The 99,015-nt window shown below is 69.1% G+C and carries 97 protein-coding genes, 4 tRNA genes and 1 other RNA gene (1 of these 102 running past the window's edge); 60 read left to right on the plus strand and 42 right to left on the minus strand.

Annotated elements, in window-relative coordinates:
- The 21 genes from ACX938_RS01045 to ACX938_RS01145 all read left to right on the plus strand — a co-directional run.
- On the plus strand, window positions 1-268 hold the 3' portion of the coding sequence (locus tag ACX938_RS01045; RefSeq protein ID WP_232752406.1) for a hypothetical protein. It extends 59 nt beyond the left edge of the window; only the last 268 of its 327 coding nucleotides appear in the window; the start codon falls outside the window, past its left edge; it ends in the stop codon at window positions 266-268.
- 61 nt (window positions 269-329) lie between these two features.
- Window positions 330-1,448 carry an NADH-quinone oxidoreductase subunit E gene (locus ACX938_RS01050; protein WP_459429628.1) on the plus strand — a complete coding sequence of 373 codons (1,119 nt, stop codon included), beginning with the start codon at window positions 330-332 and terminating at the stop codon, window positions 1,446-1,448.
- A 71-nt stretch (window positions 1,449-1,519) separates the two neighbouring features.
- A complete protein-coding gene (locus ACX938_RS01055) occupies window positions 1,520-2,383 on the plus strand; it encodes an endonuclease (protein ID WP_459429629.1) in 864 nt (287 codons plus the stop codon).
- 18 nt (window positions 2,384-2,401) lie between these two features.
- Window positions 2,402-2,617, plus strand: a complete 216-nt coding sequence (locus tag ACX938_RS01060; RefSeq protein WP_232752403.1) for a DUF5337 family protein — start codon at window positions 2,402-2,404, stop codon at window positions 2,615-2,617.
- 3 nt (window positions 2,618-2,620) lie between these two features.
- Window positions 2,621-3,919 carry an NADH-quinone oxidoreductase subunit NuoF gene (nuoF, locus tag ACX938_RS01065; protein ID WP_232752402.1) on the plus strand — a complete coding sequence of 433 codons (1,299 nt, stop codon included), beginning with the start codon at window positions 2,621-2,623 and terminating at the stop codon, window positions 3,917-3,919.
- A gap of 79 nt (window positions 3,920-3,998) precedes the next feature.
- Window positions 3,999-4,421 carry an MAPEG family protein gene (locus ACX938_RS01070; protein WP_459429630.1) on the plus strand — a complete coding sequence of 141 codons (423 nt, stop codon included), beginning with the start codon at window positions 3,999-4,001 and terminating at the stop codon, window positions 4,419-4,421.
- 99 nt (window positions 4,422-4,520) lie between these two features.
- Window positions 4,521-4,835: a hypothetical protein gene (locus tag ACX938_RS01075; protein WP_459429631.1), complete on the plus strand. Its 315-nt coding sequence runs from the start codon at window positions 4,521-4,523 to the stop codon at window positions 4,833-4,835.
- A 142-nt stretch (window positions 4,836-4,977) separates the two neighbouring features.
- Complete coding sequence (locus ACX938_RS01080; RefSeq protein ID WP_459429632.1) at window positions 4,978-5,388, plus strand: DUF5333 domain-containing protein; 411 nt, start codon at window positions 4,978-4,980, stop codon at window positions 5,386-5,388.
- Between the two features lie 9 nt (window positions 5,389-5,397).
- Entirely contained in the window at window positions 5,398-7,419 is a 2,022-nt protein-coding gene (gene nuoG / locus ACX938_RS01085; protein WP_459429633.1) for an NADH-quinone oxidoreductase subunit NuoG, read from the plus strand.
- A 5-nt stretch (window positions 7,420-7,424) separates the two neighbouring features.
- Window positions 7,425-7,826: a hypothetical protein gene (locus tag ACX938_RS01090; RefSeq protein WP_459429634.1), complete on the plus strand. Its 402-nt coding sequence runs from the start codon at window positions 7,425-7,427 to the stop codon at window positions 7,824-7,826.
- Between the two features lie 7 nt (window positions 7,827-7,833).
- Window positions 7,834-8,871, plus strand: coding sequence for an NADH-quinone oxidoreductase subunit NuoH (gene nuoH / locus ACX938_RS01095; RefSeq protein ID WP_459429635.1), 1,038 nt, complete (start codon window positions 7,834-7,836; stop codon window positions 8,869-8,871).
- Between the two features lie 152 nt (window positions 8,872-9,023).
- Window positions 9,024-9,518, plus strand: coding sequence for an NADH-quinone oxidoreductase subunit NuoI (nuoI, locus tag ACX938_RS01100; protein WP_232752396.1), 495 nt, complete (start codon window positions 9,024-9,026; stop codon window positions 9,516-9,518).
- Entirely contained in the window at window positions 9,515-9,925 is a 411-nt protein-coding gene (locus tag ACX938_RS01105; protein ID WP_232752395.1) for a carboxymuconolactone decarboxylase family protein, read from the plus strand. The genes nuoI and ACX938_RS01105 overlap by 4 nt, the downstream gene beginning before the upstream one ends.
- Window positions 9,922-10,524: an NADH-quinone oxidoreductase subunit J gene (locus ACX938_RS01110; protein ID WP_232752394.1), complete on the plus strand. Its 603-nt coding sequence runs from the start codon at window positions 9,922-9,924 to the stop codon at window positions 10,522-10,524. The genes ACX938_RS01105 and ACX938_RS01110 overlap by 4 nt, the downstream gene beginning before the upstream one ends.
- 144 nt (window positions 10,525-10,668) lie before the next feature.
- Entirely contained in the window at window positions 10,669-10,974 is a 306-nt protein-coding gene (nuoK, locus tag ACX938_RS01115; protein ID WP_048532290.1) for an NADH-quinone oxidoreductase subunit NuoK, read from the plus strand.
- Between the two features lie 5 nt (window positions 10,975-10,979).
- Window positions 10,980-13,052 carry an NADH-quinone oxidoreductase subunit L gene (gene nuoL, locus ACX938_RS01120; protein ID WP_459429636.1) on the plus strand — a complete coding sequence of 691 codons (2,073 nt, stop codon included), beginning with the start codon at window positions 10,980-10,982 and terminating at the stop codon, window positions 13,050-13,052.
- Window positions 13,052-14,599 carry an NADH-quinone oxidoreductase subunit M gene (locus tag ACX938_RS01125; RefSeq protein WP_232752392.1) on the plus strand — a complete coding sequence of 516 codons (1,548 nt, stop codon included), beginning with the start codon at window positions 13,052-13,054 and terminating at the stop codon, window positions 14,597-14,599. Before nuoL ends, ACX938_RS01125 begins: the two co-directional genes overlap by 1 nt.
- 10 nt (window positions 14,600-14,609) lie before the next feature.
- A complete protein-coding gene (gene nuoN / locus ACX938_RS01130) occupies window positions 14,610-16,052 on the plus strand; it encodes an NADH-quinone oxidoreductase subunit NuoN (protein WP_232752391.1) in 1,443 nt (480 codons plus the stop codon).
- A 103-nt stretch (window positions 16,053-16,155) separates the two neighbouring features.
- Window positions 16,156-16,902: a biotin--[acetyl-CoA-carboxylase] ligase gene (locus ACX938_RS01135; protein ID WP_459429637.1), complete on the plus strand. Its 747-nt coding sequence runs from the start codon at window positions 16,156-16,158 to the stop codon at window positions 16,900-16,902.
- Between the two features lie 18 nt (window positions 16,903-16,920).
- Complete coding sequence (locus ACX938_RS01140) at window positions 16,921-17,703, plus strand: type III pantothenate kinase (RefSeq protein WP_459429638.1); 783 nt, start codon at window positions 16,921-16,923, stop codon at window positions 17,701-17,703.
- Entirely contained in the window at window positions 17,700-19,361 is a 1,662-nt protein-coding gene (locus ACX938_RS01145; protein ID WP_459429639.1) for a ribonuclease J, read from the plus strand. The genes ACX938_RS01140 and ACX938_RS01145 overlap by 4 nt, the downstream gene beginning before the upstream one ends.
- Here the strand turns inward: ACX938_RS01145 and ACX938_RS01150 are convergent, their stop codons facing one another.
- The 5 genes from ACX938_RS01150 to ACX938_RS01170 form a co-directional block, all read right to left on the minus strand.
- A complete protein-coding gene (locus tag ACX938_RS01150; RefSeq protein WP_459429640.1) occupies window positions 19,362-20,084 on the minus strand; it encodes a hypothetical protein in 723 nt (240 codons plus the stop codon).
- A gap of 296 nt (window positions 20,085-20,380) precedes the next feature.
- Window positions 20,381-21,964 carry a DEAD/DEAH box helicase gene (locus tag ACX938_RS01155; protein ID WP_459429641.1) on the minus strand — a complete coding sequence of 528 codons (1,584 nt, stop codon included), beginning with the start codon at window positions 21,962-21,964 and terminating at the stop codon, window positions 20,381-20,383.
- Window positions 21,965-22,084: 120 nt separating this feature from the next.
- Entirely contained in the window at window positions 22,085-23,068 is a 984-nt protein-coding gene (locus tag ACX938_RS01160; protein WP_459429642.1) for a glycosyltransferase family 2 protein, read from the minus strand.
- A complete protein-coding gene (locus ACX938_RS01165; RefSeq protein ID WP_459429643.1) occupies window positions 23,065-24,837 on the minus strand; it encodes a glycosyltransferase family 2 protein in 1,773 nt (590 codons plus the stop codon). Before ACX938_RS01165 ends, ACX938_RS01160 begins: the two co-directional genes overlap by 4 nt.
- A gap of 73 nt (window positions 24,838-24,910) precedes the next feature.
- Entirely contained in the window at window positions 24,911-26,518 is a 1,608-nt protein-coding gene (locus ACX938_RS01170; RefSeq protein ID WP_232752383.1) for a peptide chain release factor 3, read from the minus strand.
- A 103-nt stretch (window positions 26,519-26,621) separates the two neighbouring features.
- Here ACX938_RS01170 and ACX938_RS01175 point away from each other — a divergent pair, with 103 nt between their 5' ends.
- Both ACX938_RS01175 and ACX938_RS01180 read left to right on the plus strand, forming a co-directional pair.
- Complete coding sequence (locus ACX938_RS01175) at window positions 26,622-26,879, plus strand: DUF7218 family protein (RefSeq protein WP_459429644.1); 258 nt, start codon at window positions 26,622-26,624, stop codon at window positions 26,877-26,879.
- A gap of 88 nt (window positions 26,880-26,967) precedes the next feature.
- Complete coding sequence (locus ACX938_RS01180) at window positions 26,968-27,342, plus strand: SnoaL-like domain-containing protein (protein WP_459429645.1); 375 nt, start codon at window positions 26,968-26,970, stop codon at window positions 27,340-27,342.
- Between the two features lie 113 nt (window positions 27,343-27,455).
- On the opposite strand, the gene ACX938_RS01185 is transcribed toward ACX938_RS01180, so the two are convergent.
- The gene (locus tag ACX938_RS01185) at window positions 27,456-28,472 is read right to left on the minus strand and encodes a Hint domain-containing protein (RefSeq protein ID WP_232752380.1); all 1,017 of its coding nucleotides are present in this window, start codon (window positions 28,470-28,472) and stop codon (window positions 27,456-27,458) included.
- 133 nt (window positions 28,473-28,605) lie between these two features.
- On the opposite strand from ACX938_RS01185, the gene ACX938_RS01190 reads away from it, so the two are divergent.
- Window positions 28,606-29,385 carry an SDR family oxidoreductase gene (locus ACX938_RS01190; protein ID WP_459429706.1) on the plus strand — a complete coding sequence of 260 codons (780 nt, stop codon included), beginning with the start codon at window positions 28,606-28,608 and terminating at the stop codon, window positions 29,383-29,385.
- Window positions 29,385-30,530 carry a hypothetical protein gene (locus ACX938_RS01195; RefSeq protein WP_459429646.1) on the plus strand — a complete coding sequence of 382 codons (1,146 nt, stop codon included), beginning with the start codon at window positions 29,385-29,387 and terminating at the stop codon, window positions 30,528-30,530. Before ACX938_RS01190 ends, ACX938_RS01195 begins: the two co-directional genes overlap by 1 nt.
- A gap of 347 nt (window positions 30,531-30,877) precedes the next feature.
- On the opposite strand, the gene ACX938_RS01200 is transcribed toward ACX938_RS01195, so the two are convergent.
- The 7 genes from ACX938_RS01200 to ACX938_RS01230 all read right to left on the minus strand — a co-directional run bounded on the left by ACX938_RS01200 (window position 30,878) and on the right by ACX938_RS01230 (window position 36,614).
- Window positions 30,878-31,570, minus strand: a complete 693-nt coding sequence (locus tag ACX938_RS01200; RefSeq protein ID WP_459429647.1) for a M48 family metallopeptidase — start codon at window positions 31,568-31,570, stop codon at window positions 30,878-30,880.
- Between the two features lie 97 nt (window positions 31,571-31,667).
- Window positions 31,668-32,105 (minus strand): OsmC family protein, encoded by a 438-nt coding sequence (locus tag ACX938_RS01205; protein ID WP_459429648.1) that lies wholly within the window; start codon window positions 32,103-32,105, stop codon window positions 31,668-31,670.
- A gap of 345 nt (window positions 32,106-32,450) precedes the next feature.
- The gene (locus ACX938_RS01210) at window positions 32,451-33,635 is read right to left on the minus strand and encodes a vWA domain-containing protein (protein ID WP_459429649.1); all 1,185 of its coding nucleotides are present in this window, start codon (window positions 33,633-33,635) and stop codon (window positions 32,451-32,453) included.
- 10 nt (window positions 33,636-33,645) lie between these two features.
- Complete coding sequence (locus ACX938_RS01215; protein WP_232752374.1) at window positions 33,646-33,813, minus strand: apolipoprotein acyltransferase; 168 nt, start codon at window positions 33,811-33,813, stop codon at window positions 33,646-33,648.
- Entirely contained in the window at window positions 33,810-35,183 is a 1,374-nt protein-coding gene (locus tag ACX938_RS01220) for a DUF2927 domain-containing protein (RefSeq protein WP_459429650.1), read from the minus strand. Before ACX938_RS01220 ends, ACX938_RS01215 begins: the two co-directional genes overlap by 4 nt.
- Window positions 35,183-35,638, minus strand: coding sequence for a GNAT family N-acetyltransferase (locus tag ACX938_RS01225; RefSeq protein WP_459429651.1), 456 nt, complete (start codon window positions 35,636-35,638; stop codon window positions 35,183-35,185). Before ACX938_RS01225 ends, ACX938_RS01220 begins: the two co-directional genes overlap by 1 nt.
- Before the next feature lie 133 nt (window positions 35,639-35,771).
- A complete protein-coding gene (locus ACX938_RS01230) occupies window positions 35,772-36,614 on the minus strand; it encodes an AAA family ATPase (protein WP_232752371.1) in 843 nt (280 codons plus the stop codon).
- Between the two features lie 173 nt (window positions 36,615-36,787).
- On the opposite strand from ACX938_RS01230, the gene dksA reads away from it, so the two are divergent.
- The 6 genes from dksA to ACX938_RS01260 all read left to right on the plus strand — a co-directional run bounded on the left by dksA (window position 36,788) and on the right by ACX938_RS01260 (window position 41,697).
- Window positions 36,788-37,210 (plus strand): RNA polymerase-binding protein DksA, encoded by a 423-nt coding sequence (gene dksA, locus ACX938_RS01235; protein WP_232752370.1) that lies wholly within the window; start codon window positions 36,788-36,790, stop codon window positions 37,208-37,210.
- A gap of 70 nt (window positions 37,211-37,280) precedes the next feature.
- The gene (locus ACX938_RS01240) at window positions 37,281-38,453 is read left to right on the plus strand and encodes an FAD-dependent monooxygenase (RefSeq protein ID WP_459429652.1); all 1,173 of its coding nucleotides are present in this window, start codon (window positions 37,281-37,283) and stop codon (window positions 38,451-38,453) included.
- Window positions 38,454-38,807: 354 nt separating this feature from the next.
- The gene (locus ACX938_RS01245; RefSeq protein WP_459429653.1) at window positions 38,808-39,776 is read left to right on the plus strand and encodes an XdhC family protein; all 969 of its coding nucleotides are present in this window, start codon (window positions 38,808-38,810) and stop codon (window positions 39,774-39,776) included.
- Window positions 39,773-40,759, plus strand: a complete 987-nt coding sequence (locus ACX938_RS01250; RefSeq protein ID WP_459429654.1) for a molybdopterin-binding protein — start codon at window positions 39,773-39,775, stop codon at window positions 40,757-40,759. The genes ACX938_RS01245 and ACX938_RS01250 overlap by 4 nt, the downstream gene beginning before the upstream one ends.
- Window positions 40,760-40,942: 183 nt before the next feature.
- Entirely contained in the window at window positions 40,943-41,263 is a 321-nt protein-coding gene (locus ACX938_RS01255) for a type II toxin-antitoxin system MqsR family toxin (RefSeq protein WP_459429655.1), read from the plus strand.
- Window positions 41,260-41,697: a type II TA system antitoxin MqsA family protein gene (locus tag ACX938_RS01260; RefSeq protein WP_459429656.1), complete on the plus strand. Its 438-nt coding sequence runs from the start codon at window positions 41,260-41,262 to the stop codon at window positions 41,695-41,697. The genes ACX938_RS01255 and ACX938_RS01260 overlap by 4 nt, the downstream gene beginning before the upstream one ends.
- A 124-nt stretch (window positions 41,698-41,821) precedes the next feature.
- Here ACX938_RS01260 and infC read toward each other — a convergent pair whose 3' ends face one another.
- The 7 genes from infC to cysG all read right to left on the minus strand — a co-directional run bounded on the left by infC (window position 41,822) and on the right by cysG (window position 48,051).
- Entirely contained in the window at window positions 41,822-42,295 is a 474-nt protein-coding gene (gene infC / locus ACX938_RS01265) for a translation initiation factor IF-3 (RefSeq protein ID WP_232752366.1), read from the minus strand.
- 190 nt (window positions 42,296-42,485) lie between these two features.
- Complete coding sequence (locus tag ACX938_RS01270; RefSeq protein ID WP_459429657.1) at window positions 42,486-43,340, minus strand: ferredoxin--NADP reductase; 855 nt, start codon at window positions 43,338-43,340, stop codon at window positions 42,486-42,488.
- A 99-nt stretch (window positions 43,341-43,439) separates the two neighbouring features.
- A complete protein-coding gene (locus ACX938_RS01275; RefSeq protein WP_459429658.1) occupies window positions 43,440-43,811 on the minus strand; it encodes a DUF934 domain-containing protein in 372 nt (123 codons plus the stop codon).
- Window positions 43,808-44,605, minus strand: coding sequence for a phosphoadenylyl-sulfate reductase (locus tag ACX938_RS01280; RefSeq protein WP_459429659.1), 798 nt, complete (start codon window positions 44,603-44,605; stop codon window positions 43,808-43,810). Before ACX938_RS01280 ends, ACX938_RS01275 begins: the two co-directional genes overlap by 4 nt.
- Window positions 44,595-46,277 (minus strand): nitrite/sulfite reductase, encoded by a 1,683-nt coding sequence (locus tag ACX938_RS01285; RefSeq protein WP_459429660.1) that lies wholly within the window; start codon window positions 46,275-46,277, stop codon window positions 44,595-44,597. The genes ACX938_RS01280 and ACX938_RS01285 overlap by 11 nt, the downstream gene beginning before the upstream one ends.
- Window positions 46,278-46,339: 62 nt before the next feature.
- On the minus strand, window positions 46,340-46,657 hold the full coding sequence (locus ACX938_RS01290) for a DUF2849 domain-containing protein (RefSeq protein WP_459429661.1): 318 nt from the start codon (window positions 46,655-46,657) through the stop codon (window positions 46,340-46,342).
- Window positions 46,657-48,051 (minus strand): siroheme synthase CysG, encoded by a 1,395-nt coding sequence (gene cysG, locus ACX938_RS01295; protein WP_459429662.1) that lies wholly within the window; start codon window positions 48,049-48,051, stop codon window positions 46,657-46,659. The genes ACX938_RS01290 and cysG overlap by 1 nt, the downstream gene beginning before the upstream one ends.
- Before the next feature lie 128 nt (window positions 48,052-48,179).
- On the opposite strand from cysG, the gene ACX938_RS01300 reads away from it, so the two are divergent.
- Window positions 48,180-48,659: an Lrp/AsnC family transcriptional regulator gene (locus tag ACX938_RS01300; RefSeq protein ID WP_232752360.1), complete on the plus strand. Its 480-nt coding sequence runs from the start codon at window positions 48,180-48,182 to the stop codon at window positions 48,657-48,659.
- A 7-nt stretch (window positions 48,660-48,666) separates the two neighbouring features.
- Here ACX938_RS01300 and ACX938_RS01305 read toward each other — a convergent pair whose 3' ends face one another.
- The 9 genes from ACX938_RS01305 to ACX938_RS01345 form a co-directional block, all read right to left on the minus strand.
- Entirely contained in the window at window positions 48,667-49,839 is a 1,173-nt protein-coding gene (locus tag ACX938_RS01305) for a cytochrome P450 (RefSeq protein ID WP_459429663.1), read from the minus strand.
- Between the two features lie 90 nt (window positions 49,840-49,929).
- Entirely contained in the window at window positions 49,930-50,664 is a 735-nt protein-coding gene (gene tpiA, locus ACX938_RS01310) for a triose-phosphate isomerase (RefSeq protein ID WP_459429664.1), read from the minus strand.
- A 67-nt stretch (window positions 50,665-50,731) separates the two neighbouring features.
- Window positions 50,732-51,115, minus strand: coding sequence for a HesB/IscA family protein (locus tag ACX938_RS01315; RefSeq protein ID WP_232752357.1), 384 nt, complete (start codon window positions 51,113-51,115; stop codon window positions 50,732-50,734).
- A 40-nt stretch (window positions 51,116-51,155) separates the two neighbouring features.
- Window positions 51,156-51,860 (minus strand): DUF3307 domain-containing protein, encoded by a 705-nt coding sequence (locus tag ACX938_RS01320; RefSeq protein WP_459429665.1) that lies wholly within the window; start codon window positions 51,858-51,860, stop codon window positions 51,156-51,158.
- Window positions 51,857-52,495, minus strand: a complete 639-nt coding sequence (locus ACX938_RS01325) for a hypothetical protein (protein ID WP_459429666.1) — start codon at window positions 52,493-52,495, stop codon at window positions 51,857-51,859. Before ACX938_RS01325 ends, ACX938_RS01320 begins: the two co-directional genes overlap by 4 nt.
- A 108-nt stretch (window positions 52,496-52,603) precedes the next feature.
- A complete protein-coding gene (locus ACX938_RS01330) occupies window positions 52,604-53,152 on the minus strand; it encodes a sugar O-acetyltransferase (protein ID WP_232752354.1) in 549 nt (182 codons plus the stop codon).
- A gap of 50 nt (window positions 53,153-53,202) precedes the next feature.
- Window positions 53,203-54,441: a glycerophosphodiester phosphodiesterase family protein gene (locus ACX938_RS01335; protein WP_459429667.1), complete on the minus strand. Its 1,239-nt coding sequence runs from the start codon at window positions 54,439-54,441 to the stop codon at window positions 53,203-53,205.
- Between the two features lie 302 nt (window positions 54,442-54,743).
- Window positions 54,744-56,423, minus strand: a complete 1,680-nt coding sequence (locus tag ACX938_RS01340; RefSeq protein ID WP_232752352.1) for a mechanosensitive ion channel family protein — start codon at window positions 56,421-56,423, stop codon at window positions 54,744-54,746.
- Window positions 56,424-56,602: 179 nt separating this feature from the next.
- Window positions 56,603-56,965 (minus strand): SUF system Fe-S cluster assembly protein, encoded by a 363-nt coding sequence (locus ACX938_RS01345; protein WP_232752351.1) that lies wholly within the window; start codon window positions 56,963-56,965, stop codon window positions 56,603-56,605.
- Between the two features lie 158 nt (window positions 56,966-57,123).
- On the opposite strand from ACX938_RS01345, the gene ACX938_RS01350 reads away from it, so the two are divergent.
- Together ACX938_RS01350 and ubiG are read left to right on the plus strand one after the other, a co-directional pair.
- On the plus strand, window positions 57,124-57,960 hold the full coding sequence (locus tag ACX938_RS01350) for a methyltransferase family protein (protein WP_459429668.1): 837 nt from the start codon (window positions 57,124-57,126) through the stop codon (window positions 57,958-57,960).
- Window positions 57,953-58,663: a bifunctional 2-polyprenyl-6-hydroxyphenol methylase/3-demethylubiquinol 3-O-methyltransferase UbiG gene (gene ubiG / locus ACX938_RS01355; RefSeq protein ID WP_459429669.1), complete on the plus strand. Its 711-nt coding sequence runs from the start codon at window positions 57,953-57,955 to the stop codon at window positions 58,661-58,663. Before ACX938_RS01350 ends, ubiG begins: the two co-directional genes overlap by 8 nt.
- Window positions 58,664-58,983: 320 nt before the next feature.
- On the opposite strand, the gene rimK is transcribed toward ubiG, so the two are convergent.
- Complete coding sequence (gene rimK, locus ACX938_RS01360) at window positions 58,984-60,393, minus strand: 30S ribosomal protein S6--L-glutamate ligase (protein ID WP_232752348.1); 1,410 nt, start codon at window positions 60,391-60,393, stop codon at window positions 58,984-58,986.
- 155 nt (window positions 60,394-60,548) lie between these two features.
- On the opposite strand from rimK, the gene tgt reads away from it, so the two are divergent.
- Together tgt and ACX938_RS01370 are read left to right on the plus strand one after the other, a co-directional pair.
- Window positions 60,549-61,676 carry a tRNA guanosine(34) transglycosylase Tgt gene (gene tgt / locus ACX938_RS01365; protein WP_459429670.1) on the plus strand — a complete coding sequence of 376 codons (1,128 nt, stop codon included), beginning with the start codon at window positions 60,549-60,551 and terminating at the stop codon, window positions 61,674-61,676.
- Between the two features lie 157 nt (window positions 61,677-61,833).
- Window positions 61,834-62,127 carry a glucose-6-phosphate isomerase gene (locus tag ACX938_RS01370; protein ID WP_232752346.1) on the plus strand — a complete coding sequence of 98 codons (294 nt, stop codon included), beginning with the start codon at window positions 61,834-61,836 and terminating at the stop codon, window positions 62,125-62,127.
- Between the two features lie 246 nt (window positions 62,128-62,373).
- Here ACX938_RS01370 and ACX938_RS01375 read toward each other — a convergent pair whose 3' ends face one another.
- The 5 genes from ACX938_RS01375 to ACX938_RS01395 all read right to left on the minus strand — a co-directional run bounded on the left by ACX938_RS01375 (window position 62,374) and on the right by ACX938_RS01395 (window position 67,442).
- Window positions 62,374-63,195 carry an NAD-dependent epimerase/dehydratase family protein gene (locus tag ACX938_RS01375; RefSeq protein WP_459429671.1) on the minus strand — a complete coding sequence of 274 codons (822 nt, stop codon included), beginning with the start codon at window positions 63,193-63,195 and terminating at the stop codon, window positions 62,374-62,376.
- Window positions 63,192-63,992 (minus strand): glycosyltransferase, encoded by an 801-nt coding sequence (locus ACX938_RS01380; protein ID WP_459429672.1) that lies wholly within the window; start codon window positions 63,990-63,992, stop codon window positions 63,192-63,194. Before ACX938_RS01380 ends, ACX938_RS01375 begins: the two co-directional genes overlap by 4 nt.
- A complete protein-coding gene (locus ACX938_RS01385) occupies window positions 63,976-64,356 on the minus strand; it encodes a VOC family protein (RefSeq protein WP_459429673.1) in 381 nt (126 codons plus the stop codon). Before ACX938_RS01385 ends, ACX938_RS01380 begins: the two co-directional genes overlap by 17 nt.
- Window positions 64,357-64,363: 7 nt before the next feature.
- Window positions 64,364-65,581, minus strand: a complete 1,218-nt coding sequence (locus ACX938_RS01390) for an NAD-dependent epimerase/dehydratase family protein (protein ID WP_459429674.1) — start codon at window positions 65,579-65,581, stop codon at window positions 64,364-64,366.
- Between the two features lie 955 nt (window positions 65,582-66,536).
- Window positions 66,537-67,442, minus strand: coding sequence for a LysR family transcriptional regulator (locus ACX938_RS01395; protein WP_459429675.1), 906 nt, complete (start codon window positions 67,440-67,442; stop codon window positions 66,537-66,539).
- A 117-nt stretch (window positions 67,443-67,559) separates the two neighbouring features.
- On the opposite strand from ACX938_RS01395, the gene ACX938_RS01400 reads away from it, so the two are divergent.
- From ACX938_RS01400 to ACX938_RS01450, 11 genes are all read left to right on the plus strand, one after another.
- Window positions 67,560-68,066, plus strand: a complete 507-nt coding sequence (locus tag ACX938_RS01400) for a lactoylglutathione lyase family protein (RefSeq protein ID WP_459429676.1) — start codon at window positions 67,560-67,562, stop codon at window positions 68,064-68,066.
- Window positions 68,067-68,194: 128 nt separating this feature from the next.
- Window positions 68,195-69,316, plus strand: coding sequence for an alkene reductase (locus ACX938_RS01405; RefSeq protein ID WP_459429677.1), 1,122 nt, complete (start codon window positions 68,195-68,197; stop codon window positions 69,314-69,316).
- A gap of 599 nt (window positions 69,317-69,915) precedes the next feature.
- Window positions 69,916-72,324, plus strand: a complete 2,409-nt coding sequence (gene lon / locus ACX938_RS01410; protein ID WP_459429678.1) for an endopeptidase La — start codon at window positions 69,916-69,918, stop codon at window positions 72,322-72,324.
- A gap of 152 nt (window positions 72,325-72,476) precedes the next feature.
- Window positions 72,477-73,100 carry an HU family DNA-binding protein gene (locus tag ACX938_RS01415; RefSeq protein ID WP_459429679.1) on the plus strand — a complete coding sequence of 208 codons (624 nt, stop codon included), beginning with the start codon at window positions 72,477-72,479 and terminating at the stop codon, window positions 73,098-73,100.
- A gap of 19 nt (window positions 73,101-73,119) precedes the next feature.
- Window positions 73,120-73,194: transfer RNA gene (locus tag ACX938_RS01420), tRNA-Val, on the plus strand.
- A gap of 420 nt (window positions 73,195-73,614) precedes the next feature.
- Window positions 73,615-73,690, plus strand: a tRNA-Val gene (locus tag ACX938_RS01425).
- 871 nt (window positions 73,691-74,561) lie between these two features.
- Entirely contained in the window at window positions 74,562-75,341 is a 780-nt protein-coding gene (locus tag ACX938_RS01430) for a hypothetical protein (RefSeq protein ID WP_459429680.1), read from the plus strand.
- Between the two features lie 177 nt (window positions 75,342-75,518).
- Entirely contained in the window at window positions 75,519-76,562 is a 1,044-nt protein-coding gene (locus ACX938_RS01435; RefSeq protein ID WP_459429681.1) for a TRAP transporter substrate-binding protein, read from the plus strand.
- A 55-nt stretch (window positions 76,563-76,617) separates the two neighbouring features.
- On the plus strand, window positions 76,618-77,190 hold the full coding sequence (locus ACX938_RS01440; RefSeq protein ID WP_232752334.1) for a TRAP transporter small permease: 573 nt from the start codon (window positions 76,618-76,620) through the stop codon (window positions 77,188-77,190).
- 4 nt (window positions 77,191-77,194) lie between these two features.
- Complete coding sequence (locus tag ACX938_RS01445; protein ID WP_459429682.1) at window positions 77,195-78,511, plus strand: TRAP transporter large permease; 1,317 nt, start codon at window positions 77,195-77,197, stop codon at window positions 78,509-78,511.
- Window positions 78,512-78,533: 22 nt separating this feature from the next.
- Window positions 78,534-79,292: an SDR family NAD(P)-dependent oxidoreductase gene (locus tag ACX938_RS01450; RefSeq protein ID WP_459429683.1), complete on the plus strand. Its 759-nt coding sequence runs from the start codon at window positions 78,534-78,536 to the stop codon at window positions 79,290-79,292.
- Window positions 79,293-79,376: 84 nt separating this feature from the next.
- Here ACX938_RS01450 and ACX938_RS01455 read toward each other — a convergent pair whose 3' ends face one another.
- The 4 genes from ACX938_RS01455 to ACX938_RS01470 all read right to left on the minus strand — a co-directional run bounded on the left by ACX938_RS01455 (window position 79,377) and on the right by ACX938_RS01470 (window position 84,472).
- A complete protein-coding gene (locus ACX938_RS01455) occupies window positions 79,377-80,438 on the minus strand; it encodes a lipocalin-like domain-containing protein (protein ID WP_459429684.1) in 1,062 nt (353 codons plus the stop codon).
- On the minus strand, window positions 80,428-82,830 hold the full coding sequence (locus ACX938_RS01460; RefSeq protein ID WP_459429685.1) for an FtsX-like permease family protein: 2,403 nt from the start codon (window positions 82,828-82,830) through the stop codon (window positions 80,428-80,430). Before ACX938_RS01460 ends, ACX938_RS01455 begins: the two co-directional genes overlap by 11 nt.
- Complete coding sequence (locus tag ACX938_RS01465; RefSeq protein ID WP_459429686.1) at window positions 82,827-83,480, minus strand: ABC transporter ATP-binding protein; 654 nt, start codon at window positions 83,478-83,480, stop codon at window positions 82,827-82,829. Before ACX938_RS01465 ends, ACX938_RS01460 begins: the two co-directional genes overlap by 4 nt.
- 62 nt (window positions 83,481-83,542) lie before the next feature.
- Window positions 83,543-84,472: a LytTR family DNA-binding domain-containing protein gene (locus ACX938_RS01470; RefSeq protein WP_459429687.1), complete on the minus strand. Its 930-nt coding sequence runs from the start codon at window positions 84,470-84,472 to the stop codon at window positions 83,543-83,545.
- A 217-nt stretch (window positions 84,473-84,689) separates the two neighbouring features.
- Between ACX938_RS01470 and ACX938_RS01475 the strand changes: the two genes are divergently transcribed.
- The 3 genes from ACX938_RS01475 to ACX938_RS01485 all read left to right on the plus strand — a co-directional run bounded on the left by ACX938_RS01475 (window position 84,690) and on the right by ACX938_RS01485 (window position 85,933).
- Window positions 84,690-85,628 carry a pirin family protein gene (locus tag ACX938_RS01475; RefSeq protein WP_459429688.1) on the plus strand — a complete coding sequence of 313 codons (939 nt, stop codon included), beginning with the start codon at window positions 84,690-84,692 and terminating at the stop codon, window positions 85,626-85,628.
- A gap of 116 nt (window positions 85,629-85,744) precedes the next feature.
- Window positions 85,745-85,821 (plus strand) — tRNA-Asp (locus ACX938_RS01480).
- A 35-nt stretch (window positions 85,822-85,856) separates the two neighbouring features.
- Window positions 85,857-85,933 (plus strand) — tRNA-Asp (locus ACX938_RS01485).
- A 398-nt stretch (window positions 85,934-86,331) separates the two neighbouring features.
- On the opposite strand, the gene ACX938_RS01490 is transcribed toward ACX938_RS01485, so the two are convergent.
- Complete coding sequence (locus ACX938_RS01490; RefSeq protein WP_232752326.1) at window positions 86,332-86,901, minus strand: YcbK family protein; 570 nt, start codon at window positions 86,899-86,901, stop codon at window positions 86,332-86,334.
- Between the two features lie 334 nt (window positions 86,902-87,235).
- On the opposite strand from ACX938_RS01490, the gene ACX938_RS01495 reads away from it, so the two are divergent.
- The 6 genes from ACX938_RS01495 (at window position 87,236) to murD (ending at window position 94,408) form a co-directional block, all read left to right on the plus strand.
- Window positions 87,236-88,849 (plus strand): L,D-transpeptidase family protein, encoded by a 1,614-nt coding sequence (locus tag ACX938_RS01495; protein WP_232752325.1) that lies wholly within the window; start codon window positions 87,236-87,238, stop codon window positions 88,847-88,849.
- Window positions 88,850-88,879: 30 nt separating this feature from the next.
- Window positions 88,880-89,974: a UDP-3-O-(3-hydroxymyristoyl)glucosamine N-acyltransferase gene (locus ACX938_RS01500; protein WP_459429689.1), complete on the plus strand. Its 1,095-nt coding sequence runs from the start codon at window positions 88,880-88,882 to the stop codon at window positions 89,972-89,974.
- A gap of 36 nt (window positions 89,975-90,010) precedes the next feature.
- Complete coding sequence (locus tag ACX938_RS01505; protein WP_459429690.1) at window positions 90,011-90,271, plus strand: acyl carrier protein; 261 nt, start codon at window positions 90,011-90,013, stop codon at window positions 90,269-90,271.
- Entirely contained in the window at window positions 90,268-91,476 is a 1,209-nt protein-coding gene (locus ACX938_RS01510; protein ID WP_459429691.1) for a beta-ketoacyl-[acyl-carrier-protein] synthase family protein, read from the plus strand. The genes ACX938_RS01505 and ACX938_RS01510 overlap by 4 nt, the downstream gene beginning before the upstream one ends.
- Before the next feature lie 234 nt (window positions 91,477-91,710).
- Complete coding sequence (locus ACX938_RS01515; RefSeq protein WP_459429692.1) at window positions 91,711-92,931, plus strand: Coenzyme F420 hydrogenase/dehydrogenase, beta subunit C-terminal domain; 1,221 nt, start codon at window positions 91,711-91,713, stop codon at window positions 92,929-92,931.
- A gap of 73 nt (window positions 92,932-93,004) precedes the next feature.
- Window positions 93,005-94,408, plus strand: a complete 1,404-nt coding sequence (murD, locus tag ACX938_RS01520) for a UDP-N-acetylmuramoyl-L-alanine--D-glutamate ligase (protein WP_459429693.1) — start codon at window positions 93,005-93,007, stop codon at window positions 94,406-94,408.
- A gap of 16 nt (window positions 94,409-94,424) precedes the next feature.
- On the opposite strand, the gene ACX938_RS01525 is transcribed toward murD, so the two are convergent.
- Together ACX938_RS01525 and ACX938_RS01530 are read right to left on the minus strand one after the other, a co-directional pair.
- Window positions 94,425-95,111 carry a hypothetical protein gene (locus ACX938_RS01525; RefSeq protein WP_459429694.1) on the minus strand — a complete coding sequence of 229 codons (687 nt, stop codon included), beginning with the start codon at window positions 95,109-95,111 and terminating at the stop codon, window positions 94,425-94,427.
- A 69-nt stretch (window positions 95,112-95,180) separates the two neighbouring features.
- Complete coding sequence (locus ACX938_RS01530; protein ID WP_459429695.1) at window positions 95,181-96,365, minus strand: BaiN/RdsA family NAD(P)/FAD-dependent oxidoreductase; 1,185 nt, start codon at window positions 96,363-96,365, stop codon at window positions 95,181-95,183.
- 164 nt (window positions 96,366-96,529) lie between these two features.
- On the opposite strand from ACX938_RS01530, the gene ACX938_RS01535 reads away from it, so the two are divergent.
- The 4 genes from ACX938_RS01535 (at window position 96,530) to ACX938_RS01550 (ending at window position 98,586) form a co-directional block, all read left to right on the plus strand.
- On the plus strand, window positions 96,530-97,243 hold the full coding sequence (locus ACX938_RS01535) for an alpha/beta fold hydrolase (RefSeq protein ID WP_459429696.1): 714 nt from the start codon (window positions 96,530-96,532) through the stop codon (window positions 97,241-97,243).
- 34 nt (window positions 97,244-97,277) lie between these two features.
- An RNA gene (gene rnpB / locus ACX938_RS01540) (RNase P RNA component class A) lies at window positions 97,278-97,685 on the plus strand.
- Between the two features lie 111 nt (window positions 97,686-97,796).
- On the plus strand, window positions 97,797-97,964 hold the full coding sequence (gene rpmG / locus ACX938_RS01545) for a 50S ribosomal protein L33 (protein WP_218448217.1): 168 nt from the start codon (window positions 97,797-97,799) through the stop codon (window positions 97,962-97,964).
- 112 nt (window positions 97,965-98,076) lie between these two features.
- On the plus strand, window positions 98,077-98,586 hold the full coding sequence (locus tag ACX938_RS01550; protein WP_459429697.1) for a GNAT family N-acetyltransferase: 510 nt from the start codon (window positions 98,077-98,079) through the stop codon (window positions 98,584-98,586).
- Window positions 98,587-99,015 lie beyond the last annotated feature (429 nt).

The following is a 99,015-nucleotide window of genomic DNA, read 5'->3' on the forward strand; positions in this document are numbered from 1 at the left end:
CGAGGGCACCGACGAGACCGACGTGGCGAATTTCGACAGCGCCATGGCGACCATCGGCTGCGATCTCGTGGACGAGGGCGATTACCAGGCGGTCGAGATCCAGACCGGGCTGAGCCGGGCGCAGGCGCAGGAAATGGCGGCCTTCCGGGTCGACACCGGCGCCGCGGCGCGGCTCTCGAACGGGGGCATCCGGCTCAAGACCGGCCCCTGCACGCCCGCCGAGCCCGCCGCCCCCGAGGCGGACGCGGACGCGGCGGCCGAGGCCTGATCCCGGGACACCAGCCGGCCCAAGCGCGCCACCGCGCCGCCGGAGAGACGGAAAGATAGCCATGCTGAGACGACTGCACCACGAGCAACCGGAAAGCTTCGCCTTCACGCCCGAGAACCAGGCCTGGGCGGAGACGCAGATCACCAAGTTCCCGAAGGACCGCCAGGCCTCCGCGATCATCCCGCTGCTGTGGCGGGCCCAGGAGCAGGAAGGCTGGCTGAGCCGGGCGGCGATCGAACATGTCGCGCAGATGCTCGACATGGCCTACATGCGCGCGCTCGAGGTGGCGACCTTCTACTTCATGTTCCAGCTCGCCCCGGTGGGCTCGGTCGCGCATATCCAGGTCTGCGGGACGACCTCCTGCATGATCTGCGGCGCCGAGGACCTGATCGCGGTCTGCAAGGACAAGATCGCCAAGAAGCCCTTCGAGACCTCCGAGGACGGCAAGCTGAGCTGGGAAGAGGTGGAATGCCTCGGTGCCTGCGCCAATGCGCCCATGGCCCAGATCGGCAAGGACTACTACGAGGACCTCACCGCCGAGCGCTTCGGCGAGATCCTCGACGCCATCACCAAGGGCGAGGTGCCGACGCCGGGGCCGCAGACCGGCCGCTATGCCTCCGAGCCCGCGATGGGGCTGACCTCGCTGAAGGACCACGAGGCCGACCGGCACCCGCAGAATGCCTCGGTCGAACTGGCGGTGAGCATCGGCGACACGGTCAAGCGGATCGACGGCACCGAGGTCAAGCTCGAGGCGCCCTGGCACGACTTCAGCAAGAAGGACGGCACCGCCCAGGTCGACAGCCGCGGCATCGAGAAGGCCGGCGGCCGCCCGGTGGACGACACCGGCATCGACCGCCGCGAGGCGCCCGCCGAGGGCACCGCGCACCCGAAGGCCGCCGCCCCCGCCAAGGCCGCCGAGGCCGAGCAGGGCGTCAAGCCCGAGCAGCTCGAGAAGCCCCGCGGCGGCGAGGCCGACGATCTCACCCGCATCCGCGGCGTCGGGCCGAAGCTCGCCGGGCTCCTGCACGAGATGGGCTTCTATCACTTCGACCAGATCGCCGGCTGGTCGCCGGAAGAGGTCGCCTGGGTCGACGACCACCTCGAGGGCTTCAAGGGCCGGGTCAGCCGTGACGACTGGGTCGCGCAGGCTAAATCCTTGGCTTCCGGGGACAAGACGTAGTCTTCTGGGCGTGTTAAAGAGGGCGACGAAAGGGTCGTGTCGCCCGAATAACACGGACAGGGAGTGAGAAAATGAGTGCAGAACGGAACACGGTGAGCTGCCAGACGGGATGCTGGGCTCTTGCGGCGGGGGTCGGCTTCGTGACCTTCGTGATGTTGCTCGTCGTGGGCAGCACCGGGTGGATCGGGTCGATCTTCCTGGGCGGGCTGGCCTTCGTGTTCCTGGGCTTTCTGTTCAGCTGGATGTTCTGCGCGCCGCTGACCCACCCGGGCGAGGTGACGCCGGGCTCCGAGCGCGGGCCGAAGACGCCGGGCACCGCGGGCGTGACGCCGGGTAGCGCGGGCGTGACGCCGGGCAGCACCGAGGCGCCCTCTGCCCCCGCGGCCCAGCCTGCCGCCGCCGCTGCGGCCCCGGCCGCCGCGGGCGCCGCCCAGGCCGGCACCAAGACCGGCAGCGAGGCCGGCGGGGTCAAGCCCTCGAAGGAGCTGCCGGGACAAAAGGACCTCTCGGAGCGCAAGGGCAACTGGAGCTACAAGAGCGAGGGCGGCGAGACGGGCAAAGCGCAGGGCCAGCCCATCGCCCATGGCGCCGAGGCCGGCGCCGACAAGGAAGCCCGCACCACCCAGAGCCTCGATCCCGAGGCCCCGCAAACCAAACCCGAGACGCTGTCGGGCGCGCGTGACGGCAAGCCCGACAACCTCAAGGAGATCAAGGGCGTCGGGCCGAAGCTGGAGAAGACCCTGAACGAGTTCGGCTTCTACCACTTCGACCAGATCGCCGGCTGGTCCGAGGAAGAGGTCAACTGGGTCAACCAGAACCTCACCGGCTTCAAGGGCCGGGTCACCCGCGACGACTGGGTGGCGCAGGCCAAGGTCCTGGCCTCGGGCGGCGACACCGAATTCTCCAAGCGCGTCGACAAGGGCGACGTGTACTAACCCGGGCCGGAGGCTGCGATGCAGAGCGAAAACCAGGCACGGCGCGGGCGGGCGATCGCCCTGCTCATTGCCGGAACCGGGCTGTTCTGGATCGCGGCCACCGCCCTCGGGGTGCAGATGGGCTGGAGCCTGCGCACCCGCGCGTTCTTCGATCTCGCCGCCTTGGCGGCCTTCGGATACGCGATATTTTTGATCTATGGCCTCTGGCGGGACCGCCAGAAGAACAAGGACTGAGAGATGCTGCAGGATCAGGACCGGATCTTCACCAACCTCTACGGGATGCACGACCGTTCCCTGAAGGGCGCGCAGGCGCGCGGCCATTGGGACGGCACCGCCGACATCATCAAGAAGGGGCGCGACTGGATCGTCGAGGAGATGAAGGCCTCGGGTCTGCGCGGCCGCGGCGGCGCAGGCTTCCCGACCGGGCTGAAGTGGTCCTTCATGCCCAAGGAAAGCGACGGGCGCCCGGCCTATCTGGTCGTCAACGCCGACGAATCGGAGCCCGGCACCTGCAAGGACCGCGAGATCATGCGCCATGATCCGCACACGCTGATCGAGGGCTGCCTGATCGCCTCCTTCGCGATGCAGGCGCACGCCTGTTACATCTACATCCGCGGCGAATACATCCGCGAGAAGGAAGCCCTGCAGCGCGCCATCAACGAGGCTTATGACGCGGGCCTCGTCGGCAAGAACGCCGCCGGCTCGGGCTGGGACTTCGACATCTACCTGACCCACGGGGCAGGGGCCTATATCTGCGGCGAGGAAACCGCCCTGATCGAGAGCCTCGAGGGCAAGAAGGGCATGCCGCGCATGAAGCCGCCCTTCCCGGCGGGCGCGGGCCTCTACGGCTGCCCGACCACGGTGAACAACGTCGAGTCGATCGCGGTGGTGCCGACCATCCTGCGCCGCGGCTCGGACTGGTTCTCTTCCTTCGGGCGTCCGAACAACGCCGGCACCAAGGTCTTCGCGATCTCGGGCCATGTGAACAACCCCTGCGTCGTCGAAGAGGCCATGTCGATCTCCTTCGAGGAGCTGATCGAGACCCATTGCGGCGGCATCCGCGGCGGCTGGGACAACCTCAAGGCGGTGATCCCCGGCGGCTCCTCGGTGCCCTGCATCCGCGGCGAAGAGATGAAGGACGCGATCATGGACTTCGACTACCTGCGCGAGCAGCGGTCGGGTCTCGGCACCGCGGCGGTGATCGTGATGGATCAGTCCACCGACGTCATCAAGGCGATCTGGCGGCTGGCGAAGTTCTACAAGCACGAGAGCTGCGGCCAGTGCACGCCCTGCCGCGAGGGCACCGGCTGGATGATGCGGGTGATGGAGCGTCTGGTCCACGGCGAGGCCGAGGTCGAGGAGATCGACATGCTGCTCGACGTGACCAAGCAGGTCGAGGGCCACACGATCTGCGCGCTCGGCGATGCGGCGGCCTGGCCGATCCAGGGCCTGATCCGCAACTTCCGCGACGAGATCGAGGACCGCATCAAGCACAAGCGCTCGGGCCGCACCGCCACGGTGATGGCCGCCGAGTGATCCCCCGCCGGGCCCCTCAGGGGGTCCGCTTTCCGGCGCCGGGCGCGACCCGGAGGCCGCCACAGAAGGACGACGCGCGATGACCGAGACGCTGGCCGCCTATTCCCACGCGCTCATGTCGGTGGCGCTTTTCGCGGTGCTCTGCCAGGTGCTGAGCGCGCTGCTTGCGCCGCGGCTCTCCAAGGCGGGCCATGCGCCGGGCACCGTGCCGCCGGTCAACTACGACGACCCGGTCTTCCGGCTTTTCCGCAGCTATCACAACTCGGTCGACAGCATGGGCCCCTTCGCCGCGGCGGTGGTGGCGGCGGTGCTGGCGGGGGCTTCGCCCTTCTGGGTGAACCTGCTTGCCTCGCTGGGGCTTCTGGCGCGGCTCGGCGTGGTGGTCTGCTACGTGCCCGGCATCGGCAAGAACGAGTTCGGACCGCGCACCTTCGCCTATATCTTCCAGTCGGCCATGACGATCCTCCTGGGGCTTCTGGCGGCCGGCGCGCTCCTCTTCTGAGCGATGGGCGGCCGAGGCCCGGAAGGCTTGAGATTCTCCGCCCGAGCGGCGACAACAGCCCGCGACAGCGGCGATTGGAGTGACGTGATGCGAGCCTGTGTGTTGATCCCCCTGGCGGCGATGCTGCTGGCCTCCTGCGGCTCCGACCGGGTGGCCTTCAACGGCGAGTTCTACCGGGCGAATGTCTCGGCCCCGGCCAAGGACCGGGCGAATTTCATCGCGACCTCCGGGCCGGTCTCCAAGGGCGTGTCGGGGGCGGCCGCCGCGGCGCGCCACGAGGCGATGCAGCACTGCATCCATTTCCTCGGCACCTCGGTGATCGACTACACCATCCCCGAGGGCACCCCGCCCGAGGCGCTGCCGCGCGACGGCGACCGCCTGGTCCTGCGCGGCACCTGCATCGAGGAGGGCTGAGGCCCGGCCAAGCACCTGTCGAAAGGGTGATCGGCAAGGCCCGGCCGAGGCGCCCTCGGCTATTGGATAACGGGACGGAAACGCCCCATCTCTTTGCCCAGACGGCCGCCGCAGGCGGCCGGCGGACACAAGGAGAAAGACAATGCGACGCATGATCCTGACGGTGGCCACGCTGGCCGCCTTCGGCGCGGGCGCCGCCGGGGCCCAGGGCAAACCGCCGCTCAGCCAGGTCAGCGAGATCGACGATCCGCTCCTGATGATCGCCATCGCCGACCAGGTGCGCAAACGCTGCGAGAGCATCGACGCGCGGATGTTCAAGGCCTGGACGACGATCAACGCGCTGGAAAGCAAGGCCAAGGGCCTGGGTTACAGCGACGAGGAAATCGAGGACTACGTGACCTCGGACGAGGAGAAGGCGCGGATGCGCAGGCGCGGCGAGGCCTTGATGCGGCAGCGCGGACTGGACCCGGAACGGGACAGCGCCTATTGCACCTTGGGCCGCGAGGAAATAGCGAGGGGCAGCCAGATCGGCGTCCTTCTCAGGGAAAGGTGAGACGAGACGATGTCAGACCTCCGCAAGATCAGCATCGACGGTCAGGAAATCGAGGTGGACGGGGCGATGACGCTCCTGCAGGCCTGCGAGGAAGCCGGACGCGAGATCCCGCGTTTCTGCTACCACGAGCGCCTGTCGATCGCCGGGAACTGCCGAATGTGCCTTGTCGAGGTCGTGGGCGGCCCGCCGAAGCCGGCCGCCTCCTGCGCGATGCAGGTCCGTGACCTGCGTCCCGGCCCCGAAGGCCAGCCGCCGCAGGTCCGCACCAATTCGCCCATGGTGAAGAAGGCGCGGGAAGGGGTGATGGAGTTCCTGCTCATCAACCACCCGCTCGACTGCCCGATCTGCGACCAGGGCGGCGAATGCGACCTGCAGGACCAGGCCATGGCTTATGGCGTCGACTTCTCGCGTTACCGCGAGCCCAAGCGCGCCGTCGAGGACCTGGACCTCGGCCCGCTGGTCGAGACGCACATGACCCGCTGCATCTCCTGCACCCGCTGCGTGCGCTTCACCACCGAGGTGGCGGGCATCACCCAGATGGGCCAGACCGGCCGCGGCGAGGATGCGGAGATCACCTCCTACCTGGGCGAGACGCTGAACTCGAACCTGCAGGGCAACATCATCGACCTCTGCCCGGTCGGCGCGCTGGTCTCGCGCCCCTATGCCTTCACCGCGCGCCCCTGGGAGCTGACCAAGACCGAGTCGATCGACGTCATGGACGCGCTCGGCTCCTCGATCCGGGTCGACACCAAGGGCCGCGAGGTCATGCGCTTCCTGCCGCGCAACCACGACGGCACCAACGAGGAATGGATCTCGGACAAGACCCGCTTCGTCTGGGACGGGCTGAAGCGCCAGCGTCTCGACAAGCCCTTCGTCCGCGAGAACGGCAAGCTGCGCGCGGCCACCTGGCCCGAGGCGCTGGAGAAGGCCGCCGAGGCGCTGAAGGGCGCCAAGAAGGTCGCGGGCCTGGTGGGCGATCTCGCCCCGACCGAGGCCGCCTATGCGCTGAAGTCCCTGGTCGAGAGCTTCGGCGGCACCACCGAATGCCGCACCGACGGCGCCAAGCTGCCCGCGGGCAACCGCTCGGGCTATGTCGGCACCGCCGCCATCGAGGACATCGACGAGGCCCGCGCGGTGACCATCATCGGCGCCGACCCCTCGGTCGAGGCCCCGGTGCTGAACGCCCGCATCCGCAAGGCCTGGTCGCTGGGCGCCGACGTGCGCCTGATCGGCGAGGCCGTGGACCTGACCTTCGACTACACCCACGCCGGCACCGACCGCGCGGCGCTGCAGGAGGCCGTGAAGGCCGCCAAGCCCGCCGAGGACGGCGAGGCGCTGGTCATCCTGGGCCAGGCGGCGCTGACCGGTGACGACGGCGCGGCGGTCCTGGCCGAGGCCATGGCGCTTTGCGAGGCGCAGAACGCCAAGCTCCTGGTGCTGCACACCGCCGCCGGCCGGGTCGGCGCGCTCGACGTGGGCGCTGTGACCGAGGGCGGCGTGACCGCGGCGCTCGACGGGGCGGATGTGGTCTACAACCTCGGCGCCGACGAGATCGAGATCGCCGAGGGGCCCTTCGTGATCTACCAGGGCAGCCACGGCGACCGCGGCGCGCATCGCGCCGACGTGATCCTGCCGGGCGCGGCCTACACCGAAGAGCAGGGCCTCTTCGTCAACACCGAGGGCCGCCCGCAGCTCGCGCTGCGCGCCGGCTTCGCGCCGGGCCAGGCCAAGGAGAACTGGGCCATCCTGCGCGCGCTTTCGGCCGAGGCGGGCCAGCAGCTGCCCTTCGACAGCCTGGCCGAGCTGCGCTCGGACCTGGTCAAGGCGGTGCCGCATCTGGCCGAGATCGACCGGGTGCCCTCTAACGACTGGCAGAAGGTCGAGGCGGGCGGATCGCTCGGCTCCGGGGCCTTCGGCCGCGCGATCCGGGATTTCTACCTGACCAACCCGATCGCCCGCGCCAGCCAGCTCATGGCCGAACTCAGCGCCAACGCGAAGGCGCGCAAAGAGACGCAAATCGCGGCGGAGTGACGCGCTTGGCCGCCGTCCTCCGCGCCGCCGCCCTCTTGCAGGCCGCCGCCCTGGCGGCCTGTGCGCCAACCGGCGAGCGCGGTGACGGCGCGCCCTTCGCGCCCGAGCACGAGGGAATCGAAACGCGGCTCCTCGACGGGGACCTGGTGCAGTTCCTGGTGGAGATGCGCGGCGCGCGGGGCTCCGCGGACGTCGAGGCCTACGCCGAATGTGCCGCATCGCAATACGCGCTGATCCGGGGCTACGGTTTTGCGCGGCATTTGCGAACAAATGTCGAGGAAGAGGGTGGTCTCTGGCGCGCAGATGCGGTTTACACCATCTCGCCAGCGCTGCCCCGCGGGCGGTTCACGATCGACGCCGAAGTGACAGCCGCCGCCTGCGCGGAAAACGGAATACCGATGGTGTGAGGACCCGATGTCTGACTTCATGATGTCCACCGGAGGCACAGCCCTGATCATTGTCGCCCAGTGCCTCGCAGTGGTGACCTTCGTGATGGTCTCGCTGCTTTTCCTGGTCTACGGCGACCGGAAGATCTGGGCGGCGGTGCAGATGCGCCGCGGCCCCAACGTTGTGGGCGTCTTCGGCCTGCTGCAGACCATCGCCGACGCGCTGAAATACGTGGTCAAGGAGGTGGTGATCCCCGCCGGCTCGGACCGCACGGTCTTCATGCTGGCGCCGCTGACCTCCTTCGTGCTGGCGATGATCGCCTGGGCGGTGATCCCCTTCAACGACACCTGGGTGCTCTCGGACATCAATGTTGCCATCCTCTATGTCTTCGCGGTCTCCTCGCTCGAGGTCTACGGCGTGATCATGGGCGGCTGGGCCTCGAACTCGAAGTATCCCTTCCTGGGCTCGCTGCGCTCGGCGGCGCAGATGATCTCCTACGAGGTGTCGATCGGCCTGATCATCATCGGGGTGATCCTCTCAACCGGGTCGATGAACTTCGGCGACATCGTGCGCGCCCAGGACGGATCCTACGGGTTCTTCAACTGGTACTGGCTGCCGCATTTCCCGATGGTCTTCCTGTTCTTCATCTCCTGCCTGGCCGAGACCAACCGCCCGCCCTTCGACCTGCCCGAGGCGGAATCCGAACTGGTGGCGGGCTACCAGGTGGAATATTCCTCGACGCCCTTCCTGCTGTTCATGGCCGGCGAATACATCGCGATCTTCCTGATGTGCGCGCTGACCTCGCTGCTGTTCTTCGGCGGCTGGCTCTCGCCGATCCCGGGCCTGCCCGACGGGGCGCTCTGGATGGTCGCGAAGATGGCCTTCTTCTTCTTCCTCTTCGCGATGGTGAAGGCGATCACGCCGCGCTACCGCTACGACCAGCTGATGCGCCTTGGCTGGAAGGTCTTCCTGCCCTTCAGCCTGGTCTGGGTCGTCTTCGTGGCCTTCGCCGCCAAGTTCGGCTGGTTCTGGGGCCTCTTCGCCCGCTGGACCACCGGGGCCTGAGCCGCATGGCCGCCGCCCCCGCATATGCCCGGCCCCGCGCCCGCGCCGAAAGGCGGGCCGGCGGGGCGGGGCGCCTTCCATTCCACCGGGGCACCGCCCCGGTCCCGCCCGCTGAGACAAGCGTCACACGCGGATCGATCTAAGGAGTCGTCATGGCGAAGATGGATTACAGCCGCGCCGCGAGTTACTTCCTGCTCTCCGATGTCTGGCAGGGCCTGAAGCTCGGCCTGAAGTATTTCTTCGGGCCCAAGGCCACGGTGAATTACCCGCACGAAAAGGGCCCGCTGAGCCCGCGCTTCCGGGGCGAGCACGCGCTGCGCCGCTACCCCAACGGCGAGGAACGCTGCATCGCCTGCAAGCTCTGCGAGGCGGTCTGCCCGGCCCAGGCGATCACCATCGACGCGGAACCGCGCGAGGACGGCTCGCGCCGGACCACCCGCTACGACATCGACATGACCAAGTGCATCTACTGCGGCTTCTGCCAGGAAGCCTGCCCGGTGGATGCCATCGTCGAGGGGCCGAACTTCGAGTTCACCACCGAGACCCGCGAAGAGCTTTATTACGACAAGGAGAAGCTCCTCGAGAACGGCGAACGCTGGGAAGCCGAGATCGCCCGCAACCTCGAACTGGACGCGCCCTACAGATGAGCGACAGCCAGAACCCCTTCGAACTGTTCATGCGCCAGGCGCAGGAGATGGCCAAAAGCTGGAATCCCGCGCTTGAGACCTTCAACGTGCGCGAGTTCGAGAAATTCTGGCCGACGATGCCCAAGGACTTCATGGAGATGTCCTTCGGCAAGGGCATGTCGCAGGATGGCCTGGACGCCAAGACGCGCCTGCTCTTGACCTTGGCCGGCCTGACGATGCAAGGCGCACAGGCAGAAACACCGTTCCGGATGAACGTGCGCCACGCGCTCGAGGCCGGGGCCACCAAGGACGAGATCGCCGAGACCATCGCCCAGATGTCGATGTTCGCCGGCATTCCCGCCATGACCCGCGCCATGGAGCTGGCGCGCCAGGTCATGGAAGAGGACGGAAAGGACGAAACGACATGAGCGCCTTTGCCTTCTATCTCTTTGCCATTTCGACCATCGCGGGGGGCCTGTTCACCGTGATCAGCCGTAACCCGGTGCATTCGGTGCTCTGGCTGATCCTGGCGTTCCTGTCCTCGGCGGGGCTCTTCGTGCTGATGGGCGCGGAGTTCGTGGCGATGCTGCTGGTCATCGTCTACGTCGGCGCCGTGGCGGTGCTTTTCCTCTTCGTGGTGATGATGCTCGACGTGGATTTCGCCGAGCTCAAGGCCGAGATGGCCCGTTACGTGCCCCTGGCGCTCCTGATCGCCGTGGTGATCCTGATGCAGTTCTCGATCGCCTATGGCGCCTGGGAGACCGCGCCCACCGCGGCGGCCAACATCGCCCAGGCGGTGCCCGAGGGCCGGCACAACACCGAGGCCCTGGGCCTCATTCTCTACGACGAGTATTTCCTGCTGTTCCAGCTCGCGGGGCTGATCCTGCTGGTCGCCATGATCGGCGCGATCGTCCTGACCTTGCGGCATCGGACCGACGTCAAGCGGCAGGACGTGCTGGCGCAGATGTACCGCGATCCCAAGACCGCGATGGAACTGAAGGACGTGAAGCCCGGGCAGGGCCTCTGACCGCCGCCGGGCCCGATTGGCGGGCCCGGGACTGGTGCAACGCATGTCCCCGCGCCGGGCGGCAAGATCCGGTCGGGGGCCGACAGACGGGCCGGCGCGCGCGGCAGTGACGCCCCGCCGCCGGGACGCAGAACGAGGGACGAGATGATCGGACTGGAACATTACCTGACGGTGGCGGCGGTGCTCTTCGTCATCGGCATCTTCGGGCTCTTCCTGAACCGGAAGAACGTGATCATCCTGCTGATGTCGATCGAGCTGATGCTCCTGGCCGTGAACATCAATCTCGTCGCCTTCTCGGCGCATCTCGGCGATCTCGTCGGGCAGGTCTTCACGCTCTTCGTGCTGACCGTCGCCGCCGCCGAGGCCGCGATCGGTCTTGCGATCCTCGTCTGCTTCTTCCGCAACCGCGGCACCATCGCGGTGGAAGACATCAACGTGATGAAAGGCTGAGCGCAATGGAGACGATCATCCTCTTCGCCCCGCTCGTGGGCGCGCTGATCGCGGGTTTCGGCTGGCGCCTGATCGGCGAGCAGGGCGCCATGTGGGTCACCACGGGCCTCTTGTTCCTGGCCTGCCTGCTGTCCTGGATCGTCTTCCTGGGGCATGACGGCACGACCCAGCAGATCGACATCCTGCGCTGGATCGAAAGCGGCACCATGGCGGCGGACTGGTCGATCCGGCTCGACCGCCTGACGGCGATCATGCTGATCGTGGTGACCACGGTCTCGGCGCTCGTGCACCTCTATTCGATGGGCTACATGGCGCATGACGCCAACTTCAAGGAAGGCGAGGTCTACAAGCCCCGCTTCTTCGCCTATCTGTCCTTCTTCACCTTCGCCATGCTGGCGCTGGTGACCGCCGACAACCTGGTGCAGATGTTCTTCGGCTGGGAAGGCGTGGGCGTCGCCTCCTACCTGCTGATCGGCTTCTACTACAAGAAACCTTCGGCCAATGCCGCGGCGATGAAGGCCTTCATCGTCAACCGCGTCGGCGACTTCGGCTTCGCGCTGGGGATCTTCGGTCTGTACTTCCTGGTCGACTCGGTGCGCTTCGACGATGTCTTCGCCGCCGCGCCAGAACTGGCCGAGACGCAGCTGAGCTTCCTCTGGACCGAGTGGAACGCCGCGAACCTCATGGCCTTCCTGCTCTTCGTGGGCGCCATGGGCAAATCGGCCCAGCTGATCCTGCACACCTGGCTGCCGGACGCGATGGAAGGCCCGACGCCGGTCTCGGCGCTGATCCACGCGGCGACCATGGTGACCGCGGGCGTCTTCCTGGTCTGCCGCATGTCGCCGCTGATGGAGTTCGCCCCCGAGGCCATGGCCTTCGTGACCTTCCTCGGCGCCACCACCGCTTTCTTCGCGGCGACGGTCGGCCTCGTGCAAAACGACATCAAGCGCGTGATCGCCTATTCGACCTGCTCGCAGCTCGGCTACATGTTCGTGGCCGCGGGCGTGGGCGTCTACTCGGTGGCGATGTTCCACCTGTTCACGCACGCCTTCTTCAAGGCCATGCTCTTCCTCGGCGCCGGCTCGGTGATCCACGGGATGCACCACGAGCAGGACATGCGGAACTACGGCGGCCTGCGGAAGAAGCTGCCCTATACCTTCTGGGCGATGATGATCGGCACGCTGGCGATCACCGGCGTCGGCATCCCGCTGACCGGCTGGATCGGCTTTGCCGGCTTCGCCTCCAAGGACGCGGTGATCGAAAGCGCCTTCGTCGGCAGCCAGGGCGGCTATGCCTTCTGGATGCTGGTGATCGCGGCGCTCTTCACCTCGTTCTATTCCTGGCGGCTGATGTTCATGACCTTCTACGGCAACCCGCGCGGGGACAAGCACACCCACGAGCATGCCCATGAGAGCCCCTGGACCATGGTCGCGCCGCTCGGCGTGCTGGCCCTGGGCGCGATCTTCGCGGGGATGATCTGGTACGGCAGCTTCTTCGGGAAGACCAACGAGGTGGTGAAGTTCTTCGGCGGCGAATACGCCGAACCGGCCGAGGAGCTGAAGGCGGCGGTGGCCGAGCGCAGCCCCAAGGCGTCGGAACTGCACTACGTCATGGAAAGCGCGCCGGGCGAGGCGGCGATCTACATTGCCCCCGAGAACACCGTCCTGCACGAGGCGCATTACGTCCCGACCTGGGTCAAGCTCGCGCCCTTCCTGGCCATGGTGATCGGCTTCGGCACGGCTTTCTGGTTCTACATCGTGAACCCGGCGCTGCCGAAGCGCCTCGCGGAGAGCCAGCGTCCGCTTTACCTGTTCCTGCTGAACAAGTGGTATTTCGACGAGCTCTATGACGCCGTCTTCACCCGGCCGGCGCAGGCCATCGGGCGGTTCTTCTGGAGGAGCGGCGACGGGGCCACCATCGACGGCGCGATCAACGGTGTCTCGATGGGCATCATCCCCTTCTTCACCCGGCTCGCGGGCCGCGCGCAGTCCGGCTACATCTTCACCTATGCCTTCTGGATGGTGATCGGGATCGCGGTCCTCATCACCTGGATGTCGCTCAGCGGAGGAGCGGAGTAATGGACAACCTCCTTTCCATCGTGACCTTCCTGCCGGCGCTGGCGGCAGCGATCCTCGGCATCTTCCTGAAGGGCGGCACCGAGGCGGCGGACCGCAACGCCAAGTGGCTGGCGCTGATCGCCACGGGCGCGACCTTCCTGATCTCGCTGTTCATCCTGGCGCAGTTCGACCCGCAGGAGACCGGCTTCCAGATGGTCGAAGAGGGCCGCTGGCTGCTGGGCCTGAACTACAAGATGGGCGTCGACGGCATCTCGGTGCTCTTCGTGCTGCTGACCACCTTCATCATGCCGCTGGTGATCGCCGCCAGCTGGGAGGTGAAGACCCGGGTCAAGGAATACATGATCGCCTTCCTCGTCCTCGAGACGCTGATGCTGGGCGTCTTCATGGCGCTGGACCTGGTGCTGTTCTACCTGTTCTTCGAAGGCGGCCTGATCCCGATGTTCCTGATCATCGGCATCTGGGGCGGCAAGAACCGCATCTACGCGGCCTTCAAGTTCTTCCTCTACACCTTCCTGGGCTCGGTGCTGATGCTGGTGGCCATGGTCGCCATGTATGCCGAGGCGGGCACCACCGACATCCCGACGCTGCTGACCCACCAGTTCCCGGCGGGCGAGATGAACATCCTCGGGATCCACATCGTCGGCGGCATGCAGACGCTGATGTTCCTGGCGTTCTTCGCCTCCTTCGCGGTGAAGATGCCGATGTGGCCGGTGCACACCTGGCTGCCCGACGCCCACGTGCAGGCGCCGACCGCGGGCTCGGTGGTGCTGGCCTCGATCCTGCTGAAGCTCGGCGGCTACGGCTTCCTGCGCTTCAACCTGCCGATGTTCCCGGTGGGCTCCGAGGTGATCGGGCCCTTCGTCCTCTGGCTCTCGGTGATCGCGATCGTCTACACCAGCCTTGTCGCGCTGGTGCAGGAGGACATGAAGAAGCTGATCGCCTACTCCTCGGTGGCGCATATGGGCTATGTCACCATGGGCATCTTCGCGGCCAACCAGCAGGGCATCGACGGGGCGATCTTCCAGATGCTGAGCCACGGCTTCATCTCCGGAGCGCTCTTCCTCTGCGTCGGCGTGATCTACGACCGGATGCACACCCGCGAGATCGACGCCTACGGCGGGCTGGTGAACCGCATGCCGGCCTATGCGCTGATCTTCATGCTCTTCACCATGGCCAATGTCGGGCTGCCGGGCACCTCGGGGTTCATCGGCGAGTTCCTGACGCTCATGGGGGTCTTCCAGGTCAACACCTGGGTCGCGCTCTTCGCGACCTCCGGGGTGATCCTCTCGGCGGGCTACGCGCTGTGGCTCTATCGCCGGGTGGTCATGGGCGACCTGATCAAGGAAAGCCTGAAGACCATCACCGACATGACCCGCCGCGAGAAGGCGATCTTCGCCCCGCTGATCGTCATGACGATCTGGATGGGCGTCTATCCCGCGCCGATCCTCGACCGCATCGGCCCTTCGGTCGAAGCCCTCGTGGCGGATTACGAGACCGCAGTCGCGAACATGCCGCAGGCGACCCAGATCGCCAGCCAGAGCCATTGAGGACCGAGACATGATTTCCTCCGACCTCGCCATCATCCTGCCCGAGATCGTCATCGCGCTTTACGCGATGATCGCGCTGATCGGGGCGGTCTACACCGGCAAGGACGCGCTGGCCCCGACGCTGGTCTGGGTCACCGCCGGCCTCTTCGCCCTTGTCGCGGTCTGGATCGCGACCTCGGGCGGCGGCACCGCCACCGCCTTCGGCGGGATGTTCATCGACGACGGCTTCGCCCGCTTCGCCAAGGTGACGCTCCTGATCTCGGCCGCCGCTGTCCTGGTGATGAGCCAGGAGTACATGGCGCGCCGCGGCATCCTGCGCTTCGAATACCCGCTGCTGATCGCGCTGGCCGCGGTCGGCATGATGGTCATGGTCTCGGCCGGTGACCTCATGGCCCTTTACATGGGCCTCGAGCTGCAGTCGCTGGCGCTCTACGTGGTGGCCTCGCTGCGCCGCGACAGCGCGGTCTCGACCGAGGCGGGCCTGAAGTACTTCGTGCTGGGCGCGCTTTCCTCGGGTCTGCTGCTCTATGGCGCCTCGCTGACCTACGGTTTCGCGGGCACCACGCTCTTTGCCGGCATCATCGAGGCCGCGGGGCAGGGGCAGGCGCCGCTCGGGCTGCTCTTCGGCCTGGTCTTCCTGGCCGCGGGCCTGGCCTTCAAGGTCTCGGCGGTGCCCTTCCACATGTGGACGCCGGACGTCTACGAAGGCGCGCCGACCCCGGTCACCGCCTTCTTCGCCACCGCGCCCAAGGTCGCGGCCATGGGCCTTTTCGCGCGGCTCCTCTTCGAAGCCTTCGGCGGCATCACCGGCGACTGGCAGCAGATCGTGGCCTTCCTGTCGGTCCTGTCGATGTTCCTTGGCGGCATCGCGGCGATCGGCCAGACCAACATCAAGCGCCTGATGGCCTATTCCTCGATCGCGCATATGGGCTACGCGCTCATGGGGCTCGCGGCGGGCACGGCGCTCGGCGTGCAGGCGATGCTGATCTACATGGCGATCTACGTCACCATGAACGTCGGCACCTTCGCCTTCATCCTGTCGATGGAGCGCGACGGCCAGCCGGTGACCGACATCGCCTCGCTGAACATGGTCTCCAAGGAAGAGCCCGGCCGGGCGCTCGCCATGCTGGTGCTGCTCTTCTCGCTGGCCGGCGTGCCGCCGCTCGTGGGCTTCTTCGGCAAGCTCTACGTGCTGCGCGCGGCCTATGACGGCGGGCTCGCCTGGCTCGCGGTGGCGGGCGTGGTGGCCAGCGTGATCGGCGCCTTCTACTACCTGCGCATCGTCTACTTCATGTATTTCGGCGAAGAGCGGGACGACGGGCTCGACCGCAGCTCCTCTCCGGTGCTCTGGGGCTTCCTGGCGCTCTCGGCCTTTGCCATGGTCGCCGGCGTGATCAACCTCTTCGGCATCGAAGGCGCGGCGGCCGCCGCCGCGGCGACCCTCGTTCAGTGAGGGCAGGCCGCCAGATCCAGATCGACGTGACGCGGGCCCGGGGCCCGCGTTGCGCGTTTTCCGGGGGCCGCCTTGCGGGCCCCGCGCGCCGGGGGCGGGCAGCATGAGCTGGCCCGAGGGATACGGGCGCATCGTCCTCGACGAGGTCGACAGCACCAATGCCGAGGCCGCCCGCCGGGGGCCCGAGCTTTCCGCGCCGACCTGGATCCTCGCGCATCGCCAAAGCGCCGCCCGCGGCCGCCGGGGAAGGGCCTGGGCCAACCCCGAGGGCAATTTCGCCGCCACCCTGGTGCTGCGGCCGTCGGAGTCGCTCGAACTGGTGGCGCTGCGCTCCTTCGTGGCGGCGCTGGCGCTCTTCGACACGCTGGTGACGCTGACCGGCCGGACCGAGCCCTTCGCGCTGAAATGGCCGAACGACGTGATGCTGAACGGCGGCAAGGTCGCGGGCATCCTTCTGGAAAGCATGGGCCGGGGGCGGCGCTCGGAGCAGCTGGCGGTTGGCATCGGGGTCAACCTCGCCAATGCGCCCGCGCCCGAGGCGGTCGAGCCGCGCGCCCTGCGCCCGGTCTCGGTCCTGGCCGAGACCGGCGCCGCGATCCCGGCCGAAACCTTTCTCGACCACCTGGCCACGGCCTATGCGGCGCGCGAGGCGGTGCTGACCGCCCAGGGCTTCGCGCCGATCCGCGAGGACTGGCTGGCGCGCGCCGCGCGGCTCGGCGAAAGCGTGACCGCGCGCACCGGCAGCACCGAGAACACCGGCACCTTCGAGACGGTGGACGCCACGGGCAATCTTGTCCTAAAGACCGCCAAAGGCCGCGTCTCCATCGCCGCCGCGGATGTGTTTTTCTAAACGGAAGGGGACGGGCGGATGCTTCTCGCCATCGATTGCGGCAACACGAACACGGTCTTCTCGATCTGGGACGGCGCCGAGTTCATCGCGAGCTGGCGCACCTCGACCGAGCACCAGCGCACCGCGGATCAATACTACGTCTGGCTCTCGACGCTGATGAAGCTGCAGAACATCGAGGCCCGGATCACCGACATGATCGTCTCCTCGACGGTGCCGCGGGTGGTCTTCAACCTGCGGGTCCTGGCGGACCGCTACTTCAACACCCGCCCGCTGGTCGTGGGCCGCCCCGACTGCGCGCTGCCCATCGACGTGCGCGTCGATGCCGGCACCCAGGTCGGCCCGGACCGGCTGGTGAACACCGTGGCGGGCTACGACCTTTACGGCGGCGACCTGATCGTCGTGGACTTCGGCACCGCCACCACCTTCGACGTGGTGGACAGCGACGGCGCCTACGTGGGCGGGGTGATCGCCCCGGGTGTGAACCTTTCGCTCCAGGCCCTGCACGAGGCCGCGGCGGCGCTGCCGCATGTCGACATCTCGCGGCCGCAGCGGGTCGTGGGCACCAATACCGTCGCCTGCATGCAGTCGGGCATCTTCTGGGGCTACGTCGGCGTGATCCGCGAGGTCTGCGCCCGGATCAAGGCCGAGCGCGAACGTCCGATGAAGATCATCGCGACAGGCGGTCTCGCCCCGTTGTTCCAGCAGGCGGAAGACTTATTTGACGACTGGAAAGACGAACTGACGATGCATGGCCTGCGGGTCATCCACAATTACAACAAGACCGAGGGATCCAACCCATGAGCGGTAAGAGATTGATCTACCTGCCCCTAGGCGGGGCCGGTGAAATTGGCATGAACTGTTATGTCTACGGCTACGGCGCACCCGGAGAGGAACGGCTGATCGTCGTCGACCTGGGCGTGACCTTCCCGGACATGGAGACCTCTCCGGGGGTCGACCTGATCTTCCCCGACGTGAGCTGGCTGAAGGAACGCCGCGACCGGATCGAGGCGATCTTCGTGACCCATGCCCACGAGGACCACGTCGGCGCGGTGGCGCATTTCTGGGAAGACCTTGGCGCGCCGGTCTACGCGCGCGCCTTCACCGCCAATATCGCGCGGCGGAAGTTCGACGAACGCGGGCTCGGCCCCGAGATCGTCAAGACCCAGGAGCCCTGGCCCGAGACCCAGACGGCCGGCCCCTTCGAGGTCGGCTTCGTGCCGATCTCGCATTCCATCCCCGAAAGCTCGGGGCTGGTGATCGACACGCCGATGGGCCGGCTGGTCCATACCGGCGACTTCAAGATCGACGCCACCCCGGTGGTGGGCGAGCCCTTCGACACCGCCACCTGGGAAGAGATCGGCCGCGAGGGCGTGACCGCGCTTGTTTGCGATTCGACCAATGTCTTCTCCGACCACGAGGGCCGCTCGGAGGCCACCGTGGGCCCCGAGATCGAGAAGCTGCTGCTGGATGCCAAGGGCATGGTGGTCGCGACCACCTTCGCCTCCAACGTGGCGCGGCTGAAGACCCTGGCCGAGGCCGGCGAACGCGCCGGGCGCTCGATCGTGCTGATGGGCCGCGCCATGCGCCGCATGGTCGAGGCCGCGACCGAGACCGGCGTGCTCGACCGCTTTCCCGCGACCGTCCCGGTCGAGGATGCGGCCGATGTCCCGCGCCAGAACCTGATGCTGATCGTGACCGGCAGCCAGGGCGAACGCCGGGCCGCCTCGGCCCAGCTTGCCCGCGGCAAGCACTTCGGCATGGAGCTGAAGGAGGGCGACCTGTTCCTCTTCTCCTCCAAGACCATCCCGGGCAACGAGAAGGGCGTGATCCGCATCATGAACCAGCTCTCGGAAAAGGGCGTGGACGTGATCGACGACAGCTCGGGCCGCTACCACGTCTCGGGCCATGCCAACCGCCCGGACCTGATCGCCATGCACAAGCTGGTCGATCCCAAGCTGGTGGTGCCGATGCACGGCGAACATCGCCACCTGCGCATGCATACGCGCCTGGCCCAGGAAAACGGCCGCCGCGGCGCGCTGGCGGTCAACGGCACGATGATCGACCTGACCACCGGCAAGCCCTGCGACTACGTCGAGACCGGGCGGACCTACCTCGACGGGTCGGTCATGGTCGGCGCGCTCGACGGGGTGGTGCGCGACCGCATCCGCATGGCGCTCAACGGCCATGTGACGGTCACGCTGGTCCTCGACGAGGAAGACCAGCCGCTGGGCGAGCCCTGGTGCGACACCATGGGCCTGACCGAGACCGGCCGCAGCCAGCAGCCGCTGGAGGCCGCGCTGGAAGAGGAACTGGCGCAGTTCGTCGACCGCGCCAAGCCCAAGGTCCTGGCCGATGACGACGCGCTCGAGGAAGGGCTGCGCCGCGCGGTGCGCAACGCCGCCCAGAACGAGATGGGCAAGAAGCCCGAGGTCACCGTGGTGATCTCGCGCCTCAGCTGATCACTGCAGACTGGGATCCCGGTCCTCGGGGTCCTGGAAACTGCCGTCGAGCGGGGGCAGGGCAGAGCCCTCCTCCGCGCCCGAGCAGTAGTAGAGCGCGCCGCCCACGGCGACGACGGTGACGCCCGCGCCGACCATGGCGAGCGGCGCGCCTGTCGCGCCGAGGGCCGCCGTTCCGGCCTTGCCGAGCGCCCCCAGAACCAGCTCCTTCGATCCCGAGAGGATCAGCGCGCCCGAGCCGTGCTGCAAGCCGTCGAGCCGCGCGCGGCTCTCTGTGGCGCGGGTCTGCACGGCGGAGGCCAGCGCCGCGGTGGTGTCCACCGTGGCATCCGCGGCGGCGTTCACCTTCTGGCAAGAGGTCGTGGTGCAATGTCCCCGGTAGTTGCGCGGGCCGGGCACCAGGACATAGCCGCTGTCGTCGGGTTCGGTCAGGCAGTAGCCCTCGACGTCCTGCGCGGGCACCCGGCTGGCAAGATAGGCGATCACCGTCTGGCTGTCGCAGGCGGGCGGACGGCCGCGCGCGCGGTCCCAGCGGCGGGCGGGCCAGTCGGTCAGCCGCTCGCGCAGACCGGGGGCCTCCTCGGCCTCCAGCGCGTCGGATAGTTCGTCGCGGTCGATGGTGATCTCGCTGGCGTTGACCGTGGCGGTGCAGAGGTCCTCGGCCAGGGCCGGGCCCGCCGCGCCCAGAAGCGCGGCAAGGGTCAAAGTCGCGATGCGGGGCAATTGCGCCTCCCTGTTCTGTGCTGCTCGAGAGGGCAGGATAGGGCGCGCGGAAGGGGCCGCATGTCACCCTCGGGTGATCGGCGGGGTTTTGCCGGTGGGGGGCTACCTGCGCCGGGCGGGGCTGTGGCTGGGAGGGCGTTCGTGTGGGCGCTGAGGGCAGGTGAGGCGGCGGTGGCTAGGAGACCCGCCTAAGGGCGCGGCGCCGTCGTCAGGAGGGCCGCTCTGCCCGGACAGCGCCGCCCCGAGGACGCTGCAAAAGATAGACGGGGCGGCGGAAACCGCCGCCCGCGCCGCAATCAGCTCGCCTTGCGCTCGTCGAGGCTCTTGGCGATGAAGGTCGGCATGTGATCGCCCATGCCCACCACGTCGTTCTTCTTGTCGTCGCCGCGCGGCTTGCCCTTGCCTCCGCGGCGGGACTTGGGCTTCTCGGCGGGCTTGCCGCGGCCGGAGGACGTGTCCTGGCCTTCGTTGGAGGCGGCGGCCCCCTGCGGGGCCTTGGGCTCGGGCTCGGGCTTGGCGTCTGCCTTCGCATCGGGCTTCGCGTCCGCCTTCGCCTCGGGCGCCGCCTCGGCCGGCGCGTCGGTCTTGGCCTCGGCCTGCGCCTCTGCGGGCTGCTCTTTCGCCCGGCTGCTGCCGCCCCGGCTGCGCGAGCGGGACCGCGAGCGCTTGGGCTTCTGGCCGCTCTCGCCCTCGGCGCCTTCCGCCGCGCCGGAGGGTGCCTGCGCGCTCTCGCCCAGCGGGTTCTCGAGCCGCGGGATCGGCTTGTCGATCAGACGCTCCACGTCCTCGAGGTTCTTCTCGTCGCGCGGGATGCACAGCGTCACCGCCTTGCCCTCGCGGCCGGCGCGGCCGGTGCGGCCGATCCGGTGCACGTAGTCCTCGGCATGGCCGGGCACGTCGAAGTTGAAGACATGGCTGACCGAGGGCACGTCGAGCCCGCGCGCCGCCACGTCCGAGGCCACCAGGATCTTCAGCTCGCCCGCGCGGAAGCCGTCCAGCGTCCGGGTGCGCACCGACTGGTCCAGGTCGCCATGGATCGGCCCCGCGTCATAGCCGTATTTCTTCAGCGATTTCGCGACGATATCCACGTCGACCTTGCGGTTGCAGAAGACGATCGCATTGGTCAGCCGCTCGCCCTCGGCGTCGATCAGCGCGCGCAGCGCACGGCGCTTCTCGCTGTCGGCGCGGTCGCGGCGCGAGGGCTGCAGCATCAAGACGCCCTGTTCGATGGTCTCCGAGGCGGTCGCCTGGCGGGCCACCTCGATCCGCGCAGGGGCGGCCAGGAAGGTGTTGGTGATGCGCTCGATCTCGGTCGCCATGGTGGCCGAGAAGAACAGCGTCTGCCGGGTGAAGGGCGTGAGCGAGAAGATCCGCTCGATGTCCGGGATGAAGCCCATGTCGAGCATCCGGTCGGCCTCGTCGACCACCATGATCTCGATCCCGGTCAGCAGAAGCTTGCCGCGCTCGAAATGGTCGAGCAGCCGGCCCGGCGTGGCGATCAGCACGTCGACGCCCTTGTCGATCAGCGCGTCCTGCTCCTTGAAGGAGACGCCGCCGATCAGCAGCGCCTTGGTCAGCTTCACGTGCTTGGCATAGGTATCGAAGTTTTCCGCCACCTGCGCGGCCAGTTCCCGCGTCGGGCAAAGCACCAGGCTGCGCGGCATCCGCGCCCGGGCGCGGCCGCGCGCCAACTTGGTGATCATCGGCAGCGTGAAGCTGGCGGTCTTGCCGGTGCCGGTCTGGGCGATGCCCAGCACGTCCTGCCCGTCGAGCGCGGGGGGAATCGCCCCGGCCTGGATGGGGGTCGGCGTCTCGTAGCCGGCTTCTTCGATGGCTTTCAGCACTTTGGGGCTGAGGTTGAGATCAGAGAACTTTGTCATGTGTATCCGGTTTTCACGGACACATCTCGGCCCGTGCATCTGCGTCAGAGGGGCCGCAACGGCCCGGGGTGGCGGCATGCCACCAAGCGTGGCGTTCCATAGCGAAAAGGCGCCGATCCGTCAATCTGAGCGCAGCGGCAACGGGGCCCCGGAGGTGCAAATTGCGCTGAAGTGCCGCGCTACCAGGGCCTTGAGGTCCATCTCGCGGCTCAGAAGCAGCCCTTCGGCGGCCAGCCGGGAGGTCAGTTCCGGGCTGGCGGTCGCCACCTCCTCGTAGAAGCGCCGCAGGGCGGGGCGGCCGCCCTCACCCTCGATCCGGGCGAAAAGCGCGTGCAGATTCAGCGCGTCTGGCCCGCGCGCCTGCGGGTTGAGCTCGGCCCGGTAGGAGCCCGAGTCGCGCCGGAAGGCATAGGCGGCCTCGAACTCCGCCCAGCTCGCGGCGTGGAAATGGCCGAGCCTGAGGCCCGGGAGGGGGACCTCACCGGGGTTCTGCTGGCCTTCCAGGATCACGTTGTGAATGCGGATCTGCAGCCCTTTGGTGCCCGCGCGGAAGAAAAGCTTGCCCGCCACATGGCTCAGGAACCCGCCCGAGAGATGCCGCGCCCAAGGGCCGAAGACCCGCTCCGCCGCCGCTTGCCGGCGCGCCTGGTCGAGGTGGAAGTCCTTGAAAAGGCGCGTCGTTCCGGGCGCGCCCGTAGGCGCCAGCGCCTCCACCGGGCGCATCCGGGCGCAGAGCGCGCTGTGCGGCAGGGCCGCGAGCGTCTCGGCGACGGAGCCCTCCGGCCCCCCGGGCAGGAGGAACTCGTCGACATCCACATGCGCCAGCCAGTCCAGGTCGCCCGCGCGATTGTTGGCGTGCCGCGCGTTCCGGCACTGGCGGTTCTGGTGCCGCTCGGGCCGGCCGCCCTTGCGCTCCCAGTAGTCCGGCCCGGTCTCGGTCACGCCGATGCGCGGATGGGCCGAGAGCGCGCGGGCGGCCTCGGGATCGCCGTCGTCTAGGTAGAGATGCAGCCGTGCCGCGCCCAGCTCCAGGTGCCAGGCCGCGAATTCCAGCGCCCGGGGCAGGGGCGCCTTCAGCGTGGTCACCAGCCCCCAGCGCGTCACGCCGCGCGGCCCCGGAAAACGCGCGCCACCGCCCCGTCGAGGTCGAGCGGGAAGTCCACCAGCATGCCCCGCGCGGCGAGCCGCGCGCGCAGCTCTGGCGTGTCGCGGCAGACCTCGTCGAAGAAGGCGCGCAGGCCCGGCTCGCCCTCGTCCTCCTGCAGGAGCCTCAGGATGTCGGCGATTCCCATGACCTCGGGGCGTTCGCTTTGCTTGGCGTAGGAGCCGCGCGCCAGGCGGAAGTCGAGATGCGCGCGGAAGACCTCCCAGCTTGGCGCGTGCAGATGGCCGAGGCGCAGGCCCGGCAGTTCGGCCTGGTTGCTGACCTCGGCGCCGCGATGTTTCAGCGCGTGAATGCCGAGCCGCGTGTCGGGGATGCCGGTGCGGGCGAAGACCTTGCCGCTGGTATGGCTGAGAAACCCGCCGGGCAGATGCAGGCCGAAGGTCGGATAGACCTCCTGTAGCTCGGCCTTTTGCACGCCCGCGGCGCTATGGGTCAGCTTGAAGGCGCGGGGGCTCTGGTCCTCCGCGACGGCCAGGGCCTCGGCCGGGGTCAGCCGGGCAAAGGCGGCCTCGGGCGGGACCTCGGCCAGGCATTGCGCCACCGGGCGGTCGGGCAGGAGCAGCTCGTCGAGGTCGATATGGGCCAGCCAATCGAGGTCCTCGGCCTCGGCGCGCAGGCTGCGGGTGGCGTTCCAGACCTGGCGCAGCTGGTGCGCCTCCATCCGGGGTTTGCCGACCGCCTCCCAATAGGCGGCGTCGCAGGTGGTGACCTGGACGCGCGGGTCGCGGGTCAGGGTCTCGGCCAGCTCGGGCGCGGGCGTGTCGAGGTAAATCAAGACCTTGGCCGCGCCCAGCTCGAGGTGATGCGCGGCAAAACGCAGCGCGGCTTGCGGCTCGGGCCGGATGGTGGCGACGACACCCCAGCGCATGCTGTCGGCTGTGAGGCCTTTTGCGCGGGCGGGCACCGCGACGGGGTTCTGGGCCGGGTCGGCGGGCGGGGTCCCGGCGGCCTCGCGCCGGGCCTTGCGGCGGCGCATGATGGCGAGCCGACGGAAGACCGTGGCGGGATCGGCGATCAGCGCCTCGATCAGCGCATGGGCGAGCGGGCGCAGAACCGGGGCGGCCTCGGCCTCCTGCCAGAGACGGCCCAGGAGGTTCACGTCGAGCCCGCCCGAAGAAAGCGCATAGGCGTCCATCTGCATCGGCAGCGGGGCGCGGGTGCGCTGCGTCAGGGCAAAGGGTTTCTCGGGCGGCTTGCCGGAAAAAAGCCGTTCGGATTCATAGAGTTTCATCGCCCCGAAGAGGGTCGAGAGCGCCAGCCCCGCGGCGCGTTCACCGGGCTCTGCGCCATGATCGCCGAAGGTGGTGAGCGCCGAGACCTGCCAGCGCAGGTCCAGCTCCTGCAGCAGGAAGTCCGCCTCCTCGGCCCAGAGCCTGCGAAAGAGCGCGGGCGCCTCTTCGGGGAAGGCGCGCTTGCGCAGATGCGCGATCAGGAGCCCGTGCAGGGCGGCCAGTTCTGACTGCCCGGTGAACTCCTGCCGCAGGGCAAAGCGCTTGCGGTGGTAGGACGACCGGAAGGGCGGCGCCTCGGCGGGATCTTCGGCCGGGTCGGTGACGCGGGCGTCCTTCAGCGGGGCCAGGTCGAGGTCGAGGGGCGGCAGGCCCTCGCCCGGGGCATGGGTCAGCGGGTCGCGCCGGCCCTCCATCTGGGTCAGCACGGCTGCCATGCCACCGGGGTAGGTGGCCGCCCTGTCGTCACGCCTGGTCATGCGGTCCGAAGACTGGCGCAGCTTTGGGGCCGGAACAAGCCTGGGGCATGGCCGGCGCGGGGCGCGCGTGGCCTCAGACCATCATTTCCTTGGTCGCCGAGAGCGTGATCTCGGGGTAGTCGCGCACCACCCGGTCGATGTCCCACTGCAGGCGGGTCAGATAGACCATGTCACCGTCGTTGTCGGCGGCGATATGCTGCTTGTTGGCATTGGCGAAACGATCGACCGCCTGCTTGTCGCCATGCACCCAGCGCGCCGAGGTGAACTGCGAAGGCTCGAAGCGCACCGGCAGCCCGTATTCCTGTTCGATCCGGCTGCCCAGCACCTCGAACTGCAGCTGGCCCACGACGCCGACGATGAAGCCCGAGCCGATGTTCGGCTTGAAGACCTTGGCGGCGCCTTCCTCGGCGAATTGCATCAGCGCCTTCTCCAGGTGCTTGGCCTTCATCGGGTCGCCCGCGCGGCAGCTTTGCAGCAGTTCCGGCGCGAAAGAGGGGATGCCGGTGACCTTCAGCCCCTCGCCCTCGGTCAGCGTGTCGCCGATGCGCAGCTGGCCGTGGTTCGGGATGCCGATGATGTCGCCGGCCCAGGCCTCTTCGGCCAGTTCCCGGTCCGAGGCCAGGAAAAGCACCGGCGCCGAGACGGTCATCGGCTTTTTCGAACGCACATGGGTCAGTTTCATCCCGCGCTGGAAATGGCCCGAGGAGAGCCGCACGAAGGCCACCCGGTCGCGGTGCTTGGGGTCCATGTTGGCCTGCACCTTGAAGACGAAGCCCGAGACCTTCTTTTCCTCGGGCGCGATCTGGCGCGGTTCGGCGCTGGTGGGCTGCGGCTCGGGGGCGAGCCGCCCGATGCCGTCCATCAGCTCCTTCACACCGAAGGAGTTGATCGCCGAGCCGAACCAGATCGGGGTCATATGGCCCTCGACCACCGCCTGCGGGTCGAGCCTGGGCAGAAGCTCGCGCGCCATCTCGACCTCTTCGCGCAGCTGGCCGAGGAGGTGCGCGGGCACGTGTTCGTCGAGCTTGGGATCGTCGAGCCCCTCGAGCTTGATCGACTCGCTGACGCGGTTGCGGTCGGCGCGGTCCATCAGTTCGAGCCGGTCGTTCAGCATGTCGTAGGCGCCCAGGAAATCGCGGCCGAGCCCGATCGGCCAGGAGGCCGGGGTCACGTCGATCGCCAGGTTTTCCTGGATCTCGTCGATGATCTCGAAGGTGTCGCGGCTTTCGCGGTCCATCTTGTTGCAGAAGGTCAGGATCGGCAGGTCGCGCAGCCGGCAGACCTCGAAAAGCTTGCGGGTCTGGCTTTCCACGCCCTTGGCGCCGTCGATCACCATGATCGCCGCGTCGACCGCGGTCAGCGTGCGATAGGTGTCCTCGGAGAAATCCGAGTGGCCGGGCGTGTCGACCAGGTTGTAGCGGAAAGGCCCGTAATCGAAGGACATGGCCGAGGCCGAGACCGAGATCCCGCGGTCCTTTTCCATCTGCATGTAGTCCGACCGGGTGCGCCGGGCCTCGCCCTTGGCGCGGACCTGGCCGGCCATCTGGATCGCGCCGCCGAACAGCAGGAACTTTTCGGTCAGCGTGGTCTTGCCCGCGTCGGGATGCGAGATGATCGCAAAGGTGCGGCGGCGCGCGATCTCGGCGGGCAGGTCGGGGCGGTTGGTGGGCAGGTCCAGCATGGGGCGCCATATAGCGGCGCGCCGGGCCCGCCGCAATTGCCCGCTTGGGCGCTGGGGAACCGCGCGCAGAGGCACGGGGTTCTTGCCGGAAAGGAGAGACGCCATGGCCGACCGCCCTTCGATCAAGAACGAAAGCCTGTACGACGACCTGCGCGACGAGGGCATGTCGAAGGAAAAGGCCGCCCGCATTGCCAATGCGCGCGAGAACGACGACATGGCGCCCGCCAAGAAGGGCGGCCAGCAGCCGCCCTATGAGGAGTGGACCAAGGACGCGCTTTACGACCGCGCGCAGGAGATCGGCATCGAAGGCCGCTCCGACATGGACAAGGACGCGCTGATCGCGGCGTTGCGCAGGCACTAATTCCCCCTTTCACGGAAATCGTTCCCGAATCGATACATTCGGTGTATCGTGAGAACATTAAGTGAACATTTACCTGGGAGGGATAAGCATGACCGTCAGAGAGATCGCCGAGGAACTGGTCGCCGGCTGCCGCGAGGGCCGGACGCGGGAGAACCTGGACAAGCTTTATGCCGAGGATGCCGTCTCGGTGGAAGCGGAACCGATGAAAGGCATGGACAGCGCCGAGACCCATGGTCTCGACGGCATCCGCGGCAAACATGACTGGTGGGACAGCGCCATGGAGGTGCTGGAAGGCCACGTGGGCGGTCCTTTCATGCATGGCGGCGACCGTTTCGCGGTGCATTTCAAGATGAAGGCCAAGGACAAGGCCTCGGGCGAGGTCACTGACATGGAGGAGGTCGCGGTCTACCACGTTTCCGGCGACAAGATCGTGCGGGAGGAGTTTTTCTACACCATGGGCTGAGCTTGGAGGGGCTGGGCCGAGAGGGCTGCGTTTGAACGGGCGACCTATGAAGGGCCTATCCCGGCGAGGGCCTGACCCCGCCAGCGACCACGCCGACCGTCGCGGCGGCGCCGTCAGCCGCTCGAGGATTTGCGCAGCAACGCGGCGGCATCGCCGCGCCGCAAAAGCTCTTCGGCGACCTCGAGGCCGCTGCGCGAGCTTTCCTCGTGGCCGGGCAGCAGCTCGGCCAGGCGGCCCTCGAACTCGCTCGGCAGGATGGCGGCCGTGCGCTCGTCCACCAGCATGGATTCCGCGGCGATGCCCTCGGCGTAGATGATCTGGTGGTGGTCGAAGAGCATCTGGAAGTAGTCGACGAAGCCGCCCGAAAGCTGCCGCACCGTGTCGCCGTTCACCAGGTGGCGGGCGCGGACCAGGATCTCGGCCCGGCCGGCGCCCAACTCGTCGCGGCGCTGGTAGATGAACAGCCGGTGGTCGGGGCTGACGACCAGGTCGTTGAGGTTGTTCAGCACCCCTGCGCGGATCTCTACCGGGGCGAAGCCGCCCGAGGCCCGGGTGGTGCGCTGCCCGATCCAGCGGATCGGCTGCGGGCCGTCGTCGCGGGTCAGGACCTTGTCGCCGACGCGCAGATCCTCGACCGCGCATTGAGCGCCGGTGGCCAGGGTGATCAGCGTGCCGCGGGTGAAGGAGACGCAGGCCATCTGCGCAAAGCTCGCCAGCGGGCCCTCGGTGTCGACGCCGACAAGCGCGTAGTCGCGCTTGGGCGTGATCGGCGCCAGCGGCAGAAGATAGGTCGCGGCCACGTCGCCTTGGGCGTCGGTCTCGACCAGGACGATGGCCTCGGTGGTGGCGCCGTCGCCCGACATCAGGGTCAGGCTGCAATCGAGGTGCAGCTCGGCCCCCTCGGCGCCGACCTCGGTGCCCGGCGCCACGGTAAAGGGCCGGTCCGGGTGCGGCACGACGCGCAGGCCCACCTCGCCCGCGACCGGCGAGAGGCGATACATATCGGCCAGCTCCAGCTCCTCGGCGTGGCCGACGGGGTCGCCGAGGTTGGCGCCGTTGACGACGCGGAAATGTTCGGCCCGGAAGACCGCCAGCGTCTGCGCCGATCGTGCTGTGCCCTTGGCCGGCATTCGGGGGCCCCTCGCTTTCGCGCGCGTGTTGCGCCAGGTATCACCGCAGGAGATCCTGCCCGCGGATTATGTCATCAACGGGCCGGGTTGCGGGTCTTTTATCGACCCCAGGGCAACAGGGAAAGGAATGAAAATGAATCTCGGGATCGCGGGCAAACGGGCCCTGGTGACGGCCTCGTCGAAGGGCCTCGGGCGGGGCTGCGCCGAGGCGCTGGCCGAAGCGGGCGTCGAGCTGGTTCTGAACGCGCGCGGGGCGGAGGCGCTGGAGGCCACCGCCCAAGCGATCCGCGACGCCCATGGCGTGGCGGTCACCGCGGTGGCGGCGGACATCGTGACACCCGAGGGCCGGGCGCGGGTGCTCGAGGCCGCGGGTCAGGTTGACATCCTGGTCACCAACGCCGGCGGCCCGCCGCCGGGCCTCTGGTCGGACTGGAGCCGCGAGGATTTCATCGACGCGCTCGACGCCAACATGCTGACGCCGGTGGCGCTCATGCAGGCCATGCTGCCGGGCATGATGGAGGCCGGCTGGGGCCGGGTCGTCAACATCACCTCGCAGTCGGTCAAGGCGCCGATCCCGGTCCTGGGGCTCTCGAACTCGGCGCGCGCGGGGCTCACAGGCTTCGTCGCGGGCACCGCCCGGCAGGTCGCGCCGCACGGGGTGACGATCAACAACCTCCTGCCCGGCATCCATGACACCGACCGCGCCGCGGCGCTCGACGGGGGCGTGGTCAAATCCGAGGGCATCTCGGTCGAGGAGGCGCGCGCGCGCCGGGCCGCCACGATCCCCGCGCGGCGCTACGGCACCGCCGAGGAATTCGGCCGCACCTGCGCTTTCCTCTGTTCGCAGCACGCGGGCTTCATCGTCGGGCAGAACGTGCTGCTCGACGGCGGCGCGATCAACGCGACGCTCTGATGGCGCGGGGCCCGGACGGGCAGGGCGGCGGCGCGGGGTTCTCGCTCGCCGACCAGCTCTTCAACGCCGACACGGTGGGCGTGCTGGCCGCCCAACACGCGCATCTGCCGGGGGTGGATGCGGCGCGGTTCGCCGCGCGCGCGACCGAGGGGCTTGCGGAGCGGCGGTTGCTCGAGCGGCTGGACTGGATCGCCCTGTGCCTGGGCGATGAACTGCCGCGCGACTTTCCGGCCATGGCCGAAGCGCTCGAGGCGGCGATGCCGCCGCCGCTTGATCCCGGGCGCAGCGACGGTGACTTCGGGCGCTTCATCCACGCGGTGCCCGGGGTCCTCGCGGTGCGCCACGGGCTCGACGCGCATCCCGAACGGGCGCTCGACCTGATCCATGCCGCGACGCAGCGCTTCTCGATGGAGTTCTACATCCGACCCTTCATCACGCGCTGGCCCGAGGTGACGCTGCCGCGGCTCACGGCCTGGGCGGAGGATCCCAACTACCACGTCCGGCGGCTGGTCTCCGAAGGCACGCGACCCCGGCTGCCCTGGGCGACGGCGCTGACGCTGTCGCCCGAGGTGACGCTGCCGCTCCTCGATCGGCTGCATGCGGATCCCACGCGCTATGTCACGCGCTCGGTCGCCAACCATCTGAACGACATCGCAAAAACCGCGTCCGAGCTGGTCACGGCGCGGCTGGCCGACTGGCAGATCCAGGGGCGGCAGGCGCGGGCAGAGCTCGACTGGATGACGCGCCACGCGCTTCGCGGCGCGATCAAGCGGCAGGAGCCCGGGGCGCTGCGGCTCCTGGGCTTCGACCCCGAGGCGGCGGTCGAGGCGCGGCTGGAACTGACGCCCGAGCCGGTGCGGATCGGCGCGCGGCTGGGGATCTCGGTCCGGGTCGAGAGCGCCGCGCCGCAGCGACTGCTTGTCGACTACCGCATCCGGTTCCACCGCCCCTCGGGGCGGCCCGGTGAAAAGGTCTTCAAGCTCGGCAAGGGCGAGGCGGGGCCCGGCGCGCCGCTGATCCTGGAGAAGGCGCATCTGCTGAAGGCCGGGGCCACGACCTTCACCTGGCACCCGGGGCCCCATGCGCTGATCCTGCAGATCAACGGACGCGATCGGGCGGAGGCGGCGTTTACGGTGGGGGGCTGAGGGGGCCGTCCAGGCCGCGTTCGGCCTTTGCCGGTGGAGGCGGTGAAGAGGCGGAGCGGCGGGGGATGGAAGGCGGCGCGTTGCCTGCGCCACCAGGCGCCGTGAATTAGCTTTGATCGCATTTACGCTTTTGTAGGTAGTTGCGGGCTATTCTGTCTGCGCAAAGACCCTCACAGCATCGCAGCATCGCAGCATCGCAGCATCGCAGCATCGCAGCATCGCAGCATCGCAGCATCGCAGCATCGCAGCATCACAGCATCACAGCATCACAGCATCACCGCTCTCGCTCGGTGTATATTCCTTGGCAAGGACCTCCGCCGCGCCAACCGCCACTAAGGCCCACAGCATCACCCCCGCGAGGTTTCCCACCGGGTCTCCAGCGCCTCGAGCGCGGCGATCCGCTCCTCGGTCTTGGGGTGGCTCATCAGCCAGGCCGGCACCGCACCGGCGCGGGCGCCGGTCAGCGCCTCGAGCTTGGAAAACAGCGACTTCTGCGGGGCCACGCCGATCCCCGCCTTGGTCAGGAGCGCGGCGGCATAGGCATCGGCCTCGAACTCGTCCGAGCGTGAGAGCCGCGCGGCCAGAAGCGAGGTCACCGCGTTGGCGATCCAGACGCCGAGGCCCGGGATGATCCGGCCCAGCACCATGGCCAGTGCGGCGCGGATGGCGTTCTGTCCGGAGAAATCGATCATCCGCCGCCGCGAATGGCCAAGCGCCACATGGCCCAGCTCGTGGGCGATGACCGAGGCCAGCTCCTCGCCGGTCACCTCGCCGTTGCGGTATTTCCGGTAGAAGCCGCGGGTGATGAAGATCCGCCCGTCCGGCGCGGCGAGCCCGTTCACCGGGTCGATCTCGTAGATATGCACCTTGATGCGCGGCACATCGAGCGCGCGGGCAAGCCGGGTGAGGATCTCGCGCAGGCCCGGATCGGCCAGTTCGGTCGACTTCTGGTCCAGCTCCTTGCCGGTCCGCCAGGCCGAGAAGCGGTACATGGCGAGCGCGTAGAGGATGGCGAAAAGGATCGGCGCGATCTTGAGCATGCCCTCAATATGGGGCCTTCAGGGCGGAACGAAAAGCGCCCGGCGGTCGCAGCCGCCGGGCGCCTCCTGGTCCCGTGAGTGACGGGCGGGTGGCCGATCAGGCCAGCTTCGCCGACATGGTGATCTCGGCGGTGCCGCCCTGGTAGAGCTTGGAGATCGGGCAGCCTTCCTTGGCGGCATTGGCGGCCTCGAGGAACTTCTCCTCCGAGAGGCCCGGCACCTTGGCGGTCACGTCGAGATGCACGCGGGTGACCGAGAAGCCCTCGCCGTCCTTGTCGAGGGTGACCGTGGCGCGGGCGTCGATGTCGTCGGCCTTGGCGTCGTGCTGGCCGAGGATCATCGAGAGCGCCATGGCGTAGCAGGAGGCATGGGCCGCGCCCACCAGCTCCTCGGGGTTCGAGCCCGCCGCGCCTTCGAAGCGCTGGTTGAAGCCGTAGGGGGTGTCTTTCAGCACGCCCGACTCGGTCGAGACCTGGCCCTTGCCGGACTGCAGGTCGCCGGACCAATGCGCGGTGCCGAATTTCTCGATTGCCATGGGATTGTCCTCCTTCGCTTGGGTGTCGGGGAAAAACTATCGCGCGCGACAGAAAGTTCCAGAGGTATTTGTGCGGGGGAAGGGCCGGGCGGTTCGGTGAAGGTTCGGCGGGGCGGTGAGCGCGGCGGTCCGCAGAGGGTCAAACCGGGTGCACCAGAGGGCGCGCGCCGGACCGGGGGCCGGCGCTGCTGACCGTCGAGCGAAGCGCTTTATCCCCGCAAGTTCAGGGCTAGGGGTGAATTAGGCACGCCACCCAAAGGAGCGCCGGCCCATCGGGCCGATCCGGCGCGCGCCCGGCACCTTCGGTGCTGTTCGGGCGCAAGAAGAGGGCGTGGGGTATATCCCTCACCGCGTCAGCTCGCGCATCCCTTCCTCGATCCCGGCCAGGGTCATCGGCACCATGCGGTCCTCGAAGATCTCGCGGATCATGCCGATCGACTGGGTGTAGCCCCAGTATTTCTGCGGCACCGGGTTGATCCAGAGGTGGTCCGGCCACTGCTGCCGGGCGCGCATCAGCCAGGTCTGGCCGGCCTCCTGGTTCCAGTGCTCGTTGGCCCCGCCGGGCACGGCGATCTCGTAGGGGCTCATCGAGGCATCGCCCACGAAGATGCATTTGTAGTCGCCGCCATAGGTCCGCAGGATCTCGGCGGTCGGCGTCTGCTGGTCCCAGCGCCGGCGGTTGTCGCGCCAGACGCCTTCGTAAAGGCAGTTGTGGAAGTAGAAATGCTCGAGGTGCTTGAACTCGGCCCGGGCCGCCGAGAACAGCTCTTCGACCACCTTGATATGGTCGTCCATCGAGCCGCCGACGTCGAGAAAAAGCAGCACCTTCACCGCGTTGCGCCGCTCGGGGCGGGTCTTCACGTCGAGGTAGCCATGCTCGGCCGTCGCCCGGATCGTGCCCGGCAGGTCCAGCTCGTCCGCCGCCCCGTCGCGGGCCCATTTGCGCAGCCGCTTCAGCGCCACCTTGATGTTGCGGGTGCCGATCTCGATGGAGTCGTCGTATTCGCGGAACTCGCGCTTGTCCCAGACCTTCACCGCGCGGCGGTGGCGGCTTTCGTGCTGGCCGATGCGCACGCCCTCGGGGTTGTAGCCGTAGGCGCCGAAAGGCGAGGTGCCCGCGGTGCCCACCCATTTCGAGCCGCCCTGGTGCCGGTTCTCCTGCTCCTTCAGCCGCTCGCGCAGGGTCTCCATGAGCTTGTCGAAACCGCCCATGGCCTCGATCTCGGCTTTCTCTTCCTCGGTGAGGACCTTCTCGGCCATCTTCTCGAGCCAGTCGCGCGGCAGGTCCACCGCCTCGAGCACCTGGTCGAAGCTGATCGCCTCGAGCCCCGAGAAGGCGGCGGCGAAGGCGCGGTCGAAGCGGTCGATGTGCCGCTCGTCCTTCACCATGGCGGCGCGGGCGAGGTAGTAGAAGCCGTCGATGTCATAGGTGGCGAGGCCCGCGCGCATGGCCTCGAGGAAGGTCAGGTATTCGCGCAGCGAGACCGGAACGCCGGCCCCGCGCAGCTTTTCGAAGAAGGGGACGAACATGCCCCCGCTCCTACACCAGAATGTTCTCGAGCGCGATGGTGCCGATCAGGCCCAGCAGCGCGAAGGCGATGGCGTAGATGGCGGAATACTGCAGAATGTCGAAGCGGTCGCCCTTGCGGCGCCGGGCGGTCAGCCCGCCGATGAGCGCGCCCAGAAGCGCGGCGATGATCACGATCATGAACCCGGGGTCCTGCGTTTGAGCGGATTGAGCGCGGCGATCTCCTCGAGCTTCGCGCGCACGGCCTCGTCGGAGCCGAACCCGTATCTGGCCCAGCCCAGACTGTCCAGCCGGACCGCCCGTGCCTCGGTGTCGCGGCCCGACAGCTCCAGCGCCTCGGCGCGCAGCATCAGGAGCGTCGCCAGAAGTGCCGCGTTCTCGTGCCGCTCGGCGCTGGCGATGCCGGGTTCGAGCCGGATCAGCGCCGCCTCGGGGCGGTTCTGCACGATGGCATGGGCGGCGAGCTGCGAAATCACATAGGCGCGGTGCAGCTGGGTGCGGGGCGAGCGGGCGAAATAGCCTTCGGCGGCGCGGAACTGGGCCAGCGCGGCCTCGAGGTCGCGGCCCTGCAGGATGCGGCCCATGGCGTAATGCGAAAAGCCGCGGCGGTGGTCGGTCCAACCGCGTGCCTCGGCGATGGAGAGCGCCCGGCGGGCGGCGGCCTCGCGGTCGGGCGTGCCGGGGCCGAGCGCGGCCTGCACCGCCTCGATCCAGGGGCGCGGCGTGGCCTCGCTGGGGGCCGGACCGCCGAAGGCGCCGGCGGGGTTGAGCCGGTCGAGCAGCCCGGGCAGCCGGGCGGCCACCGCGTCGCGGCTCATGCCCGAGCGCAGCGCCGGGTCGTAGAAGGCGCGCAGCACCAGCATGTCGAAGCCGGTCAGCACCGTGTGCACATTGTCGTCGTTGAAGACCGACTCCGGCAGGCGGTAAAGGTCGTTCAGCGGGCCGATGGCCTGGGCCAGTTCCTCGTGCAGGCAGTCCCGCACCTCCTGCGGGCTGGCGTCGCCGGGCACGAAGATCGAGACCCGTTTGCGGGTGGTCATGGCCGACCAGTTGATCCGGCCGCTCTGTCGCGACCGGGCGTATTCGCGCAAGGAGCCGACGTTCGGCACCACGAAACAGGCGGCCTGCGGCAGGTAGCGGCGGATCTCGCGGCGGGGCACCGCCTCGACGGTGACCTCGGCGCTGCGGCTGCCCTGTGCGGCGCGAGCGATGTCGATCCCGGCCTCGGCGCGCAGCCGCGCCAAGAGCCGGTCGAGGTCGCGTTGCAGCATCGGCTTCGGCGCGCCGGTCACCCGCACCCGGATCGGGCCTTCGAAGCGGGTGAACCGCTCCAGCTCGCGGCCCGATTCCAGCGTGAAGGCGAGGTCGAGGAAATCCCGCGCGATCTCGGTGTTGGAGGCCGCGGTGGGGGCAGGGCGCGTCGCCGCGAAACTGCGCATCGGCGGCAGGCTGCTCTCGGCGATCATCGCCGCGCGGGTCGGCGTCTCGCCCTCCGAGGCGGGCATGCAGGCGCCGAGCGCCAGCGCCAGGGCCAGGGTCGCGCGGCGCATCACGGGCGCTGATACTTCACGAAGGGGGTGAGCTGGCCGATCCGGTCGTAGAGCTTCCGGGCGGTCCTGTTGAAGTCCTGGGTCAGCCAGTAGACCTGGCCCGCGCCCTGGGCGTCGGCCTCGGCGTAGACCGCCTCGATCAGCGCCCGGCCGACGCCGCGCCCGCGCATCTCGGGCAGGGCGTAGAGGTCCTGGAGGTAGCAGACCTCCTCGATGCGCCAGGCGTGGCGGTGAAAGAGGTAATGCACGAGCCCCACGAGCCGCCCCTCGGCCACCGCCACGAAGGCGCTGTGATCGCGCGGGTCATCGCCCAGGAGCCGCGCGAAGGTGCTGGCGTAGACCTCGGGGGTCACGGCGCTTTTGTAGAACTGCAGGTAGCCGGTCCAGAGCGCGGCCCATTCGGCGCGGTCGCCGGGGGCCAGCGGACGGATCTCGAGGTCGGGGCTTTGGGCCATGCGCGCGGGACCTTCTGCTCGGGGTGCCGCCGCCGGTCTGTCGCGGCGGTCGGATCCTCTCCTCGCCGCAGTATGGGGCAAAGCGCGGCGCTTGGCTATTGCCCTGGCGCCGCACCCGAAATCCCGGCGCGCCTCAGCGCGCCTGCCGCCGGGCCATGAAGGCCAGCCGCTCGAAGAGATGCACGTCCTGCTCGTTCTTCAGAAGCGCCCCGTGCAGCTTCGGCAGCGCGTCGGCGCCGTCGCGCTTGAGGTCCTCGGCGCTCAGATCCTCGGCCAGGAGCAGCTTCAGCCAGTCCAGCACCTCGGAGGTCGAGGGCTTCTTCTTCAGGCCGGGCTGTTCGCGGATCTCGTAGAACTGGCTCAGCGCCTCGGAGAGAAGCGCGGGCTTGATGCCGGGGTGGTGCACCTCGACGATCCGCCGCAGCACGTCCTCGTCGGGGAAGCGGATGTAGTGGAAGAAGCAGCGGCGCAGGAAGGCGTCGGGCAGCTCTTTCTCGTTGTTCGAGGTGATGATCACGATGGGCCGCTGGCGGGCCTGCACCGTCTCGCCGGTCTCGTAGACGTAGAACTCCATCCGGTCGAGTTCCTGCAGGAGGTCGTTGGGGAACTCGATGTCCGCCTTGTCGACCTCGTCGATCAAGAGGACCACGCGCTTCTCGGCCTCGAAGGCCTCCCAGAGCTTGCCCTTGCGGATGTAGTTGCGCACGTCGTTGACGCGCTCGTCGCCGAGCTGGCTGTCGCGCAGCCGCGAGACCGCGTCGTATTCGTAAAGGCCCTGCTGCGCCTTGGTGGTGGACTTGATCGACCACTCGATCATCCGCGTGCCGAGCGCCTCGGCGACCTGCCGCGCGAGCTCTGTCTTGCCGGTGCCGGGCTCGCCCTTGACCAGGAGCGGACGCTCCAGCGTGACCGCGGCATTGACCGCCATGGTCAGGTCGTCTGTGGCCACATAGGCGTCGGTTCCCTCGAATTTCACGCGCCGATTCCTCCTGCGTTTTGGCTGTCTCATACCGCGAATTTTACATCCGGCCGCATCAGTTAAGTAGTGACAGCCGGGCGGGCTTGGGCTATGCGCAGCCCTATAAACAGGGGTGCCAGATATCCAGGGGAAGTGCCATGGCGGATGTCGGCGTTTTTGACGGAGCAGTGATGAAGCCGGAGACTTTCTTGCCCGATGACTATCGTCCGAGCGAGGACGAGGAGTTTATGAGCCCGCGGCAACTCGAATATTTCCGCCGCAAACTGATTACCTGGAAACAGGATCTTATGGCCGACAGCCGCGACACGATCGAGGGGCTGCAGGACTCCACCCGCAACATTCCAGATGTCACCGATCGCGCCAGCGAAGAGACCGATCGCGCCATCGAGCTGCGCACCCGGGACCGCCAGCGCAAGCTGGTCGCCAAGATCGAAAGCGCGCTGCGCCGCATCGAAGAGGGCGAATACGGCTTCTGCGAGGTCACCGGGGAGCCGATCTCGCTGAAGCGTCTCGATGCCCGCCCGATCGCGACCATGACGCTCGAGGCGCAGGAAAAGCACGAGCGCCGCGAGAAGGTGCACCGCGACGACTGACCCGCAGGGTCGCGACGCATAGGGGGCGCCGGGCCGAGGAGGCCGGGCGCCTTTTCTTTTCGGAGGGGTCATGGATCTGACAGCGCGACGGATCGCGGTGGTGGGCGGCGGCATCGGCGGGCTCGCCGCGGCCCTGGCCTTCCGCCAGGCCGGGGCCGAGGTCACCGTGCTCGAACAGGCCGAGGCCCTGCGCGAGGTCGGCGCCGGGCTGCAGCTCTCGCCCAACGGTCTGGCGGTCCTGCGCGCGCTTGGCGTGGCGGTGAACCCCGGCGGCGCGCCCCGGGCCCGGGCGGTGTCGCTGCGCGACTACCGCGAGGGCCGCGAGGTGCTGCGCCTCGATCTCGGACGGCTCGGACCGGGCATGGACTACCGGCTTGTGCATCGCGCCGATCTGATCGACGCGCTCGCCCGCGCCGCCCGCGAAGCCGGGGTGAAGATGCGGCTCCTGCAGAAGGTCTCGGACATCACGCCGGGCAGCCCCGCGCGGCTGCGCATGGCCAATGGCGACGGCATCTCCGCCGACCTGGTGATCGGCGCCGACGGGCTGCATTCCGCCGTGCGCCCGGCGCTGAACGGCCCCGCCGCGCCGCGCTTCACCGGGCAGGTGGCCTGGCGCGCGGTGGTGCCCAATGTCACCGGCCATCCGACCGAGGCGCGGGTGCACATGGGCCCGGGCCGGCATCTGGTCAGCTACCCGCTGCGCGACGGCGAGGCGGTGAACCTCGTCGCCGTCGAGGAGCGGCGCGACTGGGTCGCCGAAAGCTGGTCGCACCACGACGACCCCGAGAACCTGCAGCGCGCCTTCGCGGGCTTCGGCGGCGCCTCCGCGCGGCTTTTGGCCGAGGTCGAGACGCCGGGCCTCTGGGGGCTCTTCCGCCATCCGGTCGCCCCGCGCTGGCACGCCGAGGGGGTGGCGCTTCTGGGCGATGCCGCGCATCCGACGCTGCCCTTCCTGGCCCAGGGCGCGAACCTCGCGCTCGAGGACGCCTGGGAGCTTTGCGACGCCTGCACCCGCGCCGAGGCGCTGGGCGCGGGGCTCGCCGCCTACCAGGCGCGCCGCCGGGACCGGGCGACGCGGGTGATCAAGGCCGCCAGCGGCAACGCCTGGAAGTTCCACCTGGCGCTGCCGGGCCTGCGCCAGGCCGCGCATCTGGCGCTGTCGCTCGGCGGGCGCTACGCGCCGGACCTGATGCTGAAGCAGTTCGACTGGCTTTACCGCTACGACCCGACCGCGCCGCGCTGAGGCGGGTGGTGTGCGGGGCGGGAGGCTGAGCCGCCGCTCCAAGCTCCAAGCTTGACGCTCCACGCCCCACGTGGCGCGCTCTACGCTCTACGCTCTACGCTCTACGCTCTACGCTCTACGCTCTACGCTCTACGCTCTACGCTCTACGCTCTACGCTCTACGCTCTACGCTCTACGCTCCACGTGGCGCAATCTACGCTCTCCGCTCCTCGATCTACGCTGCGTGCAGGGCAGGGGGCCACGTCCCACCCCATTCCCCCATCCCCCCGCTTCCCTTCCCGCCCGCGCGCCCCCACCTTCGGAGGACGGGACAAAGCCCGCCCAAAGGGTTAGGAAGGCCCCGGGAGGCAAGACCATGGACCGTTTCGACCCGATTCCCGAAACCGCGCTCGACTGGCACCGCGCGGGGCGCGGCGCCTGCCTGGCCACCGTCACCCAGACCTGGGGCTCGGCCCCGCGCCGCGTCGGCGCGCAGCTCGCCATCTCGGGCGACGGCGCCATCGAGGGCTCGGTCTCGGGCGGCTGCGTCGAGGGCGCGGTGATCGTCGAGGCGCTGGAGGCGCTCGAGACCGGCGAGATGCGCGAGCTGGAGTTCGGCGTCTCGGATGCCGATGCCTTCGCCGTGGGCCTGGCCTGCGGCGGCACCATCCGGGTGCTGATCGAACCGGTGGGCGCGGTGCTGCCCGAGCCGATCCTGGCCGAGCTGGTCGCCGCCCGCGCCGCCCGCGAACCCGTGGCCGTGGAAAGCGACCTCGACAGCGGCGCCCGGCGGATCCTGCGCGCGGGCTATCCCGCGCGGTTCCGCGCCGACCGCTCCGGCTTCGAGGAGGAGACCCGCACCTTCGTCACCATCCACAACCCGCCCCTGCGGCTGGTGGTGGTGGGCGCGGTGCATATCGCCCAGGCGCTGGTGCCCATGGCGCGGCTCGCGGGCTACGATCCGGTGATCATCGACCCGCGCGAGACCTTCGGCTCCGAGGCGCGCTTTCCCGGCGAGACGATCCTGAACGACTGGCCCGACGAGGCGGTCGAGGAGGCCGGGCTCGACAGCCGCACCGCGCTGGTGCTCCTGACCCATGACCCCAAGCTCGACGACCCGGCGCTGCAGAAGGCGCTGGTCTCGGAGTGTTTCTACATCGGCGCCCTGGGCTCGACCCGGACCCACGCCAAGCGCGTCGCGCGGCTCGAGGCGGCGGGCTTCACGAGCGAAGAGATCGCCCGCATCCACGGGCCGGTTGGGCTCGACATCGGTGCCGCCGGCCCTTCGGAGATCGCCGTGGCGATCCTCGCCGAGATGACCCAGGTCCTGAGACGCGCGCGATGAGGTTCGGACCCGTGCCGCTGGCCCGCGCCGAGGGCGCGATCCTGGCCCATTCCGTGGCGCTCGAGGGTGGGCGGCTGAAGAAGGGGCTGACCCTCGGGGCCGAGGACCTCGCCGCGCTTCAGGCGGCGGGCCATGCCGAGGTGGTGGTCGCGCGGCTCGAGCCGGGCGATCTGCACGAGGACACCGCTGCCGCGCGGCTCGCCGCGGCGCTGGTGGCGCCGGGCGCGGCGCTTCGGATCGGCAAGGCGGCGACCGGGCGGGCCAATATCTTCGCCACGGGGGTGGGGCTCGCGGGCATCGACGCGGCGCGCATCGACGCGCTGAACGCGGTGCACCCGATGATCACCGTGGCGACCGTGCCGCCCTGGCAGCGCATGGCCGCGCGCGGCATGGTGGCGACGGTGAAGATCATCTCCTACGCGGTGCCCGAGGCGGCGCTTGAGGCCTCGGCCGAGGCCGGGCAGGGGGCTTTGAGCTTCGCCGCGCCGCGGGTGAAGCGCGCCGCGCTGATCCAGACCGAGGCCGGCGCCGCGGTGAACCCGGCCAAGGGCCACCGCGCCATCGAGGAGCGGCTTGCCCGGCTCGACGTGGCGCTCGACCCGCAAGAGGTCGTCCCGCATGAGATCGCGGCGCTTTCCAAGGCGCTCGCCGCCTCCGAGGCCGAGGCGCTTTTCGTGCTGACCGGCTCGGCCACTTCCGACCTTTTCGACACCGCCCCCGAGGCGCTGCGTCGCGCCGGCGGCACGGTGCATCACTTCGGCATGCCGGTCGATCCCGGCAACCTGCTGTTCCACGGTGATCTCGGTGGTAAGCCGGTGATCGGCCTGCCCGGCTGCGCCCGGAGCCCGGCCTTGAACGGCGCCGACTGGGTGATGGAGCGCCTCCTCTGCGGCGTGCCCGTCACCCCCCGCGACATCGCCGCCATGGGCGTCGGCGGGCTCCTGAAAGAGGTCCCTCAACGCGGCCGCCCGCGGGAGGCGTGACGGGGGGCGGCTGCGGGCGCCCGTCCAGTTGCTCACAAATCCTTAACCATGCGCCCGCTAGCCTGATGGCGCGGCGGGCCTTTCGGGTCATGCCCTCTGCGGCCTTCCGCCTGTGCGCCAGACGCCGCAGCTTCCCCGGCGCTCGACGGCGCGCGGCTTGAAAAGTGACCTTGAAGGTGTATTTTGAACCGCAAGAGCAGGCCGCATCACGACCTGGCATCCATTCAGGAGAAGTTCGCCACCGTCGAAGGGCTGGAAATCACCACTGCGGCCAAAAGGACCGTCCGGGCCTTGGGATACGGGCTGCAGGATGTCGTCGAGGCGGTGCAGGACCTCACCCCCGGCGACTTCCGCGGATCGACCGCCGCGCACAACCCGCCGGTGCCGGGGGTCTGGCATGACACCTACTGGATGCGCTGGGACGGTCTGCATCTCTACATCAAGTTCGCCGGGGCAACGATCGTCGATGTGGTCCTGGTGTCCTTCAAGGAAAAAGACCCATGACGGAAACCCGCATTCACCCGGTGACAGGCGAAAGGCTGACCCGCCAGGTTCGGACGCAGAAAGTGGCCTTTGGCTCGCTCAGCCGCGAGGTCGAGGTTCCGGGCTGGTATCCCGAAGGCCCGGGCGATGCGATCCACAGCGGCGGTGACCTTGCCGCCGAGGAGGCCGTCTTCCAGGAGCTCAAGAAGGACTACGGCGAACGGGTTCGGATGATCCGCAAGGCGCTGAAGCTGACGCAGGTCGAGGCCGGGCAGCTGATCGGCGGCGGCCCCCGGGCGTTCCAGAAATACGAGAAAGGCGTCATGCCGCCGAGCGAGGCGGCGGTCGGCCTGCTGGAGGTGCTCTACCGCGCGCCCGAGATGATCGGCATCCTGAAGGAGCTGCGCGGCGCAAAGGGCGCGCCGCAAGATCACACCTCAGGGGCAATGCGCTGAGCGGGGCAGGGGGACGCCGGCGCGGAGAATGATCGACCGCACGCGCCATCGCCTGACCTCAGACCCCCCCAACAAAAAAGGGCGCCACCGGGGCGCCCTCCTGCGTCGTGACAGACGGGAAGTCTTACTTCACCGGGCCGATCATCATGATCATCTGCCGGCCTTCCATCTTGGGCATGTTCTCGACCTTGCCCACTTCCTTCACGTCGTCGGCGACGCGTTCGAGAAGCTCCCGGCCGAGGTTCTGGTGCGCCATCTCGCGGCCGCGGAAGCGCAGCGTGACCTTCACCTTGTCGCCCTTTTCGAGAAACTTGAAGACGTTCTTCATCTTGACTTCGTAGTCGTGCGTGTCCGTGTTGGGACGGAACTTCACTTCCTTGACGTCGATCGTCTTCTGCTTCTTGCGGGCCTCGGCCTCGCGCTTCTGCTGCTCGTACTTGTACTTGCCGAAATCCATGATCTTGCAGACCGGCGGATTGGCGTTCGGAGAAATCTCCACGAGGTCGAGCCCGGCCTGTTCGGCCAGTTCGCGGCCGCGGTCGGGCGAGACGACGCCGACGTTTTCCCCTTCGGGGCCGATCAGACGGATTTCAGCCACCCGGATGCGGTCGTTGACGCGGGGTCCGGTGTCACGGGTGGGCGGCGCGTTATGAGGTCTGCGGGCTATGGTGCGGGTCCTTTCAAATGACTTCGATCAGGAGCGCAAAGTAACCTCGCGCCCCCGGGCTTTCAAGCGTCAAACCCGACGATAGCCGGCTGTGCAAGTCGTTTTCACGACAAAGCGCGGATCAGTCGAGGAAGGCCTTCTCGACCACATATTGCTTGGGGTCGGAGTTCGCCCCTTCCTCGAGCCCGTAGCCCTCGAGCAGCTCCTTGATCTCGAGGTTGAAGGCGAGGTTGCCGCAGACCATCGCGCGGTCGGTCTCGGGGTGGATCGGCTCGACGCCGAGATCCTCGAAGACCTCCCCGGAGCGCATCAGGTCGGTGATCCGGCCCATCTTGGCGCTCTCTTCGCGGGTGGTGGTCGGGTAGTAGCGCAGCTTGGCGAGGTTCTCCGCGCCGATCAGCTCGTTCAGCAGCTCGTCGTCCTTGATCGACTGGATCAGCTCGGCGCCATAGGTCAGCTCGCCCGCCTCGCGGCAGGTATGGGTGATGATGACCTCGTCGTAGTCCTCGAAGGTCTGCGGGTCGCGCAGCAGCGAGGCGAAGGGCGCGATGCCGGTGCCGGTGGCGAAGAACCAGATCCGCTTGCCGGGCAGGAGCGCGTCATGCACCAGCGTGCCGACGGGCTTGGGGCGCAGGATGATCTCGTCGCCGGGCTGGATGTGCTGCAGCCGCGAGGTCAGCGGGCCGTCCTGCACCTTGATCGAATAGAACTCCAGCTCCTCGTCCCAGGAGGGCGAGGCGATGGAATAGGCGCGCAGGAGCGGCTTCTGCTTGCCGGTCTTGGGGTCCGGCTCGCCCATCAGGCCGATCATCACGAACTCGCCCGAGCGGAAGCGCAGGCTCTGCGGGCGCGTCACCCGGAAGGAGAACAGCCGGTCGGTCCAATGCGTGACCTCGGTCACGGTCTGGGCATCGGGCAGGGCCATGGTCTTCACGGGCTTGGCGGCAGCTTGGGTCACGGGTTTCTGCTCTGTCATATGCTGTCATCGACCGGCGGCGCCGGTCCCTCTCGCTTAGTCGGTTCGGGAGCCCGCCGAAAGGGGGCGTTTGGTCTCGGGGTCTCGGGGCGTGGCGGCTCAGCCCCGGAGGCGGGCCTGGTAGTCGCCGGCCTGCCAGTCGGCGCGGAAGAGCCACTGGTCCTCGGGCTGGCGGCGGGCAAGATCCTCGGAGATCTCCACCTCGTCGAAGCCCGCGCGGCGCGCCATGGCGTATTGGTCGGCGATCACATGGCCGCGGGCCCGCAGCCGGCCGCCGTAGCCGCGCAGCCGCAGGAGCCGCGCCAGCGTGAAGCCGCGCCCGTCGGAGAAGCTGGGGAAGTCCACCACGACCATCTCGGCGCCCGCGGCGTTCTCGGCCAGGGTCGCGGGGTCGGTGTCGGGGGCCAGCTCGACGGCAGCGCCCTGGAAGTCGTCGGAGCCGAAGCCCCCGTCGGTCACGATCACGCTCATGCGTCTGTCTCCTGCCTGATCGCGCGGCCATCCACGATGTGGATGCCGCATTCGTCCTTGTCTTCGCCGCGCCAGCGCCCGGCGCGCGGGTCCTCGCCCTCGGCCACCTTGGAGGTGCAGGGCTGGCACCCGATCGAGGGGTAGCCCTGTTTCACCAGCGGATGCCGGGGCAGGCGGTTCTCGTCCATATAGGCGCGCACGTCCTCGGGGGCCCAATGGGCCAGCGGATTGACCTTGATCCGCCCGGTGGGCTCGTCGAGCTCGAAGAAATTGAGCGCCGCGCGGCCCTCACTCTGGTAGCGCTTGCGCCCGGTGATCCAGCCGTCGAACCCCGAGAGCGCCTGTTCCAGCGGCACCGTCTTGCGCAGCGCGCAGCAGGCGTCGGTGTCGGTGAAGCGCAGCGCGCCATAGGGGTCGCGGGCCTCGAGCGTCTCGCGGTCGGTCTTCAGGATGCGCACGTCCTTCAGGCCCAGCCGCTCGGCCACCTCCTGCTGGTAGACCAGCGTCTCGGCGAAGAGCAGCCGGGTGTCGATGAAGAGGACCGGTGTCGCCCGGTCCACCATGGCCACGAGGTGCAGCAGAGCCACCGATTCCGCCCCGAAGCTCGACACCATCGCGATGCGGCCCGCGTCGGGATCCTTCAGCGCGCCGCGCAGCACCGCGGTCGCGCCGTGGTGGCGGTAACGCGCGTTCAGCCGCGCCACCCGCGCGCGCAGCCGCTCGAGCTCGGCGGGGCCCGGCGCCGCCGGGCGGCCCGCGCTCTCGGCCTCGGTGAAGGCGCGTTCAGGCAGCATGGGCCTTGTCCTTGCGCTCGGGCGCGTCGTCGTAGAGGGCCTCCTTGAAGGGCGCCATGCCGAGGCGCCGGTAGGCCTCGATGAAGCTTTCCTCGGGGCTGTCGCGCAGCTCCAGGTAGCGCCCGACGATGCGCTCGATGGCGGGCACCACCTCTTCGGCGGCGAAGCCCGGGCCGGTGCGCTGGCCGAGGCTCGCGGCTTCGGTGTGGTCGCCGCCCAGCGTGATCTGGTAGTTCTCCACGCCCGCGCGGTCGAGCCCGAGGATGCCGATGTGGCCCACGTGGTGGTGGCCGCAGGCATTGATGCAGCCCGAGATCTTGATCTTCAGATCGCCGATGTCCTCTTCGTTGCGCAGCTGCTGGAAGCGGGTGGCGATCTCCTGGGCGATCGGGATCGAGCGCGCGGTGGCCAGCGCGCAGTAATCCATGCCCGGGCAGGCGATGATGTCCGAGATCCGTCCGATGTTCGCGGTGGCGAGCCCGTGCCGCTTCAACTCGGCGTAGAGCGCGGGCAGGTCAGCCTTGTGCACATGCGGCAGCACGATGTTCTGCTCGTGGCTGACGCGCAGCTCGTCGTGGCCGTAGCGCTCGGCGAGGTCGGCCATGACGCGCATCTGCTCGCTCGTGGCGTCGCCCGGCGTCGCGCCATGGGCCTTGAGCGAGATCTGCACGATGGCGTAGCCCGGCGCGCGATGCGCGGTCAGGTTGGTGTCGGCCCAGGAGCGGAAGGCCGGATCGGCCGCGCGCGCGGCCTCGTAGCCCTCGGTCGAGGCCTCGCGGAAGGCCGGCGGCGCGAAGGCCGCGCGGATCTCCAACAGCATCTCCTGGTCGATGCCCTTGAAGGCCGGCTTCAGCTCGGCGAAGCGCGCCTCGACCAGCGACCGGATCTCGTCGATGCCATGCTCGTGCACGGTGATCTTGATCCGCGACTTGTACTTGTTGTCGCGGCGTCCGAGCAGGTTCCAGACCGAGACGATGGCCTCGAGGTAGGGCAGCAGATCCGCCTCGGGCAGATGGTCCGCGATGACCTTGCCGATCATCGGCGTCCGGCCGAGGCCGCCGCCCACCAGCACCTGGTAGCCGATCTCGCCCGCGTCGTTCTTCACGATTCGCAGGCCGATGTCATGCGCCGCGGTCACCGCGCGGTCGTTCGGCGAACCGGTGACGGCGATCTTGAACTTGCGCGGCAGGAACTGGAACTCCGGGTGGTCGGTCGACCACTGGCGGATCAGCTCGGCCACCGGACGCGGATCGGCGATCTCGTCGGCGGCGGCCCCGGCGAAATGGTCGGCGGTCACGTTGCGGATGGTGTTGCCCGAGGTCTGGATGGCATGCATCTCGACCTGCGCCAGGGCGTCCAGCATGTCCGGCACATCGCGCAGCTGCGGCCAGTTGAACTGGATGTTCTGACGGGTGGTGAAATGCCCGTAGCCCTTGTCCCAGCGCTGCGCGATATAGGCGAGCTGGCGCATCTGCCGGGCGTCGAGCGTGCCATAGGGCACCGCGACCCGCAGCATGTAGGCGTGCAGCTGCAGGTAAAGGCCGTTCATCAGCCGCAGCGGCTTGAACTCGTCCTCGGTCAGCGCGCCGTCGATGCGGCGCTCGACCTGGGCGCGGAACTCGGTGTTGCGCTTGGCCACATAAGCGGCGTCGAACTCGGAATAGCGATACATTCGGGATGTCCTTCCTGGGGCCGCGGATCCGGGCTGGGCCGGACCCTGCGGGTGCCCGCATGTCACGAGAATTCGGGGCTCTGGCGCTGGGCCTGCTTGCCGTGGAAGTAGTTCGAGGGCCCGGTGCGGCGGAACTCCTCGCGGAAATGCGTGGGCTCGGGGCCCTCGGCCTCGGGCGCCACATCGGCGAGATAGACGCCCACCGCCTCGTTGGGGCGGCGCTGCGCATCCAGAAGGCGCACCGCGGCATGGGCCTCGTCGGTCAGCACCTCGGCTTGGGACAACTCGCGCGTCCAGCTGTCGTCCTCGGCCAGGTAGACCACGTCGCCTTCAAGCAGCGCGTTGCCGGTGACGACCTTGGGGGTGAAGGGACGGGGCATCAGAGCGCCTCCTTGATGAGTTCCTGCGCGGCGGCCTCTGCGGCGCGGGGCGCCAGGCCGAAAAGGGTGAGGGCGGGGCCGGCCATCTCGGCCTCGGAGAGATCGGTGGCCAGCGTCGAGAGCCGCGCCGCCAGCACCCGCTGGTCGGGGCGCGAGGCGTTCTCGATCACCGTCACCGGGGTCTCGGGGTCGGCGCCATGCATCAACAGGCGGCCCTGGATGAATCGCGCGGCCTTCTTGCCCATGTAGATCGCCGCGACCTCGCCGGGGCGGGCCATGGTCTTCCAGTCGTGATCGGCGAAACCCTTCATGTCGTGGCCGGTCAGCAGCTTGACCGAGGCGTTGCGCCCGCGCTTGGTCAGGCTCTGCCCGATCGCCGCGACCGAGGCCGAGGCGGCGGTGATGCCGGGCACGATGGTATAGGCCAGACCCGCCTCGGTGACGGCGTCGAGCTCTTCGTCGAGCCGGCCGAAGACCGTGGGATCGCCGGATTTCAGCCGCACCACCTGGGCGCCGGCACGGCCGTGCTCGACGATCTGGCGGTTGATGTCCTCTTGCGCGGCCGAGGGGCCGAAAGCCTCCTTGCCGACATCGACCATCTGCGCCTCGCGGCGGCAAAGCTCGAGGATCTCGGGCGCGACCAGCCGGTCGAAGATCACCACGTCGGCCTCGTCGAGGGCGCGGCGCGCCTTGAGCGTCAGCAGCTCGGGATCGCCCGGGCCCGCGCCGACGAAATGCACATGGCCCGGCTTCTCGGGGGCGTTCAGGTGCTGCTCCAGGAGTCCGTCAAGCGCCGCCTGCGCGCCCTCGGCGCCGTCGGCGTCAAAGGCGCGGGGGCCTTCGTTGAAGTAGTAGTCGGCCCAGAAGTCGCGGCGCGGGCGGCCATGCGGCAGCGCCTCGGCGAAGCGGCGGAAGGCCTTGCCGATGCGCGCCAGCGCGCCGAGCCCCGAGGGCAGGCGCTCTTCGAGGTCGCGCTTGATCGCGCGGGCCAGCACCGGGGCGGCGCCCTCGGTGCCGATCGCCACGGTCACCGGATCGCGGTCGACGATGGCGGGGGTGATGAACTGGCTGTCGGCGAGGTTGTCGACGATATTCGCAAGCGCCCCGTCGGCGCGGGCCAAGGCCACGGTGCGGGCGTCCTCGGCCGCGTCCTCGTCGGCGGCGTAGAACAAGACCGCGCAGGTCGCGTCGCCGGGCTCCATGGCACGGCGCAGCAGGCGCAGCTTGCCCTCACGCTCCCAGGTCTCGATCTCGGCGGCGGGCTCGGGCGCGAAGACGGTCAGATGCGCCTCGGTCTTCATCAGAAGCCGCAGCTTGGCCAGCGCGGCCTCACCGCCGCCCGACAGGACGACACGGCGTCCCGCCAGGGCCACGAAGATCGGGAAATGTTGCATCGGATGGTCCTCCGCCTCGGGCGTCTCTTGGACCTGATATAGAATTTCTTCCCGGTTTCAGGCTAGATCATTGCGAAAACAAGGATGTATGTTCTATATCCCGGGCGAAGACGAACAGGGAGTCCGGCATGGCGGGCAAAGACGGAACAGAGGTTCGCCTCGACGACACCGACCGGAAAATCCTTTCCGAATTGCAGCGCGACGCGAGCCAGTCGCTGGACGATATCGCCCGCAACGTGGGGTCATCCAAGACCCCGGTCTGGAACCGCATCCGCAAGATGCGCGAGGCCGGGATCATCGGCCGCCAGACCGTGGAGCTCGACGCCGAGGCGCTGGGCTTCGAGGCCTGTTTCTTCGTGCTGATCCGCACCTCGGAGCACGAGGCCGACTGGCAGCGGCGCTTTCTCAAGGCGCTGCGCGAACGCCCCGAGGTGCAGGAGGCGCACCGGCTCGCGGGCGACATCGACTACATCCTCAAGGTCCGGGTGAAGAACGCCCGAGCCTATGACGTCTTCTACCAGGCGCTGATTTCCGAGGTGAAGGTGCACAACGTCACGGCGCTTCTGTCGATGGAAGAGATCAAGTCCACCGCCGCGCTGCCGCTTTAAGGGTGCCCTAGCGGGTCACCATCAGCCGTTCCAGCCCGTGGAAATGGTAGGTCTGCGCGTAGCGCGGCGCCTCGGCGAGCGCGAGGTCCGGCAGCCGCTCGAAGAGGATCGGCAGCGCCAGGTTCAGCTCGAGCCGTGCGAGCGGCGCGCCCACGCAGAAATGGATGCCGCCGCCGAAGGCCAGGTGCTTGACCGGCGCGCGGGTCGGATCGAAGCGGTCGGGATCGGCGCAGGCCGCGGGGTCGCGCCCGGCCGAGGCCAGGAGCAGCCCGACCTCGTCGCCGCGCGCGAACTGGTGGCCGCAGACCTCCACGTCCTCGTAGGCGTGGCGCGTGAAGAGATGCAGCGGCGGGTCGTAGCGCAGGATCTCCTCGGTGGCGGCCTCGGCGCCCTCGCGGGTCACGCGCTGCCCGTGTTCGAGCAGCGCCTTCACGCCGTTGCCGATGGTATGCACCGTCGCCTCGTGCCCGGCGTTCAACAGCAGGATCACCGTGGCGATCAGCTCGTCGTTCGAGAGCTTCTCGCCGTCCTCCTCGGCGGCGATGAGATGCGACAAGAGGTCATCGCGGGGCGCCTGGCGGCGGGCCTCGATCACGCGCCGCAGGAAGTCCGAGAACTCGGCGGCGGCGCGGGCGGCGCGGTCCTCGTCGGCGCGGGTGCGGCCGGCCTGGTACATGCCGACCATGGCGTGCGACCAGTCGAGAAGCGCCGGCGCCTCTTCCTCGGGCACGCCCAGGAGCCGGGCGATCACGATGACCGGCAGCTTCTCGGCGAACTCGGGCAGAAGGTCGAAGGGCCCCTCGGGCAGGGCGTCGATCAGCTGGCCGCTCAGGGCCTCGATCTCGGGGCCGAGGGCGGCGATCCGGCGCGAGGTGAAGGCCCTGAGGACCAGCCCGCGCAGCCGCGTGTGGCGCGGCGGCTCGAGCTCCAGCATGGAATTGTCGTCGACGGCGTAGAAGGGGGCCAGGTGCGGCGGGCGTGGCTGGGCCTTCTCGGGCGGCACCTCGCGGCCGAAGCGGCGGTCCTTCAGAAGCGCCGCGACCGCGGCCTGCGAACTGGCCACGGCCATGCCGTAGTCGTCCCAATAGGCGATGTCCCCCGCGGCCCTGGCGCGGGCGTAGAACAGGTAGGGGTCCTGGACGAAGGCGGGGTCGGTCGGCGACTGGGAGAGGTGCTGCATCGGCGGCGAGACTGCCCCCGCCGCGGAGCGGAGACAAGGGCGGAAGCGGCGTCAGCCGCGCCCGCCCGTGCTACTATTCCTAGGGGGCGATCAGGCCGCGTTCAGCGCGTCGATGATGCCGCCGAAATCGCTGGCCTTGAGGCTCGCGCCGCCGACCAGCGCGCCGTTCACATGCGGCACGCCGAAGATCTCGGCCGCATTGCCGGGCTTCACGCTGCCGCCATACAGCAGCGCCATCTCGGCCCCGCCCTCGAACCGGGCGGAGAGCTTCTCGCGCATGAAGGCATGCACCTCGGCGATCTCTTCGAGCGAGGGCACCTTGCCGGTGCCGATGGCCCAGATCGGCTCGTAAGCGATGACGGTGTTCTCAGGCGTCGCGCCCTCGGGCAGGCTGCCGGCGAGCTGGCTGCCGACCACCTCAAGCGTGCGGCCGCCCTCGCGCTCCTCGAGGCTTTCGCCGATGCAGACGATGGCGGTCAGCCCCGCGCCCCAGGCGGCCTCGGTCTTGGCGGCGACATCCGCGTCGCTTTCGCCGTGATCGGCGCGGCGCTCGGAATGGCCGGTGATGACGAAGCCCGCGCCGGCCTCCTTCAGCATGGGGGCCGAGACGTCGCCAGTATGCGCGCCTGTCTCGGCGGCGTGGCAGTCCTGCCCGCCGATCGCCACCGAGCCGGCCTTGGCGACCGCGCGGCTGATCAGCGTGGCGGGCGGGCAGATCACCACCTCGGCGGTGTCACCGCTGCGCCCGGCCAGCGTCTCGAGCTCGGCGAGATCCGCGCCGAGCCCGTTCATCTTCCAGTTTCCCGCTGCGATCTTGCGCGCCATGAAATGACCTCCTTGCCCAATGTCGCGGCGATCATCGCCGAGGGGCACCTGAGGTCAAGGGGGCGGCTCAGCCCTCTTCGGCGCGTTCCGCCTGAAGGGCGTCCACATCCTTGAACTTGATCGATTCGCCGCATCCGCAGGCATCGACCACGTTGGGATTGCGGAACTTGAAGCCGGCTTCGAGCAGCGCGACCTCGTAGTCGATCTCGGTCCCGAACAGGAACATCTGCGCCATGGGTGCGATCAGCACCCGCGCGCCGTCCTGTTCGACCACCTCGTCGTTGGTCTCGGCGTCGTCGACGTAGTCCATGGTGTATTCCATGCCCGCGCAGCCACCTTTCTTCACGCCGATCTTCAGCGCGTAGCGCCCGTCGCGCTCCATCAGCTTCTTGATCTGCGAGGTGGCCGCCGGGGTCATCGTCACCGGCGCTTCTCCGGGAATGGAAAACATCTGTCTGGCTCCAATCGTCCTGTCCCCCAAACCTAAGAGGTCACGGCGCGAATTCCAATGGGGGCAGGGCCGAGAGGAGATGCGCCGTGCCATAGGCGACCAGCAGCGCCCAGGCGAAGGAGGCCAGCGTGCCGGTGATGACATATTCCGCCGTGCGGTTGTCGCGGGCGGCGTCGAAGCGCAGGATCGACTTGGCCGCGATCAGGAAGCCGATGGCCGCGGGCTCGCCGATCAGCACGAGGATGTAGATCATCGCGCGTTCGAGCTGGCCGATGATGGCGCCCGCGCCGGGCAGGCTGTCGGGCAGGTCCGAGGTGTCCCAGCCCGAGACCAGCGCGCCCACCGCGAAGCCGCCCACGCGGATGGCGTAGATCCCGCCCGCGACAAACAGCATGAGCGTGGGCAGGCGCGGCTCGCCGGCCCAGAGCCCGGTTTGCCAGAGGTCGGGCGCATAGGCGGCGACGGCCAGGAGGCTCGCCAGATGCGCGGCCTGGTCCCAGAGGAAGGGGCCGAGCCCGGGGCCCGCGCGGCTTTTCGCGACGTCGATGACCAGATGCGCGGCGGCCAGCGCCAGAAGCGCCGGGGCGGCGATCTGCCCGGTTGCGGCCTGGGCGGTCAGCAGCACCAGCGCGCTGTGCAGCACAAGCACGCCCGGCCGCGCCTTGTTGGCGGCCATCCAGTTGGTTTGAATGACGAAATCCGCCACGACATGGGCCAGGAACAGGGCGGCGAAGGTCTCGATCATGGCGCGGGATCCGCAAAGTCATGGGTCAGGAAGGCCTCGCGCGCGGGGCCAAGGGCGGTGAAATGCGCGCTGGCGAGCCGCGACTGCGCCGCCTGCCGCGAGACGCCGAGCCGGGCGGCCAGCGCGCCATGGGTTGCATGGCCGGGCACCAGCATCAGCGCCACGGCCTCGGCCTGGGCGGCGGTCCAGCCCTCGGTGAGCTCGGTGGCAAGCACGAAGGTGGCGTGCTGCCAGGGGCTCGCTCCGGGCCAGGCGAGCTGTTGCCGGGCGCCGCGGGGCACCTCCTCCAGCGCCTGGCCCGCGGCCTCGAAGGCCGGGCCCGCCGCATCGGCGAGGCTGGCTGTCCCGGGGCTGCGGATCGCACCGAGCGCGATGCCCATCCGGGTCTCGAGCGGCACCTCCGCCGCCCGGAGCCGCGCGGTGAGATAGAGCAGCAGGTCCAGCGTCAGCGCGGGCCGCGCGAGCAGGAGCTGCCAGCCGTCGCCGCGATGCCGGGTGAAGCGGAGCGCGAGCCCGTGGTGCGCCTCGAACTCCGCCGCCGCGCGGGCAAGCGTGCCCAGCGTCACCTCCACGCCCTCTGGCGCGGCGCGGGAGTCGATCAGATCCCCGGTGAAGACCGCCTGGATATCGCCCATCTGCAACCGTTTCCGTTTGCTATGCCTTGGTGCAATCTAAAACGATTGCTTATGCAATAAGCAAGCATTTTGGTTTGCATCAAGCCAAAGCGAGCCCAAAGCCTTGCATCAATGCCGCACCGGGCGGGCGGGATTGCCGACCACGGTCGCGCCTTCGGGCACGTCGCGGGTCACCACGGCGCCCGCGCCGATGATCGCCCCGTCGCCCACGGTGATGCCCGGCAGCAGGATCGCGCTGGCCCCGATCCAGACGTCGGCGCCGACGCGCACCGGTAGGGCGCTTTCCAGCTCGGCCTTGCGTGCGGCGCGGTCGCGGGGGTGGTCGGCGGTCAGGATCTGCACGAAGGGGCCGATGTCGCAGCCGTCGCCGATCACGATCGGCCCGGCGTCGAGCAGGTAGCAGCTGTAGTTCAGGAAGACGCCCGAGCCGACGGTGATGTTGTAGCCGTAGTCGATGTAGAAGGGCGCGCGGATCGCCACGCTCTCGCCCAGGGCGCCCAGCATCTCCTCCAGGATCGGGCGGCGCGACTCGTCGCCGAAAACCGTCTGGTTGTAGCGCTGCATCAGCTGCTGCGCGCGCTTGCGGTCCGCCGCGAGCTGCGGATCACCGGGGTAATACATCTCCCCGGCGATCATCTTGTCCTTTTCGCTGGTCATGCTCGCCTCCGCGCCATCCGGTGTCTGGGTCGGCGCGGAGGCTAGCAGGATCACAGGCCCATGCAATTGGCGTAGTAGGTCACCGTGGCGGGCCAGTCCGAGAAGATGCCCGCGACGCCCACGTCCTGCGCCAGCACGTCGACGATCTGCAGGTAGTCGCTGTCGCTGTCGATGGTCTCGCTGACCGACTGGAAGTACCAGCCGCCGCCCGAGGCCAGCGGGCCGGAGCGTTCGAGCGACCAGGCGATGATTTCGAGGTCCGCGGCCTTGGCCTCCTCGGCGTAGACCGAGGGCACCATCTCGCCCGCCTCGTTCAGGGTGACCAGCATCCAGAGCGGCGGGGCGATGTAGTTGACGCCCATCTCCTTCAGCTCGGCCATGGTCGGCTTGAAACTCGCGGCGTCCATCGGGTCGATCAGCCCCTCGTCGGCGTCTTCCTCGGAGTAGCGATCATCGAGGTAGACTGCCTGCTTGCCGAACTCCGGCTCGTTCTCGATCCAGTAGAGCACATCCGAGAGGTTGAAGCTCTGGGCCCAGACGCGCGAGGGGTCGATGCCCGCGGCCTTGTATTCGTCGATCAGCTTCTGGGCGTAGTCTTCCTGGCTGAAGCCGTCGAAGGGCATCTCGACCGAGGCGCCCTTGAGCTCGGGGGTGAAATCCGCGCCGAGGCTGTCGAACAGCGCGATGGACTCCGCATGTGTCATCAGCGTGGCATCGTTGGAGAAGAGATCCGTGCGCCAGTCGGCGGTGCCTTCGAGGTAAGCCTCGGGGGTGGTCGCCGCGGCATTGGCGCCGTCCATCTTCGGGGTGAGGCCGCGGAACTCGGCCAGGGTCAGGTCCGAGGTGCGGCATTCGGCGCTGGCCTCGGTCTCGCCCGAGGCGGGCGAGAAGGGCGTGCTGCACTTCTGTCCAAGATCGGTGGTGACGATGTCGGTGGTGGTGTGCAGGTCGTTCTGGGCGTGGCGGCAGACCAGCTCCTTGTCGGCGGTGAAGGTCACGTCGCATTCGAGGATGCCCGCGCCCATCTGCGCCGCGGCAACGTTGGATTCCACGGTGTGTTCGGGGAAGAGGAGCGGCGCGCCCCGGTGCCCGATGGAGAACCTGGTGGCGGCGGGCTCGGCCTCGCAGGCCATGAGCCTGTCGCGCAGGGGCCCCTCGGGCAGCTTCGAGGCCAGGAAGGCCGGGCGCGGGCCGTAGCTCACCGACAGATCGGCGGGCAGATGCGTCTCGGCGCTTGCCGCGGCGGGCAGGGCCAGGAGCGCGGCGCCCAGGAAAAATGCACGGGTCATGAAAGAACCTCTCAGTTGGGATCAGGCCCTCCGCTTGCGCGCCCGAGGCAACGCTGGCGTGACGCGGGCGTGACGGTTCGGTGACGTCGCCGCGCGGGCGGTGCCGAGGGTGGACCGGCGGGCCTGCGGCAGGCTGGGCGGAGCCGGGGCCTTGGGTCAAGCGCGGGTCGATGGGCTGTCGGGGAAGGGCGCGCCGGGCCGGGCCGATGGGGGCGGCAAGGCAGGGCGCGCATGGCCGCTGCGATCCCGCCACTTCACGCGGCCCCAAGGCCGAGGCGCCCCGCCCGCAGCGCAGACCCGCCTCAGGCCGGTTCCGCCGCCGAGACCTGCGGGAAGATCGGCCGACCGTCCTCGGCCAGCCGCGCGGCCTCGGTCAGCATGCCCTCGCGGACCTCGCAGATCCGCGCCCAGGCGGTGTTGGGATCGGGGCAGGGCACCATGAAGAGCACCTCCTGCCCGAAGGCGTCATGGCCCGCCACATAGACCCCGCGGTCGTCCTTCTGGGCGATCTCGTCCCGGTCGTCGAGGTGATCGAGCAGCGCGTAATAGCGCTCGCGCAGGGCCGGGACATCGGCGTCATGCGCCAGCCGCAGCCGCACCTCGCCGATCATCGCCGGGTCGCGCATGGTCCAGTTCTCGAAGGGCTCCTGGGCGAAGTCCACCACCGGCACGACGATGCGCTTGCCGGTCCATTCGCGCAGCTGGACATAGGTGAAATGGATCCGCTCGACGGAACACAGATGCCCCTGGAAGACGATCTTGTCACCGATCCGCGCCGATTGGTTCAGCGCGATCTGCATCGAGGCCATGATATTGGCCAGCATGTTGCGCGCCGCGAAGGCCAGGACCAGCGTGAAGGCCCCCGCCGAGGCCAGGAGCGAGAAGCCCAGCGTCTGCATCAGGTTGGCTTCGCGCAGGATGATGCCCGCCCCGGCGATCACCACGATCACGATGGTGGCACGGCGGATGGCGGCGACCTTGGTGGCCAGCTCGCGCTTCTTCTCCTGGCCCTCGCCGGTGGCGGTCAGCGCGTCGCCGTCGAAGCTCAGGAGCCGGTCCATCACCGTGTCCGCGAGGTTGATCACCGCCCAGATCGTCGCGCCGACGAAGCCGATGGCGATGAGCGGCGACAGAAGCGTGTCGACCCGGCCCGAGAATAGGAAGAAATGCTGGGTAAAGAGCGCCAGCGTGGTCGAGACCACCGCCAGGATCATCGGCGGGCGCAGGGCCACGAGGATGCTTTCGCTGCCCTCGTCGCGGCGCGTCCGGCCAAGCCCGCGCGACATCGCCATATAGGTCAGCCGCGCGAGCCCCACCGCGAGGCCCAGGACCAGCGGCAGGCCGATGACCTCCCACCAGCGCAAGCCCCAGAAGGCGCGCTCGCGCAGCGGCGCCGGCAGCAGCGCCTCGAGCCGCGAGGGGCCATAGAGCTTGTAGAGCGCGGGCACGTTGTCGACGCTTTGCCGCGAGAAGAGCCAGACCGGGTCGCTCTCGGGCGCCTGCATGCGGTTGAGCCTGAGGCTCACCGGGCGCCCGTCCAGCTCCACGAGCGCCAGCATGAGCGAGCGCCGCGGCTGCCCCGCCATGGCGCTTTCGGCGGCGGCCCGGGCGTCCAGCGCGTCGGGCCGGTCGAGCAGGTGATACCAGTTCACCACGATCTTGCGGTCGATCACGGTGAAGAGCTGCCGGGCGAGCCGCGGGCCGACCTCGGCCTGTTCGTCCTCGGGCCAGCCGGCGAGGTCCAGAAGATGCGCCGCTGCCTCCCAGTTGTCGCCGCGCCCGGCGGTCAGGAAGCTCTCGATGGCGGCCTGTGGGGTGGTGCGGTCGATGCGGTCCGGGGCGGCACCGAGGCCGGGGTTGATCGCCTCGACCTGGTACCAGGGCGTGTCGCCGCTTTCCTGCGCGGCGGGTGCCACGGGCAGGACAAGCGCGAGGCACAGAAGGACGAGGCGCAGGATCGGCATGGCAGCGAAACCGCCCATGCCGCGCTTGGGTTCCCGAAATCGTGATCAGTGGGGCGCCTCGGCCCGGGTGCCGCGCGCCGCAATTGGCCCGCGCGGGTGTTCGGCTCGCGCCTCTCCGCGCGGCGCAGGGCCCCGCGTCCGGGGCTCGCAATTCGCAAACCCCGCGCGGCGTCCAACACCGCGCCGGGCCGCAGGTCTTACATGAAGCCCAGCTCCAGCCGCGCTTCGTCGGACATCATGTCCATGCCCCAGGGCGGATCCCAGGTGATCTCGACGTCGACCTGCTTCACGCCCTCGATGGGCTCGACCGCATCGGCGATCCAGCCCGGCATTTCGCCCGCCACCGGGCAGCCCGGCGCGGTCAGCGTCATGGTGATGCCGACGGCGTTCTCGGATGAGATGTCGATCGTGTAGACCAGGCCCAGGTCGTAGATATTGACCGGGATCTCGGGGTCGTAGACGCTCCGGCAGGCCTCGACGATCCGGTCGTAGAGCGGATGGTCGGTGCTCGAGGGCTGGATCAGGGGCGCGCCTTCCATCTTCGGGCTCTGATCGTTCATGCAGCGTCCTTCCTTGGAATTCCGATCATTCATATAAGAAATGCGGCGGGTCGGGTAAAGGCCCGCCCTTCGGGCTCGCCCCGCGCGGCCCGGGCAGGGACAAGGGGTCGCGGCCCCGGGCTCTGGACGCGCGCGCCCCCCGCGATAACTCGCCCGCGATGAGCGAGACCCCCGATCCCCAGACCCCGATGAGGCGGCTCCTGAGCCTTCTTCTCGGCAATCTCGCCCCGCCGCCCGGACGGCGGCGCATCCTCTTCGCGCTGGCCATCGGCGCGCTCTGCCACGCGATCTTCGCGCTGGCGGTGCTGGCCATGTCGATCAGCCTCTGGACCGGGATGCAGGCGGGCATGGGCAGCCTGCCCTGGCCCTGGGCGGCGCTGGCGAACCTGGCCCTGGTCCTGCAGTTCCCGGTGCTGCATTCGCTGCTCTTGAACACCCGCGCGGGCACCGTCCTGGGAAGGCTTGCGCCCGGCGACTGGGGCAAGCGGCTCTGGACGACCTTCTACACCATCCTGGCCGCGCTGCAGCTCCTGGCGCTCTTCACGCTCTGGACGCCCTCGGGGGTGATCTGGTGGCAGGCCGAGGGGGCGATGCTCTGGGTCATGGCCGCGCTGCATCTCTGCGCCTGGCTCTTCCTGATGAAAAGCAACCTCGACGCGGGCGTCGAGCTGCAGTCCGGCGCGCTGGGCTGGATGTCGCTTCTGCAGAACCGCGCGCCGCGCTGGCCGGGGATGCCGACGACGGGGCTTTTCACGGTGATCCGCCAGCCGATCTACCTGGGCTTCACGCTGTTCCTCTGGACCGTGCCGGTCTGGACCCCGGACCAGCTCGCGGTGGCGGTCATCCTGACGCTCTACAACCTTCTGGCCCCGCACCGCCTGAAGGAACGCCGCTACCTCGCGCGCTTCGGAGCGCGCTTCGGCGACTACCGCGCGCGCGTGCCCTATATGCTGCCGAAGACCCTGATGCCGAGAAAAGAGGGACATGATGCCTGAGCCCGCCCGCAACGACCTGACGATCTACGACAAGGTGGCCGCGGACTGGTGGTCCGACCGGATCCGCTGGGTGCGCACGCTGAAGAACCTGGTGCCGGGGCGGCTGGCCTATTTCGACCGTTTCACCGACTGGCAGGGGCAGGAGGTGCTGGACCTCGGCTGCGCCGGCGGCTTCATGGCCGAGGCCCTGGCCCAGCGCGGCGCGCGGGTCACCGGCATCGACCCCGCCGAGGAGGCGCTTGCCGCGGCCCGCGCCCATGCCGCGGAAGGCGGCCTGACGATCCGCTACGACCAGGGCGTCGGCGAGGCGCTGCCCTATGGCGACGCAAGCTTCGACAGCGTGGTCTGCGTCGACGTGCTGGAACACGTCCAGGACCTCGACAAAGTCCTTGCGGAGGTGGCCCGGGTGCTGCGCCCCGGCGGGCTCTTCCTCTACGACACGATCAACCGCAACGCGCTCGCGCGCTTCGCCGCGATCACCCTGGCCGAGGACCTGGTGCGCATTCTGCCCAAGGGCACGCATGACCCCGAGATGTTCATCCGCCCCGCCGATCTGAAGGCCGCCCTGACGCGCGCCGGCCTGACCCACCGCGCCATGACCGGCCTCGGCCCCCGGGGCCTGACCCGGCGCGGCGACCTGACCTTCGGCCCGCTGCCGATGAAGACCGTGCAATACATGGGCATCGCCGAAACCCCGCGCTGACCCGCGCGAAGGCCCCGCAGCCCCACCAAGCCCCCGGCGCGCAACCCCCCTTCAGGCTTGACCGGGCCCAAAATACTCCGGGAGCGCGAGGGCAGAGCCCTCGCTCCGGCCGGGCGGGCCTCAATGGCCCGGCCGGACGGATGGCCGGCCCGAACCCAAGAAGAAAAAGCGCCCCCGATCCAACCAACCCAGGCTTGACCGGGCCGAAAATACTCCGGGAGCGCGAGGGCAGCGCCCTCGCTCCGGCCGGGCGGGCCTCAACGGCCCGGCCGGACGGTCAGCCAGACCGAACCCTCAAGCCTAAACCACCCCCAACAACCTCACCCCAGCAGCTTGCGCTTGCGCACCGGCCCGGGCCGCACCCGTTCCTCGATGTGGTCGTAGAGCCGCCCGGCGATGTTCTTGCCGGTGGCCGCCTCGATGCCCTCGAGCCCGGGCGAGGAGTTGACCTCGAGCACCTTCGGCCCGCCTTCGGAGCGCAGAAGGTCCACCCCCGCCAGCGTCAGCCGGAAGGCCTTGGCGGCGCGGATCGCGGTGTCGCGTTCCTCCTTGGAGATACGCACCACCTGGGCCGAGCCGCCGCGGTGCAGGTTCGAGCGGAAGTCGCCCTCGGCGCCGGTGCGCTTCATCGCGGCGATGACCTTGCCGCCGACCACCAGGCAGCGGATATCCTCGCCGGCGGCCTCCTTGACGAAATCCTGCACCAGGAAGTTGGCGCGCAGGCCGCGGAAGGCGTCGATCACCGATTGCGCGGCCTTCTTGGTCTCTGCCAGGACCACGCCCTTGCCCTGGGTCGATTCCAGGAGCTTCACGATCAGCGGCGCGGTGCCCACGAGGCGCATCAGGCTCTCGGTGTCCTTGGGGCTCGCCGCGAAGGCGGTGTTGGGCATGCCGATCTTGTGGCGCGCCATGAGCTGGTGGGCATAGAGCTTGTCGCGCGAGGCGGTGATCCCGTCCGAGCCGTTCACCACGAAGGTGCCGATGGTCTCGAACTGGCGGATGACGGCGGTGCCATAGGCGGTCACGCTGGCGCCGATGCGCGGGATCACCGCGTCGTAGCGGGGCAGGCGCTTGCCGTCGTAATGCACCTCCGGGGCCATGGCGTTGATCGCCATGTAGCAGCGCGTGGTGTCGATCACCTCGACCGAATGGCCGCGGCTCTCGCCTTCCTCGACCAGCCGGCGGGTGGAATAATTGTTCTCGCGGCTCATCACCGCGATGCGCAGCGCGCGTTTCGGCGCGGCGGTGCGCATCCGGCGCGAGGCATAGACGTCGTAGGACAGCTCGGGCTGCTGGAAGCGGTCGGTGGCGACGATGGCGATATTGTCCTTCAGCGCCTCGCGGCCCAAGAGCATCCGGCTCGCCATGCCGCCGCGGTTGGTCAGCGTCAGCTCGATGGGCCAGCTTTCCTCGCCGACCGAGAGCCGCGAGCCGATGACGTAGCGGCTCTCGCCTTCGCCGTTGGACGAGGTCACCACCCGGCGGTCAAGGATCTCGGCCGAACAGGGGATCGAGAGGTCGGCGCGTTCGGGCACCGGGTGCACCATGAAGCGCACCTTGGGTTTCGAGGCCGGGCCGAAGGTCTCGATCTCCGAGGCATGCAGCGCCGAGGTCCGCGCCCCGGTGTCCACCTTGGCCTTGAGCGCCGGCAGCCCGAGGTCGGGCAGGGCGACCCATTCCTCCCATCCGAAGCGCAGAAGATCGGCGGCGGGGTCGGTGTCGTCACTCATTCTCTCGTCCTTATTCCGGGGTTCCGGGCGCGCGTGTGAAGGCCAGACCTACCAGCCGCGCGCGGGGGCGGCTAGGGCAGGTCCCGCAAGGCTCCCCATGCATATGCGGCGTTTCGCTCTTGCGACAAATCCGCGGGCGTTGCATCTGGCGGGGCATGTCCAGGTTTTCCTTCACGCTCGACGCCCGCTCCGGCAAGGCCCGGACGGGGCGCATTTCCACCCCGCGCGGCGAGATCCGCACGCCGGCCTTCATGCCCGTGGGCACCGCGGCGACGGTCAAGGCGATGATGCCCGAAAGCGTGGCGGCGACCGGCGCCGACATCCTGCTGGGCAATACCTATCACCTGATGCTGCGCCCCACCGCCGAGCGGGTCGCGGCGCTGGGCGGGCTGCACAGCTTCATGAACTGGGACAAGCCGATCCTGACCGATTCCGGCGGCTTCCAGGTGATGAGCCTCGCCGATCTGCGCAAGCTCACCGAGGAGGGCGTGACCTTCAAGAGCCATATCGACGGCTCCAAGCACGCGCTGACGCCGGAGCGCTCGATGGAGATCCAGCGGCTCCTGGGCTCCGACATCGTCATGGCCTTCGACGAATGCCCGGCGCTGCCCGCTCCGAAAGAGCGGATCGCCGACTCCATGCGGCTCTCCATGCGCTGGGCGGCGCGTTCGCGCGAGGCTTTCGGCGACCGGCCGGGCCATGCGCTCTTCGGCATCCAGCAGGGCGGGCTCGAGCAGGACCTGCGGGCCGAAAGCGCCGAGGCGCTGACAGAGATCGGCTTCGAGGGCTATGCCGTGGGCGGCCTCGCCGTGGGCGAGGGGCAGGAGGCGATGTTCTCCTGTCTCGACTTCGCGCCCGACATGCTGCCCGAAGACCGGCCGCGCTACCTCATGGGGGTGGGCAAGCCCGACGACATCCTGGGCGCGGTGAAGCGCGGCATCGACATGATGGACTGCGTGCTGCCCTCGCGCTCGGGGCGGACCGGCCAGGCCTGGACCCGGCGCGGGCAGGTGAACATCAAGAACGCCCGCCACCAGGACGATCCGCGCCCGCTCGACGAACACTGCAGCTGCCCGGCCTGCCGGAACTATTCGCGGGCCTATCTGCACCATGTCTTCCGCGCCGGAGAGATGATCTCGGGCATGCTGCTGACCTGGCACAACCTGCATTATTACCAGGAACTCATGGGGGGCATGCGCGCGGCCATCGCCGAGGACGCCTTTGCGGCCTTCGAGAAAGAGTTCCACGAAACCCGCGCTCTCGGCGATATTGAGCGGATTTGAGCCGATTCAAGCCGATCCACCCCCGGTCATGGGCCGGAACCCGCCGAAAGCGGGGGTATGGGCCCTTGGCTATCGGATAACAGGCGACCGTTTTCGTCTCTCGCGAGTTGGAGCCCTACAGACACGGGCATTCCGACAGACAGAAGGAGTCGTCACCATGAAGAAACCGATCACGCTTTTCGCCGTCCTCGCCGTCACCGGGCTTTCGGCCTGCGCGAACATGACCCAGGACCAGCGCACCGCCGCGGGCGCCCTGGCGGGCGGGGCCGCGGGCCTGGCCCTGGCCGACCGCGCCGACAAGAGCGACACCGCGCGCGGCGTCGCGACGCTGGCCGGTGCCGCCGCGGGCGCCACGCTGGCCGCCAACTCGGGCGGCGCGCAGTCGACCACCACGACGCGCAGCTGCGTCTACCCCGACGGCCGCCCCGCACCCTGCCCGGTGGGCTACTGAGGCGCGGCGCTTGAATGTGAGGGAGGGGCCGGTCGTCGACCGGCCCTTTTCTTTTGGGGTGGGGACGGATCTTCTGAGTGGGGGTGGAGCAGGCGCGGCCTGCGTTCGGGCGGCTATTCCGTGACATGCGCATCGCGCCCGGAATTTTCGTCTGACGGCACCTTCGCGTCAGGCCCCAGCACTCCGCGCGTCTTTGCGTGACGCCTCTTGCCTCAGCTTGCCCGCGCTTCAGCATCGCGCGCAGCCTCAGCCCGCCCGCGCCTCGGCGATCATCGCAGGCAGATCGGCCCGCAGCCGCTCCATCCCGCCGGGCCGCCAGCCCAGCTCCGCGAGCCGCGCGCAGTCGAGCACGCCCGGCGCATCCGCAGTGGCCGCGGGCAGGGGATGCGCCGCGCCGGTCAGCGAAGCTACCTCCGCCAGAAGCGCGCGCCGATCGAGCAGCAGGTCCGAGCAATGCACCGGCCCCGTCACCCCGGGCGCGTCGAGCAGAAGCGCCACGGCCTCCGCGAGATCCGCACCATGCACCTCGGTCCCGATGCGCGGGGCCACCGCGCGGCCCGCGAGATAGTCGGCGATCAGCCCGCGCCACTTGTTGGCGGGCCCCGGCCCGTAGACCCCGGTCGCCCGAAGCGCCACCGAGGAGACCGGCAACGCCGCGAGCGCGGCTTCCGCCCCGGCCTTCACCTCGCCGTAGATCTCGGCAGGGCGCGGGGGCAGGTCTTCGGTCAGCCGCGTGCCGCGCGGGTAGCCGTCGAAGACCGCGCGGGACGACAGGAACAGGATGCGTGTGACGCCCGCGTCCACCGCGGCCTCGAAGAGCGCGCGGCTGCCGGAATGGTTCTTGGCGCGAAAGCCCTCCGGGTCGCCCGCATCGCCGCCGCGAAACCGCCCCGGCGCGTGGTGGAAGGCGCAATGCACCAGCGCCTCGGCGCCGCCGAAGTCGGGCGCGGGCCCGCCGAGCTGCCAGTCCGGGCCCCCGAGCCGCAGAATGCTGTCGCCGCGCGCCGCCAGCGCCGCGGCGATCAGCCCGCCGACCACCCCGCCCGCGCCGGTCAGCGCGACCTTCATGCCGGGCCGGGCAGCGCCGAGAGGTCCGGCGTCTCGCCCCGCTCGTAGGCGCGCCAGAGCTCGATGAGCGGGCGCAGCCGGTCCGCCTTGGCGTGGTCCTGCCAGGGCTTCTCGTATTGGAAATGCAGAACGCGGATCGCCTGCCAGTCCCAGAGCTCGGGCAGGTTGAACCAGACGTATTGCAGCATGTTGTCGAAGACCGGCAGCCCGTGCCAGTCGGGAAAGAAGTCCTGCAGGAAGGTCTGGTCGGTGCGCCGCCAGAAGGCGCCGGGCGTGTCGAGCCGCGCCAGCATCGCCTCGAAGGTCCTCTGCGCGGGCCGGGCGGTGAAGACGCCCGAGTTCATCCGGTGGAAGTCGCCAAGCCCCTCGTAGACATTCGGCGCCGCCGAGAACTCGGGGTAGTCGAAGAGCCGGTCGATGTTGCGCAGGACCAGCGTGTCGGCATCGAGGAAGACCACCCGGTCGTAGTCGAGCTGCCAGAGCCGGAGCTTGGCGAAATTGTCGAGCGGGGTGTGGAAGGCCGGCTTCTCGCCCTTGGTGAAGGGGGCCGCGCCGTGCAGGCGGTCCTTCTGGTGGGCGGCGTTGAAGGCCTCGGAGGTGGGCAGGAGGTCCACCTCGAGGCAGCGCGCCCGGGCGCGGAGCGGCGCCAGCGCGGCCTCGGGCACCCCGCCAGTGTGCATGACCACCCGGTCGGCAGTGCTGCCGGTGGCGGCCAGCGAGTTCAGAAGCGCCGCCGCCCCCCGGGCGAAATCGGCATTGGTGACCAGCGTGACATAGGCGTTACGCGGAGGTGTCATAGCAGATGAATTCCAGAAGCGTGCCGTCGGGGTCGCGGAAATAGAGGCTCAGGCCCGGCCCCCGCGCGCCGTTGCGCGCCACCGGGCCCAGTTCGACGGGGATGTCATGGCCGGCAAGATGCGCCGCCGCGCTCTCGGGCGTGCCCTCCCAGGCGAAGCAGATGTCGCTGCCGCCGGGGGCCACCGGCACCCGGGCCAAGGGCGTGGCCTCGACGCCGGGGCCGTGGCAGTTGATCTGCTGGGCGCCGAAGCGGAAGGCCAGGCCGGCGCCGCGCGGCACCACCTCGGCGCCGAGCACGTCGCGGTAGAAGGCCGTCGCGCGGTCCCAGTCGGTGACATGGATGACCACGTGATCGAGCGTCACGCCCATCTCAGGAGACCGACTTCAGGCCCTTGCCCTCGGGGTCGCGGTCGACGCGCTGGCCCAGGTCGCGGGTCCAGGCCGAGACCGCGGGCACCCGGCTGCGGTCGATCCGGTGGGCGTATTTCTTCGCCACGTCGACCACCTCGGAGAGGAGCCCCTCGGCCAGGGTGGTGGGGTCGAGCCCCAGCGCCAGGAACTGGTCGTTCTTCACGATCAGCTCGTTCTCGGCGGCCTCCTTGCGCGGGTTCGGCAGGTACTTGATCTCGGCGCCGGTGAGCTTGGCCACCAGTTCGGCCAGGTCGCGGACGCGGTGGGTCTCGGTCATCTGGTTGAAGATCTTCACCCGCTCGCCCGGGGCCGGCGCGTCCTTCAGCGCCAGCTCGATGCAGCGCACCGAGTCCTGGATGTGGATGAAGGCGCGGGTCTGCCCGCCGGTGCCATGCACCGTCAGCGGGTAGTCGATCGCCGCCTGGATCAGGAAGCGGTTCAGGACCGTGCCGTAGTCGCCGTCGTAGTCAAAGCGGTTGATCAGCTGCTCGTGGCGGCGGGTCTGGTCGGTATGGGTGCCCCAGACGATGCCCTGGTGCAGGTCGGTGATCCTGAGCCCGTCGTTCTGGGCGTAGAACTGGAAGAGGATCTGATCGAGCGACTTGGTCATGTGATAGACCGAGCCGGGCTTCGTCGGGTAGAGGATTTCCTGGGCCTTCTTGCCCGAGGGGGTGTCGATCTCGACGTCGAGATAGCCCTCGGGGATCGGCGCGCCGACGCTGGAGTAGCCGTAAACCCCCATGGTGCCGAGGTGCACGATATGCGGGTCGAGCCCGCTTTCCACCACCGCGGCCAGCAGGTTGTGCGTGGCATTGGTGTTGTTGGTGACGGTGTAGACCTTGTGACGGTCGGTCTTCATCGAATAGGGCGCGGCGCGCTGTTCGGCGAAATGGATCAGCGCATCGGGCTTGTGGTCGATGAGCCAGGCCTTGAGGCGCTCGTATTCCTTGGCGAGGTCGAGCAGGTGGAAGTGGATCTGCTCGCCGGTTTCCTGCTTCCAGATCCGGCAGCGCTCCTGGATCGAGTCCATCGGCGTCAGGGACTGCACGCCCAGTTCGGTGTCGATCCAGCGGCGCGACAGGTTGTCGAGGATATGCACCTCGTGGCCCTGGTCCGAGAGATGCAGGGCGGTCGGCCAGCCGACGAAACCGTCCCCTCCGAGAACTGCGATCTTCATGGGGCGTGTCTCCTTGTTCCTCACGCGCGCAAGCGGGTAACGCGGCGGCATGTGAAGGTAAAGCGAAACAAATATGACGGGCGGGGCGGTCGGCCAGCAGGTTTGTTGTGGGGAGGGGGTGTGGGGAGGGGTGGTGGGTGCGCAGGTGTTCCGCCCGTTTCCAATAAGTCGCCCTTGGTCTCCAAGTGATGCTCAGCCCCGGCATGGTCGTTCCCCGACCTTCCAGAGCGTTGCCCCCCTTGCGCCCGAACAGCATCGAAGATGCCGGGCGCGCGCCGGACCGGCCCTATGGGCCGGCGCTCCTTGGGATGGCGTGCATAGTTCGCCTCTAGTCCTGACCTTGCCGGGATTAAGCGCATAGCTCGGAGGTCGGCAGCGCCGGCCCCCGGTCCGGCGCGCGCCCTCTGTTGCGCGGGCTTTGAGCGGTTAGGGGCTGCTTGGAGAGGTTGGGTGTCTGCGCAGGTGATCCGCCCGCTTCTAGGTGGTCGCCCGTGTCGTCCAGCCGATACTCAGCCCAGGCGGGGTCTTGGCCCCTGACCTTGGAGAGTGTTGCGCCTCCTTGCGCCCGAACAGCACCGAAGGTGCCGGGCGCGCGCCGGACCGGCCCTATGGGCCGGCGCTCCTTGGAGTGGCGTGCCTAGCTTGCCTTTAGTCCTGACCTTGCAGGGATAAAGTGCCTCGCTCAGAGGTCGGTAGCGCCTGCCCCCGGTCCAGCGCGCGCCCTCGGGTGGGGATTGTTGAGAGGTTTGTAGGAGTGGGCTTGGCGCACGGACCTGCATACGGAAGGTGGCGCCAAGGTGCTCCGTTTGAACCACTGCCAGATACGCTCGCGGGTGGTGCTTACCCTAAGAGCGGCGGGCGTGAAGCGCGGTAAGCATGAGCTAGAGCGGTGGGCATGAAGAGCGGTGGCCATGGCCTTGACTGCGCCAGCCCATGAAGGGCGACAGCCCCCCCTTCACCCCTCCCCCAAGCTTGCCGCCGCCTCCTCGACCACCCGCGCGACGCTCTCCACCCTTGCCGGCAGCCGGCGCCCCCTTTCGGCGACGAGCCAGAGCGGCTGGCGGTGGCGGCGGGGCAGGGGGGCGATGCGGATCCGGGCGCGCTCGGGGTAGGTGTCGTAGCCGCTGCGGGGCAGGAGCGTGTAGCCCAGCCCCGCCGCCACCGGCGCGGGGATCTGGCCGATCTGGTTGTTGCTGCAGCGCAGCCGCAGCCGGTCGGCGCCGCGGTAGCTCTCGGGGAAGTTCAGCCCGAAAAGCGTGTCGGCATGGGCGAAGCCGTCGGGATGGGCAACCATGCCAAGCGCGTCGAGCGCCTCGAGGTCCACCGGCCCCTCGCGCCCGATCGGGCTGTCGCCCGGCACCAGGAGGCACAGCTCGTCCATGCCGATCTCGCGGGCGACGAGCCGGGGATGCTCGGGCGCGCTCTCGCAGATGCCGAGGTCGAAGCGCCGCGCTAGCACCCCCTCGCGGACCCGGGCCTGGGGCGCGGCCTCGAGCGTGACCGAGAGCCGCGGCGCGCCCGCCATATGGGCGATGAGCCTTGGGTGCAGCAGCATGGCGAAACTGCCCGAACAGGCGATGCGGACCTCGCCCCTGTCGGGGGCGTCCTCGCCGATGCGCTCGGCCAGCGCGGCCTCCTCGGCGCGCCGCGCGAGGCCCATCTCGCGCAGCGCCTCGCCCGCGGGCGTCAGCGAGAAGGACTTTCCCGACCGCGAGATCAGCGCCTGGCCGACCTGCGCCTCGAGCTTCTGGACGTGCTGGGTGACGCCGGGCTGGGTCATGCCCAGCCGCTCGGCGGCGCGGGTGAAATGGCCCGCCTCGCAAAGCGCGGTGAAGGTCTCGAGCCAGGTGGCGTTCAGCATCAATTCATTCCGTTTCGTTATCAAAATTAAACGAAATGATAATTTCAAACGCGGGCGGGGCCAACCCATCTTCCGGCGTGAACCGGGCAGAAGCCACAAACCACAGGAGACTGCAAGATGACGACCACCCCCACCGCCCCGCGCGCCTTTTCCCACATCGGCCTCTCGGTGCCGGACCTCGACGCCGCGGTGAAATTCTACACCGAGGTGCTGGGCTTCTACACCATCATGGGCGCCACCGAGGTCAGCGAGGACGACAGCGAGATCGGCCGCATGTGCACCGATGTCTTCGGCCCCGGCTGGCAGAACCTGCGCATCGCGCATCTCGCCACCGCCGACCGCGTCGGCATCGAGCTCTTCGAGATGGCCGGCAACCGCGCGCCCGAGGATAACCTCGATTACCGCACCCATGGCACCTTCCACTTCGCGATCCAGGATCCCGACCTCGAGGGGCTGCTCGAGCGCATCGTCGCCGCCGGCGGCAAGCAGCGCATGCCCGTGCGGGAATATTTCCCCGGCGAGAAGCCCTACCGCATGGTCTATGTCGAGGACCCCTTCGGCATCGTCTTCGAGCTTTACAGCCACAGCTACGAGCTGACCTACAGCCCCGGGGCCTATACCTGAGATTTCAAGGGGCAGGGGGCCTGCGTCTCGGCTCACGGGGCTGTGCGGAGATGCAGGCATCCTTTTCGCACCTGCGGCGTTACCTCTCGAACGCGACAGGACGCAGCACAGATTTCAAGGAGCTTCTCATGGCAGAACATGCGCTCTTCACGCCGCTCAAGGCCGGCGCCATCGACCTCAAGAACCGCCTGGTCATGGCGCCGCTCACGCGCAACCGCGCGATGAACGCCGATGACGCGCCGATGGACATGCATGTCACCTACTACAGCCAGCGCGCCGCCGATGCGGGCCTGCTGATCACCGAGGCGACGCAGATCTCGCCCGAGGGCAAGGGCTACGCCTGGACCCCGGGCATCTACTCCGAGGCCCAGGTCGCGGCCTGGAAGAAGGTCACCGACGCGGTGCATGACGCCGGCGGCAAGATCGTGATGCAGCTTTGGCACGTGGGCCGGATCTCGCATACCTCGCTGCAGGAGGACGGCAAGCAGCCGGTCGCGCCTTCGGCGATCCGCGCCAATGCGCCGACCTTCGACGGCCAGGAGATGGTCGATGTCTCCGAGCCCCGTGCGCTCGAGACCGAGGAGCTGCCGCGCATCGTCGAGGACTACCGTCGCGCCGCCGAGAACGCGAAGGCCGCGGGCTTCGACGGGGTCGAGGTGCATGCCGCCAACGGCTACCTGATCGACCAGTTCCTGAAGGATGGCGCGAACCGGCGCAGCGACGCCTATGGCGGCAGCCTGGAGAACCGCGCGCGGCTGCTCTTCGAGGTGCTGGAGGTGGTCGAGGGCGTCTGGGGCGCCGACCGCGTGGGCCTCAGGCTCTCGCCCTTCTCGGGGGCCAACGACGCGACCGACAGCGACCCCAAGGCCCTGGCCGACTACCTGGTCGACCGCCTGGCGCCGCGCGGGCTGGCCTATCTGCACATGATCGAAGGCCAGACCGGCGGTCCGCGCGACTGGCCCGAAGAGTTCGACATGACCGCGCTGAAAGAGCGGTTCGGCGGTGTCTGGATGGGCAACAACGGCTATGACCGCGACCTCGCCCTGAGCCGCGTGGCCGAGGGCAAGGCCGACCTCGTGGCCTTCGGCGTGCCCTATATCGCCAACCCCGACCTCGCGAAGCGCTTCCGCCTCGAAGCCGATCTGAACGAGGCCGACAAGGCCACCTTCTACGGCGGCGACGAGACCGGCTACACCGACTATCCCTTCCTCGAGGAGATGGCCGCGCAGCGCCACCACGCCGCGGAGTGAGCCGGGACGGCTGAGGTCCGACACGCCTTGAGGGCCGCGTCTTGGCGGCCCTCGGGGTGAAGCATAAGGCCCGGGGCCCTGTGTGGGGCTCCGGGCGCGTGCTGGCCCGAGCGCCTAAGCCTGGCCGCTCAGTCTGCGCCCGCGTGCGAGGCCCGAATAGCGCCGCCGCGCCAAGCTCGCCACGCGCCAGACCCGGCAGGCCGGCACGGCCATGCGCCCCGCGACCCTCGGTCGCTTTTTCCTCAAATCGCGAAGTTATCCGCGCGGGGCTCTCGATTGCGCTGCGGGGCCGCTCTACATCCCGCCAAGGCCGCGGACCTGCGGCGGGGGGCGAAGACGGCCCCCGGGCGGGCCGCCAAGGCGAGGGACGCCAGAGGGGGCGCAAGGCCAAGCCCTCAACATATTGATGCCGCATTTGCGGCGCCTACCGCTTTTTGTGTGGATAATTGCACGGATCGCGGCGTCAGGCACAGAATCCCGCTGGTCAGTCGCGCTTGAAAAGCGTTAGCCTCGACCACACGTCCCTTGTCCAGGACAGGAGACGGTCAGTGCTGCCGACAATCGGGGCCCCGCCGTCTTGCCGAGCAGAAGGAAGCCAAATGGAACATTCCCTCAACACATCCTATCCGGTGCTGCCGCTGCGTGACATCGTGGTGTTTCCGCATATGATCGTGCCGCTCTTCGTGGGGCGCGAGAAATCGGTCCGCGCGCTGGAAGAGGTGATGGCCGACGACAAGCAGATCCTGCTTGCCAGCCAGATCGATCCCGCCGAGGACGATCCCACCAGCGACCGGATCTACCGCGCCGGCGTGCTGGCCAATGTGTTGCAACTCCTGAAGCTGCCCGACGGCACCGTGAAGGTGCTGGTCGAGGGCCAGGCCCGGGTGCGCATCGACAAGTTCACCGACAACGAGACCTTCTTCGAGGCCTCCGCCGAATATCTCGACGAGACGACCGGCGACGAGACCACGATCGAGGCGCTGGTGAACACCGTCGCCGACGAGTTCGAGCGCTACGCCAAGGTCAAGAAGAACATCCCCGAAGAGGCGCTCTCGGCCGTCTCCGAGACCACCGATGCCGCCAAGCTCGCGGACCTCGTGGCCGGGCACCTGGGCATCGACGTGGCGCAGAAGCAGGAGCTTCTGGAGACCCTCTCGATCTCCGAGCGGCTCGAGAAGGTCTACGGCCACATGCAGGGGGAAATGTCCGTCCTGCAGGTCGAGAAGAAGATCAAGACCCGCGTCAAGAGCCAGATGGAGCGCACCCAGCGCGAGTATTACCTGAATGAGCAGATGAAGGCCATTCAGAAGGAGCTGGGCGACGGCGAGGACGGCCAGAACGAGGTCGCCGAGCTGGAGAAGCGCGTCTCCGAGACGAAGCTCTCCAAGGAGGCCCGCGAAAAGGCCGACGCGGAGATCAAGAAGCTCAAGAACATGTCGCCCATGTCCGCCGAGGCGACCGTGGTGCGCAACTACCTCGACTGGATGCTGTCGATCCCCTGGGGCACCAAGTCCCGGGTCAAGAAGGACCTGGGCCGCGCCCAGAAGATCCTCGATGACGATCACTACAGCCTCGAGAAGGTGAAGGAGCGCATCGTCGAATACCTCGCGGTGCAGCAGCGCTCGAAGAAGCTGAAGGGGCCGATCATGTGCCTCGTCGGCCCTCCGGGCGTGGGCAAGACCTCGCTGGGCAAATCGGTCGCCAAGGCCACGGGACGCGAGTTCATCCGCATCTCGCTGGGCGGCGTGCGCGACGAGTCCGAGATCCGCGGTCACCGCCGGACCTACATCGGCTCGATGCCGGGCAAGATCATCCAGGCGCTGAAGAAGGCCAAGACCACCAACCCGCTGATCCTGCTCGATGAAATCGACAAGATGGGACAGGACTTCCGCGGCGACCCGGCCAGCGCCATGCTCGAGGTGCTCGACCCCGAGCAGAACGCGACCTTCGTCGACCATTACCTCGAGGTGGAATACGACCTTTCGAACGTGATGTTCCTGACCACGGCGAACTCCTACAACATGCCGGGGCCGCTGCTCGACCGGATGGAGATCATCCCGCTCTCGGGCTACACCGAGGACGAGAAGGCCGAGATCGCCAAGCGTCACCTGATCAGCAAGCAGGTGAAGAACCACGGCCTGAAGAAGGGCGAGTTCGAGGTCACCGACGGCGCGCTGACCGATGTCATCCGCTACTACACCCGCGAGGCGGGGGTGCGGAACCTCGAGCGCGAGCTGGCGAAGCTGGCGCGCAAGGCGGTCACCAAGATCGTCAAGAAGGAGTCCGACAAGGTCACCGTGGAACCCGACAACCTGTCGGACTACCTCGGCGTCCGGCGGCACCGCTATGGCCTCGCCGAGCAGGAGAACCAGATCGGCGTGGTGACCGGGCTGGCCTATACCTCGGTCGGCGGCGACCTTCTGCAGATCGAGGCGCTGCGCCTGCCGGGCAAGGGCCGGATGAAGACCACCGGCAAGCTCGGTGACGTGATGAAGGAGTCGATCGACGCGGCCTCTTCCTACGTGCGGTCGATCTCGCCCCGGATCGGGGTGAAGCCGCCGCGCTTCGAGAAGTGGGACATCCACGTCCACGTGCCCGAGGGCGCCACGCCCAAGGACGGCCCCTCGGCGGGTCTGGCCATGGTGACCTCGATCGTCTCGGTGCTGACCGGCATCCCGGTCCGCAAGGACATCGCGATGACCGGCGAGGTGACGCTGCGCGGCAACGCGCTGGCGATCGGCGGCCTGAAGGAGAAGCTCCTCGCCGCGCTCCGGGGCGGGATCACCACGGTCTTCATCCCGAAGGAGAACGAGAAGGACCTCTCCGAGCTGCCCGACAACGTGAAGGACGGGCTCGAGATCATCCCGGTCGATCACGTCTCCGAGGTGCTCGAGAAGGCGCTGATCTCCAAGCCCGAGCCGGTCGAATGGGACGAGGAGGCCGAGGAGGCCGCCGCCCACGAGGCTCTGAAGAAGTCCGAGGCCGAGACCGGCGCGGTCGCGCACTGAGCCTCGCTTCGGGCTTCGGGCCCTGACAGATGCAAGGCGCCGCGGGGGACCCCTCGCGGCGCTTTTTCTTTGGGGGGCCGGGCGGGGCTCTGTTAGGCTGCCGCCCCAGAACAGGGGCGTGGAAGGCCCCGGGGACGACAGAGGGACGCGAGATGAGCGAGCAGAGATCAGGAGATGAGACGTGGCCGGCGGAGGGCGCCGATGCGGACGGGGCCGGTGCGGGCGCGGACGTGGGCGATGCAAATGCGCGCGCGGGCGGCGAAGCTGCGGGGGGCGCGATGGCGCCTGCAACGGAGCTCGCAGCCGAGGCGGCAAGCGGTGATGGTGCGGAGAGCGCGCCCGCCGGCGACGCTGAACCTGTTGCGTCCGACGCAGAAGGCGCGGCTGTCGCGTCAGACGGTGCCGCGTCGGACGACCCCGCCGCCAGCCCGGACGACCCCGAGGCCGAGCTCGACCTCGCCGTGGCGGCCACGCTCGACCCCTCGGTCCTGCCGCCCGCCCAGCAGCCCGGCCTGAAGAAGCGCGAACTGGTCGACAAGATCGTCCGCCGCACCGGGGTGAAGAAGAAAGAGGTCAAGCCGGTGATCGAGGCGGCGCTCGAGATTCTCGGCGGCGCGCTCTCCGAGGGCCGCGAGCTGAACCTCAAGCCTTTCGGCAAGATGAAGGTCCAGCGCGTGAAGGAGGTTCCCAACGGCCAGGTGCTGGTGACCAAGGTGCGCCAGCCCGAGGAAGTGCAGAAAGGCGGAAAAGACCCCCTTGCACAGCCCGCCGAGTGAGTCTAATTCACGCCGCACCGGGTGATTAGCTCAGTGGTAGAGCGCTTCGTTCACATCGAAGATGTCAGAAGTTCGAATCTTCTATCACCCACCAGGATTTCAGAAGGCGCGCTCCGGAGAGAGCGCGCCTTCGTCGTTTCTGGGGGTGATTGGGGAGGTGAGGTGGTCTTTGGGGGCGTTGGTGGAAGGTGTGTGGGGTTGTTTATCGGGGGAGCCGATTGGGTGCTTGGTGGTGTCGAGAGGTCCAAAGGTCTCTGATCGCGCGTGCGGCCCGCGCCGTTTTCTAAGTTGAGCCGAACCGGTCGCAGATGGGAGCTGAACAGAGAGCCTATACGCAGCGAAATCTCATCGGGCGCGCCTTCGGCGCTCCGACACTCCCAGTTTCAACGCGTAAGACCTCACTCCCGCAGGTCGCTCTGCCGACCCACCACCCAACTCAACCACCACACCACACAGCCCGCCGGAAGAGGCTTGATCGCTCGCCGCGCCGGCTCTACAAGGCAGGCCGCATCGGGGGCGGTTAGCTCAGCTGGTAGAGCGCTTCGTTTACACCGAAGATGTCGGGGGTTCGAATCCCTCACCGCCCACCATGGTTTCCAGTAAGTTGGCGTGTTTCCACGAAGTGCGCGGCGGTTCATCGAACCTAGCCCCCAGCTTTCGCAGCCCGTCGAAGTTCACGATTTCCGCCGTATCGACAGGTGATCCGGCATGAAGCGGGCATAGGTCTTCTAGGTGATGCGGGTATTTGAGTGCCCGAGAAACTGAGCGACCTTCTCGATGGCGTGCCGGGCCCGAAGCATTAGGACTGATACGCTGTGCCGGATCTGGTGAATGTTCACTTCCTGTAGCTCAGCGCTACGCAGAGCGGAGCTATAGCCCGTCCTGCTGGACTTGAAGCCTTTCCCACCCCTCGCAACAGAGGGCGCGCGCCGGACCGGGGGCCGGCGCTGCTGACCTCTGAGCTATGCGCTTTATCGCAACTAGGTCAGGACTAGAGGATTGCTTAGCACGCCACCCCAAGGAGCGCCGGCCCAAGGGGCCGGTCCGGCGCGCGCCCGGCACCTTCGGTGCTATTCGGGCGCAAGAGAGGCGCGGGGTTTGAGGGGAGGTGCGATGGGAGGGCTTCGATCTATCTGGCTCCTCCAAGGTTCGGGTATTTGGTGGGTGCAGGCATGTGGAGCCCCGATGGCTTTCGATGCCTCCAATTGGGGCGGCGCAAGCTGGAGGCTTAGGGAGGACGGCACACTGCGGGTCTTAGCGCCGGGCAGCTAACCCGCCCGGTCGCTTGGCTGGACCTCAGAACGCATCTCGACCTCCGCCACTCACCGCACCTCAGCCTCTTCTAACCCCCCCTTCAGCACCATCCCGCCACCCCACCCCCACATTGCCCCGATGTAATGGAACGTCGCCCGCCCGCTCCTGTTGGGTGTCAGATCGCACCCACATGAAAGAGGAGGGAACATGCGTATCGACACAGGTCTCATCGCTCCGGTCACCGCGCTGGCGCTGGTCTTGTCCAGCGGCGCCTATGCCGCCAGCCATTCGACCGGGGATGACACCAAGGCCGGCGCCGAGGCCGGGATGCAGGCGGAAGGCTCCGCCGATGTCGCGACCGGCTCCGGCGCGGGCGCGGAAGCCGACACCGGGGCCGAAGCCAGCACCGAAGCCCAGGCCGGCACCAGCGCCCAGGGCCAGGCGGCCCCCGCCCAGGACAGCGCCGGCGACCCCGAGCGTCTCGTGGTCATGGTCGGCGAGACCGAGATCACCGAGGGCGACGTCATGGCGATGATCGCCGCGCTGCCTCAGCAGGTCCGCCAGATGCCGCAGGAGCAGATCGTGCCCATCGCGGTCGAGCAGCTGATCCTGCGCGAACTGCTGGTCACCGCCGCCCAGGACGCCGAGATCACCACCGAGGACAGCGACGTCCAGGCGATGATCGAGGAAAACGGCGACATGGCCGAGAACGACGCCCTCGCGCGGGTCTACCTCGACCGCGAGCTCAGCGGCGCGGTGACCGACGAGGCGGTGCAATCCACCTACGAGGAAATCAAGGCCAACGCCGAGTCCGAGGTGCCGCCGCTCGAGGAGGTTCGCCCGCAGATTGAAAAGCAGGTCCGCCAGGAAGCCTTCGGGGACCTCCAGGCCGAGCTGCAGGAAGACACCCGCATCGTCTTCTACGGCCCCGACGGCAAGCCGCGCTCCGCGAGCACCTCGGAAGGGGCGCAAAGCTCCGGCAGCTAACCACCTGAGCAGACGTCAGAAACGCAGTTGTGACCGGCGGGTTATCCGCCGGTCGCCTTATTTTTGGGCAGGAAAAATATATTTGCGGTGCCAAGGGGGGCGGCATAACACTGCCCAGACAGATCAAGGGCCCCGCGGCACAAGACGGGGCTGGAGATGGTCAAGGGAGGAGACCAGATGCCTATCATTCGCAGAACCTGTCTTTCGCTCATGGGCGCCGCGGCGCTCGGCACCGCGCTCACCGCGGCGGGCCCGGTCGCGGCGCAGGAGGTGACGCTGCGCCTGCACCAGTTCCTGCCCGCGCAGGCCAATGTGCCGAAGAACGTGCTCGACGTCTGGGCCGACAACGTCGAGGAAGCCTCCGAGGGCCGGATCGAGGTCCAGCGCTTCCCCTCGATGCAGCTCGGCGGCACCCCGCCGGAGCTGATCGACCAGGCCATCGACGGCGTGGCGGATGTGATCTGGACCGTGGCGGGCTACACCCCCGGCCGCTTCCCGCGCGCCGAGGTCTTCGAGCTGCCCTTCACCATGACCGACGCGGAGGCCGTCTCGCGGGCCTATTGGCAGCTCGCCGAGGAAGCCATGATGGACCAGGACTTCGCGGACTTCAAAGTCCTCGGCCTCTGGGTGCATGGCCCCGGCGTGATCCATTCCTCCGAGCCGGTGGAAAGCCTCGAGGACCTGAACGGGCTGAAGCTGCGGGCGCCGACGCGCCTGACCACCAAGCTCTTCTCGGACCTCGGCGCCACCACCGTGGGCATGCCGGTCCCGGCGATCCCCGAGGCGCTCTCCAAGGGCGTGGTCGACGGCGCGGTGATCCCCTGGGAGGTGACCGGCGCGCTCAAGGTCAACGAGCTGGTGTCGAACCACACCACCTTCGGCGACGAGACGCTCTATACCACCACCTTCATCTTCGCGATGAACCAGGACCGCTACGACGCGCTGCCCGATGACCTCAAGGCGGTGATCGACGACAACTCGGGCCTCGAGTTCTCGGGCTTCGCCGGCAAGCAGATGCAGTCCGACGACGCCGGCCCCCGCCAGGCGGCCATGGAGCGCGGCAACAACATCATCGAGCTCACGCCCGAGCAGATCGCGCCCTGGAAAGAGGCCGCCCAGCAGGTGACCGAGGATTGGGTCGCCGAGATGGACGAGGCCGGCATGGACGGCTCGGCGCTGGTGCAGCGCGCCGCTGAGCTGATCGAGGAGAACAGCCAGTAAGCGACGACCTGTCGGGGGCGGGCGACCGCCCCCGCAGCTTTTGGGGGAAAGCAGCATGGGCATTCTGATCGCGCGCCTGGCGCGCGCGACGGCGATCCTCGGCGGGCTGGTCCTGACGGCCCTGGTGATCCTCGCCTGTCTCAGCATTCTCGGCCGCGGGTTGAACACGCTCGGCCATTCGGGGCTTCTGCCCGCGGGTCTCGGCGAGGCGCTGATCGCGCTGGGCGTCGGGCCGATCGACGGCGATTTCGAGCTGGTCGAGGCGGGCGTGGCCTTCGCCATCTTCGCCTTCCTGCCGATCTGCCAGCTCTCGGGCGCGCATGCCAATGTCGATGTCTTCGTCTCGGCGCTGCCGCGCCCGGCGGTGCGGGCCATCGTGACCTTCTGGGAGGTGGTGCTCTCGGCGGTGATCCTGCTGATCACCTGGCGGCTCGGCGTCGGCATGGAGGGCAAGATCTCCAACGGCCAGACCACCTTCATCCTGCAATTCCCGATCTGGTGGTCTTATGCGGCAAGCTTCGCGGCCGCCTGCGTGGCCTCGCTGGTGGCGATCTACTGCGCGGCCCGGCGCGTCCGGGGCCTCCTGCGCGGCGAGGACGACGATCTGACCGAACAAGGGGGCGTCTGAGCCCATGGACATGCTGACCCTCGGCTTTCTGTCGTTTCCCGTTCTGCTGTTTTTGATCTTCCTGCGCGCGCCGATCGGGCTGGCGATGTTCCTCTGCGGCATCGGCGGGCTCTATTTCGCGCTCGGCAGCTCGGGCATGTTCATGTCGCGGCTGAAGACCGAGACCTACACGACCTTCTCGAGCTACTCGCTCTCGATCATCCCGATGTTCCTCCTGATGGGGCAGTTCGCGACGCTCTCGGGCATGTCCTCGGCGCTTTTCAAGGCGGCGGAAAGCTGGCTCGGGCACCGCAAGGGCGGGGTCGCCATGGCCGCCGTCGGGGCCTGCGCGGGCTTCGGGGCGATCTGCGGCTCCTCGCTCGCCACGGCGGCCACCATGAGCCGCGTGGCCCTGCCGGAGCTCAGACGCTACGGCTATTCGGGCGGCTTCTCCACGGCGACGCTGGCCGCCGGCGGCACCCTCGGCATCCTGATCCCGCCTTCGGTGATCCTGGTGATCTACGCGATCCTGACCGAGCAGAACATCGCCAAGCTCTTCCTCGCGGCCTTCATCCCGGGGCTCCTTGCGGCGGCGGGCTACATGCTGACGATCTCGATCTACGTGCGGCTCAACCCCGATGCGGCGGGCACCCGCCCGGCGGTGCCGATGTCCGAGCGGCTGCGCGCGCTGATCGACGTCTGGCCGGTGCTCCTGGTCTTCGCGCTGGTCGTGGGCGGCATCTACCTGGGCTGGTTCACCCCGACCGAGGGCGCCGCGGTCGGCGCCGCGGGCACCGGGCTCATCGCGCTGGTCTCGGGCAACCTCGGCTGGCGCGTCTTCAAGGAAAGCATCCTCGAGACCGCGCGTTCGACCGCGATGATCTTCTTCATCATCCTGGGGGCCGCGATCTACAACGGCTTCCTGGCGCTGACCCAGGTGCCGCAGGAGCTGTCGAACTGGGTGGTCGGCCAGGGCTTCAGCCCCTGGACCGTGCTGGTGATGATCCTGGTCTTCTACCTGCTCTTCGGCTGCCTGATGGACAGCCTCTCGATGATCCTGCTGACCATACCGATCTTCTTTCCCACCGTCAGCGCGCTCGATTTCGGCATGAGCCAGGAGCATATGGCGATCTGGTTCGGCATCCTGGTGCTGATCGTCGTCGAGGTCGGGCTGATCACGCCGCCTGTGGGCATGAACCTCTTCATCATCAACGGCATGGACCGCGAGACGCCGATGACCGCGACCTATCGCGCGGTGCTCTGGTTCGTCGGCTCCGACCTCGTGCGGGTGGCGATCCTGGTGCTCTTCCCGGCGATCACGCTGTTCCTCTTGCCGGATTGACCCTCGAGCTAGGAGACCCCCCATGTTGATCGAAAACCGCACCGTGATCGTGACCGGCGGCGGCAGCGGCCTCGGAGAGGCCACCGCCCGCCATTTCGCCCAGGCAGGCGCCCGGGTGGCGATCTTCGACTTCGACGCCGCGCGCGGAGAGGCCGTCGCCGAGGAAATCGGCGGCCGGGCCTTCCAGGTGGATGTCGCCGACGCGGGCGCGGTCGAAAGCGCCGTGGCCCAGGTGGTCGAGGCGCTCGGCGCGCCGCGCGTCGCGGTGAACTGCGCCGGCATCGCCGGGGCGGCGCGCGTCGTGGGCCGCGAGGGCAAGCTCGCGATCGACCTCTTCGAGCGGACCGTCAAGGTCAATCTCTTCGGCACCTACAACGTGATGAGCCATGCCGCCCGCGCCATGTCCGAGCTCGAACCCGAGGGCGAGGAACGCGGTGTCATCGTCAACACCGCCTCCATCGCCTTCGAGGACGGGCAGCTTGGCCAGACCGCCTATGCGGCCTCCAAGGGGGCGATCGCCTCGCTCTGCCTGCCGGCGGCGCGGGATCTCGCCAAGCTCGGCATCCGGGTCGCGGCCATCGCGCCGGGGCTCTTCAACACGCCGATGATGCAGGGCCTGCCCGAGGAGACGACGGCGGCGATCACCGCCAATATCCCCTTCCCGGCGCGGCTGGGCGATCCCGGCGAATACGCGCATCTGGCCGAGCACATCGTGCGCAACGCCTATATCAACGGCACGACGATCCGGCTCGACGGCTCGGTGCGGCTGCCGCCGCGCTGAGGCGCGGGGGAGGGGGCTTCCGGTTTTGGTAGAGGGTGCGATGCGGGGACCGCCGACAGGATGGGTGGCCCACGTCGCCCGGTGCTACTCCGCCCCGTAGCCCGTCATCTCCAGGTAGCCCTCGCCCGCGTGGCTGCCCGAGACCGTCACCGGCCCTTCCCAATAGGGAAACAGCGTGCCCATCCAGGCCTGCTCGTTGAGCGGCTCGGTTGTCACCTCCAAGCCCCGGTCGGGCAGCTCCAACCGCCAGCGCACCGGCACCTCGCGGCCCGCGACCTCGGCCGTTTCGAGCGGGGTCAGCCGCAGCGCCCCGTCGCCGTAGGGCGTGGGCCTGCCGTCCGGCGCGATCCAGGTGGCCGAGGTGAAATGCCCGCCGTCCCTCTCGCGCAAGCCGAAGCCCATGAGCTTCGCCCCGTCCGCGAAATGCAGCGAGAACCAGTCCCAGCCGGTCTGGTTCTCCGACAGGGGCTGCGAGGACCATTCCCGGTCGAGCCAGGCCCGCCCGGTGACCGCCACCTCGCCCCCGGGCAGGGAAAGCGCGCCCTCGACCCGGTAGAAGGGCTGCGAATAGTAGTAACTCGCCTGGCCCGCGGGGGATTTCACCGAATAACCCTCTTGCCCCTGCAGGACCAAGGGGCCCTCGGCCCGAAGCGCCAGGTCATAGGCGAAATCGTCGCCCCGGGCGGTGAGCCGCGCGGCGGAGAACGGGTCGGCGCCCTCGGGCGCGATCGAGGCGAAGGCCCAGTCGTCGATAAAGGCGGCGAAGGGGCGTTCGACGCCCGCCTGTCCGGTGCCGCCGCGCCCAAGCCGTTCGTCGACGCGATGCGCCTCGGCCGAGGTCAGCGCCGCATGGCCCATCCAGAGCTGCTCCGCCTCCCAGCCCGGCGCGGTGCCGGGGCTTCGGGCCGAGCGGAAGAGCGTCCATTGCACCCCGTAGCGGGTGCCGTCGGGGGCTTCGAGGTTGGCGGTCAGATACCACCATTCGATGCGGTAGTCGGGGTGGGGGAAGTGGTCCTCGGGGAAACTCAGCGCGGCCTCGGGGTCGGGCACGGCGAAGTCCCGGGCCTCGGTGCCGAGACCCGCGAAGCCCTGGGCCGAGGCCGGCCCGGCGAGCATCAGCGCGGCGAGGAGCGCCTTAACGTTCATTGGCAAAGACCCTCAGCAGGCGGTTCGGGGGCAGGCGGGTGAGGCGGATCACCGGCCAGAGACAGGCCAGCGCCGCGGCCCCGAGCGCGGCGAGCCCGAGCCAGAGCCAGTCGGCGGGGAAGAGCCGCATCGGCAGGCGCCAGCCGAAGGCCTCGACATTGACGATGGCGAGGAGCACCCAGGCCAGCGCCAGCCCGACGGGCACAGCGAGCACCCAGGTCAGCGCCGCCAAGAGCAGCGTGCGGGCCACCTCCAGCGCGCCGAGGCGTTGCGGCCGGACCCCCAGCGCCCAGATCGGCGCGAGCTGCGGCAGCCGCAGGGTGGAGAGCGTCAGGAGGCTCGTCAGGATCGCGAAGCCAGCGACACCCAGCGTCAGCGCGTTGAGCGCGCCGGTGACCAGGAAGGTCTGCTCGAAAACCCGGAGCGAGAGCGCCTTGACCTCGGCCTGGTTCACCAGGTTGCCCGGCGGCAGGCCGAAGCGGTCGCGGATCTCGCGGGCGAGCGCCGGGGCCTCCTCGGGCGGCAGCCGCAGGGCGAAGCGCAGGCGCGGGCGGCCCGGGAAGGCCGCGTCGAGCGTCCGGGCCCCGACCATGAGCTGGCCCGCCGGGTTGCCGTAGTCGGAATAGACCCCGGCGACGGGCAGGCTCAGTCCCTCCGTCACCCGGATCGGATCGCCCAGTTCCAGCCCCTCGCGCCGCCAGAGCTGTTCGTTGATCAACAGGCCCTCGCCCGCGGCCAGCCGGTCCCAGACCCCCGGCGCGGCGCTCAGAAGCGGCCAGTTCTCGCGGTAGGTCGCGTGGTCGGCGACGCCGAAGACCTGGGTGGGCTGTCCCTTGATCTGCGTCTCCACCGACCAGATCGGCAGGATCGCGTCGCTCCGCGTTTCGGCGAAGGCGCGGATCTCGCGAGCCTCCTCGGGGGTGCGGGCGGTCAGGTAAAGCTCGGCCGCGAGCCGCTGGTCGAGCCAGCCGGTGAAGGTGGCGCGGAAGCTGCCGACCATGGTGCCGACGCCGATATTGGCCGAAAGCGCGAGCAGCAGAGCCATGAGCGCCAGCGAGAGCGCGGGCACCTGCTGGCGCGCATCGGCGAGCAGCCATTCCGTGACCGGCCCGCGCGCCAGCGGGCGGAGCGCCCTGAGCGCCGCGATCAGAAGCGGCGGCAGCGCCAGCGCCGCGCCGATGAGAAGTGCCGCGAGACAGGCGAAGGCCAGGACCAGCCCCTGGCCCAAAAGCGCGAGCCCGGCGCTCGTCAGCAGCAGGAGACCCGCGAGCGCGCCCTGCGCCTTGAGCGTCCGGGCCGAGGCCATGGCCCAGGCGCGCGGCTGGGCGGGCGCGAGAAGCGGCATCCGCGCCACCCGCCAAAGCGCCTGCGCCCCGGCCAGACCCGCGCCCGCCAGCGCGATGGCCAGGGCCGAGACCGCCCAGAGCGGGTCGAAGGAGAGCTGCCCCGAGACATCCGCGCCATAAAGCCCGCGCAGCGTGCCCGCCACGCCCGGGAGCAGCGCCGCCGCGATGACATAGCCGAGCGCGATGCCCGCGGTGCCCGCCACCAGCGCGAGGCCGGCCAGCTCGCCCGCCAGAAGCCAGATCAGCCGGGCCAGCGGCATCCCCAGCGCGCGCAGCGTGCGGAAGGTCTGGCGGCGTTGCTCGAAGGCCAGCCCGATGGCGCTTTGCACGATGAAGAGCCCCACCGCGAAGGACAGCAGCCCGAAGGCGGTCAGGTTTAGGTGGAAGCTCTCGGTCAGCCGGGTGAGATCGCCGCCGGACTGGCCTTCGACATAGGCGAACTCCGTGGCCTCGCGCAGGGGCGGCAGGCCGAAGGGCTGCCCTGGCGCCAGGACCAGCGCGGTCAGTGTCTCGACGCCGAGGAGCCGCTGCGCGGTGACGACATCGGTCACCGCCTCGCCCTGGGCGATATTGGCGCTGGAGCGCAGGGGCGGCAGCCCCTCGGCGCCCGAGAGCGCGCGGGCGGTCTCGGGGGCGACCAGCAGGAGGCCCGCCTCCGACAGGAGCCCGTCGAGCGCGTCCTCGTCGCCCGCGATGGCGAGCGTGCCAAGCCCGGGCGGGGCGGTCAGCGGGTCGATGCCGCGGATCGACAGCCGCCGCCCGCCGACCTCGAGCCGCCCTTCGACCAGCGGCGTGACGCGGTAGCCCGCGCGGCGCAGCTCGGTGAACTCCGCCATGCCGAGGCCGCGGTCCGAGACCAGCCGGTCGAGCGCGCCTTGCCCCAGCGTCTCGGCGGCGCGGTCGTAGCTCGCCCGCGCCTCGGCGTTGATCGCCTGCACCCCGGACCAGAGCGCGGTCGCCAGCGCCAGCCCCAAGAGGAGGGCGGCCAGTTGCAGCGGGTGCCGCCGCCAATGGGCAAATAGCGCGGAGAGCCCCGCGCGGGTCACGCCAGCCGCCCCTGTTCGAGAGTGAGCCGCCGGTCCATGCGGGCGGCGTGGCGGGCCGAATGGGTGACCATGAGGAAGGCCGCGCCGGTTTCCCGCGCCAGCTCCAGAAGCAGGTCGAGCACCCGTTCGGCGGTCTCCTCGTCGAGGTTGCCGGTGGGCTCGTCGGCCAGGAGAAGCGCCGGGCGGTTGGCGATGGCCCGGCCGATGGCGACGCGCTGCTGCTGCCCGCCCGAGAGCTCCTCGGGGTAGCGGTCGAGATGTTCGGACAGCCCCAGCCGCTCGGCCAGGTCGGCTTGCCAGGCGGCGTCGGCGCGCCCCGCAAGCCGGGCCTGGAAGGCCAGGTTCTGCCGCACGTCGAGCGAGGGAATGAGGTTCAGGCTTTGGAACACAACGCCGATCCGCCGGCGGCGCAGCTCCGCGCGGGCGGCCTCGCCCAGCCCGTCGATGCGCTGGTCGGCCAGGGTGATCTCCCCCCGGTCGGCGGCATCGAGACAACCGAGGATATGCAGGAGCGTCGACTTGCCCGAGCCGCTTTCGCCGGTCAGCGCCACCGCCTCGCCCCGGGCGACCTCGAGCGAGACGCCGCGCAGGACCGAGACCTGCGCGCCGCCGCTGGCATAGCTCTTGTGGATGTCTCGCGCGCTCAGCATGGCACCTCGTCCTGGCATCTTCCCCGGAGCTAGCGGCGGCGCGGGCCGAGGCAAAGCGGCGGTCAGCCGCGGCTGCGGGCGATCTTCTTGTAGCGCGCCAGCCAGGTCTCGACCTCGGGCAGGCGGGTGCGCGCCACCGGCACCTCCTTGTCGTTGGTCAGCCGCACCACGTGGCGCTTACCGTCATGGATCAGCGCGCCCGCCGCGCGGTGCGGCACCCAGAAGGAGCGATGCGGCTGGAAGCCGTCCTCGGGCCGGGTCTGGGCGACCACATCGGCCAGCCGCGCGCGCTGGGTCAGGACCCGGTCCTCGAGCGTGACCTGGACGTGGTGCTGCCGGGCCTCGATCAGGAGCACCCGTTCGATCGGCACCCGGGTGGAGCCGACGACCAGCGCGCGGCCCTCGGGGTCTTCGGTCGGGGCCGCCGGGGCAGGGGGCGCGGCCTCGGCCTCCGGCGTGGCGGGCGCGGGCGCGCGCCGCGCCGGGGCCCGCGGCGCCTCGAGCGGCGGCAGCCCGCCGCGCCGGGCGATGGCGGGATAGGCAAAGAGGAAGAAGACGCTGTCGAAGAAGCCCACCAGCATCAGGATGCCGACCATCCGGCGCAGCGAGATCAGGCTGGCCTCGGGTCCGCCCGCGGTCCGCGCCAGCACCTCGAGCGCCAGCACCATGAGCGTCGCGGTCACGAGCCCCGCCGCCACCGTCGGCACCCGCGGGCGCAGCCGCTCGGGCAGCATGGCCAGCACCGCGGGCAGCGCGCAGAAGATCAGCACGTAGCCCAGCGTCACCCCGAAATAGAGCGGCGGCAGCACCGGCGCGGGAAAGACCGTGCCGAGCGCGGCCGGATCGGTCGCCAGCAGCGTGGCGTAACACAACAGCAGGTAAAGCAGCCCGTAGGGCCGCAGCAACACCCGGGCCAGCCGGCCCGATGACAGCTCGAAGGGCCGCCCGGCGAGGTCGAGAAAGACCAGCCGCTGGATCAGAAATCGTCTCACGATATACGGTCGCGCATGTGAAGGGGGATGCGGTCTAAACTGGGAAAACGGGACCGCCCGGGCGGGCGGTCTCGGAGGGGCAAAATCTGCGCGACGCGGAGGCCGTAAATCTGGCTGCGCAGGCACGCACAGGACTACTCCCGAAATGCGTGTTCATGCAAGTGCCCGCACACTCTATGATTCTTGGCGTGACCCGGATGCCCCAAGGAGAGACCACATGAGCTGGAACCCCGCGCTTGATCCGCATTGCCCGACCGGAGACGAGGTCGACGCCATCGAGACCGTGATCGTCCCGCGCGCCCGTGACCTGGGCGGTTTCGAGGTCCGCCGCGCGCTGCCCGCGCCGCGCCGGCAGATGTTCGGACCCTTCATCTTCTTCGACCAGATGGGGCCGGCCGAGCTGCTGCCGAGCCGGGGGCTCGACGTGCGGCCGCATCCGCATATCGGGCTGGCGACGATCTCCTATCTCTTCGACGGGCGGATGCATCACCGCGACAGCCTGGGCACCGATGCCTGGATCGAGCCGGGCGCGGTGAACTGGATGGTCGCGGGCCATGGCATCACCCATTCCGAGCGCACCGACGACGCGACCCAGCGCCAGGCCATGCCGTTCTTCGGCATCCAGACCTGGGTGGCGCTGCCCAAGGACCACGAGGACCGCGCGCCGGACTTCCAGCATGCCGCCGCCTCGGCGCTGCCGCTCCTGACCGGCGAGGGCAAGGAGGTGCGGCTGATCCTCGGGCGCGCCTGGGGCGAGGAAGCCCCGGTCGAGACCGCCTCCGAGATGTTCTACGCCGACGCGCAGCTGGCGCCCGGCGCGGCGATTCCCCTGCCGGACGACCACGAGGACCGCGGCGTCTACGTGGTCTCGGGCGCCATCGAGATCGCGGGCCAGCGCTTCGAGGCGGGGCAGATGATGGTCTTCCGCCCCGGCGACCGACTGTCGCTGCGCGCGGGCGAGCAAGGCGCGCGGGTGATGCTCCTCGGCGGTGCGACGCTCGAGGGGCCGCGCTACATCTGGTGGAACTTCGTGGCCTCCTCGAAGGAGCGGATCGAGGCCGCGAAAGAGGCCTGGCGGGCCGAGGATTGGGCCCATGGCCGCTTCCAGCTGCCGCCCGGCGATGACGGCGAGTTCATCCCCCTGCCGCCGCGCTAGCGGGCTTCCGCGGGGTCGCGAAAAAAGCCCGCAATCCGGGCACGGAAACCGCTTGACGGGGGAAGGACACCCGCCTAGAACGCGCGGCACGCCCGGGGGCACCGGGCGAACAGCGAGCGGTTGTAGCTCAGATGGTTAGAGTACCGGCCTGTCACGCCGGGGGTCGCGGGTTCGAGCCCCGTCAACCGCGCCACGCTGTTCCGATCCGAAGGTGCCCCTAGACGCTACGCGGTTGTAGCTCAGATGGTTAGAGTACCGGCCTGTCACGCCGGGGGTCGCGGGTTCGAGCCCCGTCAACCGCGCCACTTCTTCTAAAGAGATGAGATGAGTGAGGCGTCGCGCCCGACTGGGGCTGCGGCGTGGTTTTGTGTTTGGGGTGAGGTGGTTAGGGCATGGTGGTGGTCGGGCGAATGAGGCCGGGCGGCCCGAGTGCTCAGCCTGCGGTCCGCCGTGTAGGGCAGGGTGTCCCGGAGGCTCCGCAAATGGCCGGCCTTGCGGGGCAGGGTGGCTTCGGTGCTTCCCCCGTGTGGCGGTGAGCGCAGCCGGGCGGGTCAGGGCCGCTCCCGTTGTGCCACCCATCTCGGAGCCAGCATAGTCCCCGTCCGAGCGAGCCGCGCCCGGCCCCCCTCTCCACAAAAAAGAAAAGGCGCCCGAAGGCGCCGTTCTCTTCACGTCCAGACAGGTCGCTTGTCGCGCGGTGGCCTCAGCTGCCCCAGCTCCGCACCGGGCCGCAGTCCATGTGCACGAAGTTCGAGCCCGAGTAGCGCCCGACGCCGCCCGCCCGGCAGGCCATGGCGGCCTTGGCGACCTGGTGCACCGAGCGCGAGGCCAGCCGCAGGTCGGCCGCTTCGCCGCGCAGGTGCCGCGAGTTCTTCGCCACCCCCGAGGAGCGCGCGCGCAGCATCGAGTTGGTCTCGGGGCTGCGGTAGCCCGAGATCAGCATGTAGGGCTCGTTTGCGTCCAGAAGGTTGTGCGAGGCGGCCATGATGTCGATCGTGCGCAGATCGATGTTCTTGACCTTGTTGTTCCGCCAGTCGCGCATGAAATGCGTGATCTCCTGCACCGCGTCGGCGATATAATCCCCGTCGACCCAGTAGATCATGTCGATGCGTTCCCCGGTGCGCCCGGAATACATCTTGATGCGACGGATGTCGCCACCACCCCGAAGGAACCCAGCCGCATTCGCGAAGGTTGGAGCTGCGGTGACTGCTGTCGCAGCGAAGGCCTGCAAGAGGCCACGGCGGGTGAACCCGCCCGTCCGTAGGTCTGTCATAGAAAACCTGTCCCGTTTTCTGTCCTGTATCGCGCACCTCGTTGGGCGCGCCTGCCATCTTCCCCCAGATGTCTTAATGGTTATTGCACAGTCGGGTTTTTCTCGGAAGGCCGACGGGCCGGATTGTTCCGAGATACAATGGGTTTCGGCGAAATATTGCTCAAAACGCCGGGATGTTGCCCGAATGCCGCGTGGCAAGGCGGCCTTGTGACCCTGCGGCAAAAGGTGCAAAAAAGATTTTCCGCATGAGGGAAATGTGAATGGACAGATGCGTTGGTTCACAGATCAACTGTCCTCAACCCCTTCTGTCCGCCCGTTGTTTCGAGACCTTTCCATGATGTTTCCCCGTGCCTTCCGCTTTCGCATGGCTGCCGCCGCGGCCCTTGTCTCCCTGGGCCTGACGGCGCTGCCCGCGCCGGCGCTGGCACAGGTGACCGCCTTCAAGCAGGCGGTGGCCGAAACCGTGGCGGAGCACGACGGGCTCAACGATTTCTACCGCGCGCGGCTGTTCGAGCCGGTCTGGACCGGCGGCGAGGCCCTGCACCGCGACCGCCGCGCCATGCTGATCGACGCCATGCGCCGGGTCGAAGCCCATGGCATCCCCGCCGCGCGCCACGACGCCGACCGCCTTTACCGGATGCTGCGCGCCGCCGACACGCCGCGCGCCCGGGGCGAGGCCGAGGTCGAGATGTCGCTCGCCTACCTGCGGCTGGCGCGCGACCTGCAGACCGGCATCCTCGACCCGCGCGAGGTGGTGCGCGCGATCAAGCGCGACCCCGAGGCCCGCAGCCCCGAGGACCTCCTGGCCCGGCTCGGCAGCGAGGAGCCGCGCGCGCTCTTCCGGTCGCTGGCGCCGCAAAGCCCCGAATACGTGCGCCTCATGGCGACCCGCGTGGCGCTCGAGGATCAGCGCGCCCGCGGCGGCTGGGGCCCGGCGGTGCGCGCCTCCAAGCTCTCGCCCGGCGACAGCGGCGAGGCGGTGGTGGCGCTGCGCAACCGGCTCGTCTCCATGGGCTACCTCGGCCATACCTCGACCGCCTTCTACGACCGCGCCATGGAGCGCGCGGTGCGCGACTTCCAGGAAGACCACGGCCAGGAGATCGACGGGGTGGCGGGCGACGCCACGCTCTCGGCCCTGAACGTCGGCATCGACGAGCGGCTGAAGTCGGTCATCGTCGCGATGGAGCGCGAGCGCTGGATGAACCGCCCCGGCGGGCTCGGCGAACGCCACATCAAGGTGAACCTGACCGAGTTCAAGGCGCGCATCTACGACGACGACAAGGTGACCTTCGAGACCCGCGCCGTGGTCGGCTCGCGCGAGAGCGACCGCCAGACGCCCGAGTTCTCGGATGTCATGGAGTTCATGGAGATCAACCCGAGCTGGTATGTCCCGCGCTCGATCGTGGTGAACGAATACCTGCCGATGCTGCGCCGCAATCCCTACTCGGTCTCGCATCTCGAGATCACCGACAGCCGGGGCCGGCAGGTCAACCGCGGGCGCGGCTTCTCGCAATACAGCGCCTCGAGCTTCCCCTTCTCCATGCGCCAGCCGCCGGGGCCGAAGAACGCGCTCGGGTCGGTGAAGTTCATGTTCCCGAACCGCTACAACATCTACCTGCACGACACGCCCGCGCAGAGCCTCTTTTCGCGCACCGTGCGGACCTTCTCGCATGGCTGCGTGCGGCTGAACGACCCGCATGACTTCGCTTATGCGCTGCTCGCCAAGCAGGAGGCCGACCCGGTGGGCTTCTTCCAGAACCACCTCGGCAAGCGCAGCACCGTGCGGGTGAACCTCGAGACCAAGGTGCCGGTGCATCTGATCTACCGGACCGCCTTCACCACCGCCAAGGGCCGGACCCAGTACCGCGACGACATCTACGGCCGTGACGCGCAGATCTGGCGCGCGCTCGAGGCCTCGGGGGTTTCGCTGGGCGGTCTTCAAAGCTAAACCACCCGGGCAGGCAGGCCCGGAGGTGACATGACCAGCCATCGTCTCGACGCGATCGCCAAGGCCCTCGGCCTCGAGGCCGTGGGCCGGACTGACATCGCCCTGTCAGGCGTCGCCGAGCCGCAGGACTGCCCGGCCGACCGGCTGGCGCTGGCGATGAAGCCCGACTACGCCGAGGGGCTCGCGCAGGGTCAGGCGCGGGCGGCGATCCTCTGGGACGGGGCGGACTGGCAGGGCTACGGGCTCGAGGGGGCGATCCTCGCCCCCCGGCCGCGATTCGCGCTCTCGGGGCTCTCGGCCATGATGGATCCCGGCGCGGGCTATGCCCCCGGCATTTCCGAGATGACCTCGATCGACCCCAGCGCAGAGATCGGCGCGGATGTCAGCATCGGCGCCTTCGCGGTGATTGGCGCGGGCGCCAAGATCGGCGCGGGCACGGTGATCGGCCCGCAGGCCTTTGTCGGCGCCGAGACGGTGATCGGCGAGGGCGGTCTGATCCACGCCGGGGCGCGGATCGGCGCGCGCTGCACGCTGGGCGACCGGGTGATCCTGCAGCCCGGCGCGGTGATCGGCGGGGACGGTTTCTCCTTCGTGACCCCCGAGGCCTCGGGCGCCGAGAAGGCCCGCGAGAGCCTCGGCGGCGAGGCCGCGGCCGAAGGCCAGCCCTGGGCGCGCATCCATTCGCTCGGCGGCGTGACGCTCGGCGACGACGTCGAGGTCGGCGCGAACACCACCATCGACCGCGGCACCGTGCGCGACACCCGGATCGGCCGGGGCACCAAGATCGACAGCCTCGTGCAGGTCGGCCACAACGTGGTGGTGGGCGAGCATTCGCTGCTTTGCGGGCTGGTCGGCATCGGCGGCTCGACCGAGATCGGCTCCTTCGTGGTGCTGGGCGGCAAGACCGGGGTCAGCGACAACCTGCGGATCGGCGACAACGTGATCTGCGGCGGCGCGACGGTGGTGCTGTCCTCGATCCCCAAGGGGCGCGTGGTGCTGGGCTACCCGGCGGTGAAGATGGATCAGCAGATCGAGATCTTCAAAGCCATGCGCCGGCTGCCACGGCTCGCGCGCGAGGTCGCGGCCCTGCGCAAGGCGGTTTCAAAACCCGCCGCCAGCGAGTAGAGCGCAAGACAACAATCGCTTCGGGAAAGATCTGGGATGGATATCAGGACCAAGGTGATCGAGATCCTCGCCGAACAGGCGGTGCTGGAGCCCTCGGACGTGCGCGAGGAGATGACCCTCGAGGAGCTGGGCATCGACAGCATGGGGCTGGTGGAATCGATCTTCGCCATCGAGGAAGCCTTCGACATCTCCGTACCCTTCAACGCCAACGACCCCCAGGAAAGCGACTTCGACATCACCTCGGTGGCCAAGATCGCCGATGGGGTCGAGCGGCTCGTGGCCGACCAGAAGGCGTGAGACGGGTCGTCATCACCGGGGCCGGCACGATCAACGCGCTGGGCCTGTCGGTGCCCGCCACGCTCGAGGCCATGCGCGAGGGCCGCTGCGGCATCGGCCCCCTGGAGATGCGCGACACCGACCGGCTGGCGGTGAAGATCGGCGGCCAGGTCAAGGGTTTCGACCCCGAGGCGGTCTTCAACCGCCAGCAGATCGCGCTTTATGACCGCTACACCCAGTTCACCCTGATCGCCGCCGAGGAGGCGATCCGCCAGTCGGGCCTCGAGTTCGACGGCGAGCTGGCAGCGAAATCGGGCGTGGTGCTCGGCACCTCGGGCGGCGGTCTGACGACACAGGACGAGAACTATCGCGCGGTCTACGAGGAGGGGAAGAACCGGGTGCATCCCTTCGTGGTGCCGAAGCTGATGAACAACGCCGCCTGTTCGCACGTCTCGATGCAATACAACATCAAGGGGCCGAGCTTCACCGTGGCCTCGGCCTGTTCCTCGTCGAACCACGCCATGGGCCAGGCCTTCTGGTTCGTGCGCTCGGGCATGGCGCCGGTCATGGTCACCGGCGGCTCGGAATCCATGCTGTGCTTCGGCGGCATCAAGGCCTGGGAGGGGTTGCGGGTGATGTCGAAGGACGGCTGCCGGCCCTTCTCGGCGACCCGCAACGGCATGGTGCAGGGCGAGGGCGCCGGCATCTTCGTCTTCGAGGACTACGAGCACGCGAAGGCGCGCGGCGCCGAGATCCTCGCCGAGGTGGCGGGCTTTGCCATGTCCTCGGATGCCGCCGACATCGTCATGCCCTCGAAACAGGGCGCGGCGCGGGCGATCTCGGGTGCGCTGAGCGACGCGGGGATCGCGAAGGACAAGATCGGCTACATCAACGCCCATGGCACCGGGACCGCGGCGAACGACAAGACCGAATGCGCCGCGGTGGCCGATGTTTTCGGCACCCACGCCGACGATCTGATGATCTCGTCGACGAAGTCGATGCACGGCCATTGCATCGGCGCCACCGGCGCGGTGGAGCTTCTGGCCTGCATCATGGCGCTGAAGGACGGGGTGATCGCGCCGACCATCGGCTACGAGGAGCCCGACCCCGAATGCGCCCTCGACTGCGTGCCGAACGAGGCCCGCGAGGCCCGGATCGAGGCCGCGCTCTCCAACGCCTTCGCCTTCGGCGGGCTGAACGCGGTGCTGGCGCTGCGCAAGGTCTGAGGCGGGGGCGGCTCTCGTTCTTCGTGATCTGCTCGACCCAGCGGAGCGGGGCCATGGGCCCCGCGCATGTCTGGCCCCCGGTCCCGCTGGCGCGGGTCCGGGCGCGGGCGAGGGGGCTGTCTGCCCCCTCGCGCTCCCCCGAGAGGTATTTGAGGCCCGGTCAGGCCTGCAGGGGGTTGGTGCGACACCCGACTGTCAGCTAGGGTTGACAGGTGTCGGGGAACGGGAGGGCACATGCCACGCGACAGCGCGGGACTCATGGTGCCGGAGATCGGCGGCGCGGCGCGGCCGGGGCTCTGCACCGATTGCGGCGTGAGCCGCATGGGCGACGGCCGGGCCTGCGGGCGGGCCTGCCAGTTCATCCAGCCGGATTATCCCGGGCTCGAGGCCCAGGTGCACGGCCGCGCGGCGGAGCCCGGGGGTGACGAGGGCTTCTTCGGGGTCACCCGGGCGATGTATCGCGCGTCGCTCGATCCGCCCCTGCCGGGGGCGCAATGGACCGGCATTGCCTCGGCGCTCGGGGCGCAGCTTCTTGAGGACGGGGCGGTCGACGCGGTCCTCGCCGTGGCGCCGCATCCCGAGGACCGCTGGCGGCCCATGTCGGTGGTGGTCACAGATCCCGCCGACATGGCCCGCACCCGGGGCATGCGCATGGGCTTCGCGCCGCTTCTCGCGGCGCTGGAGCCCGCGCGGGACGCGGGCCACAGGCGCATCGCGGTGATCGGCATTCCCTGCCAGGTCTACGCGCTGCGGGCGCTCGAGGCGGAACTGGGCTTCGAGGAGATCACCGTCATCGGCACGCCCTGTTCGGACAACACCACCACCGAGAACTTCCACGCCTTCCTCGCGCGGCTCGATCCCGCGCCCGAGCGGATTTCCTATCTGGAGTTCCGCGCCGACTACTGGGTCGAGCTGCGCTTCGACGACGGGCGGCCGCCGCGCGAGGTGCCCTTCCTGAGCCTGCCCCTGTCGGATCTGTCGGCGGATTTCTTCCCGCTGACCTGCCGGACCTGCGTCGATTACAGCAACCGGCTGGCCGATGTGACCGTGGGCTACATGGGCGGCGAAGGGCAGCAGTGGCTGATCGTGCGCAACGCCCGGGGCGCGGCGCTTCTCGATCGGCTGGGGCCGCGGCTGAAGCGCGCCGCCCCGGGCTCGAAGGGCGCGCGGGCCGGCGCGGTCCGGGGCTTCATGGGCAATGTCGAGCGCGCCGCGGGCGGGCTGCCGGTGCGGCGGATGCCGGGCTGGTTGCGGCCGCTGGTGTCCTTCCTGCAGCCGCGCATCGGGCCGCGCGGGCTGGAGTTCGCCCGGGCCCGGCTCGAGATGAAGGCCATCGAGACCGTGCTGCACCTGCGCCGCTGCCACCCCGCGCGGATCAAGAACATGGTGCCCGCGCATGTCTGGCGGCTGGTCCGGCCTTACGGGCTTGAGCCCCGCGAGGACGAGACGCGGTGAGGCTTTCCTTGGCACCGCATTTGCCCTAGCCCTGTCGCGCAAGACAGAAGGTTTGAGCGGCGGAGGGGCAGCGATGATTCCGGTGACCGGCATGACGGGCGAGCGCGTGGGCGTCCTGGGACTGGGCCGCTCGGGCCTCTCGGCGGCGCGGGCGCTGGCGGCGGGCGGGGCGCATCCGGTCCTCTGGGACGACACGCCGGACGCCCGCGCCCGGGCCGAGGCCGAGGGCTTCGAGGTCACGGCGCTGGCCTCATCCGCGGTCATGGCGGAGCTGACGCTCCTGGTGGTCTCGCCGGGCATCCCGCATCTCTATCCCGCGCCGAACCCGGCGGTTGCCGCGGCCTGGGAGGCGGGCGTGCCGGTCGACAACGACATCGGGCTGTTCTTCCGGGCCCTGGCCTCGGGCGACTGGATGGAATTTGACAGCCCGCCCAAGGTGGTGGCGGTCACCGGCTCGAACGGCAAGTCGACGACCTCGGCGCTGATCCGGCACATCCTGGCCGAGGCCGGGCGGCCGGTGGATCTGGCGGGCAACATCGGGCGCGGGGTGCTCGACCTCGATCCGCCGGGCGACGGGGCGGTGATCGTGCTGGAGCTGTCGTCCTACCAGACCGAGCTGGCGCGGGCGCTGACGCCGGACATCGCGGTCTTCACCAATCTGACCGCCGATCACCTCGACCGGCACGCCGGGCTCGGCGGCTATTTCGCCGCCAAGCGCCGGCTCTTCGCCGAGGGCGGGCCGGACCGCGCGGTGATCGGCGTCGACGAGCCCGAGGGCCGGTTCCTCGCCAACCAGATCGCCACGTCGCCCGGCGACGACCGGCTGATCCGGGTCTCGGTCGGGCAAAAGCCGCAGGGGCCGGGCTGGCAGGTCATGGCGCGCAAGGGGTTCCTGAGCGAATGGCGCAAGGGCAAGCAGGTCGGTGCCATCGACCTGCGCCAGATCCCCGGGCTGCCCGGGGCGCATAACCACCAGAACGCCTGCGCGGCCTATGCGGCGGTCCGGGCGCTGGGGCTCGGGCCGCGGCAGATCGAGGCGGCGCTGGGCAGCTTCCGGGGCCTGCCGCACCGCAGCCAGATCGTCGCCGAGGCGGGCGGCGTGCGCTACGTCAACGACAGCAAGGCGACCAACGTGGATTCGGCTCTGAAGGCGCTGCAGGCCTTCGACAAGATCCGCTGGGTCTGCGGCGGGCTGATGAAGGAAGGCGGGCTTTCGGCGCTGGAGCCGGGGCTGGCCCATGTCAGCAAGGCCTATGTGATCGGCCGCGAGGCGGCGCAATTCGCGCTGGGGCTGACCGGGGTCGAGGTGGAGATCTGCACCGACATGGCGACCGCCGTGGCCGCCGCCCATCGCGACGCCCTGCCGGGCGAGACGGTGCTGCTGGCCCCGGCGGCGGCAAGTTTCGACCAATACGACAACTTCGAGAAGCGCGGCGAGGATTTCGCCGCCGAGGTGGCGCGGGTGACGGGCGGCTGACGCCCGCCTGACGGCCTTAGCCGCGCGGCATCTCGGGCGGCTGGCGCAGCACCGCCAGGTGGCCCGCGTCCAGGGCGCCGGGGTGGATCGCGCCGATCTGCGCGGGGATCTTCGGCAGCTGCAGAAGCCGCGCGATGGCGAAGCGATGCGCCGCGCCGCCCGAGCGCATCAGCGTGCCGTCCCGCGCGATATGCACCAGCACCCCGCCGTGTTCGCGGCGGTAGCTCTCGGGCGTCTCCGAGCGCGGGCGCAGCCCTTCGCGCTTGGCGTAGCTCCAGAGCTTGTCGAGCCGCGCGTAGCGGCGGTCGAGCGCGTCCAGGTCCTTCAGCCCGTCGGGGCGGCCACCCGCCAGGATCTCGGCCTTGAGGCGGTGATAGATCGGGGTCTCCGACCAGGGCACGCCCTCGACGAAATGCAGCCGGCAGGACAGCGCCTTGTCGCTTTCGGGCAGGGGCAGGCGCGAGAGGTCCCAGTCGCCGGGGATCACCTGGCCCGAGTTGTGCCGCCGGAGCGGGAAGGTCTTGCCGCCGGAATAGACGTGGTTCACCGCCATCGGATCGACCCAGAGGCATTCGTCGCTCTGCGGGGCGCCCGCGCCGAAGCGCAGCCGGTTCCAGAGATCGCGCGCGGTCTTGCGCGGCACCTGCGCGCGGATCGCGCGGGTGATGCGGGTCGGCAGGCTTTTCTTGGCGGCTTTGGTCATGACGACGGATTTGTAACCATCGCATGACGTTTTCAAGCGTCTTCTGTGCGGCTGTCGCCGGGCTGTTACCTAGGCGTCATGCCCGGCAATGGCGCGGCCCGCGGCCCAGCCCGAGGACCAGGCCCATTGGAAGTTGTAGCCGCCGAGCCAGCCGGTCACGTCCAGCGCCTCGCCGATGATGTAGAGGCCGGGCAGGCGTTCGGACTGCATGGTCTTCGAGGATACGCCCTCGGTCGCGACCCCGCCCAGGGTCACCTCGGCGGTGCGGTAACCCTCGGAGCCCGCGGGGCGCAGTTCCCAGTGCTGAAGCGCCCGGCAGAGCGCCGCGATGCGCGCGTCCGAGAGATCGCCGAGCCGGCCCGAAAGGTCGATCTCCTCGGCGAGGTGGTCGACCAGCCGCTGCGGCAGGTGGTGGGCAAGCTCGGTGGTGAGCTGGCGCTTGCCGCTGCTGTGGCGCTTCTCCGACAGAAGCTCCGCCAAGGGCGTCTCGGGGAGGAGGTCCAGCGCCAGGCTCTCGCCCTCGCGCCAGTAGCTCGAGATCTGCAGCACCGCCGGGCCCGAGAGCCCGCGATGGGTGAAAAGGAGCGCCTCGTCGAAGCTGGTGCCGTTGCAGCTGGCGCGCGCCGGGGTCGAGACGCCCGAGATCGGCTTGAAGCGCCCGTCGGGGAAGGTCAGCGGCACCAGCGCCGGACGGGTCTCGGTCAGGACATGGCCGAAGCGCTCGGCAATCTCATAGGCAAGGCCGGTGGCGCCCATCTTGGGGATCGACTTGCCGCCGGTCGCGAGCACGAGGTTCCGCGCGGTCACGGTGCGGCTTGCGCCCTCGCGCTCGAAGGTGGCGCGGAAGCGCCCGTCGGCATGCTCGAGCGCGGAGAGCCTGGTCGAAAGCCAGAGCTCGGCGCCCGCCGCCGCCATGTCATCGCGCAGCATGGCGATGATCTCCTTGGCGCTGCCGTCGCAGAAAAGCTGCCCCAGCGTCTTTTCGTGCCAGGCGATCCCGGCCTCGGAGACCCGCGAGATGAAATCCCACTGCGTGTAGCGCGACAGGGCGGACTTGTGGAAATGCGGGTTGCCGCCCAGGAAGCGCTCGAAGCGGACGTCGAGATTGGTGAAATTGCAGCGCCCGCCGCCAGAGATGCGGATCTTCTCGCCCGGGGCCTTGGCGTGGTCGACGACCAGCGTGCCCGGTCCCGCATGGGCCGCGCACATCATGCCGGCCGCGCCGGCGCCGAGGATCAGCGTTGTCACTTCCATGTCGCGCGGAAAGCACGCGCGGCGGCAATTCGCAAGCGCGCCGATGCCGCGGCTTCCCAGGTTCGGGGCTTTTGCTAGACTTTCGGGACAAGCGTCAGGATGGACGCGCGAGCAGGGTTCCCGTTGTGCAGGTTTGTGTTCAAAGCGCAGCGCCCGAGGAAACCGTGGTCTTTCTTCCGGGCCATGGCGCGACGGGTCACGTCTTTGCCCATCAGGTGCAGGCGCTGGCGCTCGACCGGTTGGTGAGCCTGGTGCTGCCGCAGGGCGCGGCCCGGGTCGAGGAGATCGCGCAGCGCATCCTGCCCTGCCTGCCGCCGCGGGTGGCGCTGGTGGGCCATGGGCTTGGTGGTGCTGTGGCGCTCGAGATCCAGCGGCAGCTGCCGGCGCGGGTCACGCGAATTGCGCTGATCGCCGCGGCGCCTTTTGCCGAGACCCCGACCGAGGCCGCCGCGCGCGAGGCGCGGATGATCGCGCTGCGCGCCGGGCGGATCGCCGATTGGGTCACGCGGGAGTTCCCGGCGGGCGCCATCTCCGAGGTGGCCGAACGCGGACGGCTCGGCGCGGTCCTCTCGGGCATGGCCGAGGTCATGGGCGCCGAGACGCTCCTGGCGCAGTCCCGCGCCATGCAGCGCCGGCCCGACCAGCAGGCGGTTCTGCGCCGCTGCCTCGCGCCGATCCTGGTGCTGGGGGGTACCGAGGATCCGCTGATCCGCGCCCGGCGGCTCGAGGTGACGGCGGGGCTGGCGCCGGTGGGCGAGCTTTGCCTGATCCCCGGCGCCGGGCATTTCCCCATGCTCGAGGCGCCGCAGCTCGTGGCCGAGGCGCTGCGCGACTTCATGGCCCGGAGCCTGATCCTGCGCCGGCGCGCCGCGGATTGACGCGGGCCGCGGGCCGGCGTATCGCCCGGGACGCGCGGAGGGCCGGACGGCCGCCTCGGCCGGGGGTCACCCCGCCGGGGAGGAAAGTCCGGACTCCTTGAAGCGACGGTGCCGGGTAACGCCCGGGCAGGGCAACCTGACGGAAAGCGCCACAGAGAACAGACCACCGCCGGCGCGTCCGGCGGCCAGGGTGAAACGGTGGGGTAAGAGCCCACCGGGGGCCGGGCAACCGGACCCGCATGGCAAGCCCCACCGGGAGCAATGCCGCATAGGGACCCCGCGCGGGCTGATCCTTTCGGGGATATCGCCGCAGGGCCGCTTCAGCCCGAGGGGTCCGGGTTGGCAGCACGAGCCGGTCCGCGAGGGCCGGCCCAGATGAATGGTCGTCGCGGGCGGGGAGACCCGCCTGGCACAGAATCCGGCTTACAGGCCCTCCGCGCGAGATTCCGGGGCCCGCCCGGTTGACTTGACGGGCCTCTTGAGCAATACGCGGGCCTCAAAGAATTTCACGGGGGTGCGTGGCACCGCGCGCCCGCCCGAAGGAGACGACACGATGGCGAAGCCGACGACGATCAAGATCCGCCTGAACTCGACCGCAGGCACCGGCCACTTCTACGTGACCAAGAAGAACGCGCGCACGATGACCGAGAAGATGGTGATCAAGAAATACGATCCCGTCGCGCGCAAGCACGTCGAATACAAGGAGGGCAAGATCAAGTAATCTGCCCGATTTTTGATGTTCCGGAACGCCGCTCCCCCGGGGGGCGGCGTTTTTCGTGCGGGCGGTCCGGGGGGCGGGCTATTCTGGCCGCCCCACATTTCCGGACAGATTGATGATGTTGATTGATTCGCCGATGATCCGCCGGGCCCATGGCTCGGACTTTCCCGCCGTGGACCGGCTGTTTTCCACCGCCTACCCGGTGCTGCTGGCCGGGACCTACTCCGAGGAGGTCTGCGCCGGCGCGCTGCCGGTGATCGGGCGGGCGCAGCCCGAGCTGCTGCGGTCGGGCTCCTTCTTCCTGGTGCTGCGCGGGGCGCTCCTGGTCGGCGCCGGGGGCTGGACCCAGGCGGCGCCCGGCAGCGGCGCGCGCACGCCGGGCGTGGGCCATGTGCGCCACGTGGTGACCCATCACAACTACCAGCGCCAGGGCATCGGGCGGCGGCTTCTCGACTATATCATCGGCCATGCCCAGGGGCAGGGGATGCGCGAGCTGTCCTGTGTCTCGACGCTGAACGCCGAGCCCTTCTACGCCGCCATGGGCTTCGAGCGGCAGGGCCCGGTGACGGTGCCGCTGCCGGGCGGGGTGAAGCTGCCGGCCGTGGCGATGCGGGCGCGGTTGTGAGGGGGGGCTTTGGGGTGCGGTGGGTCGGCGCGTAAAGCTTGAGAGAGAGGCGCATTTCTCACGCCACTCCTTCTAAGCAGATCCTCACCACCAACACAGTGAGCCGTCCTTCCTTGCGCCCGACCAGCACCGAAGGTGCCGAGCGGGCTTTGGTTCGAAACGCGACACCGCACCCCGCGCCCCCTTGCGCCCGAATAGCACCGAAGGTGCCGGGCGCGCGCCGGACCGGCCCCTTGGGCCGGCGCTCCTTGGGGAGGTGCGCATAGCTATCCCCTAGCCCTGACCTTGTTGGGATAAAGCGCCCCGCTCAGAGGGCAGCTGCGCCGGCCCCCGGTCCGGCGCGCGCCCTCTGGTGTGCGGGGTGGGAGGGGGCGGTGTTGAGCGGTTGCGCGTCGGGCGGCAGGGCGGCGTGTGTTGGGCGTTGCAAAG

This window comes from Roseivivax sp. (assembly GCF_054552075.1).

Coding starts and splice junctions, on each gene's coding strand:
- ACX938_RS01170 (WP_232752383.1), bottom strand. CDS start 26,518: ATGCTGGACCTGCCCACCAACCGCCCCGACCTGCCCGCCGAGATCGCG.
- ACX938_RS01445 (WP_459429682.1), top strand. CDS start 77,195: ATGGACATGCTGACCCTCGGCTTTCTGTCGTTTCCCGTTCTGCTGTTT.
- ACX938_RS01345 (WP_232752351.1), bottom strand. CDS start 56,965: ATGAACGATCAGAGCCCGAAGATGGAAGGCGCGCCCCTGATCCAGCCC.
- ACX938_RS01180 (WP_459429645.1), top strand. CDS start 26,968: ATGACCGTCAGAGAGATCGCCGAGGAACTGGTCGCCGGCTGCCGCGAG.
- ACX938_RS01500 (WP_459429689.1), top strand. CDS start 88,880: ATGACCAGCCATCGTCTCGACGCGATCGCCAAGGCCCTCGGCCTCGAG.
- ACX938_RS01415 (WP_459429679.1), top strand. CDS start 72,477: ATGAGCGAGCAGAGATCAGGAGATGAGACGTGGCCGGCGGAGGGCGCC.
- nuoN (WP_232752391.1), top strand. CDS start 14,610: ATGATTTCCTCCGACCTCGCCATCATCCTGCCCGAGATCGTCATCGCG.
- ACX938_RS01135 (WP_459429637.1), top strand. CDS start 16,156: ATGAGCTGGCCCGAGGGATACGGGCGCATCGTCCTCGACGAGGTCGAC.
- ACX938_RS01325 (WP_459429666.1), bottom strand. CDS start 52,495: ATGGGCGATATCCAGGCGGTCTTCACCGGGGATCTGATCGACTCCCGC.
- ACX938_RS01550 (WP_459429697.1), top strand. CDS start 98,077: ATGATGTTGATTGATTCGCCGATGATCCGCCGGGCCCATGGCTCGGAC.
- tpiA (WP_459429664.1), bottom strand. CDS start 50,664: ATGGCGCGCAAGATCGCAGCGGGAAACTGGAAGATGAACGGGCTCGGC.
- rpmG (WP_218448217.1), top strand. CDS start 97,797: ATGGCGAAGCCGACGACGATCAAGATCCGCCTGAACTCGACCGCAGGC.
- ACX938_RS01370 (WP_232752346.1), top strand. CDS start 61,834: ATGAAGAAACCGATCACGCTTTTCGCCGTCCTCGCCGTCACCGGGCTT.
- ACX938_RS01490 (WP_232752326.1), bottom strand. CDS start 86,901: ATGACAGACCTACGGACGGGCGGGTTCACCCGCCGTGGCCTCTTGCAG.
- ACX938_RS01275 (WP_459429658.1), bottom strand. CDS start 43,811: ATGAGCGTGATCGTGACCGACGGGGGCTTCGGCTCCGACGACTTCCAG.
- ACX938_RS01450 (WP_459429683.1), top strand. CDS start 78,534: ATGTTGATCGAAAACCGCACCGTGATCGTGACCGGCGGCGGCAGCGGC.
- ACX938_RS01515 (WP_459429692.1), top strand. CDS start 91,711: ATGCCACGCGACAGCGCGGGACTCATGGTGCCGGAGATCGGCGGCGCG.
- ACX938_RS01315 (WP_232752357.1), bottom strand. CDS start 51,115: ATGTTTTCCATTCCCGGAGAAGCGCCGGTGACGATGACCCCGGCGGCC.
- ACX938_RS01055 (WP_459429629.1), top strand. CDS start 1,520: ATGAGTGCAGAACGGAACACGGTGAGCTGCCAGACGGGATGCTGGGCT.
- ACX938_RS01395 (WP_459429675.1), bottom strand. CDS start 67,442: ATGCTGAACGCCACCTGGCTCGAGACCTTCACCGCGCTTTGCGAGGCG.
- ACX938_RS01375 (WP_459429671.1), bottom strand. CDS start 63,195: ATGAAGGTCGCGCTGACCGGCGCGGGCGGGGTGGTCGGCGGGCTGATC.
- nuoH (WP_459429635.1), top strand. CDS start 7,834: ATGTCTGACTTCATGATGTCCACCGGAGGCACAGCCCTGATCATTGTC.
- ACX938_RS01270 (WP_459429657.1), bottom strand. CDS start 43,340: ATGACAGAGCAGAAACCCGTGACCCAAGCTGCCGCCAAGCCCGTGAAG.
- nuoG (WP_459429633.1), top strand. CDS start 5,398: ATGTCAGACCTCCGCAAGATCAGCATCGACGGTCAGGAAATCGAGGTG.
- ACX938_RS01335 (WP_459429667.1), bottom strand. CDS start 54,441: ATGACCCGTGCATTTTTCCTGGGCGCCGCGCTCCTGGCCCTGCCCGCC.
- ACX938_RS01525 (WP_459429694.1), bottom strand. CDS start 95,111: ATGACCAAAGCCGCCAAGAAAAGCCTGCCGACCCGCATCACCCGCGCG.
- ACX938_RS01220 (WP_459429650.1), bottom strand. CDS start 35,183: ATGCGCCGCGCGACCCTGGCCCTGGCGCTGGCGCTCGGCGCCTGCATG.
- ACX938_RS01175 (WP_459429644.1), top strand. CDS start 26,622: ATGGCCGACCGCCCTTCGATCAAGAACGAAAGCCTGTACGACGACCTG.
- ACX938_RS01320 (WP_459429665.1), bottom strand. CDS start 51,860: ATGATCGAGACCTTCGCCGCCCTGTTCCTGGCCCATGTCGTGGCGGAT.
- ACX938_RS01390 (WP_459429674.1), bottom strand. CDS start 65,581: ATGAAGATCGCAGTTCTCGGAGGGGACGGTTTCGTCGGCTGGCCGACC.
- ACX938_RS01165 (WP_459429643.1), bottom strand. CDS start 24,837: ATGACCAGGCGTGACGACAGGGCGGCCACCTACCCCGGTGGCATGGCA.
- ACX938_RS01190 (WP_459429706.1), top strand. CDS start 28,606: ATGAATCTCGGGATCGCGGGCAAACGGGCCCTGGTGACGGCCTCGTCG.
- ACX938_RS01430 (WP_459429680.1), top strand. CDS start 74,562: ATGCGTATCGACACAGGTCTCATCGCTCCGGTCACCGCGCTGGCGCTG.
- ACX938_RS01125 (WP_232752392.1), top strand. CDS start 13,052: ATGGACAACCTCCTTTCCATCGTGACCTTCCTGCCGGCGCTGGCGGCA.
- ACX938_RS01400 (WP_459429676.1), top strand. CDS start 67,560: ATGACGACCACCCCCACCGCCCCGCGCGCCTTTTCCCACATCGGCCTC.
- ACX938_RS01205 (WP_459429648.1), bottom strand. CDS start 32,105: ATGGCAATCGAGAAATTCGGCACCGCGCATTGGTCCGGCGACCTGCAG.
- nuoI (WP_232752396.1), top strand. CDS start 9,024: ATGGCGAAGATGGATTACAGCCGCGCCGCGAGTTACTTCCTGCTCTCC.
- ACX938_RS01155 (WP_459429641.1), bottom strand. CDS start 21,964: ATGACAAAGTTCTCTGATCTCAACCTCAGCCCCAAAGTGCTGAAAGCC.
- ACX938_RS01145 (WP_459429639.1), top strand. CDS start 17,700: ATGAGCGGTAAGAGATTGATCTACCTGCCCCTAGGCGGGGCCGGTGAA.
- ACX938_RS01280 (WP_459429659.1), bottom strand. CDS start 44,605: ATGCTGCCTGAACGCGCCTTCACCGAGGCCGAGAGCGCGGGCCGCCCG.
- dksA (WP_232752370.1), top strand. CDS start 36,788: ATGAAGCCGGAGACTTTCTTGCCCGATGACTATCGTCCGAGCGAGGAC.
- ACX938_RS01405 (WP_459429677.1), top strand. CDS start 68,195: ATGGCAGAACATGCGCTCTTCACGCCGCTCAAGGCCGGCGCCATCGAC.
- ACX938_RS01285 (WP_459429660.1), bottom strand. CDS start 46,277: ATGTATCGCTATTCCGAGTTCGACGCCGCTTATGTGGCCAAGCGCAAC.
- murD (WP_459429693.1), top strand. CDS start 93,005: ATGATTCCGGTGACCGGCATGACGGGCGAGCGCGTGGGCGTCCTGGGA.
- ACX938_RS01495 (WP_232752325.1), top strand. CDS start 87,236: ATGATGTTTCCCCGTGCCTTCCGCTTTCGCATGGCTGCCGCCGCGGCC.
- ACX938_RS01225 (WP_459429651.1), bottom strand. CDS start 35,638: ATGGCCCAAAGCCCCGACCTCGAGATCCGTCCGCTGGCCCCCGGCGAC.
- ACX938_RS01080 (WP_459429632.1), top strand. CDS start 4,978: ATGCGACGCATGATCCTGACGGTGGCCACGCTGGCCGCCTTCGGCGCG.
- ACX938_RS01250 (WP_459429654.1), top strand. CDS start 39,773: ATGAGGTTCGGACCCGTGCCGCTGGCCCGCGCCGAGGGCGCGATCCTG.
- ACX938_RS01290 (WP_459429661.1), bottom strand. CDS start 46,657: ATGCCCCGTCCCTTCACCCCCAAGGTCGTCACCGGCAACGCGCTGCTT.
- ACX938_RS01380 (WP_459429672.1), bottom strand. CDS start 63,992: ATGACACCTCCGCGTAACGCCTATGTCACGCTGGTCACCAATGCCGAT.
- ACX938_RS01070 (WP_459429630.1), top strand. CDS start 3,999: ATGACCGAGACGCTGGCCGCCTATTCCCACGCGCTCATGTCGGTGGCG.
- ACX938_RS01185 (WP_232752380.1), bottom strand. CDS start 28,472: ATGCCGGCCAAGGGCACAGCACGATCGGCGCAGACGCTGGCGGTCTTC.
- ACX938_RS01215 (WP_232752374.1), bottom strand. CDS start 33,813: ATGATCGTGATCATCGCCGCGCTTCTGGGCGCGCTCATCGGCGGGCTG.
- tgt (WP_459429670.1), top strand. CDS start 60,549: ATGTCCAGGTTTTCCTTCACGCTCGACGCCCGCTCCGGCAAGGCCCGG.
- ACX938_RS01455 (WP_459429684.1), bottom strand. CDS start 80,438: ATGAACGTTAAGGCGCTCCTCGCCGCGCTGATGCTCGCCGGGCCGGCC.
- ACX938_RS01505 (WP_459429690.1), top strand. CDS start 90,011: ATGGATATCAGGACCAAGGTGATCGAGATCCTCGCCGAACAGGCGGTG.
- lon (WP_459429678.1), top strand. CDS start 69,916: ATGGAACATTCCCTCAACACATCCTATCCGGTGCTGCCGCTGCGTGAC.
- nuoK (WP_048532290.1), top strand. CDS start 10,669: ATGATCGGACTGGAACATTACCTGACGGTGGCGGCGGTGCTCTTCGTC.
- rimK (WP_232752348.1), bottom strand. CDS start 60,393: ATGAGTGACGACACCGACCCCGCCGCCGATCTTCTGCGCTTCGGATGG.
- ACX938_RS01240 (WP_459429652.1), top strand. CDS start 37,281: ATGGATCTGACAGCGCGACGGATCGCGGTGGTGGGCGGCGGCATCGGC.
- ACX938_RS01260 (WP_459429656.1), top strand. CDS start 41,260: ATGACGGAAACCCGCATTCACCCGGTGACAGGCGAAAGGCTGACCCGC.
- ACX938_RS01140 (WP_459429638.1), top strand. CDS start 16,921: ATGCTTCTCGCCATCGATTGCGGCAACACGAACACGGTCTTCTCGATC.
- ACX938_RS01200 (WP_459429647.1), bottom strand. CDS start 31,570: ATGCTCAAGATCGCGCCGATCCTTTTCGCCATCCTCTACGCGCTCGCC.
- nuoL (WP_459429636.1), top strand. CDS start 10,980: ATGGAGACGATCATCCTCTTCGCCCCGCTCGTGGGCGCGCTGATCGCG.
- ACX938_RS01330 (WP_232752354.1), bottom strand. CDS start 53,152: ATGACCAGCGAAAAGGACAAGATGATCGCCGGGGAGATGTATTACCCC.
- ACX938_RS01300 (WP_232752360.1), top strand. CDS start 48,180: ATGGCGGGCAAAGACGGAACAGAGGTTCGCCTCGACGACACCGACCGG.
- ubiG (WP_459429669.1), top strand. CDS start 57,953: ATGCCTGAGCCCGCCCGCAACGACCTGACGATCTACGACAAGGTGGCC.
- ACX938_RS01350 (WP_459429668.1), top strand. CDS start 57,124: ATGAGCGAGACCCCCGATCCCCAGACCCCGATGAGGCGGCTCCTGAGC.
- cysG (WP_459429662.1), bottom strand. CDS start 48,051: ATGCAACATTTCCCGATCTTCGTGGCCCTGGCGGGACGCCGTGTCGTC.
- ACX938_RS01340 (WP_232752352.1), bottom strand. CDS start 56,423: ATGGGCGGTTTCGCTGCCATGCCGATCCTGCGCCTCGTCCTTCTGTGC.
- ACX938_RS01060 (WP_232752403.1), top strand. CDS start 2,402: ATGCAGAGCGAAAACCAGGCACGGCGCGGGCGGGCGATCGCCCTGCTC.
- ACX938_RS01305 (WP_459429663.1), bottom strand. CDS start 49,839: ATGCAGCACCTCTCCCAGTCGCCGACCGACCCCGCCTTCGTCCAGGAC.
- ACX938_RS01530 (WP_459429695.1), bottom strand. CDS start 96,365: ATGGAAGTGACAACGCTGATCCTCGGCGCCGGCGCGGCCGGCATGATG.
- ACX938_RS01440 (WP_232752334.1), top strand. CDS start 76,618: ATGGGCATTCTGATCGCGCGCCTGGCGCGCGCGACGGCGATCCTCGGC.
- ACX938_RS01105 (WP_232752395.1), top strand. CDS start 9,515: ATGAGCGACAGCCAGAACCCCTTCGAACTGTTCATGCGCCAGGCGCAG.
- ACX938_RS01210 (WP_459429649.1), bottom strand. CDS start 33,635: ATGTTCGTCCCCTTCTTCGAAAAGCTGCGCGGGGCCGGCGTTCCGGTC.
- ACX938_RS01475 (WP_459429688.1), top strand. CDS start 84,690: ATGAGCTGGAACCCCGCGCTTGATCCGCATTGCCCGACCGGAGACGAG.
- ACX938_RS01465 (WP_459429686.1), bottom strand. CDS start 83,480: ATGCTGAGCGCGCGAGACATCCACAAGAGCTATGCCAGCGGCGGCGCG.
- nuoF (WP_232752402.1), top strand. CDS start 2,621: ATGCTGCAGGATCAGGACCGGATCTTCACCAACCTCTACGGGATGCAC.
- ACX938_RS01050 (WP_459429628.1), top strand. CDS start 330: ATGCTGAGACGACTGCACCACGAGCAACCGGAAAGCTTCGCCTTCACG.
- ACX938_RS01435 (WP_459429681.1), top strand. CDS start 75,519: ATGCCTATCATTCGCAGAACCTGTCTTTCGCTCATGGGCGCCGCGGCG.
- ACX938_RS01195 (WP_459429646.1), top strand. CDS start 29,385: ATGGCGCGGGGCCCGGACGGGCAGGGCGGCGGCGCGGGGTTCTCGCTC.
- ACX938_RS01245 (WP_459429653.1), top strand. CDS start 38,808: ATGGACCGTTTCGACCCGATTCCCGAAACCGCGCTCGACTGGCACCGC.
- ACX938_RS01110 (WP_232752394.1), top strand. CDS start 9,922: ATGAGCGCCTTTGCCTTCTATCTCTTTGCCATTTCGACCATCGCGGGG.